The organism is Bacteroides sp. OM08-11 (genome assembly GCF_003438665.1).
In the GTDB taxonomy this organism is placed as follows: Bacteria; Bacteroidota; Bacteroidia; order Bacteroidales; family Bacteroidaceae; genus Bacteroides; species Bacteroides cutis.
This window is the reverse complement of record NZ_QSTJ01000002.1, coordinates 299,383-414,725: the sequence shown is the minus strand read 5'-3', so window position 1 is coordinate 414,725 and position 115,343 is coordinate 299,383. Positions and strand designations below refer to the sequence as shown.

Genomic DNA, 115,343 nt, shown 5'->3' with positions numbered 1-115,343 from the left:
ACCGGCAGAGAAGACGATGCTTTCACCTTTCTTGATATCTACCTCAAAGTAACCGGGCACATACAGATCTTCATTGAAATCATACCCGCGTTCCTGTTCTTTAGGATATTCGATGCCCCGATACCAGTTGGGTTCAAAATGGAACTCATTCTTTTTATTCAACTGCATAAAAAGTTCCGGATATCCGGGGTACATACACGTCTTAATACCATTTTCCACTTCTTGATAATCACGGCTTGCCTGAGCATTTTCGTGCGTATATTCGCGTACACTGCGGAAAGCCAGGAAGGGCCGGAACCGGAGGGTTGTTGCAGAATGAGCGTCGACCAAGGTATAACGTATCAAAATCCGGTTCTCATGATGTACAAAGATTTTCTCTTTACGGAGGATAACACCTCCTACACGGTAAGTTGTAGCCGGGATTTGTTCACAATCGAATTCGCGGATATATTTATGTCCGTTCGGACTAAAATGATTTCCTTGATACTTATGTAATCCCAGATTAAACTCCGCACCGTGCTGAATTACCGTTTCATCCAAAGAAGACAGCAGCACATGGTTTTCATCATCCAGGTTTGGTACAGGTATCACCAACAAACCGTGATATTTGCGTGTGTTACAATCTACAATTGTTGTACAATGATAAGCACCCGATTTATTAGTCCGAAGTATCTCCCTTGGCAAAGATTCTTCCAGATTAATCATCAGGGTCTTGTCAAATCGTAAATAACTCATAGTTGTGCATTATTTAAAGGTTAATTATTCAGGTCATTGTGCGCTACAAACCCTGTAGCGATGCCCAAAAATACGAATTAAAGCCTACACGCAAAATAAAAAGTCAGTTTTTTTTCGTTTTTCAAATAAATAATTCGTAGCATTGTGCGAAAATAATTAATCCTTGTACAATATATGAAGCATGACCTTCAACGAATAGTTCTGGCAGCGGTCATTCCGCTTTTTCTGCTCCTCATCTTATATATACTGAAATTTATGGAAATAGGTATGGACTGGGATTTTACCCGATTAGGAGTATATCCTATGGAGAAGCGCGGAGTGTTCGGAATTTTTGCACACCCGCTTGTCCATAGCAGTTTCAGACATCTTTTTGCCAACACAATCCCATTGTTTTTTCTGTCTTGGTGCCTGTTTTACTTTTACCGTCACCTCGCACCTTACATTTTTTTTACCATCTGGACAGGTTGCGGGCTTCTTACTTTTCTTATAGGCAAACCCGGATGGCATATCGGTGCAAGCGGTATCATCTATGGGCTGGCGTTTTTTCTGTTTTTCAGCGGGTTATTGCGTAAACATGTTCCACTCATAGCCATATCCCTTCTGATTACTTTCCTTTATGGAGGATTGGTGTGGAACATGTTTCCACAGTTCGCCAAAGTGACCACCTCCTGGGAAGGGCATCTCAGCGGAGCGATAGCCGGCACCCTTTGCGCACTGGCATTCATGGGACACGGGCCTCGACGTCCCGATCCTTTTGCAGACGAAGAGGATGAAGAAAACAATGAAAACGAATCTTCCGGAAAAGAAGAGTCCGATAATGGGTTGAAAGGAGACAATAACGTTGAATAGCCTATTTGTCTTTTAAGATTAATCTGTTCTCCATAAGTGGACACTCCCGTTCCCATTAAGAGAAACGGTAGTTCCCATTGATAGAAACGGCAGTTTCCATGGTAGGGAACGAGCGTTTCCATTAAGGGAAATTGTCGTTCCCCACAATAGGAAACGAGTGTTCCCATTAGGGGAAACGGACTCAATCAATGACAAAAATGGGAAAGGCCTCACGGTCTCTCCCACTCCATGTTCGTTTATCAAATCTATCCAGTGTTTGATAATAAGGTTAGAAGTCTTGTAGTGTTAATCTAATTATTAAATCTATTATAATTGCCTAATGAAAACTGATACTATATTCTATTTATTACTTCGCTTCTTCAAATATAACTTATAGTTTTCCTGTACATATTTTTCGTCATCATACGTCCAATTCTCATTACGATATCCGATAGCCTTATATAGCTTACCCAAATACTCATCTTCTTTTTGCTTCCCTCTCTTGGTAAAGAAGCATTTAAAGTACATGTCCGGACGGTTCTGTTTGGAAACGTAGATTCCAGTACAATATGGATACTTTCCCTGATAAGGTTGTTCCAAAGGAATTGTGCAAACATGAACAGAGTCGGCATTGAAGAACTTCTTGGCGTCGTCACTACTCAAGATAATGACACGCTCCTCGAATTCACGAACAGCACTCTCCTGCAATATACCGTCTTTTCCTATACATCCCAAATCTCCATATATCAACCGCTTGATATTTATCATTTTAATTTTATTCTTAGGAAAATAGGTAAGTCCTATTTCCGGATACATAATCATACAATCGGCATCTTTCGATCTGAAAATGAAATTGTAGCTTAGAGTAGAAGATTTTTTTCCACATGGACTCCAATAGATAGATGTATGTAAATCCGTAAATCCTTTCGGACGTTTCCATGAGATATCATATACTTTAGACAGATAGTCGGAATAAACAGAAAAAAACAATCTGCCATTTTGAGCGCAAACATGTTCTATTACATTTACAAACAGCAACAGAAATACTATTTTTGATAATTTTCTCCAGATACGATGCATCGTCAATCTGATTACCTCTTATTCTTTCTATTATTATACCTCAACAGTGCTTCCAGATAATAATAATCCGCATATACCAAAGGAACATCTATCTCACTTGAATGAGGGATGCTTCCTACACTGTGCATCAAAACAAAGTTGCAATTTGTACCTGGTTCCGCCAAGTATGCCGGAGAAGACAAACTTTTCAATATGTGTTCTGCAGCTTGTTCATACTTTCCTCCGCCGTCCACATAATCTGCCAATTCCAAGAATGCAGAAGCTGCAATTGCCGCTGCCGATGCATCACGGGGAATTATCTTGAAAGCCTGCGGATCATAATTCCAATCGGGTACATAACCGTCTTGACCGGCATTAAAATCCCAATATGGTACTCCGTCTTCGGGTAAATTAGGATGGTTCAACCAGAAGTCGGCGGCATGTATCGCCATATTCAGGAAATCATGTCTTTGAGTCTCACGATAAGCCATTGTATAACCATAAATAGCCCATGCCTGTCCGCGCGCCCATGTTGAATTATCAGAAAATCCCTGACAAGTGGCCTGGTGAAGCACTCTGCCAGTTGTTTCGTCATAATTAACCACATGATAGGTACTGTAGTCTTTACGGAAATGGTTAAGGGCTGTCGTTTCAGCATGCTTGTTGGCAATCCTGGCATAAATAGAATCACCGGTTACCTTGGAAGCAAAATAGAGCAACTCCAGGTTCATCATATTATCTATAATCACCGGGTAAAACCACTCATCCTTTCCGTTCCAAGCCTTCCGGTAATTCCATGACTCGATGCAACCTATCTTTTCATTGAAACGGGTACATAACGAACGGGCAGATTCCAACAAAATCTCTTTGTATGCCTCATTACCTGTCAATCTATAACCATTTCCAAAACTACAATACATTAAAAAGCCTATATCATGATGATTGGTTTGTGTCTTCAAGGATTCAAGCGCTTCCGTCCATTTCACGGCGGCATCCTTCCATTTTTTGTCGTCCTCATACTCATACATATACCATAGACATCCCGGATAGAAACCTTCGGTCCAATCATTTTTATGGGTAACCCTCAAGTTTCCATTACGATCTATTGTACGGGGATACCCGGTAGGTTCGGGAAGTTCACTCAATTGTGCGGATAACTGTTGCTCCGCCCTTGCAAAGCCATTCACTACGAAATCGGCTTCTTGCTTGTTCCCCTTACACGAAAAAAGGAATGCCCCCAAGCATACAATGCTCATCAATCTTATTCTCATAATTTCTTTCATTATTTATCATTAGTCCATACCCGAACATAATCAAAACGGGCTTCACTTAGCCAAGAGTCAGCAGGCTTTCCCTTAAAGTCACCCTGACCGCTAAAAGTTGCCACTGTGGATAAATAAAGAAATTCTTCCACCCGAGGAACCCACTTTTCATCAAACTCAGCCATAAATTCTCCGTCATAGTATATCTTTACACTCTTCTCATTCCATAAAACACCCCACACATGATATCCTTGAAACACACCGGGAGTAGCATAGCGGAAGTTCTTCTCTTGATGGTCGGCACCATAACCGTCTATATGGATAGTAGAAATCACCTCATCTGCCAGATACGCAGACTCGAAGACATCAATTTCAGCACCGTCATTACCTGTACCATCGACTTTACTCATTGAATTGCTTTGCAACCAAAAGGCAGTCAGAGCCGCCGAGTTCATGTCCGCCAATTTAATCCGCGCTTCTGCATAACCATATTTCATGTAATACTTTCCATTGGAATAGACGGAACTGCAATGCATCACATCTTCACCTACCTTTGTCACTTTCAAGACCAAGTCTCCATCAGCCTCTACCACATTCTCCGGTTTGAAAAACCATTCCTTAATACCTAAGTTCGGACGCGAACCTCTCGATTCATCCTTAATTACCCATTTATTGAAATCGACTCTGTTGTCATTGAACTCATCGCTGAAAGCCAACTTCCACCCTTTACCGATCAGAGTATTGACGGGAAGAGCATCCGAAGGAGTATCCACATCCACCCAAGGGGAAGTAGCCGACGCTTCCTCTCCGTGAGTATCGTTTCCACAAGAAATAACTATACAACATCCTATAAAGAGTGTACTCCAAAATAACTTCATAAATAATAATCAAATTAAGTTATAAAAAAACCACACCGGGAGAACAGTTTACCGGTGTGGTCATTTTCTATTCTACATATATCAATTCCAACCCGGATTTTGCTTCAGATTACCATTCTTGAACAACTCTGTATTAGCAATCGGATAGAAGTATAACTTGTCTTCTATGGTACGAGATTCTAATGTCGCTTTCTTATAAGATATCTCGTCACCATTCTTCGTGATCTTTACAGCATAGATGTCCTTCGATTCATCCAACTCTTTCCAGCGGCGCAAATCCCAGAAACGATGTCCCTCGAAAGCCAGTTCCACACGGCGTTCATTCTTCACACGTTTCAAGAAATCGGTTGCAGACAAGTTGCCCGGCAAAGGCGGCATCTTTACACCTGTTCTACCACGCACTGCATTGACAGCCTCCAATGCACTCATGGCGCAATTGGCAGTTGTACGGTTAATATCTCCATAAGCATTGACCATAGCCTCCGCATAGTTCAGCAATACTTCAGCATAACGGAACAAAATCCAGTTATGATTAGTACTTGCCGAAGCTGAACCGGCATCAAAAGTAATACTCTTATCTACATACTTGCGCAAATAATAACCGGTAGTAGTGGCATTGGTCAAAGGAAGTCCGTTAGCGCCCCCTTCCCATATTTCTACGGCCTTGGTCGACGGCCATGCCATTCCGTTGTGAACAATTGTCAGATAAAAACGCGGATCTCTGTCTTTATAAGGGTTCGCACGCATGGCAGCATTGTTCCAATCGAAAGCGGTACCATTATTCATTTCAAAAGCACTTGCCAGGTTCTCCGTCGGACAAGTAGTGGTATTTCCACCAGTCACCCCTTTCGGGAAGTTGGCACTTTCAAAAGACGAACTTGTTCCGGTGGCACGTACCAAAATGACCTCTTTACTGTTGTAATTGGTCGCCCCAAACAGATTGGAGAATGATGCGTCCAAGTCAACTCCCAACTCTGATTTCTGTCCGATTATTTCATAGGCAGCTTCTGCAGCAGCTACCCATTTGCTATTATCGTTGCTTGTGTTATAAAGCGGACTTGCCGCATAGAGGGCTGCACGCGCTTTCAATGCCAAAGCTGTAGCTCTTGTTGCGTGTCCCTTTTCCGCTCCCGGCATATTAGCATAACTAACCGGAAGTTTACCGGCTATCGCGGCACATTCGGAGATTATAAAATCAAGAATTTGTCCGGCTGTAGCAGGCTCGGCAGCATTGGCCTCATCCATAGTCATCACTTTGGTTATTAAAGGCACATTCTGATACCGTCTTACCAATTCAAAGTAGAAGTAAGCACGCAAAAAGCGGATTTCATTTTCAAAGTTTGGATAGTTCACCATCCAGTCTTCGTAGTCATCACTATTTTCCCAAGTCTCAAACTTCAAACCTGTCAGGTTCTCCAGATAAAAATTTGCATCATGGATACCATTGTAATAAGTACTGAACTTATCATCTACCGTATAGTTGGCCGACCATGTGCCATTCACGAAACGTTGGATATCAGATGTTTCATAAATATGTACGGCATCATCCGTAGCTGCATCCAGCATAGCACCGTCAATATTACAAAAGTTTGAAGGCAGATAGCCGTAGGTATTCGTTACAAATTGCTTAACACGATTATAGCTTCCTCGGATCTCTTCCAAAGAGTAATAATCCGATTCATTGCAGTCCATAAAGTCACAGGACGTCAATAAACCTGCAAAGAGTAGTATTGTAAAAATTTTCTTTAATTTCATACGATTCAAAGTTTTAGAAAGATAAATTAAATCCGAAAGTATACTGAGTCATCGTAGGATGTTCTGCACCGATAGATTCCGGATCACGAAGATCAAGATTATCAATGCTGAACAAATCGTGTGCACGGGCAAAAAGCTTAGCACCCCCTAAGAAGCCAGTTTTCTTGAGCAATCTGGACGGGAAATTATAATACACCTCCAGTGTTCTCAATTTCAGATAAGAAGCATCGGCCACCCACATCGAATTCGTACTGTAGTTATTATCTGAACCGGAATAAGTCAGACGCGGTAATGTTCCGGTCGGGTTTGTTTCGCTCCAGCGATTTTCCCAATAATAGGTAGAAATTGTATTATTACTTACGATAGGACGGTAAAGACTCGGTGTGTTCAATATTTGGCTATAATTACCCACTCCCTGGAACAACGCATAAACACCGAAACCTTTATATTCAGCTCCTAAATCGAATGAATAATAAATCTCAGGACAAGTAGAATTATATCCCAACGGCACCTGGTCGTATGAGTCAACCCGGTTATCTCCATTCTGATCTTTGAACATCAAGTCACCCGGACGTACACTACCCAAATATTGTTTCACTTCGCGATTATCAATTTCTTCTTGCGACTGATAAATTCCTACAACTTCATATCCATAAATCTGCCCGATAGGACGTCCTGTACGTTTCAGATAATCATAAGGACGATATTCCTCATTCTGATTGATAATTTCATTGCGCGCAAAAGTAAATTGTCCGCCCAGATGATAAGAGAAATCACCTAATTTATCATCCCAGTTCAAAGCTACTTCTACTCCTTTATTATCTACAACACCATCGTTGATACTGGGAACAGACATACCGAATGTCTGAGAAATGGCACCACTGCCGGCTACCAGAATATCCGTGCGATGATCGTAGAAAGCATCCAAAGTCAAAGAAAGTTTATTCCACGCTCTGAAATCTATACCAACATTCAGTTTATGAGATTTTTCATAAGTCATATTATCAATACCTAATTGAGTAAATTTCATACCACTTGAAGAACTTGGGTTGGTAGTCCAGAAATAGTATGAGTTACCACTGCCATAAATATCCTGGAAAAGATTAACACCATAGTCCGCACGTCCGGAAATACCATAAGACGCTCTTACTTTCAACAGGTTCAACCAGTCATTCTTCATGAAGTCTTCTTCAGAAAGAACCCATCCGGCACCTACTGCCGGGAAAATTCCCCAACGTTTATCCGGATCAAGGATACTGGAAGCCGAACCGGACATTGTGAAGTCCAACAAATAGCGGTTGTCGTAAGCATAGTGTACGCTACCCACTATGTCCATAAAAGCACGTCCTGTATTCTGGTCTTTCGAGTTTTTCTTATCCATTGAATAAAGTAAAGTAGCATTCAGGTTATGCTTGTTCCATTGCTTCATATAATTAGTATATGCCTCCAAATTGAAGTGGGTCGTTACAGAACCTACACTCTTTGAAAAAGAAAGTGTTCCTTCATTTCGAAGTGTTGTATACCCTTTTTCACCAGTTGTCAAATCAATAGTGGCTGCTTCATAACCGAAGTTCTTCGTATTGTTATCCCAATAGGAAGCCGTATTGTCGATACCAACTTTGAAACCGGCCGACCATCCGGGAAGAATGGCAGACAAATCTTGTTTCAAATGCATATCGGCATACATGGCACGAGTTTGTGAACGGGCATACCCTCTGCCCGCAATCAAACCGACCGGGTTGTTGCTATAAGTTGTTGTACCCCCATAAATGCCTCTATCTGTCTTGACAGGGAAAGCGCCTGACGGAACCTGATACAATGCGGAGAAAATATTCCCTGTCGACTCTCCGGGACGATTATGCTCAGAGAAATTACCCAACAAGTTCAACTGTACGGTAGTGGTAGGAGTCACCGTAATATCCAGATTTGTACGGATATTCAAACGTGAATACTTAAATTGAGTAGAATAACCATCGGTTTCTTCCGTAGGTTTCAGAATACCGCGATTATCCAAAAAGTTCAACATTGTATAATAACGTACAAACTTACCACCCCCTTGTGCAGAGAAGTTCACATTATCTCCATAACTCATATTTCTCAATGATTCATCCATCCAGTCTACATTCGGGTAAACACTCGGATATGTCTGGTTTTTGAAAGCATCGAGTTCGGCCGAAGAATAACGAGGATCAAGTCCGTCATTTTTCATAGCCTCATTCAAGGCATTGGCATACGTATAACCATCTACAAAATCCGGTAAGTATTTAGGAGTAGCCATATTGAACTCATAAGAGAAATTAATACGGGGTGCCCCCATTGTTCCGCGTTTGGTTTTCACAAGTACCACTCCATTGGCACCGCGAATGCCATACAAAGCAGTGGCTACAGCATCTTTCAACACACTTACAGATTCAATTTCTTCTGAACTCAGTTCGTCAATAGACCGTTCAAAACCATCGACCAGGATGAGCGGAGTTTTGGAACTTGTAGTACCAAGTCCACGTATATACATAGTGGCTCCGTTTTCCCACACTGTACCGGCGTTTTGTAAAACCTGCAAGCCCGGAATTGTACCAAACAATTGGTTAGAAGGCTTGATACTGTTTTTATGTGAAAGGGCGTCATTAGTAGCTACAGAAATTGCACCTGTCACTTCCTGTGCGTCATAGGTAATAGTACGTCCCAATTCTATTGCCTCCCGTTTTTTATGAACCGTCAAAGTATCTTGTTGTGCCATCATACCACATGAACACAACACACCGGCTAATAGTATATTTAATCTTTTACTCATAATAATCTTCATTTCTAATTTTCAGAAATATTATTCCCAACCCGGATTTTGTACCAATCCGTATTGTTTGTTAACCTCGTCTGAAGGGAAAGCGCTTAGATACCAGATTGGAGAGAAACCACCGGCATTCCACCAAGCACGCTTTCTGTCTGAATTTGCAAGAGAGAAAGGTTCACAGATATAAGAACCGTCGTTTTTGTTTTTATAGACATTCAGGCCATGTAATGGTGTAGTGAACTTCTCTTCCATCTTCCAGCGAATTAAGTCGAAGAAACGTACTTCTTCATAACCAAATTCACAAGCACGTTCACGAAGCACGGCAGCACGGAACTGTTCCTGGTTCATTCCTTCCTTCAGTCCTCCCAAACCAACACGGGCGCGCACCTGATTGACATAGCTATATGCCGTAGAATTAGGACCTCGATGATACTCATTCAATGCTTCCGCATAAGTCAGATAAAGTTCGGCTATGCGCAAGAAAGGCCACTGAATGACATGTCCCTTCAGTTCCGCACCACGATCCAGTCCCCATTTCCGGCAAGCTATTCCGGTCTTCAGGCTCAATTTGTTCATGGCACCTATTTCCCAATCTCTTCCTGCAGGATAATTTTCCTTATCATCTGTCTTGGGAGCTGTCAAGCCCGCTGTTCTTCCTTGAAAAATATCACCATCCATCAGGAAAGTTTCGTTCAGACGGGGATCACGGTTGACAAAGGGATTTTTAGTATGTTCGGGATTATTCCAGTCAAAATCACTACCATCAGCCATAGGAAACATGTCGAAATATTCTTTGGTCGGATTGTAACCACCCCAACGGATAGCGTTCCATAACATTAAATCTCCCGAACTCAAACTTGCGCTATAAATGTTCCTGTGTACAGATATCAAAGTTTCAGTAGTACCGCGATCAAAATAAGCCTTACGGAAAGCATAACGGTACTCATTCTCGGCAACATCACTTTTCTGTACCATCCGGAAATAGCCGTTAGCATTCAATGCGGTGAAAAAGGCTTCACAGGCATCAATAGCCTTTTTCCAACGTTCGTGGTCATAACCGCCAAACCAAGTCATCAATTTTTCGGAAGCTTCACCTGCAGCATAAGGTTGGTCACTATTAAATAGCGGACTTGCGACAAATAGCAGTACTCTCGCTTTTAAGCCATAGGCTCCTGCCTTGCAGAGGCGTCCATCCCACTGAGCCATATCCGCATCCGAAACTCTCCACGGGAATTGGGGACAGTTAATCGCTTCATCCAACAAACGAATAATGAAATCCACCGTTTCTTGCAGAGTAGCACGTGCCGGCATTTCGTCCGATGCCGCAAGCACATGGTCAATAATGGGCAATGCGCCATAGTGGCGTAGCATATTGGCATATTGAACAGCCACAACCATTTTCGCCTCTGCTTTCAAGCGCTCTTTTTCCTCCTGATCCATGTCTGGCACACGATCTATATTGGCTACTACCAACCAAGCGTTACGAATAGAAGACCATATATGAGTATCTGCATCGTTAAACCACATCTTAGTTGCCATATAAGTAGCGCGTGGCCGATTTTCTTTTCCGGCATCGTAATTGCCGTTATAATAAATCTTTTGTACGCCGGAATATCCCACATTATCGCAATTCAAATCTGTCAGTCCTTCCAAATTTCCCAACCACATACCGGTCCAATAGTTCTTCGTATCAAGTCCGTATGGCAGATACTGATAACTATACCACAATACACGGCGGGCATATTCAGCGGTAGAGAAAACAGTATCGATAGTAACGTCTGTACTGGGCGGTTTCTGCAGGAATTTATCTCCAAACGCCAAGTCCTCACAGGAGATGGTTGTAACCAACCCCAACATCAATATAATGACATGAAAATGTTTCTTTATCTTTTTCATAAATACAGTTTATTAAAATCCAACTTTCAAACCGAAATTCACGATCTTAATCAACGGATATGCCCGTCCGTTTGCATTGGATTCCGGATCACAAAAATCCAGATCGCTAAATGTCAACAGGTTGTATCCGGATACTGAAAGACGCAGAGAATTGATATGTATCTTCTGCAACAACTGTTTCGGGAAAGAATAACCGAGTTCGATATTCTTCAGACGAACATAAGAGGCATCGCGCAACCACAAATCAGAATCTTGATAGTTATTTGTTTTACTACCTGTCAAAGAGATGGCAGGAGCTTTTGCACTGTTACCCTTTTCCGGTGTCCAAGCATCGTCGATCATATATTGCATCAGTGAGTTGGTACCAGTCTGTCCGAAAGGAGTACGATAAATGCTACTCACCAAACGAGAAGTTTTAAATGCGCCAGCCCAAGTCATACTGAAATCAAAACCTTTCCAAGAAAAACCTGCTTGTAAGTTACCATTCAAAAGCGGATAGGTAGGATAACCAATGGCTGACTTGTCATTAATATCAATTTTGTGATCGCCATTCAAATCTTTATACTTCACGTCACCGGGTTTGGGTGAGAAACCGGCACCATGATCGGGAATTCCACCTTCCGTACCTTTCACGTTTTCATAGTTCTCCGCATCCGTTTCTGAGAAGAAACCATCGGTTACATAACCGAACTGCTGCCCTACAGGACGTCCGGTTTCGCACATCCACTCATAAGGTTGAGGAATTTCATCTTTAAAAATTACTTTATTCTTGGCATACGACCAGTTTGTTCCGATATAATAACTAAAGTTACGAATTCTATCTTCCCAACGGGCTGTTACTTCAAAACCTTTGTTATCTACCTTACCCATGTTGACAATCGGTAAAGAAATAGCAAGATAACCGGGATTTACCTGACGGGAAATCAAGATATCCTTACGATGTTCTATAAAGTAATCAAAAGAAGTCTTCAAACGACTGTCGAAGAAATGTAAATCAACTCCATAATTCTGCTTAGCAGCAGTTTCCCATGTAACATCTGGATTACCGACCAAAGATTCTTTGGAACCGGGCAATTTATTGTTAGTGATGGATCCAAAGTTTACAGATCCTGTACTGAGCGTATAATTATCCGGCAAGTACAGAAAACGTGAACTATTGGATACAATATCATTACCTACAATACCGAAAGAAGCACGAATCTTCAGATAATTTACCGCCGGTTTTAAAGCTTGCATGAATTTTTCTTCAGAAAGTATCCAGCCAATAGATCCGGCAGGGAACGTACCAAAGCGCTTTCCTTCCGCAAAGTTCTCGGAACCATTATAACCTAAGCTCAGATCGAGCAAGTAGCGTGTCTTCCAGTCATAAGTAAGACGACCCACAAAACCAACATAAGCACGAGGAATACCAGGATAATTATTACTAAAATAATATTTCATGGTCTGATTATACATGGCAAGAGCAGACACATGATGTTCACCGAAATTACGTTGATAATTCAAGGCTGCTTCCAGATACCAGTTACGGCTTTGTCCTGTTGACTGGCTAAATCCCAGTGTCTGTGATTCCTGAGATTTCTTCAAAATGGCTTCACCATTCTCGCCTTTCACAGCCTGGTAATTCTCAATACGACCCTCACGACGTTTATTATAGGTAACACCACTATTATAAGCGCCCTTAACATGAGCAACCAGACCTTTTGTAATAAAATTCAGTTTTTGCTCCAATGAAAAGTCGAAATTGATTGTATTTCCGGTCGTTGTGTTATATCCTTTTCCATAATAGGCACCTAAACCGTCATTCAATGTACCGAATGAGCCGAAAGTAGCCTTATCACCTACTATCCATTTTCCGTCTACAATACCGGCACCTGAGAAAGGAACGGCACTGTAAATATTGTCAAACAAATATGAAATGTCTGTATATGTACCGTTATTATAGTTAGGTTGACGTTGGTCTGACAGACGTCCTCCCAAGTTGATTTTCATGGCAGTAGTCTTCGTCACGTCTATATCCATATTGATACGATAGTTGTAACGGTTGTATTTGAAACCTTTGTCATTGCCATTATCAAACGTAGTGAAAAGGCCATCTTGTGTAAATACACCCAACGATGCAAAATAACGAACCCGTTCCGAACCTCCGGAAATGGATAAGTTATGCTGAGTCTGTAACGCCGTGTTCCTTATCATAAGATCGGTCCAGTCTGTATCCGCATAAATCAAAGGATTACTATGTGTACGGAAAGCTTCCAGAATTTCATCAGAGAACATCAGCTTATCTTCTGCCACTCCATCGCGTAATTGTGCAGCATTATAGGTGGTAGCATAATCGTAACTGTTGGCAAACTCCGGAATATTGGTAGGCATCTGAATTGCCATACTGGTAGAAAACGATATTTTCGCTTTACCTTGTTGTCCGCGTTTAGTAGTAACCAGAATAACACCATTGGCACCACGTACACCGAACACAGCAGTAGCCGAAGCATCTTTCAAAACAGTGATATCTTCTATTTCATTAGGATCCAACTGAGTGAACGAACGTTCCACACCATCAACTAAACATAACGGACTGGATAATCCGGTAGTTAAAGAACCAACTCCACGTACATACAAAGTAGCATCATCGGCACCCGGTTGACCACTAGTCTGTACACTGGATAGTCCCGGGACTTTACCACTTAAAGCATTGGCAATACTACCTACCGGAGATTTCATGATTTCGTCCGACTTCACCGAAGCCAAAGCACCTGTTACCGTTACCTTTTTAGTAGTACCATAAGCTATGACCTGCACTTCTTCCAGTTGTGTCACATCTTCTGATATAAAAATCTTCAGTTCACTTTCTCCTTTGTAGACGATTTCTTTATCCTGATATCCTACAAAAGAAACAACAAGAGTCTTCCCTACCGGAAGCTTCAACGTAAACTTACCATCCATGTCTGTAATCACACCATGTGTGGTACCTTTTACCATAACTGTAGCACCCGCTACCGGTCCCATATCATCAGAGACCGTACCCGTCACTACTTTTTCTCTAGCCTGTTGCGTTGTATTCACCGATTGGACGCGAACATCACTACCCCACGTCTTACCCGCATACAAGACTAACAAAGCAAAAGCAAATAACCAAACTCTGTTTCTCATAAGTTAGATTTTAATTTAAAATTCATGTTCTTCATTCTCTATATACATATTTATGTAATTTAATATCAAAATCCGACACTTTTCAAACCTCTCAAAAAGATGCGCAAATAAAGAATTATTAAACATGAAAAACTTAGCTTCACACAATTGTCTAAGACACAAATAGTACGTCGGACTATATATGCCGCACTTCGGACTATAAGTGCACAGCAACAAATAGAAGAATAATGAACTTATTAGGGGGGATATTCGTTAATGAATTTTCTTTCGGTAGTTCTGAGGAGAAACTCCGAACAAATCTTTGAAGCAACGACTGAAATAACGAGAAGAAGAAAAACCTAACCGATAAGATATTTCCGAAACATTATATTGCGGTTCTTCTTTCAACATTCTCAAAGCTTCTTCCAATTTAAGTTTTAAAGTAAACTCATTGGGAGTAAGCCCTACCACTTCCTTAAAACGAAGAAATAATTTACTTCGTCCCATATTCAACTCGGAAGCCAACATATTCATATCAAAATCCGGATTGTCAAAGTTCTGTTTTATCACAGCAGTTGCAGTATCCAATAGTTTCTGATCGACTATACTGGTACCCAAAGTCTTCACATCCTGCTCTTCCTTTATAACCATATTCAATCGAGCCATTAATTTTTTCCGGCTATTCAGCAAATTATTACAACGTGTCAACAATACCTTGACATTAAACGGTTTTGTGATATAATCATCAGCACCTGACATATATCCTTCTATCGTATAATCTACCGAAGATTGCGCCGTAAGTAACACAACTGGAATATAAGATAACTCCAACGAATTTTTAATCTTACTACACAATTCACTACCTGACATTACCGGCATCATAACATCACTCACAATCAAATTAGGATGTAGTTGGCATGCCATATCAAATCCAATCTGCCCATTCATTGCTTTATGGACCGTATAGGTGGGCGAAAATATTCCTACCAACATATCCAACATCTCCTCATCATCTTCTACAATCAAAATACTAGGTAGTCCCTCCTTCTCTTCTTCCAGCGGATCATCATTTTCAAGGGCAGTATTATCCGGCAATATTTCTTCCGCTATAAGTATACCTTCTTCTTCCCAATCCAATGAGTGTACTACAGTCTGCTCATATTCAAGTTCTTCGGCAGTAAAATGTCCATTTCCCAATAACAGTTGTATCTTGAAGCAGCTTCCCTCTCCTAATACACTTTCTACTTTTATTTCGCCTTTGTGAGCATCTACAATACCTTTTGTAAAGGCCAAACCAATGCCACTTCCCAAAATATTTTTCCCAGGACCATCATTTACCTGATAAAAACGCTCAAATATTTTCGATAAAGATCCTTCGGGAATTCCGCAACCAGTATCTGCTACTGCTATTTCAACAGTTCGTTGTTGCCGCTTAATAGAAATCTTAATGTGTCCTCCTTCGGGTGTATACTTAAAGGCATTCGACAATAAATTGAACAATACTTTCTGCATTTGTATGGCATCAAACCATAAGTCTATTTTCTCTTCTGCATGTTCGAACGTATAGCTGATATTCCTTTTTCGAGCAAGATCTATAAATGACTGATAGACTTCTTTCATGAATGGAATAATATCTACACACTCAACTTTCAACTTCAGGAAACCCTGCTCCTGTTTTCTAAAATCCAACAACTCAGTTATCAAAAAACGTAAATTCATTGCATTCTTGTATATGCCATGTAAGCGCTTATTCAGAGTAGGAGATAACTTATCCAACTGCAACAACATTTCTATTTGCCCTATTATCAGCGTCAAAGGTGTTCTGAATTCGTGTGAAATATTGGTAAAGAAACGAAGCTTCATCTTATTCAATTCTTCTATCCGTTCTTTTTCATCTTTTTCTTTAGCCAATGACAATGCCAAGAGCCGATGCCCAGTCCTTATTTTCCAGAAGACATAAATAATGATCGCCATGATTATCAAGTACACCAAAAATGCCCAAAACGTAGCGAACCATGGATGGTGTATCTTAATATCAAGAGCTATTTCTTTATATCCTTTTCCTAATATCTTACTTTTTGATTCACGTACTTTCAACACATAGTTTCCCGGAGCCAAATTAGTATAGCCAATTCGTAACTGATCTGTAGAAATCCACTCTTTATCAAAGCCTTCCAGTTTATACTGAAATCTGACATTTCTTTCATGTTCCACATAATTGGAACTAGAGAAATCAATCATAAGATTATTTTGATGATATGCCAGATCAAGGGAATTTGTAAAAGGTAATGCCTGTGACAGTACTCCCGATTTATCCCCAGGACGTACTATAGCATTATTAATATGAAGATTGGAAAAATAGAATTCTGTATGACTTTCACTTTCCAAATACAGATCTTTCTCTCTGAAAGAAATCATACCGTCTACTCCTCCAATATAAATCAAGTCATCGGAAGCTGTCCATACACCACAACCATCCGTCACGGCAGATATTCCTCCTTTAAGTCCTAATTCAATCGAGTATATGGAATTATTAAAAGGAGAATAAAGAGAAATACCTCTATCGCTAGTTATCAATATATTATTCTTGGGCGTTTCTACCATATTATAGCAAAAATCACTTATCAGATTATCTTGTTTCGCTGTATGATGTTTCCACTCCTTTGTTTCATAATTATAGGTAAAGATACCATTTCCTAAAGTCGAAACATAAACCATTCCGTCGGTCGCTTCCATAATTCTGGTTATCTTGGCTTTCCGTTCCGCAATCTTTTCTATATTAATTCGCTCTACCCGTGTCCATTCTCCAATCTTCATCCGATACAGATTATAATCGGCAGTCAACCAAATATATCCACGAGAATCTATTTCAAATGTCAGATAGAGTCTATTCTTATTGATCAGTTGAAATTCATTTGTTTCAGGATTTAACCTCCAAAAACCATTACGTGCAGATACATACAACCAATTGTCTTTAAACAAGACATGATATATTATTCTATTCGGTCCGTTTTTTGTCCGTTCATAATCTGTAAGATAGTTATAGAATTTTCTACTTTTCCGGTCATATCGGCTAACACCTCCCGTATAAGTACCAATATATATTTGGTCACGCTTATCATCATAAGTTATGCTCTTAGTATTATTGTGCAAAATGGAATTTATACCGGATGCCATATAATATGTAAAAGTACCGGTCTTTCTATCCAAACAGTTCACTCCTCCTCCATCCGTACATATCCAAAGATTACGATCCTTATCTTCAACCATTTGCCCGACAATCGGAAAGCTCAAACCATCTTTGTTCAATTTACTATATGGATAATAATGAAATATATCCTTCGACTTATTAAAATAATTGACACCTCCGTAATAAGTCCCTATCCAAATGGTACCCTGCCTATCTTTATAAAGAGAAAAAACAGATTGATGCTCCAAAGAACCCGGATAAGCACTTGGACGATAAACAGAATAAGTATCAGAATAGGGATTATAAACTTGTAGCCCCTCAAAAGTACCAAACCATATATTTTGCTGATCGTCTTCAATGAAATCGCGTATCTGTTCACTAACAACACGCGTAGGAGAATGCAACTCCTTCTTCAATATTCCATCTCTGCCGATTTTATATAACCCTTTCATACGGGAAGCTATCCATAATTCATTACGACTACTAACGAATAACTTAAATATTTCGACGTCGGGCAATACACACTTAACAGTATCGTCTTCCAGCGCATAAAGCCCTTTGGCAGTTCCAATCCAAAGTTTATCTGACATCTCTTCGATACACCAAATATAGGAAGTATTTATTTCACGAAAGAAACATAAAGAATCAGTATCAGCATCATACTTGAATAGTGAATCACGGACAGCACACCATACTTTTCCTTTAATTACGGCTAAAGCACCAATATTGGAAGAACGTAACTCTCTAAGACTTTCTTTTCGAATATCATATTTAATCAATGTCCCATTATTGCGTATAAAGATATTCCCCTCATCATCACCTACAATCTGATTAATCTCTCCATTGATAAGTTTCTCTTTATGAGACTGCCCCTCTACAACATCATAAGATATATATTTGTAAATCTGCTTACCATCATATACATTGATACCCTCATTCGTCCCAAACCATATTCTCCCTAAAATATCCTGATAAATAGCTAATACAGAGGGATTGGAAAGTCCATCTTCCATTCCCAATTTCTTAAAATATTGTCCGTATACACAGACAGAAAACAATAACAAGATAGTTGAAAAAGAATATTTGATTCGCCTCATCAGTGATATACTAGATATTTACGAGACGAAGATATAAAAAATAAATTAATAGATTTTATTTTTACGCATCAATATAACGAAAATACATTTATTTTTGTTAGAAAAACAAAGTTCACCCTCTACTTTTGCAGTGTTTCGAGCAACAACGAGATATTCGCCATAAATAGTCTGACAGAGATAGCCAGCAATATAATACCGAAGAACTTGCGAATGATATAGATACCCCCTTTTCCCAAGAAGCGTTCCACACGTCCGGTCATGCTGACAACAAAATATACCCATATCATATTCAGAACCAATGCAATGATGATATTAACACTCGCATATTCAGCACGAAGCGATAACAAAGTGGTGAAAGCGCCGGCTCCAGCCAATAGCGGGAACACTAAAGGTACCAAGGTAGCTTCCTTAATGGGACCCTGGTTTTTAAAGATTTCAATATCAAGAATCATTTCCAACGACATCAAAAAGATAACAAACGCGCCTGCCACCGCAAACGACTCTATATCCACATGAAATAATTTCAGCATCATATCGCCTGCATAAAAGAAACCTATCAGCAATGCAAACGAAATTAATGTTGCTTTGAGTGCATTTACATTTTTCCCCTTCTCCTTTAAATTGATTATAATAGGAATAGAACCAATGATATCTATCACAGCAAACAGCACGATAAATGCACTGGTCATCTGTTGCCAATTAAATGCTGAAAACATATTTCCCTCCTTTTTTTTGCAAAGATAATCTATTTTTATGCATTCTACAATATTTCTTAATAACGAATGAATAGCACTTTTAAGAAATAATAAAAAAAACAAAAAGAGAGACTAAGTGTTTACGGCAGAGCTTGATTATATCTACATTTGTCTCTAAACCAGAAGATGAAACGATATGGAAACAATGTTTGATACCTTACTTCAATTGCCGCTCTTCCAGGGACTAGCCCAGGAGGACTTTACGTGCATTTTGGGAAAGGTAAAATTACACTTCACAAAACATAAGGCGGGAGAAGTTCTTCAGAAAAAAGGAACTCCTTGTAACCAACTTATGTTTATACTGAAGGGAGAAGTAGTTTCTTCCACATCGTCGGATGATGATTCTTACAGCTTTACCGAGTATTTGTCAGCTCCTTATCTGATTGAACCACAATCTATGTTTGGCATGAATACTTGTTATGTATCCAACTATCGTGCACATACAGAAGTACATACTGTCAGCATCAACAAGGCGTTCGTGATGGAAGAATTATTCAGGTATGAAATATTTCGCCTGAACTATATGAATATTATCAGTAACCGTGCACAAACGTTATACAGCCGTTTGTGGAATAAACCGTCTAACAGTATAGAAGAACGTATAGCCTACTTCATCCTAAAACATACGGAACGACTCACCGGAGAAAAGATTCTGAAAATAAAAATGGAAGACTTTGCACAAATTCTCAACGAAACCCGCGCCAGCGTATCGAAGATTCTGAACAGCATGCAAGAAAACGGGCTGTTGGAATTGCACCGGGGAGAGATTGTAATACCGGAAGTGGAAAAACTATTATAACCGTTTTCATAAATTAGTAAAGCCCGAAGCAATGCTCCGGGCTTTATCATATTAATATATTATACCTGTCTTCTCACTCCCACTCAATCGTAGCATTGGGTTTCGGAGACATATCATAACAGACACGGTTAACATTCTTTACCTCCTTAAGGATACGATCAGTAATTTTCATTAGAATAGACCAGTCCACCGTTTCAATAGTAGCAGTCATGGCATCCACCGTATTGACAGCACGGATAATAACAGGCCAATCAAAAGAACGGGCGTTATCGCGTACACCTACCGACTTGAAATCGGGAACAACCGTAAAGTATTGCCATACTTTCTTATCCAAGCCAGCTAAATGGAACTCCTCACGCAAAATAGCATCCGATTCACGAACGGCTTCCAAACGATCGCGCGTAATGGCTCCTAAACAACGGACACCCAAACCCGGTCCAGGAAATGGCTGGCGATAAACCATTTCATAAGGTAAACCAAGTTCGATACCACATGCACGCACTTCATCCTTGAACAATTGCCGAAGGGGTTCCACCAGTTTAAACTGCAAGTCTTCGGGCAGACCGCCTACATTATGATGTGATTTCACCATCTTGGCAGTTTTCGTGCCACTTTCTACAATATCAGGATAGATAGTACCTTGTCCCAAGAAATCGATACCATCGAGTTTACGGGCTTCCTCCTCAAATACACGGATAAACTCGCCGCCGATAATCTTGCGTTTCTGCTCAGGATCGGCAACACCGGCCAGCTTATTCAGGAAACGGTCTGTAGCATCCACATACACAAGGTTGGCATTCAGCTTGTTCTTGAATACTTCGATTACATCTTCCGACTCACCCTTGCGCATCAGCCCATGGTTTACATGCACACATACCAAGTTGGATCCAATGGCTTTCAGCAGCAGAGCGGCCACTACCGAACTGTCCACCCCCCCCGACAGGGCAAGCAACACTTTCTTGTCGCCCACCTGGCGGCGTATCAACTCAATCTGGTCATTGACGAAGTTCGTCATGTTCCAGTTGGTTTCAGCCTTGCAAGTATCGAACACAAAAGATTTTACGGCACCCTTTATAGCTTCCACATCATCCGTAAACCGGGGAAGCTTCACCTCGCACAGCGCCTTGTCATGTCCGGCAGCCATTACCGGAAATCCTGCCTCATAAATTTCGGGGAGCACGTCAATAGACACCCCGTCAATCACATTATTAGGACCACCGTTGATGATAATACCTTTCACATTGGGTAAGGCTTTCAACTCGGCCGCCGTAATGTCGTGCGGATAAATTTCACTATATACCCCCAATGCACGAATAGCTCTGGCAAGCACTGTATTTTCATTGCTTCCCAAGTCTAAAATCACAATCATGTCCTGTTTCATTCTTATATATTTTTTAAAGTTAAGTAAGTGATAAAAAACAGTTTATATTATTCAATCCCGCATCACTCCCACTCTATTGTACTAGGCGGCTTCGATGAAATATCGTACGTGACACGATTTACACCTTTCACCTTATTTATAATATCATTGGATACCTTACCCAAAAACTCGTAGGGCAAGTGCGCCCAATCTGCCGTCATAGCATCAGTGGAGGTCACGGCACGCAAAGCTACAGCACGTTCGTAAGTACGTTCATCCCCCATCACACCCACACTCTGTACAGGTAACAGGATAACACCTGCTTGCCATACTTGGTGGTATAGTGTTGTCTCATTGCCATTGGTATCCTTCACCTTCCAGTTACGTAAACCCTGAATAAAAATATCGTCAGCGTCTTGCAAAGTACGCACTTTCTCCGGCGTAATTTCACCCAAGATACGAACAGCCAATCCTGGTCCAGGGAAAGGATGACGGGTTATCAAATGTTCCGGCATACCCAATTCACGTCCCACACGACGAACTTCATCTTTGAACAACCATTGCAATGGTTCGCACAGTTGCAAGTTCATTTCTTCCGGCAAGCCGCCCACGTTATGATGACTCTTGATGGTCTTGCCAGTAATGTTCAGACTCTCAATACGGTCAGGATAAATGGTACCCTGCGCTAACCAACGGGCATCGGTTATCTTATGCGCTTCAGCATCGAATACTTCTATGAAATCACGACCTATGATTTTACGTTTCTGTTCAGGTTCCGCAATACCCTCCAAATCCTTGAAGAATTTTTCACTGGCATCCACTCCGATAACATTCAAACCCAAACATTCATAATCGTGCATCACATTTTTGAACTCATCCTTACGAAGCAAACCGTGATCAACAAAAATACATGTCAGTTGATTACCGATGGCACGATTTAGCAACACAGCAGCGACTGAAGAATCTACCCCTCCGCTAAGTCCAAGAATAACACGATCATTTCCTATTTGCGCTTTCAGCTCGGCCACTGTGGTATCTACAAACGATGCAGCACTCCAACTCTGGCTACAACCGCAAACCTCTACCACGAAATTACGCAACATTTGCGTACCGTCCTCACTGTGGAATACTTCCGGATGGAACTGTACGCCCCACATCTTTTCATCTTTCACCTGATAAGCAGCAATCGTCACTTTATCCGTAGAAGCAATAATTTTGAAGTTATCAGGCACAGCAGTAATCGTATCGCCATGACTCATCCATACTTGGGTGTTTTCTTTCACACCTTTGAAAAGGATATTCTCACGGTCGAAAGAACTAAGATGCGCACGCCCGTATTCGCGGGTTCCGGCAGGTTCTACCCGTCCACCGTTACTATAAGAGATGAATTGCGCACCGTAGCAGATGCCCAATATGGGGTACCGTCCCCGGATCTCGTCCAAGTTCACCTTGAATGCACTCGCATCATATACGGAAAAGGGGCTACCCGACAGGATAACTCCTTTTACGCTCTCATCCCCATGCGGGAATTTATTGTAAGGCACAATTTCGCAATACACATTCAGCTCACGAACGCGGCGGCCGATGAGCTGTGTTGTCTGTGAGCCAAAATCAAGAATAATAATCTTCTCTTGCATATCAATCTGTTATGGATTTTATAAACGATTTGCAAAAGTAGAAAAAAGTAGGAAAATAACCGTGAAATATGCGATTTATTTCCCAAATTCCACCAAGTCCACGTCCTCGCCCAGCACACGGCGGTATCCGTCCGGTTGCCTGCTGCGTTCGGGGATGAACTGCACCCGCACCGCCTGCACCTGCTCCGCGCTCACCTCTTCGGGCGTATCCACTCCCTGTCCGGCACAACTCAGCTTGTAGAAGAACGACCCGAGGCCGTCCATGTGCACACTGCGCCCGCTCTCCATGTAGAACGCCATCACCTCGGGCAGCGAACGGATGACGGCATGCACATCAGCCGGAGTAACCGTACACCGGCAGCTGATGGCCTCAGCCAATTCCTGCGTATCCACAGGATGTTTTAACACACACGCACGGGGAAACCATTTGAATTTTCCGGCTATCTTGGCACGACTTTTCTTATAGAACATAATTTATTCGTTGGTTGAAGTTAATACAATATAAATGTCAGACAGACTGCCTTGTAGGGAAAGGGCACATTAAAAGCCTTCTAATGCCGCATTAAAAGCCTTTTAACATGGTATTAAAAGGCTTTTAATCACAATTCAGTCCTATACCCTGCGCCATCCGGTCCGCAACGGAGATTGTCCGGGTCCCTTATGGTTCCTATTTCATTAATGAACTGCCGGGCGCAGACCGGCGGGGACAGGGGCGCAAAGCCGCCATCACTTCCTGTCTTTCAGCAGGTCGCGGATTTCCGTCAGCAGCACTTCTTCCTTGGTAGGGGCAGGCGGTGCGGGGGGAGCGGCAGGCTCTTCCACTTTCTTCTTCTCGGCCAGCTTGGAGATTAACCGGATAAACAAAAAGATAGAAAAAGCGATGATCAAGAAGTCGAAGGTAGCCTGCAAGAAATTCCCGTAGTTCAGCGTCACCGCTGCGATATCTTTTCCATCCACCACTTCAGCGGGCTTCAACACCCACTTCAAGTCAGTAAAATTGACACCGCCCACCAGCAAACCGATTGGAGGCATAATGACATCCGCCACGATGGAGGAGACAATTTTTCCAAACGCGCCACCTATAATCACACCGACAGCCATGTCTATCACATTGCCTTTCATGGCAAAAGCCTTAAAATCCTGTAAAAATGAACTTTTTCCCATCTTTTCAATTATTTAATTATGAATTTGAGTGCGAATATAAAAACATTTTCTTACTTTTGCACCGCATTTGGAAACAAATGCTTCTTGAAAAGAGAGATATTTTAAACAAATATTACAAAACCTTTAAAAGTTTAAACAAAAATGATTAAAGTAGGTATTAATGGATTCGGACGTATCGGACGTTTCGTATTCCGCGCTGCTCAGAAAAGAAACGATATTCAAATCGTTGGTATTAACGACCTTTGTCCGGTAGATTACTTGGCTTACATGTTGAAGTATGATACAATGCACGGTCAGTTTGACGGAACAATCGAAGCTGATGTTGAAAACAGCAAGTTGGTTGTAAACGGTAACGCTATCCGTATTACTGCAGAAAAAAATCCTGCTGACTTGAAGTGGAATGAAGTTGGTGCAGAATATGTAGTTGAATCTACAGGTTTGTTCCTGACTAAAGAAAAAGCTCAGGCTCACATCGAAGCCGGTGCTAAATACGTTGTAATGTCAGCTCCTTCTAAGGATGACACTCCGATGTTCGTTTGTGGTGTTAACGAGAAGACTTACGTTAAGGGTACTCAATTCGTATCTAACGCTTCTTGTACTACTAACTGCTTGGCTCCTATCGCTAAAGTATTGAACGACAAGTTCGGTATTACTGACGGTTTGATGACTACTGTTCACTCTACAACTGCTACTCAGAAAACAGTTGATGGTCCTTCTATGAAAGACTGGAGAGGTGGTCGTGCTGCTTCTGGCAACATTATCCCGTCTTCTACTGGTGCTGCTAAGGCTGTAGGTAAAGTTATCCCTTCATTGAACGGTAAATTGACCGGTATGTCTATGCGTGTTCCAACTTTGGACGTTTCAGTTGTTGACTTGACAGTTAACTTGGCTAAGCCTGCTACTTATGCAGAAATCTGTGCTGCCATGAAGGAAGCTTCTGAAGGTGAATTAAAGGGTATCTTAGGTTATACTGAAGATGCGGTTGTTTCTTCAGACTTCTTGGGTGACACTCGTACTTCTATCTTCGACGCTAAAGCTGGTATCGCTTTGACTGATACTTTCGTTAAGGTTGTATCTTGGTATGATAACGAAATCGGTTATTCTAACAAGGTTCTTGACTTGATTGCTCACATGGCATCAGTTAACTGCTAATATACAGTTAGAAAATAATAAAAAATAGGCGACTTCTATCGAAGTCGCCTATTTTTTTTGCACTTTTGCAATTAGAATACTTTTAAGTTAATAATATGAATAAGATACATACCTCAAATCCTTTCTTTGAAAAATATACAGCCCCACACGAAACTGTTCCTTTCGATCGAATTAAGACCGAACATTACGAGCCTGCCATCCGGGAAGGTATTCGTCTACAAAATGCCGAAATAAATGCCATCACCGGCAACCCTGACACCCCGACTTTTGCCAATACCGTATTGGCATACGAAGAATCAGGAGAATTGCTCCAACACGTCAATACGGTTTTCGGTAACCTGCTCAGCGCCGAGACCAGTGATGAGCTGCAAGAACTTGCCAAAGAAATCATGCCGCTGATGAGCGAGCATGAAAACAACATCAGTTTAAACGAAAAATTATTTGAACGTATCAAGACTGTTTATGAGCAAAGAGATAAGGAAAAACTCGATCCGGAACAAGCCAAGTTACTGGAGGACACCTACAATGGTTTCGTCAGAAACGGTGCGAACTTACAGGGAGAAGCCAAAGAGAAGTATCGCGGGCTATGTAAGGAACTCAGCCTCCTGACCCTACAATTCAGCGAAAACAATCTGAAAGAGACGAACGATTATGAACTTGTCTTAACCGAACAATCCCAATTATCCGGTCTGCCTGAAAGCGCTATGGATGCCGCTGCCGAGACGGCACGGGAAAAGGGTATCGAAGGATGGGTGTTTACCTTGCAAGCCCCCAGCTACGGACCTTTCATGACATATGCCGACAACCGGAACTTGCGCCATGAGTTGTATATGGCTTACAATACGAAGTGTACGCATGACAATGCCTGCAATAATCTGGAAATCGTGAAGAAGATAGCCAATATACACCTGGAGATTGCGCAGTTACTGGGTTACGATAATTTTGCCGAATATAATCTGGTGGAACGTATGGCAAAAAACAGCGAGTCTGTTTACAAGCTGCTGAACCAATTGCTGGATGCATATACTCCGACTGCTCGGAAAGAATATGCCGAGGTACAGATATTGGCGCGCCAGGAACAAGGAGAAGATTTTATCCTGATGCCTTGGGACTGGGTATACTACTCCCATAAGTTGAAAGACCGAAAATTCAACATCAATGACGAAATGCTCCGCCCTTACTTTGAACTGAACCAAGTGAAGGAAGGCGTGTTTGGCTTGGCAACCAAACTGTATGGCATCACATTCAAAAAGAACCCGGATATTCCTGTCTACCACAAAGATGTAGATGCTTACGAGGTTTTCGACAAAGACGGGAAATATCTTGCCGTGCTCTATACGGATTTCCACCCCAGAGCCGGTAAACGGTCGGGCGCTTGGATGACAAGTTACAAAGGCCAATGGATAGAGGGAAAAACGGGAAAGAACAGCCGCCCCCACGTTTCCATCGTTATGAACTTCACCAAGCCGACACAAAGCAAACCGGCTTTGCTGACTTTTGGCGAGGTAGAGACTTTTCTTCACGAATTCGGGCACAGCTTGCACGAAATGTTTGCGGATACTACTTACCACAGTCTCAGCGGAACCAATGTATATTGGGATTTTGTTGAACTTCCTTCTCAACTTATGGAAAACTTTGCCATCGAGAAAGAATTCTTGCATACCTTTGCCCGCCACTATCTGACAGGAGAACTCATCCCAGACGAACTAGTACAACGCATTGTTGATTCTTCTAACTTCAATGTGGCATACGCCTGTCTACGACAAATCAGTTTCAGCCTTCTCGACATGGCATGGTATACTCGCAATACTCCATTCGAAGGAGACGTGAGAGCATACGAGAAGAAAGCATGGGATAAAGCGCAAATACTTCCCACAGTGGAAGAGACTTGTATGAGTACCCAATTCTCACATATATTTGCCGGAGGATATTCTGCCGGATATTATAGCTATAAATGGGCGGAAGTGTTGGATGCCGACGCTTTCTCGCTATTCAAGCAAAAAGGTATCTTCAATCAGGAAGTGGCCGAGTCTTTCCGTAAAAATATTCTTTCCAAGGGAGGTACAGAGCATCCGATGACGCTCTACAAACGCTTCCGCGGACAAGAGCCGACTATTGACGCATTATTAATCAGAAACGGAATAAAGAAATGAAAAAGATAATTCACATGAAATCCATCGGCTGTTGCCTGCTGATGCTTGCCGTACTCCTCACGTTCAGTGCCTGTAACGATGAAGACGACGTGGCTGAAATTTTCAATGGAAAAACTTGGAAACTAGCCCGGCTTACAACAGAAAATGGTAAAGAACAGTTCTACAACGGTTTGTGGAGCAGTGACAAAGAAAAAGAAAACAGCCTTGAAGCCCTCAAGCAACAAGGAAACTTCACTTTAAGTTTTGACATAGTCGAAGTGAATGGAGAAATTACCGGTACGGCAAAAGCGCATGGCATTAGGGCAAACATTGAAGACGCTTCCGTGAAAGTTGATGGGAAGACACGCTCACTGACTCTTAATGGAAAAGTAACCGGAGCTGAAACTGACAAACTTGCCAAAGCATTCATGGCAGGCTTGTTGAAGGTTTTTAAATATGAAGGCGATTCTAAATCATTAACCCTTTACTTTAAAGACGAGAATACAACCAAGGTCATGGGATTTACTGCTCAATAAACACAGAAACGATATAATAAAGACATGGACGACTCCACAAAAATCAAACAAGAAGCATTGGACAAGCGTTATGTACGCATGGCAAGTATCTGGGCAGAAAACTCATATTGTAAACGCCGCCAAGTAGGTGCATTAATTGTCAAAGATAAAATGATTATCTCCGACGGTTATAATGGTACTCCTTCGGGGTTTGAGAACGTATGTGAAGATGAAAACAATGTAACAAAGCCCTACGTGCTACATGCCGAAGCCAACGCCATCACCAAGATAGCCCGTTCTAATAACAGCAGTAACGGTGCTACCATGTACGTCACTGCTTCTCCCTGCATAGAATGCGCCAAACTTATCATCCAGGCAGGTATCAAGCGTGTAGTCTATTCAGAGAAATACCGTTTGGAAGACGGTATCGAACTGTTGAAGCGCGCAGGAATTGAGGTCGTGTTTGTTGCTGTTGATAATTAAGAGTTGATAATTGTAGGTTAATAATAACTTCAATCGAAACTACACATTAATAAATAATAAGAGATGTTTTGAGCGAAGCCAAATCGTAAATCGTTAAATCGTAAATAAATATCATGGGTACAAAAAACTCTTCCCGCTTTACCCCACTTATCATTGCAATCAGCGTAGTGGCGGGTATTCTTATCGGAACGTTTTATGCCAGACATTTTGCAGGAAACCGTTTGGGGATCATCAATGGTTCATCCAACAAGCTGAATGCCTTGCTACGTGTTGTTGATGACCAATATGTGGATAGTGTCAACATGACAGACTTGGTTGAAAAAGCCATGCCACAGATATTGGCAGAGCTTGACCCCCACTCCACTTATATTCCGGCACAGAAACTGGAAGAAGTGAACTCTGAACTAGAAGGTAGTTTTAGCGGTATCGGCATCCAGTTTACCATACAGGAGGACACCATACACGTAAACAGCGTAGTTCAGGGAGGTCCTTCCGAAAAAGTGGGACTGATGGCAGGTGACCGTATCGTGACGGTGAATGATAGCCTGTTCGCCGGTATAGGACTTACGAATGAAAAGGCCATGCGTAACCTGAAAGGTCCGAAAGGTTCACAAGTCAAACTGGGTGTGAAACGTGCCACCGAGAAAGAGTTACTGGACTTCACCATCACCCGTGGTGACATCCCACAGAACACGATTGATGCGGCTTATATGATTAACGATGATTTCGGCTATATACAGGTCAGTAAATTTGGCCGCACTTCTCACATCGAACTACTGAATGCGATTGCCCAATTGAGCCATCAAAAGTGTAAAGGACTTATCATCGACCTGCGTGGTAATACCGGTGGTTATATGGAAGCCGCTACCCGAATGGTAAATGAATTCCTGCCCGAAGGCAAACTGATAGTTTATACACACGGCCGTAAATATCCTCGCATGGAAGAATATGCCAACGGGACAGGCAGTTGCCAAAAAATGCCACTCGTGGTATTGGTGGATGAAGGCTCCGCTTCAGCCAGCGAAATCTTTGCCGGTGCCATTCAGGATAATGACCGTGGAACGATCGTAGGACGCCGTTCTTTCGGTAAGGGATTGGTTCAACAACCTATCGACTTCAGTGATGGTTCCGCCATCCGCCTGACCATCGCACGTTATTACACTCCGTCGGGACGATGTATACAACGTCCCTATGAAAGTGGTAAGGACAGTAAATATGAAATGGACTGGCTTACTCGCTATGAGCATGGTGAGTTCTTCTCCAAAGATAGTATCAAACTTGATGAGAACCTGCGTTATTCCACAGGTTTGGGACGCCCCGTTTATGGTGGAGGCGGTATTATGCCGGATATATTCGTTCCGCAAGATACTACCGGTATATCTTCCTATCTGATAGAAGTGAGCAACAAGGGATTGTTAATACAATTCAGCTTCCAATATACTGACCACAATCGTGCTAAACTGAGTGAATTTGATAATGAGCAGGATTTATTGAAATATCTACGTCATCAGGGTATCGTGGAACAGTTCATACGTTTTGCTGACTCCAAAGGCATCAAAAGGCGTAATCTGTTGATACATCGTTCTTATAAATTATTAGAAAGAAATCTTTATGGTAATATTATCTATAATATTTTAGGAAAAGAATCTTATATCCGATATGCCAATGAAAGTGACGCTACTGTGAAAAAAGCACTGGAGGTTCTTGAAAACAACGATGCTTTCCCAAAAGCACCGCAACAAACCAGTCAGGAAGAAGAGAAGAAAGATGATGGAAAGAAAAAAAGAACTGCGCAAGCGTATAGCTCTGTTGAGAACCCTTCACAACTCTACCGTTACGCTTCAGTTACAGTCTGCTAAGATACTTGCCGCCCTTGAAACACATCCGGCTTTCAGGACAGCACATACTGTGTTGCTTTACCACTCATTGAAAGATGAAGTGGATACGCATGAATTTATCCGGAAATGGAGCAGTAAAAAACAGATATTACTCCCGGTAGTAGTAGGCAATGAGCTGGAAGTACGTAAATATACGACTCCTGAAGAACTTGTTCAGGGTGCGTTTGGCATCAAGGAGCCCATGGGAGAATTATTTACCAACTATGCCTTGATTGACCTTATCGTAGTCCCCGGTGTGGCTTTTGACACTAAAGGTAACCGGTTGGGGCGTGGTAAAGGATATTATGATCGTTTGTTACCCCATATTCCTTCGGCTTACAAAGCCGGTATTTGTTTTCCATTTCAAATCGTAGAAGAAGTTCCTGCGGAATCGTTCGACATCCGTATGGATGAAATCATAACTTACAATGAAAACTAATTATCATACTCATACCACCCGCTGCATGCATGCCACAGGAAGTGACGAAGATTATGTCCGTAGCGCCATTAAAGGTGGCTTTCAGGTTCTCGGTTTTTCAGACCATACTCCGTGGAAATATCGTACTCACTATGTAGCTGATATGAGAATGCTCCCCGAAGAATTACCTGATTATGTGAACAGTATACAAGTACTTCGTGAGAAATACCACGAACAAATCGATATTAAGATAGGACTTGAATGTGAGTATTTCCCTGACTATATCCCCTGGTTGAAAGAACAAATCAAAAAATATCAACTGGATTATATTATTTTCGGTAATCATCATTATCACACAGACGAAAAATTCCCTTATTTTGGACATCATACCAACAACCGAGACATGCTCGACCTCTATGAAGAAAGTGCTATAGAAGGTATGGAAAGTGGTTTATATTGTTGTCTCGCCCATCCAGATCTGTTTATGCGTTCGTATCTCAGATTTGACCATCATTGTACATCCGTCAGCCGTCACATCTGCCGTGCCGCCGCACGTCTCAATATACCACTGGAATATAACATCGGATATGTCGCTTACAATGAAGCTCATGGAATAACTACTTATCCTTGTCCGGAATTTTGGCATATTGCCGCTAATGAAGGCTGTACTGCCATCATCGGAATGGATGCGCATTGTAATCTGGATTTGGAAATTCCTGTTTACTATGCCCGAGCCATAAAAGAACTAGAGACGTTAAAAATTAAGAGGACAGATAAGTTAATGATGAAAAAAAGATAAATGATAATTTACTAGCATAATATTGAAGTAACAATTCGTTCTACCTAAATATGATATTCGTAATTACCTGTGCCCCCACATGACGATTTAAATTATGTACCAACAGTTCTCTCCCCATCATCAATTCCTGACGTAGAGCAGCAGATGTCAGATGTACATAGAGTATCTGGTTCTTAATATAAAGTTCCCGAGTATAAGAAGCAATGGTGGGACCGAGTACTTCTCCCCACGAATTGATGAGCCGCCGTTCATTCAGAGGCGATTCCAGGCTTTCCTGACGAAGAAAAGTCCGTATCAATTTACCAATCTGTTCCGCATCATTCCGTTTCATTCTTCAACCTCCTCATTCTCGGCAATGATATCCATTTCCGACACAACACCTTGTTCTACGCGAAACATTTTATAGTCACTACCCACTTTATGCAAAATACGATCCAAATGTTCTCGGTTTGTATCTGTTATAAAGATCTCACCAAAGTTATCACCAGCCACCAACTTGATAATTTGTTCCACTCGCGAAGCATCCAGTTTATCAAAAATATCATCGAGTAACAGTAATGGTATGGTAGTTCCTGTACGCTTCAGGAAATCAAACTGCGCCAACTTCAAGGCCACAAGATAAGTTTTATTCTGTCCTTGTGAACCTTCTCGCTTAATAGGAAAATCCCCAAGTAGCATATTCAGTTCGTCCTTGTGTACACCACGAAGCGAGTATCCCATTATCTGATCGCGTGTACGACTTTCCTTCAAAACCTCCAACAAGGAAACATTACGCGCATGAGAATCGTAGGTCAAATCAACTTTCTCTTTATCTTGAGATATAAAAGAATAAAAAGACTGGAAAATGGGAATAAACTCCCGTACAAACTGCTCACGTTTACGAAATACAATTTCTCCCGTCTGTGCCATCATTTCTTCCCACACCAGAAAAAGTTCTTCTTCTACCGGCGTTTCGCTCTTCAACAAAATATTTCGTTGCATCAAAGCTTTGTTATATCGTATCAATGCATCCAAATACTCTTTATCATACTGGGAAATCACTACATCCATAAACCGACGACGTTCATCACTTCCTCCAGCTATCAATACTGCATCAGCAGGTGACACCATCACCAAAGGTATAAAACCTATATGGTCAGACAAACGGGTATATTCTTTTTTATTCCGTTTGAACTGTTTCTTCTGCCGTCGTTTCATTCCACAATAAATTTCTTCAGGGGTACCATCAGCAGCTTCATAAAATCCCTGAATAACGAAAAAATCAGCTTCATGCCTAATGTTCTGCGAATCGACAGGATTACCTGCACTTTTACAGAAAGAAAGGAAGTAAACAGTATCCAACAGGTTCGTTTTCCCCATGCCGTTCTGTCCGAAAAAACAATTCAGCTTAGGAGAAAAAGAAAGCTCTACCTGTTCCAAATTCTTATAATTGAGTATGGATATACGTTTCAGTATCATATAGCAACGATATGTTAGCTTGCAAAAATAGGAAGAATTTCGGGGTTTTCGGATGTAAAATAAAAAAAGATGCCGCTAAATTTCTTTGATAGCCATAAAAAACTTACTTTTGCGAGTCGAATTAACTATATACGAATAATAACAAAAAGAATATATAAAAATGGCAGAACAGAACAAGAAGAACGACGCCTTAAACGTGGAAGACGCACTCACACAATCTGAGGCATTTCTCATTAAGAACAAAAAAACTATCATCGGTGTAATTTTAGCTATAATTATTATCATAGCCGGTATAGTAATGTACAAAAACCTTTATGCTGCACCTCGTGAAGAAAAAGCACAAGCTGCTTTGTTCCAGGGACAACAATATTTTGAAGCAGATGCATACGCAGAAGCTTTGAATGGTGATAGTATCGGTTATGTAGGTTTCCTCAAAATTGCAGATCAATACAGTGGTACGGATGCTGCTAATCTTGCAAAAGCATACGCAGGGATCTGTTACGCTCACCTCGGTAAATATGAAGAAGCTGTGAAAGCATTGGATAGTTTCAGTGGCGACGATCAGATGGTAGCTCCTGCCATGAAAGGTGCTATGGGTAACTGCTACGCTCAGTTAGGTCAGCTCGATAAAGCAGCTTCTATGTTGTTGAAAGCCGCTGATGAAGCAAATAATAATTCACTTAGTCCTATCTACTTGAAACAAGCCGGAGAAATCCTAGTAAAACAAGGTAAATATGATGATGCTATCAAAGCATATACTGCTATTAAGGATAAATACTTCCGTTCTTATCAGGCAATGGATATCGATAAGTACATCGAACAAGCCAAACTGTTGAAGAAGTAATTCAGATTTTAGTATACACACCATATTATAGACACAGATTACACGGATAAACACGGATATGTCTAAACCGTGAATTCCGTATAATTTGTGTCTTTTTTATTCCACATTCAATTTTTAATTCTTAATTTAGAATATCATGGCAACAGCTTACCATAACCTTTCGGATTATGATTTTAATTCCGTTCCTAATGCTGAAGATATGAAATTCGGCATCGTAGTTTCCGAATGGAACTACAATATAACCGGTGCTCTTTTGAAAGGTGCCGTTGATACATTAAAAAAACATGGAGCCAAAGACGAGAATATCCTAATAAAAACAGTCCCTGGAAGTTTCGAATTGACTTTTGGCGCCAATCAAATTATCGAATACAGCGAAGTAGATGCCGTTATTGCAATTGGTTGTGTAGTTCGTGGAGACACCCCACATTTTGACTATGTTTGCATGGGAGCAACCCAAGGAATTACCCAATTGAATGCAAGTGGCGATGTACCAGTAATTTACGGTTTAATTACTACCAACACAATGGAACAAGCCGAAGACCGTGCAGGTGGCAAACTTGGTAATAAAGGTGATGAATGTGCAATTACTGCAATAAAAATGATAGATTTTGCTTGGAGTTTACAAAAATAGTAGTATCTTTGCACCGCAATTGAGAAACAAACCTACTTAATAAAAGAATTGGGTTTAAATTCTTAAGAGCAAAAGGGCAAATACCAGAGTGGCCAAATGGGGCAGACTGTAAATCTGCTGGCTTACGCCTTCGGTGGTTCGAATCCATCTTTGCCCACAAAAAACTGCGGAAGTAGCTCAGTTGATAGAGCATTAGCCTTCCAAGCTGAGGGTCGCGGGTTTGAGCCCCGTCTTCCGCTCTTAAGAGAAATCCTGATATTACTATCAGGATTTCTTATTTTTGTTACGCTGTTACATCATTTTCCGGATTAACGTAAGAATCTGAGGGATTTCGTTTTTATGCATATAATTTAGCGAGTCTGTACAAGAAAAATGCTTTATCTCTTACTCCTCTGAACTGTGCTCTGAACGCTTTGATTTTAGCATTAAATGATTCTGCTGCATTGGTAGCCCTTCTTTCAAAGAAGTTTATTATATTCAGATAGTGCGTTTGTATAGAGCGCGCTACCCTTCCAAAGGTGAGGAACCCCGATTTGTCTACTTCATCATACCACCTTGCAAGCCTTGTCAAAGCCATATCTTTAAACTTACACTGATGATAGATTGATCCTAACCGCATGGCCATATAATATCCTTTCTTTATATCGGGATATTCTTTAAATAGAATCTCGGCCCGTATCCTTTGAGACTGAGTCCATAGCGATTCTTTTTTGTAAAGCAGATAAATACTCCTTGCCGGTAACTGTTTTCTTGTATCTCCATTAGCGAAAACGGGCGCATGATACATCTTTCCGCAGGCCTTTGCGTAAGCTATCTGTATGGACTCTTCGTCCAAATCCTCCCAGCGAGCTTTCACACGTATCTCCTGAACCGCTTCATACACTAATTTCTGTGCATGGAACGATCCGTAACCCGTTTGGCAGCAGGGAAGCAAGTCCGAGCAATCTGTTCCATATTGGGAGGCATATCCAATGTTATCTCACGCACCTGGTAGCGGCGACGACGCGAAAGTTTAAGCAGGACAGAGTTAACCGTGCAAACATCCGTACCTTTAATGATACCAATAATACTGCCTTTACCACTGTGAACCTCTTTATTAATCAACACAGCATAGAATTCTCCACGGGATAGAGCCACTTTGTCGATGCAGACGTAGGCACCAAGGTTCTTCTCAAACAGGAGCCAGTTCTCTGCGTGAGAAAGCTGATCCCAGTGTAGGTAATCACTTAAATGGGCGATATTGACGTTCAAATAAATCCCCATCAACGCCATATAAAGTACCCAATAGCTTGCAACTGATCGGATAATTATCAATATAGTTCTTTTAAAAAGGACGCAAAGTCTTGCGTCAATCGAGTACCCTCAGCCACCATACGCCAGTTGCGGGAAATATACCATTGCTGCTCTTCAAAATCCAACGACGACGAAGGAAGTTCAAAAAGACTTTCTTGCCACGAAGAGGAAAGTCTTGAACAACAATAGGCTCATAAAACCCTTTACTTTCTGTTTCTTGAACAGCATACTTCTCGGGGATCTGATTCCTCTCCTCAAGATATATGAAAACTTCATTCACGCTTTCCTTCACATCAACAAGATCAAAGTAATCCAAAGTTCCTTCAGGAAGAAGAAGGTGATAACCATTTAACTCCATAAGCAATTAATTTGGAGACAAAGATTACAATTTATAAATTTACCCCTCAGGTTTATTCATTGATCCAATAAACAGGTTTCAATTCAGTTACGTTATTATGAAACCACTCATCCAACTTAGCCTCCACCCTATCTTTTATCTGAGGAGTAATATACTTTTTTACTTTCCTATAAGCATAGACAGCTGCAATCCCCTTACCCATCATAAAGATTTGCCCCAAGACATCATCTATACTGGTAGGAAATACTATAGCGATTAAGGCAAACATTATATTTGTCCGTTCACTTTTAGGAGTAGTTTCAGCACTCATCACATAATAGGTTATAAGCACAGGACGACCAACTACCTGACCCACATTTTTTATATATTCCTCTACTTTAATACGGATTTCATCCATTGAATAATTCAATTTCATTATTTTATTCAGTTTCATATTTCTATTTTTTATTTATTAGACGTAAGAAAAAATACTTTGGTTGCATAAGTAGTTATTTTTTTTCAAAAGTAAGAAACAAAGAAAGTAACGCCTTGCAAAGAATACCTTGATAAAAAAAACCTTATCTTTGCAGCCGATTTTAAATGATTAATAACAAACTACAAATGAATGTAATAATTCCTTCTCGACAGAACACATTTCGTGAACTGAGAGATTATTTAATGATTGCCGTAGGCATGGTTATGTATGGTATCGGATGGACAGTATTCTTACTGCCTAATGACATTACTACAGGCGGTGTGCCAGGTATTGCTTCCATTGTCTATTTCGCAACAGGACTACCTGTACAATACGCCTATTTCGCCATCAACTTCTTATTGTTACTACTTGCTATCCGAATTTTAGGGTGGAAATTCAGTATCAAAACTATCTTTGCCGTATTTACGCTAACGTTTTTTTTATCACTCATCCAAAAACTGACCATAGGCGTACAATTATTACATGACCAACCTTTCATGGCCTGTGTCATCGGTGCATCTTTCTGTGGAGGTGGTATCGGAATCGCATTCTCCAACAACGGCAGTACTGGAGGAACGGATATTATTGCAGCAATTATCAATAAGTATCGCGACATCACACTGGGTAGAGTAATGTTAATCTGCGACCTGATAATTATATCATCTAGTTACTTTGTGCTGAAGGATTGGGAAAAAGTAGTATATGGATACGTCACCCTGTATATCTGCAGCTTTGTGCTTGACCAAGTAGTGAACAGTGCCCGCCAATCGGTACAGTTTTTCATTATCAGTGATAAGTACGAAGAAATTGCTAAACACATCCAAGTATATCCTCATAGAGGCGCTACTGTAATCAACGCCTCCGGTTTTTATACGGGAAAAGAAATAAAAATGTTATTCATTCTCGCCAAGAAACGGGAATCCACTATTATTTTCCGATTAATAAAGGATATAGATCCCAATGCATTCGTATCACAGAGTGCAGTCATTGGAGTATACGGAGAAGGATTTGACAGAATTAAAGTAAAGTGATAGAGTGAAGGTTATGGGACTATAAATTTTCCCTCTTTCCAAACATAAATCACAGGACGGCGGAGAAATGGTTTTAGTTTTTCTGCCGTTGTTTTTTCTATATAATCAGGAGTTGTAAAGGTAAAAGTCAACGTAATATCTTTTGCAGAAAGATCAGCTTTCATCAACAACATATCTGCCTGACGCCGAGCATCCTGATAATCATAAAGATCTACCGTATCAGGGGCATCCATTATGAAGTCATCCATCACAGGAAGTATGGGCAGATAAGCTCCGGTAGGTAACTCTTTCCAATCAGTAGTATAGAAATGAACATCACTATCACAAGCTGGAGCACCAACAGTAGAAACAGTACATATAATCTTTGTACTATCATTCACAGCAAGTAATTTCATCTGCCAGGTACTCTGAGGGGTCATCTGCATATGGATATAATCGGGAGTCAATTCCGTCATCTCTGATTTACCGCCAAAACGATTGGTTACTTCCGCTTTCATTTTACTCTCTAGAAAATCTATACAATCTGCACGATTGACGGATGTAAGCAGTGGACTCATAGAATCAGGCATATTGATAAAATAACTCTTCGCCTGTTGAGCCTGCAAAGAACATATCCATATAGTAGTTAAAAACAAAAAGATTATCGACTTTTTCATTATTTCATTCATTACATATTATCAACTACAAATTGAAATTTCACAACCAAGTACATAATTTCTCCAGAAAGCGCACATCTATTTCGTTGAAGCTATTCAATTTCTCACTATCTACATCAAGAACACCCCATACCTCACCATCCGGACCAACAAGTGGAACTACAATTTCTGACCGGGACAGCGAGCTACATGCTATGTGTCCAGGAAACGCATCAACATCAGATACAACCAAAGTTTCAGCTTTCGCCCACGCCGTTCCACAAACTCCACGCCCTTTACGAATGCGCGTGCAGGCTATCGGTCCTTGAAAAGGACCAAGAACCAACTCTTCTCCCTTCACAAGATAAAACCCCACCCATAAAAAGCCGAAAGTCTCTTTCAGTGCAGCCGACACATTTGCCAAATTGGCTATTAAATCCTCTTCGCCAGTAAGCAAGCCATTTATTTGAGGAAGTAGAATAAGATATTTATCTTCTTTGGTGCCCTGACTGATGTAGAAATCCTCTGCCATAACAATATGAAATTTTATTTATTCCCCAAATATAGGAAGAACATTCCAATCAACACTAAAATGAGGTCGATGGCTTTACTTTTTAAATTCTTTTCACGGAAAAAAAGAGCACCAAAAAGGAAAGATACTACTACACTACCACGACGCACCATAGAAATAATAGAAATCATAGAATCTTGATAACTCAATGCATAGAAATACGCAAAGTCTGCCACACAAAGAAAAATAGATATACAAATGATAGTCCAGTCCCAACGGAATGACGTGCTCTCTTTCCGTTTGGGATACCATAACAGAAGAATGATGGGGCACATGATAAACACCTGATATACATTATACCAAGATTGTACCAACATCGGATTGAACTGTTTCATCAGATATTTATCATATAGTCCACTGACAGCTCCAGTTATTGCGGCGAGTACAATAAAAAAGATCCATTTGTTATGCTTGAAGTCAATGCCTTCTTTCTTTCCGGAACGACTCAGCATAAAAAAAGACAATACGGCAAGCATCACACCAATCCATTGATATAAATTCAATCTTTCACCGAAAACCAGCATCGCACCCACTAACACCATTACAGGACGTGTTGCATTTATCGGGCCGACAATAGTAAGTGGTAAATGTTTCATACCAAAATAGCCGAATATCCAAGAAGAAAGTACGATAAAAGATTTAATAACAATATATTTATGTACTTCCCATCCCACAACAGGAACATCAAACATCGTACCTCCTAAGACCGAAGGCATAAAAGCAGAAATCAATATGAACGGAAGAAATACCAAACTCGAAAATATTGTGTTCAGGAATAAAACGGGAAGCACAGCATTATCACGGAGCGACTGCTTCTTAAAGGCATCATAGAACCCCAGCAACGCCGCTGAGAGAAAAGCAAGTAATAACCACATTCGATTAATTAATAATTGATAGTTGATGATTGTCCATTATTCATTAAAAATATTTCTTCAGGATAGGTTACATCTACCAAAAACAACGCATTTCCGGGGACAGAAGTTCCGGCCCGGCGACGGTCTTTTTGTTCAATGATACGGCGAAAGTCCTCAACCGTGAGTTTACCACGACCTACTTCGAGCAGAGTACCTACGATAGCCCGCACCATATTACGCAAAAAACGGTCGGCGCGGATGGTAAATACCCAGGTGACTTCGTCAATCTGAGTCCAGGCGGCATGCATTATCTTGCAATTATTGGTTTTGACATCCGTATGCAGCTTGCTGAAACTGGTAAAGTCGGTATAATCAAACAATGTCTGCGCTGCTTCATTCATACGTTCAAAGTCGGGAACTTGAAAAAGGCGGCAACGATATTGACGGTCAAAAGGTATCTTGGAAGTCGTAACGTAGTACTTATACATACGCGATGTAGCATCAAAACGAGCATGTGCTTCAGGTACTACCGGCCGCAAACGATAAACAGAAATATCAGGAGGCAGAAGACGATTCAGCTTATCGGCCATAAAAGTGGTATCCAAAGGTACTTCACTATCAAAATGAGCTATCATCAGAGAAGCATGTACACCGGCATCCGTACGTCCAGCCCCTACAACTTCTACTTCACGACGTAATAAGGTTGCAAGTGCTTTCAGCAAACATTCCTGTACACTCACCCCATTGGGTTGAATTTGCCAGCCATGATAGGCTGTACCGTCATAAGCCAAATAAATGAAATATCGTTGCACGTTCTCTTTCTGATTTCTTTTGAAGTATAAAAACGGTACAAAGATAGTGTAAACCAAAGGCAGAATAAAATAAGCTTGATGTTTTTTTATGCTAAGGTACAACCCATCTTACAAAAAGGTATGAAAAGCCACGCAAAAAGCAGTAATCTATTCTGATAGTTTCAAGGGTTTAGTTTATCTTTGCAAGAGATTTCACCACAAATTACACTAATCTACATAAATTAGAAATGAAGATACATTATAACCACCGCATTCTTTCCTTCATATTATTAGCCGGTATCGTATTCACTTCCACTCTTACCGGATGTAAAAAAAAAGATATGTCACTCAAATTGAACGAGCCACATAATATCCATGGAGTTATCAGTTATAGACGCTCTTTCGGAGATCTGAATGAAAAGCATCTGAATATAGCTAAAGTTGTCGGTATCCGTCCACTCGTCTCACGCGAAGAAGCAGAGAAAATGAAAGAAAAGCTAAAACATATCACGACAAATGAACTGTATGCAGTCGATTCATTGACCCACTCTATTCCCTTTCTTATTCCCGGAGCAGCATCTTTGCTGGATACCATTGGAAGTAATTTTCTCGATTCATTAGTTGCCAAAGGTTTAAATCCGAACAAGGTCATCGTGACCTCTGTCCTTCGCACCCAAGATGACGTTAAGCGCCTACGTCGCCGTAATGGTAATGCATCAGCCAACTCTGCTCATTCCTATGGTACTACGTTTGATGTCAGTTGGAAACGTTTTCAAAAAATAGAAGATGAAGACGGTCGCCCATTACAAGATGTAAGTGCAGATACTCTAAAGCTTGTTTTATCTGAAGTTTTACGCGATCTGAAGAAAGCAGACAAATGCTACATCAAATATGAGCTGAAACAAGGATGCTTCCATATTACGACAAGAAAATAAAAAAGCTATAAAGTGACAAGGTGTAGGGGGACGTTACTCTTCCAACATCCTCCATGCCAACGGCAAACAACTAACGATATCTCCTGCCGTCATACTTATTGTTCCCTGCTTCTTACAGGCAATATCTCCTGCCAATCCATGCACGTATGTAGCCAACAAGGCGGCTATTTCGGTTTTATAGCCTTGTGCCAAAAGAGCCAATGTTACTCCGGTAAGTACATCACCACTACCTCCCGTTGCCATCCCCGGATTTCCTGTTGGATTGAAATAACATTTTCCTTCAGGGGTAATTACTGCAGAATAGGCACCTTTCAAGATAATATGTACTCCAGCTGTTTTTGCCAGTTCACGCGCTTTCATCAATCGCTCATAAGAATTTTGACATTTACCAACCAAACGCTCCAACTCTTTGGGATGTGGTGTCAGAATACTACCTTTAGGCAAACGTCCGATATAACTACGACGTTCTCCCAAAATATTTAAAGCATCAGCATCTACTACCATTGGGGTTTGACAAGAATCAATCTGTTCAAACAGAGCGGATTCGGTTTCAATAAATCTTCCCAAACCCGGACCGATACCTACTGCCTGATAATCATCCGTATCTGTGGGTAAAGTGAAACAAGTTTCACTGATATCTAGTTCTGTCATAGCCTCAGGCACAGAAGTCTGTACTATAAAATTATTGCAAAAAGGTACATGTACAGTCAACAAGCCTACTCCAGAGCGCAAACAGGCACGAGCAGCAAGTACCGAAGCTCCCGCCATACCCTGTGAACCTGCTATCAATAAAGCACGACCGAAGTTCCCTTTGTGCGCAAATTTATCACGAGGTTTCAATAGTTCTGACATATCTTCGTTTTCCAACAGATAGAAATCAGTCTCCGTATCTTTAATGCCCTCCTCACTCAGTCCGATATCCAATAATTCCCATTCACCGACATATGCTTCATTTTCAGCAAAAAGGAACGACAATTTCGGTAATTGCAAGCTCAAAGTCAAATCAGCACGAATAATATTAGCTTGTACATTATAAGTATTATCTTCTCCCATCAATCCAGACGGAATATCAATAGAAATCACTTTAGCAGACGAAGCATTAATATATTTTACCACAGCAGCAAAACCACCACTCAAAGCCTTATTCAACCCACTACCAAACAGACCATCAATCACAATATGCTCTTCAGTCAACATCGGAGGTACAAATTGAGAAGTCACTTCATGCAAATCTACTCCCGCAACATTCACTAATCGTTCCTTGTTTATTTCACAATCCGGTGATAAAGAGCCTTTAGTATTAAACAGGTAAACTTCTAGTTTATATCCTTTTTCAGCCAATAGACGAGACACTGCCAATGCATCTCCACCATTATTCCCCGGTCCGGCAAAAACCATAAAAGGAGTATCCGAATTCCAGCGTTCAGAAATACTCCTTACCAATGCCTGAGAAGCACGCTCCATCAGATCGATAGAAGCAATCGGTTCATTTTCTATAGTGTATGTATCCAGTCCTTTTATCCTGGTAGTAGGAAAAATCTTTTTCATTACAAGTCATTGAATTAAATCACGAACAAAGGTACAAAAAATCCAGGAAGAAAGATACAGGGCAAAAACAAGTAAATGATAATTTTAAAGTGATAGAGCAATAACATGACTATGCGACTATTTTTCTAACTATACAGATGTACTGTCAGAGCAGCGTCCCATCATCACCTTATCACTCTACCATTTTTAGTATTCTTATTTATTTAAATACTCACTCAGTCTATTGATATTTTTCTGTAAATCAATTTTATTGATGCGATCATAAGCAAACGGTTGCAGTAAGTTACGTATATTCCGACTATGTTTGTCCTCAGCTTTCAACAACTGTACTTTCTCAAACATCTGTATACCTTCAATCAACTTTTCAAAACGTACCGAAGAATTATTCTCCGGATATACGATGTAAGTATCACCTCCCGCCCAAGCAGTAAAACGGCTATCCTGAAAAGGCGATTTTACCCAACTATTGTATGCCCAACGCAAATATCCGTCTAAGTTCCGTTCTTCAGCAATCAAAGCAAAAGAAGTCGCTTCGACAGGTTGTGAGAAAGTAAAGGTATTAGGGAAAGGCTCCGTACAGCAAGTATAGAAAGTAGTTATTTTACCTTTAGCGCGACGGGCATCTATCGCACCTTCAGGATATTTATCGTTATATCCAATACAATAATCATAGATTTCATCATCCAACTCCTCATGATAAGTTCCTGCCAAGGAGATCTTGAAGTCCGGATCAGCTTTTCGTATCACACGTAAAGCAGCTTTCATACTTTCAGCTGGACGCTCATCCATCGCGATAACAGTATGGTCAAACCAACCTTTCGACTTCAAGTGCGCTGCAAATACACTTAATTTAGATACCCAATAATCATCAAAAGCAGAATCATTCACATTGAATTTACGGTCAACCATGGAGTTTGTACCCTGATCATAATACCGGAAAGTCAAATTCCAAGGAATGACAGAATAACAATAGATATAAGGACCGACCCCACAAGATGTCATAAATTCTATCCAACGATCGAACAAAGTAAAATCGTATATCCATGAACCATCTACCCGACGGATTTCAATTATCATATTTTCAAAATAATCATAAGTTTGCCCATTCCAGGGTTTATGGGTCACAGAAACCGTAATGCCACGCTGTCCGGCCTTTGCCAAACGCTCCATCAACGGACGCATGGCATTAAATGTTCTTTACTCCATAAAGGGACTTCCGCCATACGTGCCACGGCAACGCTCACCTCGCCAACCGGTCAGCGTCAACCGTTTTACCAAGCCGGAAGTAGACGGACAGCCAAACTTATCTACTTGATTGTTCGTTGTAGTCCAAGTAGCATACAATTTCTGAGGAATTCTATTCCAAGCTACATCTTCAGAATGAGGGACAGACAATTCTTCTTGAGCATTTGCATTATCTAACCCGAAACCGAGCAGGAGAATAAGAATACAAAAAAATGAATAAAAAAATTTCTTCATAGTATATAATATAATGTATATAGTAGTTTTTATCAAGTTCAACGAATAAGATCCTTCAATTTTACAGTTTGGAAAGTCATTTGTGCCACACTACTCTCATATAAAATACCTACTGTTTCAGCATCAACCATCGTTAAGCAGGAATATCCCCAACTCTCATCTTCATCCAACATTATCTGATGTTCGGGCAACCACGTCACTCCATTATCCAGACTCGCCTTGATAGTAATATGGTGCCGTCCTTTGGTGGTATCCGGATTTGAGAAAAGCAAAATATCTCTCTTCAGGCAATTATCTTTTGCCTTCACGCTGATAAGGCTTGCCATACAAACCGGTTCACGCAATGCACTGCGTGAAGACGAGTGTTCAATCCAAGTTTCACCCAAATCTTTAGTGATACAAACAGCACGACTCCCCCCACGATTATCACGCATATTCAGCATCAGTATCCCCGGTTCTATTTCCACGACCTGAGCTTCGGTGGTATTGCTACGAGCAGGATTATGTATTTTCCAGTTCTTGCCACTGTCTTTGCTGTACATGACACCGGCATGCGGCATTCCAGCCGAATCTACAAACTGTATAGGAAACACCAAAGTACCATCTTGCATGGTAATTCCGCGACCGGGACCTTGGAAAAGAAGGCGCCAGGAAGGATGTTTCACCTGTTTGGTAATATTTATCGGGGCAGACCATGTTTTACCATCATCCGTACTCTTAGCCAATACCAGTTGCCCCGTATGCTCTTTATCCATACCTTCTACCGAATGGAAGAATGCACGTTGATTTCCCATTCCATGTGTCCATAAAGCGATAATCCAGATACTATTATCTTTATCATTTACCAATATTGCCGGATCTCCTACTCCATTTTGTGCACTCGGAAGCCCACCGTCTTCACCAAACGCCAAAGGAATTCTCATCTTTTCCCAGCTTTGTCCACCATCTATACTGCGGCTCAAGCCTATGTCAACATGTTCCTGCAAATCCACACTGTTATTATAACGGACATCGTACACTGACAGTAGCGTCCCTTTCTTCGTTGTTACTAACCCCGGAATACGATAGGCAGCAACTCCATCATCCCCTGCATGACGTACACCTGTACCCATACGATGCTCTATATCATCCGCAGAAACTACATTAATAGGGGCAGATACCCCATCCAAAGATACAGAAGTCAATTTCACCTTCAACTTATCCGTTAAAGGAGTAGTCGGCTTCATCTGCAAACTGATCCAGAAATAATTGATACCTGGATATAAGTTCTGTTTTCCTTCTAACACGACTTTCTGCTCCGGCTTTTTAACTTCCGACTTTAATATAGAATAAGAAGGTAGGGCAGCCATCGTCTTACCGGGTGTAAAATTAGTCATATAACCCATCGGCGCAAAACGATTTTTACTCATGATATTACGGCTCTCAGTACCTCCATAATACAACTTCACAGCTTGAATATCCACTAAGTTAGTCCCATCCTCAAAGTTCAGGACTATTTCATCCAACTGATGACTGTCACGGGCATCGAGCCGGAGATAATAGAGAACATTATCCTGACGCTCAATAAGGATAGGAATTTGTGTTTCACGAACATAAACCGTATCAGCAGCATAGACCGATAAAAAAACACTCCCGATAAAAGATAATAATAATAATAATCGCTTCATAGTTCTTATATATTAATGTGCGACGTAAAGATAGCAATTTTAGTAATACAAGACATAATAATCAATCTTTTTTTTATTATAAATCTCACATTTCGCTAATTATAGTTAACCTTTTGCTTTTAAAGCTATCATTATTTTTTCCATTATTTCAATCTATAAAAATATTAATATGTTAAATATTAGAGGCAAACAGAGTTTTTTTAGTCGAAAAATTGTACAACATCATAATTAATATTACTTTTACGGCGGTAAAACCTTAAAATTGGTTTAAAAATCAACGAGGATCAATTAATAAACATATTAAATAAATACATAATTATTAATAAATAGATTACATATATAATTCTTTAATTATTTAAAACAACATAATATCTTATCTTATTCTTAACTATTAAAATTTAACCTTTATGTTCAAACACCTTAGATCATTCAGCGTGGTGTTGTTCCTCGGTTTTTTATTAGGAGGATTTACACACGCAGTGGCCACTCCAAGTATGGATGGTGTACAAGCCTCTCAACAGAGTGGTATTTGTAAGGGTATCGTAAAAGATGCCACAGGCGAAACCGTAATCGGTGCATCTGTGGTAGTAAAAGGAACGACCAATGGTACTATTACCGGACTGGACGGTGACTTCTCAATTCCCGATGTTAAAAAGGGAGAAATTATTCAGGTTTCTTTCGTCGGTTACCAAACTATAGAAGTAAAATGGGACGGTCAACCTTTAAACATCCTTTTAAAAGAAGATTCCGAAATGCTGGAAGAAGTTGTAGTAGTAGGTTATGGAGTGAAACAAAAACGTTCTACAATGACCACTTCCATTTCCAAAGTAGACAATAAAGTATTGGAAAATGCAGCGGTAGCTAATGCGGCAACAGCATTGCAAGGTTCTGTCAGTGGTCTGCGCGTTACCAATACTTCCGGTTCACCAGGTAGTTCTCCTAGTATCGTACTCCGTGGTGGTGCCACCATCGAAGGTACACCGGGTTCTCCTCTGGTTGTTGTGGATGGAGTCATCCGCTCCTTAAACGATGTAAACGCATCCGATATCGAATCTATGCAAGTTCTGAAGGATGCAGCCTCAACAGCCATTTACGGTGCACGTGCAAACAATGGTGTTATCTTAATCACCACCAAGAAAGGTAAAGCCGGCCATACACAAGTTTCCTATAAATTTAAAGCCGGTATGAACTTCGCACGCTTCGGATACGAATATATGAATGCTGAAGAATATTTGACTTATGCCCGTATGGGAGCCAACTATTCAGGCCAATTGAGTAACACTCAACGTGGATATGGTCCGGAAAACGGAAACTTCAGCGTAAAGTGGCTGGAAGGCAATGAAGACCTTCTAAAACAAGGTTGGCAGCAGATGAAAGATCCTGTAAGTGGCAAAATGATAGCATTCAAGGACTATGGAACCCAGCTGAGAGATGCCGCTTACAAAAACCCATCATTTACCCAAGATCATTTCTTGAGTTTCAACGGTGGAAATGACAACGGTACTTTTTCCGCTTCTTTGGGATATTATTCTGAAGATGGTGTATTACGTGGAACCAAATATGAACGTTTCAGTGGTACATTAAACGGCAACTATAAGGTTCTGCCTATATTAAACATTAAAGGCGGCGTGAACTTCTCTACCGCAAAATCACCATTCATGTATTATGACGATGAATCGGATATGTTCGAACGTATGCAAAGTATCGAGCCTACCTGGAATCCGTTTAATGAAGACGGTACTCCGGCTTATGGTTACGGTAAACGTGACGGTAACCCACTCTACTGGTTAGACAGATTTATCAACAACAATAATACACGGCGTACTACACTGAACATCGGTGCAGATCTTGAAATCATAAAGAATAAATTATTCTTAAGAGAAAACAGCTCCGTATATTACAATGATTATACCAACGAAACGTTCAACAAGTCTTACCAAGATTTCTGGAACAATGACTCCAACGGAAAGACAAATAAAGAACGTTACGCTTCGACTAACTACGAACGTACTATCCAGCAGCAACATAGTGTCCAGTTAGAATATACCGACACTTACAAAGAAAAACATAACCTTTCCGTACTGGCTGGCGGCGAATATTTTCAATATGACTATTTACAAATGAAAGGTAGCGGAAAAGGTTCGGAATTCGATGACATCCCAACCCTGAACGTTACAAGTAAAGAAGGAAGAGACGCTTATTCAAATCGGACAGATTACCGTATCATGTCTTATTTCGGCCGTCTGACTTACGACTACGAACATCGCTATTTGTTTACCGCAGTAATGCGTTACGATGGTATTTCCAAACTTTCAGACAACCGTTGGGGTTTCTTCCCCGGTGTATCAGCCGGATGGAATATCCATGAAGAGGCTTTCTATAAAGACAGTAAACTGGCAGATATCGTTTCTACTATCAAACCTCGTGTTTCTTATGGTATCAACGGTAATGTCAACGGTATCGGTAACTACGATGTATACGGCGTCTATTCTTCTACCACTGCCTACAATGGCTCTGTAGGTATTCAAAATACAGGGGTCATCAACTCTAAGTTGAGATGGGAAAAGAGTAAATCTATCGAAGTCGGTTTGGATTTAGGATTTATGAACAACCGTTACAACTTGATTTTAGACTATTACAGCCGTACCACTTCCGACTTACTGACAGACCTCGACTTACCGGGTTATACAGGTTTCGGTAGTTTCAAAACCAACTTAGGTTCACTGCGCAACACCGGTTTTGAAGTAGAAGCCAACGTAAACCTCATCCGTAATCCCAAAGGTTTCAACTGGGATTTATCTTTCAACACTTCATACGTCAAGAACAAGATCATAAAACTACCATACAACGGAACTGAAAACAACCGTCAGGGAGGTTCTCAGATTTACGATCCCGCCCAGGGAAAAATCGTATGGGTAGGAGGTTATCAGGAAGGGCAACCTTTGGGAGACATCTACGCTTACAAGCAAGTAAAAATCTTACGTGATGAAGAAGAAGTAAAACGCCTGGCTGGTGACTACATTGACGAAATAGCACACCTATACGGTCCAAACAAAGCCGCAGAATATGCCGGTAAGGGCAATTGGAAACCCATCATGCCGGGTGATGTACTGTGGGACGATAAAGACGGTAACAAAACCATCAATTCATTAGACCGTGAAAAAATTGGCAATGTATATCCCAAATGGACCGGTGGTTTCTCTACTACCCTCTCATACAAGAACGTATCCTTATACGCACGTTTTGACTACGCCGTCGGACATACCATTTTCAATGAAGTGGCAGCACGTTCTTTGGGACAAGCCGTAGGTTTCAAGAATATCATCAAAGAAGGTTTGAAGACCTGGACCCCGGAAAATCCTGACACCGATTTGCCAAGATGCGATTATGCAGATTATGCCGACTACTCACACCGCAACATCTACCGCAGTAACGGTGGTGGCAGCCACGCTCTCCAGAACAACAGTTCCCGTTTCTACGAAAAAGGAGACTATCTGGCATGCCGCGAATTGACATTAAGCTGGAAGTTACCACTTGAATGGATCTCCAAAGCACACATGACCAATGCTTCCGTATACGTAACAGGACAGAACTTGTTCTACATCACCGGTTATTCCGGCATATCTCCCGAAGCTCCCTTACGCTGGCTGGGTGTTGACGGTGGTCGTTATCCCACTCCAAGAACCCTCCTGTTAGGCTTGTCCGTATCGTTCTAATAGACTTAATTAAAAAGAAATTGATTATGAAAAATAAAATAAAATCACTTGTAATTGTAGCTTGTTCACTCTTTGCATTGACCAGCTGCCTTGACACAGAACCGGTGAGTAGCCTTACTGACCAGAACATGTGGAAAAATGAAGGGCACTACTCTGCCTTTGTACGTGGCGTACACTCTCAATTAAGAAAAGATTTGCCAAACTTATTCACTTTGGGTGAATTACGCTGCGGGCACTATTCAGACGAACAATCTTTCAGTATAGAAAGTGTAACTTCACTATATTGCCTGAATATGCTGGATGAAGACAATCCGGGATTAGAAAACTATGCCGGTTTGTACACCAATATCAACCAGATCAATTTATTCATCAGCAAGGCACTCGACACTGATATATTATCTGCTAAAGAGCGTTCTTATTATTTAGGTGAAATGTATGGCCTGCGTGCCTTCTATTATTTCCATCTGCTCCGTTCCTGGGGTAATGTAATCTGGAACGAAGATCCTAGTACTGGGTTTGAAATTGGCAATCTTGCGCGTCCTGTAAATTCTGCTTCAGAAGTAATGACCAATATCAAAAAAGACATCCAATCATCTATCGATAACTTTGGTAACGATTATAACTTCCGCGAAAAGAAGAGCTATTGGTCCAAGGCCGCCACTTTAATGCTGAAAGCAGAAGTCTTCTTATGGTCGAGCCGTCAGATGGAAGGTGGTCAGGCAGATGCCCAAGAAGCCTTGAAAGCGCTGAACGACATCAAGACCAACTTACCGGACTTAGGCCTGATAGAAGACGGATATGCCAATGTCTTCGACTATGACAACAAGGCTAATAAAGAAATGATCTTCGTGATCCACCATGGAGAAAACGAATATGAATTATTCAACAGCAAATGGCGTGACGGATTTATGCCTGCAAATGAAGTAATCAAAAATCAATATGATATGGAAACAGGTACCAATTTCGATGCTTCCATTATTAACTTTGGCGGTCGTATATTTTATCCGCTGAAACCGCAAGTTTATAATGATTTTGATGCAATGGACACCCGTCGCGATGTTACCGTCAAGGCAGTTTATTCAACCGAAACAGACCATGCCTATAAAGGCTGTTTCCCCTACAAATACCAAGGGTTAAATCCTAAAGGCACTACCACGCGTTACATGGGAGATGACTTCCCCATCTACCGTTATGCAGACCTGCTTCTGCTTACCGCAGAAGCCAAATCATTGACCAACGGTGACCCGACCAGTGAAATTAACGACATCCGGAAACGTGCATATGCAGATAATTATGATGAAGCCACTATCGGTTATCCTAACTATCCAGGTGACAATGATGGCATTGACGAAGTACTGTTGAGAGAGAGATACAAAGAATTTCTATTTGAAGGCAAACGCTGGTATGATTTACGTCGTTTCGGAAACGAATATGTATTTAAATATACTACCGCAGATCCTCAACATCCCAAACGCTTGTTGTGGCCGATAGACAAAATAACATTGACCAATAACTCCGCTCTACATCAGACAGACGGATACAAGACAGTCTACCAGTAAGGACTTTCATTGACAAGTTCCTCTCACAGCTGACAATCTCAAACGCTTTAGGTAAAGAAGACTTTATCTAAAGCGTTTTTCTTTTCAGACATAAGCACTACACTCCGTTTCGTTGTAAGGAACAGCAGTTTCCATTAGTGGAAACGAGCGTTCCCATTAAAGGGAACTGTCGTTTCTTTAGAGAGAAACCGTCGTTCCCATGAAGGGAAACTATAGTTCCCTATAAGCGGAAACGAACGTTTCTATAAAAGCTGAATCTGAGAGTTATTTACTTTCCAACCTCAATACACCTTTTCCAAGACCTTTACCGGTCGCTTCGAGCACAATTGTACCCGGTTTCTCGGTAGAAGCCACGATAGCAGTCATCATACCACTGAAAACTTTCATCTTCGGAGTCTGGAATGCTTCGAGCGAAGCAGGATTGCCATTGGCTCCGGCACGATAAGTTCCGGTACCTTTCACCTTAAAGCTGATTTCATTCTCTGCCAGCGGACAAAGGTTTCCATCTTTATCAACAACCTTAACCGTAACAAAAGACAAGTCTTTGCCGTCAGCTTTAATCTCACTGCGATCAGGAATTAACTCGATGTGATGCGGACGTCCGGCGGTATGTATCTCCTTTTCTGCGACAGCTTTACCGTTTTTATCGTATGCTACTACTTTCACCGTGCCCGGCTCATATTTCGTATCCATCCACATCAGGCGGTAACGTTGTTGACGCTTAAAGTGAGCCACAGAAGTGGAGTCGGCACTGTTATCGATCGTGACAGACAAGTCTTTGGTACGTTTGCCCTGGCTCTTACCGTTAATAAACAGTTCGGCAGACGGATAGTTGGTATATACAAAAACCGGAGTCACTTCACCTTCACGTCCCTCCCAGTTCCAATGCGGAAGAATGTGCAACGTCTCTTCGTTCTTATTCCAATGGCTGCGATAGAGGTAATAGCGGTCTTTTGGCAGCCCCGCAAGGTCAATGATACCGAATAGAGACGAATGGCTGGGCCAGTCGGTATAGTAAGGAGTAGGTTCTCCCAAATAATCAAAACCCGTCCACACAAACTCACCGATACAGTAAGGCAAATCCTCATGTTGGATAAAATCATCCTCCGGAAGATTGGACCAGCCGCAATGTTCCACATCATACGAAGAAGACTGGTGGTCGGGATACTTCTGCATGGAGCGTCGTTCTACCGGGAATTTATAAACTCCGCGAGAACTGACAGTAGAAGCCGTTTCACTGCCCAGAATAATCTGTTGGGGTAATTTTTTATAATTCTCCTGATATTTATGCGGACGGTAATTAAATCCCGCAACATCCATCACGGCAGCCATATTGTTGTTCACAACGGCATCAGGAGCATCCATACCCTGAGTAACCGGACGAGTGGGGTCTTCACGATGGCAAATGTCCTGTAAGAGGCGAGAGAGTTTCGGTCCACGATTACCATTCCATTGGTCGGGTACTTCATTACCGATGCACCACATCACGACACTCGGGTTGTTGCGATACTGATGGATCAAGTTCGTTAAATCCTTTTCTACCCATTCGTCAAAGAATTTATGATAACCATTTTGTACTTTTGCGGCTTTCCATTCATCAAAAGACTCCGCCATCACCATCATCCCCATCTCATCACAGGCACGGATCAGTTCGGGAGCAGGCATATTATGGGAAGTACGAATAGCGTTACATCCCATATCCTTCAAGATACGTATCTGACGGCGGATACCGGCTTCATTGGCTATTCCCCCCAAAGGACCGAGATCGTGATGATTGCATACCCCCTTAAAAACAGTCCGTTCTCCATTCAGATAGAAACCTTTATTGGGAATGATTTCAATGGAACGAATACCAAAAGGAGTGGTATATTCGTCTTTCAGTGTATTACCTTCATAGATTTTTGTCACAGCAGCATATAAAACCGGAGTGTCAGGTGACCAAAGCATCGGCATAGTCACCACAAAGTCTTGGCTAAAGGTATTCCCATCAAATTTTGTTCCTTGCATTTCATTGGTAGAGATCACTTTACCGTTACGATCCTTCAGTTCGGTAACAACGCGATAATCGGTAAACGACTTACCGGCAGGTACTGACAGATTAGTTTTGAGGTTAACCTTCGCATACTCCTTCCTCACAACAGGAGTGGTCAGTTGTGTACCCCACGTAGGGATATGGGCATCTTCATTGACTACGAGATGCACATTCCGGTAAAGTCCGGCACCGGGATACCAACGTGATGACTTGTTTTTGTTTTCCAGACGAACAGCCAGGGTATTTGTTTCACCTGCTTTCAGATAGGAAGTAGCATCCACATAGAAAGAATTATAGCCATACGGCCAAAATCCGGCTTCCCGACCATTGATGTAGACACGGGCATGACTCATGGCTCCATCAAAAACAAGAGTTGCCTCTTTACCGTGTGCAAAGGCAGGAGCGTCAAAGTTCAGACGATACCACCCTACCCCTACAAAAGGTAAGCCACCGGTACGTCCGGCATGTTCCATCGCTTCCTTTTGCCCATCCTGGCTGATAGCGACATTCTGTTTATCGTTGTTTATACTGAAAGGACCATAGATAGCCCAGTCGTGAGGTACAACGACCGATTGCCATTCAGCATCATTATAAACCTCCCGGCTGAATTCCGGGTTATCATCGCGAGTGAATTTCCAGCCTTTTTCAAAGGTTTGCTCTGTACGTACCTGCGCATTGGCTATGAATGACAAAGCCAAAAAGAAGGTTGTCAAAATCTTAATTCTTCTTCTCATGATATACTATCGGGTTAATATAAATTCAATATCTCCGGCATGTATCAATTCATCGTGCATAATACGAAAACCGGTATGCCGTTTACCATTCAGCTTCACCTCTTTTATATATCCGGCATCCGCAACCGGACGAACAGTGCGAATAACCAATTGTTTTTCTTTATAATAGCGAGGATCGAGTTGAATGGTTATTTTATCGAATGTCGGAACAGTAAGCGTATATTCGGGTATACCGGGACAATCGGGATAAAATCCCATCATACTGAAAATAGCCCAGGCAGACATCGTACCTGTGTCATCATTTCCCGGAATGCCATTCGGCCGAGAAGTAAAGTAGCGTGCCAATAAATCTTTTACCTGCTTCTGTGTACGCCATTCCTCCCCACGGAAATAGCTGAAAAGATACGGGTAAGCAATGTCCGGTTCATTCGCCGGATCATACAGTCCCTCATCAAAAATCTTCTGCAGCTTATTCACAAAGTTCTTTTTTCCTCCCATCAAGTGAGTAAGTCCGACAATATCATGAGGTACATAGAAAGTATAGTTCCAGGCATTACCTTCGTGGAAACCGGGACTCGGCGCAAAGTTAGCCCCTTCCATCGGATTAAAAGGAGAATAGAACGTACCATCGGGCAACAAAGGACGTAAGGTTCCGAATTCCTTACTATAATAATGGCGATATCCCAACGAACGATCATAGAAAAGGCGTGCATCCTCCTTTTTGCCCAAGGCCAAAGCTAAGCGGGATAACGCATAATCAGCAATATAATACTCCAACGCATGAGACACCGAGTTATCATATTGCTCACGCAAAGGAATATAACCCAATGAGAAATAATCGTCCGCATCGGGACGCATCAGGTTATCTTTTCCAGGAGTCGTAGCCGATTTATACATGGCTTCGTATGCCGTCTCCACATCAAAGTCACGCAATCCTTTCATCCATGTATCCACAATCACCGGGATAGAAGGGTCACCTTCCATCGTTAATGTCTCGCGTCCATAAAGTTCCCATTTAGGCAACCATCCATGTTCGTGGTACATATCAATCATAGTACGAACCATATCCAACTGACGATCGGGGAACACAAGCGTCATCAACTGATGTACATTGCGATAAGTATCCCAAAGAGAGAAAACCGTATAACGGTTTCCTTTGACTGTACGTATCTCGTTACTTTCCATTGCAGGATATTGTCCGTTGATGTCTTGCAGGATATTGGGATGAATCAGGAAATGATACATGGACGTATAGAACACACGACGTTGTTCTTCCGTTCCACCTTCTACAAGAATACGGTTCAAGTCCTTATTCCATGCTTGACGGGCGGCAGTATGTATCTGTTCAAAGTTTCTTCCCTCCTGCTCTACTTCCAGATTTTGACGGGCATTGGCAATACTCACGAAAGATACCCCCATACTGACTTCTATCACTTCTCCTTCCGTGGTATCGAAAGTGAACCAAGTACCGATATCATCCCCACTCATTTCTTTGGTATATGAAGTATAAATCTTACGTTTACCAGAAGTAAAATCCCATTGTGCCTCAACTGTCATGGGACGCATTTGTTTCCAATAGCCACGTGTTTTCGGGGATTTGTCGATACGCATCACAAAATAGACGGGAAAAACCGCATTGGGATTATAACAGAAAGACCCCAACAACTTGCTGCCTTCTATCTCCCGATCGTTTACAAAACGAACCGTGGCACCCGTTTCGTTCGTTAATCCCTCGCCCAAGTTCAAGAGAATATTCCCTTGTCCGGCAGGAAAGATGAAACGTGCACGACCTGTGCGAGGGGTAGCCGTCACCTCCGTTTTAATGCCATACTTAGTGAGATAATTGGAATAATATCCCGGAGAAGCCTGCTCATCTTTATAACCGCTACCATATTGGAGATAATCAACATTCAAAGCACCGGCAGTGGGCATCAGTAATAAAGAACCTAATTCCGGACATCCCACACCACTCAGGTTGACATGGGAATATCCCGTAAAATATGTATTCTTATATTCGTAGGGAGTAGACCACCATCGGCTATCCTTATCAATATTCCCATCGACAGTTCCCATCACATTGAAAGGAACTACAGACATCATACCTTGCGGACAAACTGCTCCAGGATTTGTAGTCCCATAATTAGTAGTTCCCACAAAAGGGTTTACATAATCCACAGGCGATGTAGCAGAACCTTGAGCCCCGACGGAAACAACGGGGAATACAAGAAATACCCAATATAAAAATCGTTTTTTCATACTCATCTGCATAAATCCTCTTTCTTTTTATTTTATAATAATTTCATCTGTGAAAACCCAACCACCGAAGTTTTTATCAGCATGGGCCCGAAAACGTACGTATCGTGCACGGGCATCTCCTTTCCAGCCCAAATTCTTAAAGGTGAAAACTTCCGACTTCGAGCTTTCATGGACAAAATGCGTCAGTTCACTGAAGTTCATGCCATCGGAAGAAACGGAAATAATAATTTCGCCCGGTAAGAAGACTTCAGGTCCCACTACCTGAATAAAATCCGCACTGACGGAATGAATTTCCATTTCGGTTTCAAGGTCTATGGTTACATCCAGACGATCGCGCGAGATAAACCCCTGCCACGCTCCGTCAGAATATGTCCAACTTCCCCGTTTTCCATCAGTAAGGGTTTTGTCTCCCTGCGCAGAATAGGACTGGTTATAAGGGACATTGTATTTCACGGGTTTACCTAAAGCCAAATGGTCGACCGGTTGTAAAGTCTCCGGACGATCACCGATTTCATCTTTCAAGGAGAACGTATGATATCCTTGTGATTGAAGCCAATCCACTTCTTTCAGAGCACGGCAGTGGAAATCGGTATACGATTTGTGGGCAGGATTGCTCCATCCTACTTCAGCCAAAGCTAGCATGCGCGGATAAATCATATACTCACAATGTTCATCGGTCTGAATGTATTCAGACCAAAGATTAGCCTGTACACCATAAATGAGTTCAGCTTCCTCGTCTGTCAAGGCTCCGGGCAACGGGTTATAGGAATAAATTTTCGACAGGGGCAGATATCCGCCAATAGCTTCGGGTTGCGAATAGGGAGCATCTTGATACTGATCGATATAACAATAAGCTCCAGGAGTCATAATGGCACGATGTCCGGCTTTTACGGCTTCAATACCACCTTCTTCTCCCCGCCATGACATCACGGTGGCATTAGGCGCCAAACCACCTTCCATGATTTCGTCCCATCCCAGCAGTTTACGACCATGTTTATTCAGGAACACTTCAATGCGGTGAATAAGATAACTTTGCAACTCATCCACATTTTTAAGTCCTTCGTCCTGCATGCGCTTACCGCACCTGGAACAAGTTTTCCAGGCAGCTTTGCCCGCTTCATCACCGCCTACATGAATATATTCCGAGGGGAAAAGTTCCATCACTTCGGTCAACACATCTTCAAGAAAGGAGAAAGTCTTCTCATTACCCACACAGAAGTCAGCACTTTTATAAGGCTCGCCCGAACAAGAGAGTTCAGGATATGCCGCAAGAACTTCTTCTGAATGTGCCGGCATTTCTATCTCCGGAATAACCGTGATGTAACGTTCGGCGGCATATTGTACTAATTCACGGATATCATCCTGAGTATAATATCCACCTTGGGCACGAGGGTCGGACTCTTCACAGTATTTGCGTCCATCCTTGGCAAGCCACCATTTTTTCCAATTAGCTTCCGGCCGCCAGGCAGCAAATCCGGTAAGACGCGGATATTTTTTGATCTCAATTCTCCATCCCGCAGCATCCGTCAAGTGCAAGTGCAGACGGTTCAGTTTGTAGCGCGCCAAGACATCTATCTGTTTCTTAACAAAATCTTTACTACGGAAATGGCGGGAAACATCGAGCATCAGTCCCCGGTAATCAAACTGCGGAGCATCTTCCACCTCGATAGAAGTTACTTTCCAGCTTGCATCACCGGCAGGTTCGGTCAATTGCAGCAATGTCTGTAATCCGTAGAATAATCCGGCATCACTAACAGAACGGATAAGAATCTGTTCAGGAGTGACTTGCAACGTATAACCTTCGGAAACAGGAATAACATTCCCAGTTTTTTGCAGGATTATCACATTCTTACGTGTAGTTTTCTTTCCTTTAAATTCTTTACAGAATGAAACAGGAAATGTAGACAGATAAGCAGCCAGTTTTTTTTTCTCCTCTCCTTTCAGATTTGTATATAATTGGGTTTCTTTAGAGATACAGAAAGTTCCGTTTCTCTGCTTCACTTTCAGCGGTACAGGAATGATGGATTGTGCCATTGCAATGCCGCCACCCAACCAGAGGACGGCAAGCAATAATACACAAATTACGTAGTTGATTTTCAGCATATATTTCTGTTAACTGTATTATTTCGTCCCCCAACGGGTCGGTTTATCAGTCATCATCAGTTCCAATGTTCCTCCTTCCATTAATTGATCATGGGTGAAGAACGGCCTATCCAATGGCTGTCCGTTCAACGTAGCAGATTCAATGTACTTATTTTCCAACGCATTATTCTTAGCAACGATACGGAACATCTTTCCAGCGGGTAGTTTGATTGTCACGGTATTAAACAACGGTCGTCCGATAGAGTATTCGATACGTCCGGGACAAGGCTGATAAAATCCCATAGAGTTCATAATATACCATGCCGACATCTGTCCGCAATCTTCGTTTCCCGAAAGCCCGTTCGGATCATTAAAATACTGAGTACGCAATACGCTATCCACCAATGCCTGAGCTTTCCAAGGCTGCTCCACATAATTATACAGATGGATAATATGATGGCTCGGTTCGTTTCCGTGCGCATATTGTCCGATAAGTCCCGATATGTCTGCTGACACCAAACTACCTTCCAAAGAAGAATCTGCCGTAAACAAAGAATCGAGTTTACTGATAAATCCTTCACGTCCTCCCATTAATTCAACCAATCCGTCTATATCATGGGGTACGAACCAAGTCCATTGCCAGGCAGTACCTTCACAATAGTCATCTTCACGGTGATTACTGGAACGGGGATTAAAAGGAGTACGCCATTGTCCCTCAGAATTTTTTCCACGCATAAAACGAACTGTAGGATCAAAATAATGTTTATATGCCTTAGCCAGTTTTTGATAACGATGTTGTGTAACCGTATCACCCAAAGAACCGGCAAGCAGACTGATACACCAGTCATCGTATGCATACTCCAGCGCTTTGGCCACCGATTCATGTTCTTTATCACAAGGAATATAGCCCAATGTATTTTTATAATATTTGGATATTGGCATCAGAGCGTTCTTCTTCAAATAATTAGTAGTTGCAATCGGAGACAAGGTATCATACTCCGCACTACGAAGGCAAGCTTTAAGCGCCAGAACCGCATCAAAATCACGATTACCTTTCATATAGGCATCTACAATGACAGGGACAGCGTTATATCCGATCATTGTACCTGTATAGTTGCCCGCCAATTCCCACATCGGCAGTATACCTCCATCCTGATATTGTTGTAATAACGCATGGATGAAGCCTGTATTCAGTTCCGGGTCAATGATGGTCAGTAACGGATGCAAAGCACGGAATGTATCCCACAATGAAAAGATGGTGTACATCGGTTTACCTGTTTCAGCGGTATGGATTTCACGATCCAGCCCTCGATAACGTCCGTCAATGTCGGTAAAAAGATTAGGGGATATTCCGGTGTGGTACATAGCTGTATAAAATACGGTCTTCTGCTGCTCATCCGGCGTATCAATATCTATTTTGGAGAGATAGTTGTTCCATGCCTGCCGAGCATCGGCTTTTACTCTTTCAAAATCCCAACCGGGGATTTCAGTAAGGTTCTTTTGTGCTCCTTCCTTATCTACGGCAGAGAGGGCTATTTTTACCAATATCTGTTCATCCTTCGCCGTTGCAAAATGGAGTAATGCTTTCTTAATGGGTTGTATGTTCTTACCATCCAGTGACACTACAGAATCGGCCAATATCGTACAAGTAAAGGGTTTGGAAAATACGGCATAAAAATAGACATCATGCTTCCATGCCCATCCGTTAGTATTTTTATAACCGCAAAGAGTAGAATCATTCACGATTTCCAACTCCAATTTACGGTTCTTCTGTCCCTGTAAAGAATAGTCCAGATCGAGAATAAAACCAGACTCTGTACTTTCGGGGAACGTATAACGGTGAAAAGCCGTACGCTCGGTGGCAGTCAGTTCGGCCTTCACCTTATATGTATCGAGAAAAACAGAATAGTATCCTGGAGAAGCCGCTTCATTTTCATGCGAAAAACGGGAAGCGTATGCCAACGTCTGTGTATCCGGTGCCACATGTTCCGTCTTCTGTACTCCCACCGTAGGCATCAGCAGGATATCTCCATAATCTCCACATCCCGTACCACTGAGATGGGTATGAGAAAAACCATTAATAGTACTGTCAGCTGTATAGTAACCCGAACAGGCATCCCAACCATATATACGTGTATCAGGGCCGGGTTGTATCATCCCGTTAGGTACAATAGCTCCGGGAAATGTATGTCCATGCCCTCCCGTACCAATGAACGGATTGACGTATGCTGCATAATCTGTCTTTACGGTTGTTGTACCGCAACCTGCAAGGAGTATCAGCCAGACGGCTCCTTGCAGGTATTGAGCTTTCAATTTCATAAGTAGCACAATTTAATGAAGGACTAAGAATAAAGTTCCTTTAATCTATCGTAATTTCATCCACAAACAAGAAACCGGGAAACCCCTTACCACCATGCCAATCGGGAATAGATTTCTCTGAAGGAGCTATCACCCTTACATAACGTGCTTTTACCGGATCGAAAGCCAGCTTATGTTCATACAAACCATTACGGTCGGTTTCTTTCATAGCGGGATAGTCTTCGGAAGCAACTTTCGTAAAATTCTCGCCATCTTCTGAAATTTCTATAGTTACACCACGAGCATCAAAAATCCAATCACCTTTTTCTACACAAGCAGTGAAAGCTACGGTTGATATTTCTGTCGGTTCCAACAGATCGATAGTTACATCCATATCATTACGATAAAAAGCAATCCAACGACCAGTTTTATAATTACCGTTTCCTTTCAAACCGTCAGTTAAAGTAGTGACCCCATTAAATTCGTATTGTTTGTTTACCGGCTGATTAGCTTTAGTTGGTTTCGAGGTAGATTTACTGAAAAGAACTTTCTCCGTCAGCATACGGCTATTACCTATAGGACGAATGGAAAGCGCATTGAGAGTACAACTTTCCTTGATTACAAGAATACTGTCGGCTACGGGTGAAGCGACTGTCGGCTCCGTACCATCCAATGTATAGTAGATAGGTGCACCATCAATAGTATTCATTACAACATCGACGGTACCGATAGCAGAATTAGCTATAAAATTAGCTTTCACATCAAATATATGGGTAGCATAATTATATCCTTCTGCATCATATAATTTTATCAACTGTGGCAGACGTGAAAGAAAGTTTTCATAATTCTTCTTATCAGGATTGGTCCATTGAATTTCAGCAAGTGCGGCCCAACGAGGTAATGCCATATATTGCAAATGAGAGAAGGTCGGTATATACTCTGACCAGTGATTAGCCTGTACGCCCACAATATATTTCTGTTCTTCAGGAGTCAAAGAAGCCGGCATAGGCTCATAACTATATACACGTTCGATAGGCAAATATCCACCAATACCCAAGGGTTCGTTCTCTACATCTTTTGTCTGATAATAGTCGAAATAGAGATAAGTATTCGGAGTCATGATAACATCATGTTTCTGTTTGGCAGCCTCAATACCCCCTCTTTCACCACGCCACGACATTACTGTGGCATTCGGAGCCAGTCCACCTTCCAAGATCTCATCCCAACCGATGATTTGACGACCATGCTCATTTAAAAATTTCTCTGCGTGATTGATAACATAACTTTGCAGATATTCTTCCTTACTATGCTTGGCATCACCTTTAATACCCAGTTCCTTGATACGGGCTTGACACTTAGGGCAAGCCGCCCACTTCGTTTTCGGACATTCATCGCCCCCTACATGAATATACTCGGATGGGAACAGTTCCATCACTTCCGTCAAAACATCGTCTATAAAAGTCAGTACACTATCGTTACCGGCACAAAGCACATTATCCGATACCCCCCACTGTGTCCAGACTTCATACGGACCACCTGTACAACCCAAGTGTGGATATGCCGCCAAAGCAGCCTGCATGTGCCCTGGTAGGTCGATTTCTGGAATGACAGTAATATATCTGTCAGCAGCGTATGCAACAACCTCTTTAATTTGTTCCTGTGTATAGAAGCCGCCGTACGGTTTACCGTCATATTCACCAGAGTTACGCCCGATAACCGTTTCCTTACGTTTAGAACCCACCTCGGTCAACAACGGATATTTCTTTATTTCCAAGCGCCATCCCTGATCTTCTGTCAGATGCCAATGCAAACGATTCATATTATGCAAGGTCATCATATCAATGTAACTTTTTGCTTCATCAACAGTAAAGAAATGACGTCCTACATCAAAATGTACGCCACGATAATCAAAACGAGGATAATCGTTGATTTCAACAGCAGCCAATACAGGGTTACTGTTCATCACTACCGGAATAGATTTACGCAAAGTCTGGATACCGTAGAACACCCCGGCTTCACTTGCCCCTGAAATAGTAACTCCATCCGATGTAACCTTCAGTTGATAAGCCTCAGGCTTTTCGGCAGACAATCCGAGTTGCAGAAGGATATTTCCTTTTCCTTTCGTACCAGCTACTATCTTGTATTCGGCACCGGTTGCTTTCTTCAAATATTCGGCAAGATACTGAGCATTACGTTGCATTTTCTCATTTCCCCCGGGGTAAACAATCTCTGTCCCATTATTTAAGACAAACTCATCCCCCGACTCTGCTGTGATCTCCTGTGGAAGAGGAATTACCTGGTAATTAGCAGTTGTTTTTTCATTCGAACAGGAAACTAATATTCCCGTCATTGCCAGTAACCCGGCCAACTTGAATAGTTTTCTCATGATAATCATAAATATTTAAAGGTGTTAGTAAGTTTCACGTATATGTTTTATTGTAATCTCCGGTTTGTCTCCTTTCCTAATTTCCGGTGAAGTAATCGTGATCTTCTTTGTTTCGCCCGGTAACAGATCAAAAAAGTTGTCACTGAACCGTGCCCCCTGAATGGGTATCTGTACAAATACATCTTTAGCCAATTGACGAGTGTTCAATGTCACCTCACAACGGCCATCCAATGATTTCACTGTATATTTCACTGTAGTTTCAGGCAATTTCAGATCCTTGGTATGTCCGAAAAAGTGTACTCTTCGAGCCATCTCATGTCCGGATTTATCTTTCAATGTCAATAATAAGAAAGACTCTTTACGCCGATCTTCATTCCCCCATGTTTCTATAGTCTTACCAAATACCTTTTTCGAAACATTAGCGGGAACATCTACTGTGATCTGTTGCTTGCCTAACTTCTGTCCACTGAAATCAACCAATTGCATCGTAAGTGTCAGATCTGAAAGTTTTTCCAGTTTATCGGAGATCAAATAGACATTCAAATCGCCCTTTTCATGTACCACATTGATAAGCAAAGGCTCAAACGCCCGCTTTGCCTGATAATGCAATGCCTTCCAGTTGCCATAATAATCGATACCCGACCAAGAAACGACCGGCCAACTATCATTAAGTTGCCAATAGAGTGTTCCCATACAATAAGGGCGATTGCGACGATGCGCTTCCAAGCAATAACGCATACCCTGCCCTTGCAAGACAAGTCCTACATATACAAAATCCTCAAACTTCTGCGGAACAATGAAGTCACGTTCCATATAAGTATGTATCAGACTGTTTCCGATACTACTCTTCTGATGCGCATTCATTACCTCAGACTCTATTTCATAATCTTTCGGATTGGCAAACGTCGCGATTGTCTTCATTTCAGGGAAAGACTGAAAACCAAATTCACTCATAAATCGTCCCAATTCCGTATCGGATGACTCAAATGGCTTTTTGCCATACCATATTCCCCAATTATGGCTGTCACCAATATTCCATGATTCAGGTCGTCCCCAATTAGAAAAATAAGGAGAGGTATGTATGTAGAAACGATCATTATCCAGTTCATTTACTTTAGCGGGCAGTAATTCTCTGAACAACTTATTATAATCGCGATAGAACTGTTCGTATGTTTCTTTGGTATAACGGGACTGCCATCCCCAAAACTTCAATCCCTCTAGAATTTCATTATTACCGCACCACATGGCAAGACAGGCATGATTACGTAAACGCTTGATGTTATAATCAGCCTCTTGCGATACACGTTTCAGAAAAGTAGGATCGGCCGGATAGGTCGTACAACCGAACATAAAATCCTGCCACACCAAAACTCCATTCTCATCGGCAAAGTCATAGAAGCGATCATCCTCATAAGCACCTCCTCCCCAGACACGAACTACATTCATGTTCGCTTCTGTGATATCACGAAATAAAGTTTGATATCGTTCTGTAGTCATCGCAGGCAGTAAGGCATCATTCGGGATATAATCAGCTCCTTTGGCAAACATAGGGATACCGTTCACTTCAAAATAATAAGATTCTCCATATTCATCCTTTTCATTCACTAGACGCACTGTACGTAAACCAATACGATGATGCTTCCCGGCGATCACCTTTCCATCACAAATCACTTGTGCAAAAAAGTCATACAATACAGGCTCTCCCCAGCCATTCGGCATCCAGCGTACGGGTTTCTCTACCGTTATCGGCAAATTTATACTGTTTTTTCCGGGAAGTAAAGTCACAGACCGTTTTACCGTAGTGTTTTCTCCTCCTTTTAAAGAATAAGAAACCGTAATTTCCGCTATTTCCTGTTTTCCGGATATATTAGTTAGCTCCAAGTTATTAGAAAGTTCCGCTTTTTCATCCGTCAATGAAAGTTGCTTGACGTGATAATCATCAATCGTAGCTATATCATAGAATTTCAAAGTAACCGGACGCCAAATACCACTGGTCACCATTCGTATTCCCCAGTCCCATCCGTAACTATAAGGAGCCTTACGGGTAAACACACTCAGATGCTTATCAAAATGATCATTATCCGCCGGATAATCAAAGCCGTTGGATTTCCATTGAGGAAGCGTTTGTTTGATGGGAGAATGAAAAAGAATGTGTAATCTGTTTTCTCCTTCTCGCAACACTTCCTTTACAGGAACAGAATATCCCACAAACATATTATCGGACTTCAGCAACAATGAACCATTCAGAAAAACGTCAGCATACGTATCCAGTCCTTCAAAAATGATTTGTGCCGCTCCCCGAGAGAGCTGTTCGGAAGTTACTTGAAAGGTAGTTTTATATTCCCAGTCTTCACTTTCTACCCATTGAATTTTCTTTTCATTAGTACCATAGAAAGGATTGGGTAATAATTTATGACGCAACAAATCCTGATGTACCGTACCCGGTACAATCGCCGAACGCCAATTATCTGTTCCAAATTGCGCAAATGTCCACCCTTTATTTAAAGATACTATTTCCGAATTATCCTTTACTTGTCCGTAAAGGAGAGTTGAACAAGAGATAAGTCCACATAGGATTTCTTTTTTCATAGTCTATATTTTAAAGGAACAGGGACAAATATAAGCTATTTTCATGAATTAAAGACAATACACCTTTACATTTTACAAAAATATCAATATATACCACAGGGAATTCGTTCTTTTTTTATAAAAAACATAATTCAGAAAGAATTAAGAAGAAGTAGAGTTCCTCTTTTCACCTATATTTTGAATGCTGAAAAGAAAAGCCCACATCATGGATACCATCTTTCGAGAACGATATATTAACTTTGACCTGAATTATATTTAGTTATTTAAAAAGCTATACAGATACATAGAACCTAAGAAAGTATTTATACATTCTTTGGTGGATGATTGGAAAAATAGTATTTTTGCGCCAACTTTCTAAAACATCCCGCCTATGGATACCATACAAATAAAAGATAAGCTATTTACAGTCTCTATCAAAGAGCAGCAAATACTAAAAGAAGTGACCCGTGTCGCAAACGAAATAAATCGCGATTTAGCTGGGAAAAATCCTTTGTTTCTCAGTGTTTTGAACGGTTCGTTTATGTTTACTGCCGATTTATTGAAGAGAATTAATATCCCTTGCGAAATTTCATTTGTTAAATTAGCATCTTACCAAGGAGTATCCTCTACAGGGGTAATAAAAGAAGTTATCGGAATAAATGAAGATCTTACCGATCGTACGGTAGTCATTGTAGAGGACATTGTAGACACAGGACTTACCATGCAGCGTTTACTGGAGACACTCGGTACCCGAAATCCCAAAGAAATCCATATTGCTTCATTATTGGTAAAACCGGAAAAGCTAAAAGTAGACTTAAACATTGAATACGTTGCTATGAATATACCTAATGACTTTATCGTAGGCTACGGATTGGATTATGATGGCTTTGGACGTAACTACCCAGACATTTACACTGTTATCGAAGAATAAGTATCAAACAATAAATCATTAAATAAGAACTAAACAAATGTTGAACATTGTAATTTTTGGTGCTCCCGGTTCAGGAAAGGGGACACAAAGTGAAAAGATTGTAGAGAAATACGGTATCAATCACATTTCTACGGGTGATGTACTCCGTGCAGAGATAAAGAATGGAACAGAACTCGGTAAAACAGCAAAAGGTTACATTGACCAAGGTCAATTGTTACCGGATGAATTGATAATCGATATTCTAGCAAGTACTCTGGATAGCTTCAAAGAGAGTAAAGGTGTTATCTTTGATGGTTTTCCCCGTACCATCGCCCAAGCTGAAGCATTAAAAAAAATGCTTGCTGAACGTAATCAGAATGTTAATATTATGCTTGACCTTGACGTACCTGAAGACGAATTGATGACTCGTCTCATCAAACGTGGAAAAGAATCAGGCCGCGCTGACGACAATGAAGAAACCATCAAGAAACGTCTTACTGTTTATCACTCACAAACTGCCCCTCTGATTGATTGGTACAAGAATGAAAAACTTTATGCTCACATCAACGGTTTGGGAAATTTAGAAACTATTACAGCAGAAATCTGCAAAGCTATCGACGCAGTAAAATAAAAAACTGATAGAAAAGTACCATAACTCAATTACCATTTTCTTTAGGCACGAATTACACGCTAAACCACAGATCAATTTATATTTTTCTACGATAGTTTGTATAATCCGTGCCTAAATAATTTTATACTAGCTTCATAATTTAAATAAATCCTGCATTTCAGGATATCGATCATCTGTATCTCCCATTTCATTACGTAACCTATGCAGGTCTTTTTTCATCTGTTTAATGATAGGAGCATATTGTGGATCATCATAAAGATTATGATTTTCGTGCGGATCCTTTTCTAAATCATAAAAATCCCATGCAGGAGTAAATTCAAATTTTTCCGTATCGGTCATATCAAGATTACGACCATAATATAAAATAAGCTTATATCGATCTGAGCGAACGGCCATGTGTGCCGGACGAACAGCATGGTTAGTCCAATAACGATAATAGATTTCCTCACGCCAATCTGCTGGAGTCTCTCCTTGCAAATTACGGACAAAACTACGTCCTTGTACCCCCTCCATCTTCACTCCGGCAAAGTCGGCTAAGGTAGGTGCAAAGTCAATATTCAACACCAAGTCTTTCAATCGTTTACCAGCAGGAACAACTTTAGGATAGCGAATAACGAAAGGCATCCGGGCAGTTTCCTCATAGAACATACGTTTATCAAAGAAACCATGTTCGCCTAGAAAATATCCTTGGTCGGAAACATAAATAACAATGGTATTTTCAGCAATACCCATATCGTCAAGTGTTTGTAGTAGTTTACCTATATTGTCATCAATAGTAGCCCCACAACGCATATAGTCACGAATAAACTTTTGATAAATAGCCTTTCGAGCAACAGTTCGCTGCATACCTTCGGTATTGAAAGGTAAACCCGGATAACGGCACCACCACTTATCAGGATCTTTTGAAGCCATTTTCCAACGGTAGCCCAACTCTTCCAGAGTCTGCCCTACAAAAGATCGACCATTAGTTTCCGGTCCCCAATCCAACAAGTTCTCCGGTTCAGGAAAGGTAACTCCGTCATATAAATGTTCCATACGTACTGGATAATCGTAAGGTTCATGAGTTGCTTTAAAATGGCAACACATCAAAAAAGGCTTTTCACTTTTCTGTTTTTTTATCCAACTAATTGCCTTCTCTGTTACCAAGTCTGTAGAGAAACCGATGAGCCGTTCACCAAAGTTTCTATTTCCCGGCCAAGGATCAGTACTTTCAATAAAAGTCGGATCACGATATTCTCCCTGATCATAAAAAATGGAATAGTAATCAAAGCCCTGTGGTTGTGACTTGATATGCCATTTTCCCACTAATCCAGTTGCGTAGCCATTGTCGCGAAGTACAGTTGCCAAGGTAGGAATAGAGGTATCCAATGAATCAGCAAGTGTATAAAGTCCATTACGATGACTGTACAACCCCGTCAGGATACTGGCACGACTAGGAGAGGAAATAGAATTGGTACAAAAACAATTATCCAATACCACACCTTCAGCTGCCAGCCTACGAATATTAGAGTTTTGCACATATTGAGAAAGTATTCCATCATAAATTCCCCATGCCTGGGAGGTATGATCATCACTTAAAATAAACAATATATTAGGATGTTGTTCTTCCTCTTTCTGTAATTCTGTGGCATTTATTTCCTGCAAATGAGCTACTACACCAACTGCTATCCATCCGGTCAAAAATGTTCTATTCATATATATATGATTATTCATTTCGCATCAAAGTTAGTGAATAATCGCAAAAGTTTTGAGCGTATCAGGCAAAATCACTAATTTTGCATTCATTATCCTAAATATTAGAAGAATATGGCAGAATCAAATTTTGTTGATTACGTAAAAATATATTGTCGCTCTGGTAAGGGCGGAAGAGGTTCCACACACTTGAGACGTGAAAAATATTGTCCCAACGGCGGACCCGACGGAGGTGACGGAGGACGAGGAGGTCATATTATACTTCGGGGAAATCGTAACTATTGGACTCTGTTACATTTACGCTATGATCGCCACATCATGGCAGGTCATGGCGAGTCCGGATCTAAAAATCGCAGTTTCGGAAAAGACGGTGAAGACAAAGTAATAGAAGTGCCCTGTGGCACAGTAGTCTACAATGCTGAAACCGGTGAATATATATGTGACGTCACAGAACATGGGCAAGAAATTATTTTGTTGAAAGGAGGACGTGGTGGATTAGGAAATTGGCATTTTAAGACCCCTACCCGTCAAGCCCCTCGTTTCGCACAGCCAGGTGAACCGATGCAAGAAATGACTATTATCATGGAGCTAAAGTTACTGGCAGATGTTGGTTTGGTAGGTTTTCCCAATGCAGGAAAATCAACATTACTTTCCGCTGTATCATCTGCAAAACCCAAGATAGCCAATTATCCTTTCACAACAATGGAACCTAGTCTGGGAATCGTATCCCATCGCGATCAACAGTCGTTTGTGATGGCAGACATCCCAGGTATTATAGAAGGAGCCAGCGAAGGTCGTGGATTGGGGTTACGTTTCCTACGTCATATCGAACGCAATTCCCTGTTATTATTTATGGTACCTGCCGACAGCGATGACATCCGCCGGGAATACGAGATTCTGTTAAACGAGCTAAAGAGTTTCAATCCCGAAATGCTTGACAAACAACGCGTACTTGCTATTACCAAATGCGATATGTTGGATCAGGAGCTGATAGATGAAATAGAGCCTACTCTGCCTAAAGGAGTTCCACACGTGTTTATCTCAGCCATTTCGGGTATGGGTATCACGATATTAAAAGATATTCTTTGGGAAGAGCTGAATAGTGAAAGCAATAAGATAGAAGGTAAAGTAGAAAGTATTGCTCATCGTGCCAAAGACATGAGACATCTTCAACAGGAACTTGCAGAGGAAGGAGAAGATGAGGATCTCAGTTATGAGAGTATTGATACGGATGAAGATATTGAAGATTTGAAAGACTTTGAATACGAAGAGGAGTGGGAGGAAAACGAAAAATGATTTCTCTCACAAAGGATAGAAAAATGTTGGGATATGAAATACTTACTCCATATTCCGGCATTTCTTGTTTTGTAACTACTCGTTGGGGTGGATGCAGTGAAGGAAATTATGCTACTTTTAACTGTACCCCCTATACAGGAGATGATACAGAATGCGTCAAACAAAATCAGGATATATTATGTTCCTCACTTCCCCAACGCCCTAAAGAATTGATTATCCCTTTTCAAACACACGGTGTACAGTCGCAAGTTATCGATAAGAAATTCCTACAAGCCAGTGAAAGGGAACGTCATATCCTACTGCAAGACATCGATGCACTGATCACTCGTGAACCGGGCTGTTGTATCTGTATTTCTACAGCAGACTGTATTCCTATATTACTCTATGATACAGAACATCAAGTAGTAGCCGCCGTACATGCCGGATGGAGAGGAACAGTAAATTATATTTTGGGGCATGTACTTGAAAAAATGCAAGTACTCTATAAAACAGATAGTAAAAAGATCATTGCCTGTATAGGTCCCGGCATTTCTCTACAAGCTTTTGAAGTGGGTTACGAGGTATACGAAACATTCCGTAAAAATGGTTTTTCCATGGAATATATTTCAGAATGGAGACCTGAAACACATAAATATCACATAGACTTATCGGCAGCCAATCGACTTCAGCTATTAGATTTCGGTGTGCCTTCCGTACAAATTGAAACGGCAGATATCTGTACTTATACAGAATACAAAGAGTTTTTCTCGGCACGAAGATTGGGTATACATTCCGGACGTATCTTGTCGGGTATCATGATAAAAGAATAAAAAGGGAAAAATTATGTATAATATTAAAATATCAGAAGAAATAAAGAAAATTTGTCCTGGTTTCAAAGGAGTAGCTGTCTATGCAGAAGTTATCAATACAACGTTCAGTAAAGGACTGTGGGAAGAAATTGATGAATTTACTCAAGAACTGACTTCTACCACTCAGACTGATGATATCAAACTACAGTATGCTATTGCTGCCACCCGTGAAGCCTATAAACTTTGCGGGAAAGACCCTAGCCGTTATCGTCCTTCTGCCGAGGCGTTACGCCGACGTCTGATGAAGGGAATTGCTCTTTATCAAATTGACACACTTGTAGATCTCATCAACCTTGTATCTCTACGTACCGGTTACTCTATCGGTGGATTTGATGCAGATAAAATACAAGGGAATGACCTCAAACTTGGTATAGGTCGTGCAGAAGAACCTTTCGAAGGTATCGGACGTGGAGTACTGAACATTGAGGGACTACCCGTTTACCGTGACAACGTCGGAGGTATCGGTACACCCACTAGTGACAACGAACGTACAAAAATGGAACTGGAAACACGACACATTCTTGCTATTGTAAACGGATACAGTGGAGAAAACGGATTGAAAGAAGCTGCTGAAATGATACAGGAGTTATTAAGAAAATATGCATCTTCAGATGGAGGTGTTATTCAGTACTTTGAATAACAGAAAAAATAACATGAGTAACAGCTTAAGTATCCAAACGTTTCATTACATTTGCAAAACGTTTCACCTAAAAAACGAATTGAACTTTAAAGCATATCAATGATAGAAAAACTGATTGTTCTTGAGGATATCGACCCGGTTATCTTTTATGGCGTAAACAACGCTAATATGCAATTGATTAAAGCCTTGTATCCCAAACTCCGCATTGTTGCCCGAGGTAACGTTATTAAAGTGTTGGGAGACGAAGAGGAAATGTGTGCATTCGAAGAGAATATCATTAAACTGGAAAAATATTGCGCCGAATATAATTCACTAAAAGAGGAAGTAATTATAGATATTATCAAAGGCAATGCACCGCAGGCTGAAAAATCCGGTAATGTTATAGTTTTCAGTGTAACCGGAAAACCTATTATCCCTCGTAGCGAAAACCAGTTGAAACTGGTAGAGGGATTTGCAAAGAACGATATGTTATTTGCCATTGGTCCCGCCGGATCAGGTAAAACTTATACCGCCATCGCACTTGCGGTCCGGGCACTGAAAAATAAAGAAATTAAGAAAATCATTCTTAGCCGCCCAGCAGTAGAAGCCGGAGAGAAACTCGGTTTCTTACCTGGTGATATGAAAGACAAGATAGATCCATACCTACAACCTCTCTATGATGCCTTGCAAGATATGATACCTGCTGCAAAACTGAAAGAATACATGGAACTGAACATTATCCAGATCGCACCTCTCGCTTTTATGCGTGGACGAACATTGAATGATGCCGTTGTTATTCTGGATGAAGCACAGAATACTACTACCCAACAAATCAAAATGTTCCTCACCCGTATGGGCATGAATACCAAAATGATTGTAACGGGAGATATGACGCAGATTGATTTACCACAATCGCAAACATCCGGATTAATACAAGCCTTAAAGATTTTAAAGGGAGTAAAAGGTATCAGTTTCATCGAATTGAACAAAAAAGATATTGTAAGACATAAACTTGTTACTCAGATTGTAGAAGCTTACGAACGCTTTGATAAGGAAACGAAAGCCGAACGAGAAAAATAAAAACAGAAAATAAAAAATGAAACAAGAGTTCGGATGACCAATTATAGAATAAGATATTACATGAACTTTATAAAATAAGAAAAATGAAAGCATTAACTAAAACAGATTTCAATTTTCCGGGACAAAAAAGTGTATATCACGGAAAAGTACGTGATGTGTACAACATCAATGGTGAAAAGTTAGTTATGGTTGCCACTGACCGTATCTCTGCTTTTGACGTAGTCTTACCAAAAGGTATTCCTTTCAAAGGACAAATGCTGAACCAAATTGCAGCTAAGTTCCTGGATGCTACAACTGATATTTGTCCTAATTGGAAAATGGCTACTCCAGATCCAATGGTGACGGTAGGTGTGATGTGCGAAGGATTCCCTATAGAAATGATTGTACGCGGTTATCTTTGTGGTAGCGCATGGCGTGCCTACAAAAGCGGTGTTCGCGAAATCTGTGGTGTGAAATTGCCCGAAGGCATGAAAGAAAACCAAAAATTCCCCGAACCTATCATTACTCCAACTACTAAGGCAGAAATAGGTGAACATGATGCTGATATCTCCAAGGAAGATATTCTAGCTAAAGGATTAGCCACTCCTGAAGAATATGCCATCCTCGAAAAATATACAATGGCACTTTTCAACCGTGGTACTGAAATCGCAGCAGAACGTGGTTTGATATTGGTAGATACAAAGTATGAATTCGGTAAACACAATGGAAAAATTTATTTGATGGACGAAATTCACACTCCCGATTCCAGCCGTTACTTCTATTCGGAAGGATACGAAGAACGTTTTACTAAAGGTGAACCTCAGAAACAACTATCCAAAGAATTCGTACGTGAATGGTTAATGGACAATGGTTTCCAAGGGAAAGCAGGTCAACAAGTTCCTGAAATGACCGATGAAATCGTTACTTCTATCAGTGACCGTTACATCGAGTTATACGAACACATTACCGGTGAAAAGTTCGTAAAGGAAGACACTAACAATATTGCTGAAAGAATTGAGAAAAACGTAATGGGATACTTAAAATAGTAACATGAACTACCCGCAGGAACATATCAAGCCTTACGGTAAGGAAGGAAAGAAGAGTGAACAAGTCGAAGAAATGTTTGACAATATCGCTCCTGCTTATGATAAACTGAATCATACCTTATCTATGGGTATCGATCGTAGTTGGCGTAGAAAAGCGGTTAATGCACTCAGACCTTTTCATCCGCAACGTATCATGGACGTAGCTACCGGAACCGGAGATTTTGCCATTCTTGCCTGCCGTGAATTGCAGCCAACTACCTTGATCGGTACTGATATTTCCGAAGGTATGATGAATGTGGGTCGTGAAAAAGTAAAACAGGCGCACCTTTCGGACAAAATCTTTTTTGTCCGGGAGGATTGCACCTCTCTCTCATTTGCCGATGAAAGTTTCGATGCTGTAACCGTAGCGTTTGGTATCCGCAATTTTGATGGATTAGACAAAGGGCTCTCTGAAATATACCGTGTGTTAGTGCCTGGTGGTCATCTCGTCATTTTGGAACTTTCTACCCCAGACCGTTTTCCGATGAAGCAACTCTTCACCGTTTATTCCAAGGTCGTCATTCCGTTCCTCGGTAAATGTATTTCGAAAGATAATAGTGCCTATACTTACCTTCCAAAAAGCATTCGCGCATTTCCACAAGGAGAAGTTATGCAAAAAGTTATACATAGAGTAGGATTTGGTGAAGTGTATTTCAAACGGTTAACTTTCGGAATATGTACTTTATATATCGCAAAGAAATAGCTACTAATCCCCCTTTTAACACACATTGAATATGCAAAAATATGGTTTAATCGGTTACCCGTTGAAACATTCGTTTTCCATCGGATATTTCAATGAGAAATTTAAAGCAGAAAATATTGATGCTGAATATGTAAATTTCGAAATTCCCAGTATCAACGATTTTATGGAAGTAATAGAGGAAAATCCCAACCTCTGTGGACTCAACGTAACTATTCCTTATAAGGAACAAGTCATCCCTTTCCTTGATGAGTTAGACAAAGATACCGCTAAAATAGGTGCGGTCAATGTTATTAAGATTATTCGTCTCCCCAAAGGAAGAGTTAAACTCGTAGGATATAATTCGGATATTATCGGTTTCACTCAATCTATTGAACCTTTGTTGCAACCGTATCACAAAAAAGCATTAATACTCGGTACAGGTGGAGCATCGAAAGCTGTATATCGCGGTTTAACAAATCTTGGAATCGAGAGTACATTTGTTTCACGTACTAAGAAAGACGACAAGTTCCTAACTTATGAAGAATTAACTCCAGAGATCATAACAACACATACAGTTATAGTAAACTGTACTCCTGTTGGTATGTTCCCCAAAGTCGATTTTTGCCCTAATATCCCTTATGAGTCACTTACTTCCAACCATTTACTCTACGATTTGTTATATAATCCAAATGAAACACTTTTCATGAAGAAAGGTGCAGCACAAGGTGCCATCACTAAGAATGGACTCGAGATGCTGTTATTACAAGCCTTTGCTGCATGGAAGATTTGGAATAAATAACAATATCTTCTTATGGGAAAAAAAATTAAATACAGTCTTGTCGGACTATTGGTACTTATTATTATTGTAATTGTCGGTGGAAGTTTCTATATGCTCGGTTTCTCTTTGACCCCCGAACATAATAAAGGAAAAGATATTTCCGGTTCCTACAAATATATGCTTAGCGAGTACCCTCAAATCAAGCCGTGGTTAGACAGTTTACAGACAGTCGGTGCTTTGCGGGATACATTTATCATCAATCCTGAAGGTCGACAGTTACACGCTATTTTTGCCGCTGCGCCTGAACCTACCGACAAGACAGCTGTTATTGTGCATGGCTATACGGATGATGCCATCCGCATGTTGATGATAGGTTATCTTTATAACAAGAATCTAAAATACAACATATTACTCCCCGACCTGCAAGATCAGGGATTAAGTGAAGGTCCAGCAATTCAGATGGGATGGAAAGACCGACTAGACGTATTAAGCTGGATGAATATAGCCAATGATATCTTTAAAAAACGATATGAAGCAGAAATAGATAGTATACGTACTAACGTACCTCAAAGTACACAAATGGTGATACATGGAATTTCCATGGGAGCTGCAACTACTATGATGGTATCTGGTGAGTCTCAACGTGATTTCGTGAAATGTTTTATAGAAGACTGCGGTTACACCAGTGTATGGGATGAATTTGCCTATCAACTAAAAGATATGTTCGGATTACCGGCTTTCCCTCTGATGTATACTACTAGTTTGTTATGCGACGTCAAATATGGGTGGAATTTTCAGGAGGCATCCTCACTAGAACAAATAAAGAAATGTAAACTTCCCATGCTTTTTATTCATGGCGATGCAGATACGTATGTGCCTACTTGGATGGTTTATCCACTATATGAAATAAAATCAGAACCTAAAGAACTATGGATTGTTCCCGGTTCAACTCATGCTATGTCTTATAAAGACCATCCTCAGGAATACACCGAACGAGTGAAGAAATTCGTAGAAAAATACATCTATTGATGCGATTTTTTCTATCTTCGCCACGACAATTATTAACAATATGAAACGAATTACCTCCATAGTATTCTTTTTGTGTCTACTTATTTCTTTGCAGGCACAACATATCTATACTACTCGAAATATCCCTAAAGTACACCTTCAAGATAAAACACGTTATGTTTGTAATCCTGCCGGTATTCTCTCAACAACAGTATGTGATAGTATAGACCGTATGTTATACATATTGGAACAACAGACAGGAATTGAAACAGTAGTTGCTGTAGTTCCATCAATCGGTAATGAAGATTGTTTCGACTTTTCACACCGGTTGCTCAATGAATGGGGTGTTGGGAAAAAAGAAACGAACAATGGATTGGTCATTTTACTCGTAACTGATCAACGTTGTATCCAGTTTTATACCGGATATGGTTTGGAAGGTGATCTGCCCGATGCCATCTGCAAACGTATCCAAACACAATATATGATTCCTTATTTGAAAGATGGAAATTGGGATGCGGGTATGGTGATAGGTATACGTGCTGTTTGTGCCCGGTTAGAGGGAAGTATGGAAAACGATACAACCGGAGACGAGGAAAACAACTCAATAGTGTTAACCCTAATCTTAATAGGTATCATAATCATCTCCATAATAGCCGCTTTTTTTAAAGCACGTGCAATTAATAAATGTCCAAACTGTGGACAACATAAATTACAACGTAGTGGTAGTACCCTCATTTCACGTAACAACGGAGTGAAAACGGAAGACGTTATTTATACCTGTCGTAATTGCGGACACCAGATAGTGCGTCGCCAACAATCGTATGACGAAAATTATCGTGGCGGTGGTGGTGGAGGTCCCGTTATCTTCGGCGGAGGTTTCGGCGGTGGAGGCGGAGGTTTTAGTGGTGGTAGTTTCGGAGGAGGTATAGGTGGAGGTGGAGGCGCTGGTTCGCGCTTCTAAATTTCCATTTATTAAAGTAATAAAATTATATAATCACTTAACAAAAAAGAAAATGAAGAAATCAACCATTATCATCCTTGTAGTTATAGCCCTTCTCGCAATATGGGGTGTAAGTAGTTACAATAGTCTTGTCACTATGGACGAAAATGTCAGTGGACAATGGTCTAATGTTGAAACTCAATATCAACGCCGTGCCGACCTGATACCTAATCTCGTAAATACGGTCAAAGGATATGCCTCACATGAAAAAGAGACTCTTGAAGGTGTTGTGAAAGCACGTAGTAAAGCCACTCAAATCACGATTGATGCCGACAACTTGACTCCAGAAAAGTTAGCTGAATATCAAAAAGCCCAAGGTGTAGTAACTTCTGCTCTTGGAAAGTTGCTTGCCATCAGTGAGAATTATCCGGATTTGAAAGCTAATCAGAACTTTCTGGAATTACAAGCACAACTGGAAGGTACGGAAAACCGTATCAACGTAGCCCGTACCAACTTCAACAATGCAGCGAAGAACTTCAATACAGCCATTCGCCGTTTCCCAAAGAACATTCTTGCTGGTCTTTTCGGCTTTGAAAAGCGTGTTTACTTTGAAGCAGCCGAAGGTACCGATCAGGCTCCGCAAGTGCAGTTTTAACGTCTCAAATATTCCTTTTACAAGCGAGGTACAAAGACGAGAAACTTTGTGTCTCGCTTTGTGTTGTAGAAGATTAGATGTATCTTTGCACAATCAATTGATAATAAACATACATATCTCATGAGTAATCAACGATACATGATGCGGGGTGTCAGCGCATCAAAGGAAGATGTGCACAACGCCATCAAAAACATTGATAAAGGTATTTTTCCACAGGCTTTCTGTAAAATCATCCCTGATATTTTGGGGGGAGACCCTGAGTATTGTAATATTATGCACGCCGACGGAGCAGGTACAAAATCCAGTCTGGCATACATTTACTGGAAAGAGACAGGTGATATTTCAGTATGGAAAGGTATTGCTCAGGACGCACTAATTATGAATATAGATGACCTACTTTGCGTAGGTGCAGTGGATAATATCTTGGTTTCTTCTACTATAGGACGTAACAAACTACTTGTTCCCGGTGAAGTTATCTCTGCCATTATCAACGGTACGGACGAATTGCTTGCCGAACTCCGTGAAATGGGAGTAGGTGTTTATGCAACGGGGGGTGAAACAGCAGACGTAGGCGATTTGGTACGTACCATTATCGTAGACTCTACAGTAACTTGCCGCATGAGACGTTCTGACGTTATCAATAATGCAAATATCCGTCCGGGAGATGCGATTGTAGGTCTGGCTTCATACGGACAGGCAACTTACGAGAAAGAATATAACGGTGGAATGGGTAGTAACGGCTTGACTAGTGCTCGTCACGATGTGTTTGCCAAATATCTAGCTGAAAAATATCCTGAAAGTTATGATAAAGCAGTACCCGATGAACTGATTTACAGCGGTAAATTGAATTTAACGGATAATGTAGAAGATAGTCCGTTAGACGCAGGTAAGCTAGTACTCTCCCCTACTCGTACATATGCACCGGTAGTAAAAAAATTACTTGATGCACTTCGTCCCGAAATTCATGGCATGGTACATTGCTCGGGTGGTGCGCAAACTAAAGTATTACACTTTATAGGTGATAATTGCCGTGTAGTGAAGGATAATCTTTTCCCTGTTCCACCTTTATTCAAGACCATCAAGGAGCAAAGTGATACGGATTGGAGTGAAATGTACAAGGTATTTAATATGGGACATCGTCTCGAAGTTTACCTCTCACCCGAACATGCGGAAGAAGTAATCGCTATCAGTAAGAACTTCAACATTGATGCTCAAATAGTGGGACACATTGAAGAAAGTAATAAAAAAGAATTGATTATAAAGAGTGAATTCGGAGAATTCAGATATTAAAAGTGCGATAAAGTGGCAGATAACAGTACCTTACTTGAAAAATTAGATGGACTTGTAGCTCGATTTGAAGAAGTATCGACCTTGATTACCGACCCGGCAGTGATTGCCGACCAAAAGCGCTATGTGAAACTTACTAAAGAATATAAGGAACTTGGCGACCTGATGAATGCTCGTAAGGAGTACATGCTAGTATTGGGCGGCATTGAGGAAGCCAAGGAAATCATCGTTAATGAAACAGACCCTGAAATGCGCGAAATGGCACGTGAAGAACTTGATACTTGCCAAGCACGCCAACCAGAACTGGAAGAACAGATAAAGCTACTACTTGTTCCTGCCGATCCGCAAGACAGCCGTAATGCAATTCTTGAAATTCGTGGAGGTACGGGGGGAGATGAAGCTGCCATATTTGCAGGTGACCTCTTCCGCATGTATACCAAATATTGTGAAACAAAAGGTTGGAAAATGGAAATTTCCAGTGCCAATGAAGGTGCAGCTGGCGGTTTCAAGGAAATAATCTGTTCAGTAACCGGTGATAACGTATATGGTACGTTGAAATATGAGTCAGGGGTACATCGTGTACAACGTGTACCTGCCACCGAAACTCAAGGACGTGTACATACCTCCGCCGCCTCTGTAGCTGTATTGCCCGAAGCAGAAGAATTTGATGTCATCATCAATGAAGGTGAAATCAAGTGGGACACCTTCCGAAGTGGTGGTGCCGGCGGTCAAAACGTAAATAAGGTAGAATCCGGTGTACGTTTGCGTTATAACTGGAAAAACCCCAATACTGGCGTTGTCGAGGAAATTCTCATCGAATGTACCGAAACGCGCGATCAGCCCAAAAACAAGGAGCGTGCGCTCTCCCGCCTACGTACGTTCATCTACGACAAGGAGCATCAGAAATACATCGACGACATCGCTTCCAAACGTAAGACGATGGTTTCTACTGGTGACCGTTCGGCAAAAATCCGTACCTATAATTATCCACAAGGCCGCATTACCGACCACCGTATCAATTATACGATCTATAACCTTGCAGCTTTTATGGATGGGGATATTCAAGATTGTATTGACCATTTAATAGTGGCGGAGAATGCGGAAAGATTAAAAGAGAGCGAATTATAAAACAAAGCCTTAAAATACTACATATGAAAGGGCACTTATTACAAAGAGTATTCCATACTTTAGCAGAAGCATTTCAAAATTGCATGAAACGCTTTCCGATAACTGTTTGCTTTGTGTTTGCGCTGTCTGCCTTTCTCATCTATCTGGTTGCTACCGATATGGATGGAGACAGAAAAAGGCTATTTATCTGGGGATATTACCTCTCTATCGGCACATTACTTTCACTCACTCTGCATCTGTGGCATGAAGAGATGCAAGGTATAATCAAGAAAGTAACCATACAAATAGTAGCCAATACACTACTCATTGCCGATGCTCTGTTTCTTTACCATTATTCTTCTGAACAAACCTATGTAGAACTAGGTATAGCACACGTTGCCGCTATCCTCACGCTATGGTTTTCTATATTCTTTCTCTCTTTTTTTAAGGAGAAAAACGACATTCCAAGTTGGAACTTCGCCTTGAACACAATAACCTCATTCATCACAGCCAATATTGTAGGTTACATCATGAGCGGCGGAATAAGTCTGTTGGTACTCTCCCTCCATATGCTTTTTGATGTAAATGTAAGTGGGAAATGCTATGCTTATATCTTTATCATATGTAGTGTTCTGCTTCCTACATTACTTTTCCTCGGTATGTTGCCCCAAGGTGAAAGCAAACATAATCGGCAACCGCAATCGTTAGATTTTCTGAATGGCATTATACGTTTTTTGTTCCTGCCACTCATCGGAGGATATTTACTGGTTCTCTATATTTACACCGCACGTATCCTTTCCAATTGGGAGTTACCCATCGGCTGGGTATCATGGTTGGTAGTAACACTGATGGCAGGATGTATTGCCATCGAGTTCGGTTTATATCCTACCCGTATAGGAGATGCGAAACGGACTGACGAACACATTGCACGTTGGCTTCCAACACTTGTATTGCCACTGCTGATGTTGATGACGGTAGGGATCATACGCCGCTTCAATGATTATGGCATTACCATAAACCGTTTATATCTTATCACTCTCAATATCTGGTTCTACATTGTTTGTATCGGGCTTATCTTAACGAAAGCACGTCGCATCAACTGGATACCTATATCGTTTGCTATCCTCTTCCTGTTGACATCAGCATTTCCCATTAATTATGCAAGTATAACCAAGAATGCTATCCGTACTGAATTGGAAGAAAAGTTAAAACAGACTTGTAACGCACAACTTCCTCTTTCACGTGAAGACTACAATAACTGGCTGGCATCACTCTCCGAGAAAACTGCCATGGAAGTGAATGATAAGTTCCTATACATCGACGATTTGTTCGGACGAAAAACAATCGCTAATCTTGTGGAAAAAGATGTTTCATTCTATACCACCAAGTATCACTATGAAGGCGTAACCAATAAAGAAAATAATGCAGGTACCTATGTATCATACAACGGACAAGCACTTCCACTGACAAGTATTGAAATTCCCAATGGATATAATCGCTTTATAGCTATACCAAAAGATGTAAACAAGTCAGACAGGAATATCAAAATTCCACTTAAATATGTGAAAACAGGAGTATTACCTGTCTCTCTCGGTCTGCAAACAGGTAACGAGAATGATACGGTTTATATCGACCTCAAAACACTTAAAGAACTTGATGAATATAGATACGGTGAAATGCGACCAACCCAATTCAAATGTAATTCCAACAAAAAACTGTTTATACTCACCAGTTTCTCTATAGCATACGACGAACAGGAAGATAAAGATATCAGGTTGAGTATCAACGGCTACTTATTCAAGAAATAAACATAAAAAAATATCCGAGATGAATAAACAAGAACTTTTTGAAAATATCAAACGCAAAAGATCATTTCTTTGCGTAGGTTTGGATACAGACATCAAAAAAATCCCCGAACACTTATTGAAGGAAGAGGATCCCATCTTCGTTTTCAATAAGGCGATAATCGATGCAACCGCCGACCTCTGTATTGCCTACAAACCAAATCTCGCTTTCTATGAAAGCATGGGGGTAAAAGGTTGGATTGCTTTTGAAAAGACGGTAAATTACATCAAACAGAACTATCCCGATCAATTTATTATTGCCGATGCCAAGCGTGGGGATATAGGAAATACATCCGCTATGTATGCCCGTACATTTTTCGAAGAACTGGATATCGATTCAGTAACCGTAGCACCTTATATGGGCGAAGACAGTGTTACCCCATTCCTCACTTACGAAGGAAAGTGGGTCATTTTGCTTGCACTCACCAGTAATAAAGGTTCTCACGATTTCCAATTGACAGAAGATAAAAACGGCGAACGTCTTTTTGAAAAAGTTCTGCGCAAATCACAAGAATGGGCAAATGACGAACAAATGATGTATGTAGTAGGTGCTACACAAGGTCGTGCATTCGAAGATATCCGCAAGATTGCTCCCGAACACTTCCTGCTGGTTCCAGGTATCGGTGCACAAGGTGGTTCTTTGGAAGAAGTTTGCAAATATGGTATGAATAAAACCTGCGGACTGATTGTAAACTCTAGCCGTGGTATCATCTATGTGGATAAGACAGAGAACTTTGCCGCTGCCAGCCGCAAAGCCGCACAAGAAGTACAAGCACAAATGGAAAAGTTGCTAATCAACTGTTAACCAATAACAACGTGTTCGAAAGAAAAATCATAAATGACCCAGTTTTCGGGTTCATCAATATTCCAAAGGGGTTGTTGTATGATATCGTACGGCATCCCCTTCTACAACGTTTAAACCGTATCAAGCAGGTGGGTTTGTCATCTGTTGTATATCCGGGTGCGCAGCACACGCGGTTTCAACATTCTCTAGGAGCTTTCTATCTGATGAGTGAAGCTATTCAAAACCTTGCCAGTAAAGGAAACTTTATCTTCGACAGTGAAGCGGAAGCCGTCCAGGCAGCTATCCTGATGCATGATATTGGGCATGGTCCTTTCTCTCATGTATTGGAAGATACGATCGTCCGCGGTGTATCCCATGAAGATATTTCCCTAATGTTGATGGAACGGATCAACAAGGAAATGAACGGGCAACTAACTCTTGCCATCCAAATCTTCAAAGATGAATATCCCAAACGTTTCCTCCACCAATTGGTAAGCGGTCAGTTGGATATGGACCGGCTCGACTATCTGCGCCGTGACAGTTTCTACACTGGTGTCACAGAGGGTAATATTGGTTCGGCACGTATCATCAAGATGCTTGATGTAAAAGATGATCATCTTGTAGTGGAGTCTAAAGGTATCTATTCCATTGAGAATTTCCTCACAGCCCGCCGCCTGATGTACTGGCAAGTATATCTTCATAAGACTTCGGTAGCATACGAAAAAATGCTTATCAGTACCCTGTTACGCGCTAAGGAGCTGGCAAGTCAAGGTGTAGAACTGTTTGCACCTCCTGCCCTGAGATTTTTCCTTTACAACGATATCAACCGGAATACATTCTATAACACCCCCGATTGTTTGGAATATTTCATCCAACTGGACGATAACGATATCTGGACAGCATTGAAAGTATGGAGTTCACATACCGATAAAGTATTATCTACCCTAAGCTTAGGTATGATTAACCGTAATATCTTCAAAGTGGAAATTTCTGCTGAACCTATCAGCGAAGAACGGAAAAAAGAGCTGACTTTACAAATCAGTGAACAACTGAACATTCCTCTCTCCGAAGCGAGATATTTCATCTCTACCCCCAGCATCGAAAAGAATATGTATGACCCCGCAGATGACAGTATTGATATTCTCTATAATGATGGTTCCATCAAGAATATTGCAGAAGCATCGGATATGCTCAATATCTCTTTACTATCGAAAAAGGTAAAAAAGTACTACTTATGTTACCAACGTTTGCATAAGCAAGTATAAAATATTCATCGTAGGACAAGGAAATATAAAAAAAAAGTCCGTTATTTGTGTTTTGAAACCATCTAACAATAATAAGACATGGAGTTCTCTGCTAAACAAATTGCAACATTTATCCAAGGAGAAATCGTTGGGGATGAGAATGCAACCGTGCACACCTTCGCTAAGATCGAAGAAGGAATACCTGGAGCAATCTCTTTCCTCTCCAATCCCAAATATACCCCGTATATATACGAAACGCGGTCGAGTATCGTGTTAGTAAACAAGGATTTTGTTCCCGAACAAGAGGTGAAAGCAACTCTTATAAAGGTAGATAATGCCTATGAAAGCCTTGCCAAATTGCTCAATCTTTATGAACAAAGTAAACCCAAGCGTGTGGGTATCGATTCACGTGCTTTCGTTGCTGAAACAGCTAAGATAGGAAAGGATGTTTACATTGCTCCGTTTGCTTGTGTCGGCGAATATGCAGAAGTCGGAGATAATACGGTGATACATCCTCACGTCACTATTGGAAGTGGTGCCAAAGTAGGTAATGATTGTATTATTTATGCCAATGCTACCATCTATCACGACTGTCGTGTAGGTAATCGTTGTATTTTGCATGCCGGTTGCGTTATCGGAGCAGACGGTTTCGGTTTTGCTCCTACTCCCGAAGGTTATGAAAAAATCCCCCAAATCGGTATCACAATACTGGAAGATAATGTAGAAATCGGTGCGAATACTTGTGTAGATCGTGCCACAATGGGAGCAACCATTGTACATAGCGGTGTAAAACTTGACAATTTAGTACAAGTGGCTCATAATGACGAAATAGGTTCACACACTGTAATGGCAGCTCAAGTAGGTATTGCAGGTTCTACCAAAGTGGGAGAATGGTGTATGCTTGGTGGCCAAGTTGGCGTAGCAGGTCATATCCATATTGGAAATAAAGTGAACCTTGGTGCACAATCGGGTGTTCCCAGTAGTATCAAGGAAGGTAGTCAACTTATTGGCACACCACCTATGGAGATGAAACCTTACTTCAAGTCACAATCCGTATTCCGCAAGTTACCCGATATGTATTTTGAACTGAATGCACTCCGTAAAGAATTAAATGAATTGAAACAACAATTAAATAAGTAACCAATGTTGAAACAAAAGACTCTGAAAGATAGCTTTTCACTCAGTGGGAAAGGTCTTCATACGGGACTTGACCTGATCGTTACTTTTAATCCTGCTCCAGATAATCACGGATATAAAATTCAACGTATCGATGTGGAAGGACAACCGATCATCGATGCGGTAGCTGATAATGTGACAGAAACGACTCGTGGCACCGTACTCTCCAAAAACGGAGTAAAAGTAAGTACCATTGAGCACGGTATGGCAGCCCTTTATGCATTGGGTATAGATAACTGCCTAATCCAGGTAAACGGACCGGAATTCCCGATTTTAGATGGAAGTGCCCAATATTATGTCAGTGAAATAGAACGCGTAGGTACAGTAGAACAAAATGCCGTTAAAGATTTCTATATTATCAAATCCAAAATTGAATTCCGCGACGATGCAACCGGTTCTTCCATCATCGTATTACCGGACGAGAATTTTAGTTTGAATGTATTGGTATCGTATGATTCTACCATCATCCCCAACCAATTTGCCACTCTGGAAGATATGGCAAAATTCAAAGATGAAGTAGCGGCCAGCCGTACCTTTGTATTCGTACGCGAAATAGAACCGTTGTTGCAAGCCGGTCTCATCAAAGGGGGTGACTTAGATAATGCCATCGTAATCTACGAACGCGAAATGGAACAAGATGCATACGATAAACTTGCCGATGTTATGGGTGTTCCTCACATGAATGCCAAGCAGTTGGGCTACATCAACCATAAACCGTTAGTATGGCCTAATGAATGTGCACGTCACAAATTATTGGATGTCATCGGTGATTTGGCCCTGATAGGTAAACCCATCAAAGGACGTATAATTGCAACTCGTCCAGGACATACCATCAACAATAAGTTTGCCCGCCAGATGCGTAAGGAAATCCGTTTGCATGAAATACAGGCTCCTACTTATGACTGCAATCGTGAACCGGTTATGGATGTAAACCGTATTCGTGAATTGTTGCCTCACCGCTACCCATTCCAATTGGTAGATAAAGTGATTGAAATCGGCGCCAATTATATAGTAGGTATTAAAAATGTAACAGGAAACGAACCTTTCTTTCAGGGGCATTTCCCGCAAGAACCGGTAATGCCGGGTGTATTGCAGGTAGAGGCCATGGCACAGACTGGTGGTTTGCTCGTGTTGAACTCTGTGGACGAACCAGAACGTTATTCTACCTATTTTATGAAGATTGACGGTGTAAAATTCCGTCAGAAAGTAGTACCGGGAGATACATTGATTTTCCGCGTTGAATTACTGGCTCCCATCCGTCGAGGTATTTCTACCATGAAAGGTTATGTATTTGTAGGCGAAAAAGTAGTTTGCGAAGCAGAATTTATGGCACAAATAGTAAAAAACAAGTAAATTAATTATGATAAGTCCCTTAGCGTATATTCATCCCGAAGCCCAAATCGGGGAAAACGTAGAGATTGCTCCTTTTGTTTTCATTGACAAGAATGTGGTAATCGGTGATAACAATAAGATCATGGCTAATGCCAACATTCTATACGGTACACGTATCGGTAATGGAAATACGATCTTCCCTGGAGCGGTGATAGGTGCCATTCCACAAGACCTGAAGTTCAGAGGAGAAGAAAGTACTGCTGAAATAGGTGACAACAACATTATCCGTGAGAATGTGACCATCAATCGGGGAACGGCTGCCAAAGGAAGAACGATTGTTGGCAACAATAACCTATTGATGGAAAGTGTTCACGTAGCGCATGATGCAATTATAGGTAACTATTGTATCATAGGTAATTCCACCAAAATGGCAGGTGAAATAGTTATAGACGACAATGCTATTATCAGTGCCAACGTATTGATGCACCAGTTTTGCCATGTGGCAGGATATGGTATGATACAAGGTGGCTGCCGTTTTAGCAAAGATATCCCTCCATACATCATAGCAGGACGGGAACCGATTTGTTATGCCGGTATCAACATTGTAGGATTACGTCGTCGTGGTTTCTCCAATGAGACTATCGAAAGCATCCATAATGCGTACCGTATTATCTATCAAAGCGGTCTGAACAATACAGATGCTCTGAAAAAGATTGAAGACGAAATGGAAATAACTCCCGAAATAAGTTATATTGTAGATTTCATACGCAAATCAACTCGTGGTATTATCCCCGCAGGAAAATAAAAAAAAATTAATATTATGATATATAGATTTACAATCATCTCCGACGAAGTAGATGACTTCGTAAGAGAAATACAAATAGACCCGGAAGCTACATTCTACGATTTTCACGAAGCTATCCTAAAATCAGTGGGTTACACCAATGATCAGATGACGTCTTTCTTCATCTGCGATGATGACTGGGAAAAAGAGAAGGAAATCACCCTTGAAGAAATGGACGATAATCCTGAAATGGATAGTTGGGTAATGAAAGAAACCCCAATCAGCGAGCTGGTAGAAGATGAAAAGCAGAAGTTGCTTTATGTCTTCGATTATATGACAGAACGTTGTTTCTTTATCGAACTTTCCGAGATTATCACCGGTAAAGAAATGACCGGTGCCAAATGTACAAAGAAAGAAGGTGAAGCTCCTAAGCAAACGATTGACTTTGAAGAAATGACCGCTAACAACGGTTCACTTGATCTGGATGAGAATTTTTATGGCGATCAGGATTTCGACATGGAAGACTTCGATAAAGAAGGTTTCGGTGGTTTGGATGATGGTACCGGAGAGATTCCTTACGAAGAAGATAAATTCTAATTCTGTTGAAAGTTAAGAATTCCAATAAAAAAAATCGTTAAAGTTATAAATCTATATTTAGGCACGGATTACACGGATTTCACGGATATCAAAATAAAGCCGTGTGTATCCGTATAATCCGTGCCTAAATCATTTTTACGTATGAAAACGTTGATAGTACTTATCGGTCCTACCGGAGTAGGCAAAACAGAACTAAGCCTTCGATTGGCAGAACAATTCCATACCTGCATAGTCTCTGCCGATTCCAGACAACTCTATGCAGACTTGAAGATAGGTACAGCCGCTCCTACTCACGAACAGTTACAACGAGTGCAGCATTATTTCGTCGGCACCCTTAAGTTGACAGATTACTATAGTGCCGCCCAATATGAAGCTGAAGCACTACAACTCTTGGGAACTCTATTCACGGAACATGATACTGTATTACTGACAGGTGGTTCAATGATGTATGTAGATGCTATCTGTAAAGGTATTGACGACATACCGACCGTGGACACCGAGACTCGCCAACTGATGTTATACAAATATGAAACGGAAGGACTGGAAAGACTATGTTCCGAACTAAAGCTACTCGATCCTGAATATTATAAAATTGTAGATCTAAAGAATCCCAAACGTGTCGTTCATGCGTTGGAAATCTGTTATATGACGGGAAAAACTTATACCTCCTTTCGTACCCAACAAAAAAAAGAACGTTCTTTCCGTATCATCAAAATCGGACTTACACGCGACCGAGAAGAACTTTACCAGCGCATCAACCGTCGGGTAGAACAAATGATAACAGACGGTTTGGTAGAAGAAGCACGTCGCGTCTATCCATATCGAACACTAAATTCACTGAATACCGTAGGTTATAAGGAAATATTCAAGTACCTCGACGGTGAGTGGACATTGCCCTTTGCCATTGAAAAGATACAGCAGAACTCCCGTATCTATTCCCGCAAACAAATGACATGGTTTAAACGGGATCAAGACATTCATTGGTTTCATCCGGAACAAGAAACGGAGATACTGATGTACCTCCGTTCGCAGTTATAAGGACTACTGTAATAGATTTTCCTTTCTCAAACCTATCGTACTTTTGCACAAGACATCAAGGCAATGCTGTAATCGTTTCTTTCAGTCGGATATCCTGGCTGGAAGCACCAACCAGTATTTCAAAGTCACCCGGTTCTACCGTCCAGTTCATATTACGATCCAACAATTGTAAATCCTCAGGCTTCAAAGTAAACGTCACCTGTTTCGTTTCACCCGGTTGAAGGGATATACGCTCAAAGCCTCTTAATTCTGAGTCGTAAGCAATTACGCTACTTACCTTATCACGTATATACAACTGTACAATTTCATCACCTGCCCGTTTTCCGGTATTCGTTATATCCACCTTTACGGTATATTCTCCCTGTGTACGTTGTTGCAACGGAGAAACTTTCAGATTAGAATAAGCAAAAGAAGTATAACTCAAACCAAAACCGAATGGATAAAGCTCACCGATAACACGGGTCGAACCGGAGCCATTAGGTCCCGACTTGGGTTGTTTGCCATGTGAACCCGGTTTAAAGGGAAAATTCAGTTCAATCTGTCCCACGCTCTTCGGGAAAGTAACCGTCAGTTTGCCACCCGGATTATGTTCGCCAAACAATGTCTCAGCAATCACCGTTCCACCCTGACAACCAGGGAACCACGTCTCCAGGATTGCAGGAATATAAGCATCCGCCCAGTTAATGGTAAGCGGCTGTCCATTCACCAATACCAGAACTACCGGTTTTCCGGTAGCGTGCAAAGCCTCCAACAATTGTTGTTGACGTCCCGGCAAATCAAGTGAAGTACGAGAACGACTTTCACCCGTACGATATTCATCCTCACCAAGTACGGCAATAATCACATCACTCTCCTTCGCCTTTGCCACAGCTTCGGCAATTCCTTGTTTCTCCTGTTCGTTCATGGGAACAGGCAATATTTCCGTTGAGGGCCATCCGGCATCTACGATATCGCATCCTTTGACATAATTCACTTCAGCAGTACCTTTAAGATAATTACGTAAACCTGCCAGTACAGTCACAGTTTCCAACCTATTAGGGCCATAACGGCTGGTCATAAAGTTATCCTCATCCGCCAAAGGACCGGTTACCAACACTTTCTTTACCTGCTGTTTATCCAGCGGAAGAAAGTTATTTTCATTCTTCAAAAGAACCAAAGCCTGCTGTTGCATCTTCTTCACAAAATCCATATTCCGGTCTACACCTCCCACCTTGTCGGAAGCTTTTGTATCCACTACGTATGGATGGTCAAACAATCCCAAACGGAATTTTACACTCAGCACCTCTGCCACCCGCTTGTCAATGGTAGCCATCGAGATTTTCTTCTCCTCCAGAAGTCGGCGAACCGGCATAATAAAATCAGAAGGTTTGGTAAAATGCGTACGCACATTCAAACCAGCTTCCAATACTTGACGTACAGCCTCATCATATGTATCCGCCACATGATGTTTAGTCTTTACAAACTCTACAGCCTCACTGTCGCTAACCACATAACCATCAAAGCCATACTCCTCACGAAGCAATTCTGTCAGAAAATAATAACTGGCAGATACGGGTACACCATCCCAGTCATTATAACTACTCATCACTCCCATTGGATGCGCATTCTGAATAACTTTCTTGAAAGGATACAAAAATAACTGATGCAGTTCTCGTGGAGCCACATGAGGGTCAGTACGACAATTGCCATCGCGCCCTCCTTTAGGCACACTGTAAACAGCATAATGTTTTAAGGTAGAAGCCACGCCATGAGACTGGATACCATTTACCATTTGTGTTCCTAATGCAGCGATCAGATAAGGATCTTCTCCATAGCATTCCAAAGTACGTCCCCAACGCGGATCACGTACCACATCAAGAATAGGAGCATACACATTGGTATATCCCAATGCCTTAGCCTCTTCTCCGGCAATACTTCCCGCCTGATAAACAAGTTCCTTGTTCCAGGTACTTCCAATTGCGATAGGAGCCGGCAATGGAGTTGCCTTTGTATGGTTCAAGCCATGAATACCTTCGTTACTGAAATCCACAGGAATTCCCAAACGAGTTTCTTCCACGAACCAACGTTGCACAATATTAATGGCTTCGGCATGATTACTGAAAGGATACAGTAAATCGGGCACCCGTGAAGCCTTCTTACCTACCCCATTCAACATTTCATCAATATTGGCTATACCATCTTTCCAAATCTCATTTTTCCAGTTGGCAGTCGGCAGAGAGTCTTTCAATACTCGCCCATAACCATAAAGAGTAGCCAACTGGCAAGTTTTCTCTTCCACCGTCATTTGCGAGAGCAAGTCGGCAACACGTTTCTCCACCGGTTGATTCGGGTCCTCATAGATATCCTTCACTCCATTTTTGTTGAAGTCTATCCACCCTTTTTGATACATTTTCTTGTTTTGCGCATGTAGATTTCCAGCCAATCCCAGGCAAAGGATGGAAACCCCAATCATAAATTTGTGTTTCATGTAGAAATAATTAATATGAATAAATTAAAGTTCAAATAGTTCCGCGTATTTCGTACTGATAAAATCATCCATTACATTATAGAACGACTGCATACTTTTTATATCAATACTTCCACTCTCACGCCATGTTTTCAACAAAGATTGAGTACGTTGAAAAACGTTTTCTTCTATAGGGGCAAGCAACTGCATATAACCGTTTTTCTCCGTATTATACAATTTCTCCCAATTCATATAACGGTTACTCCCCATACCTTGTCCATAAGAAAACACATCACCTGCCAATATTACCGACCAATTACCCAAAAGAGAAACTTTCTCAGTCTCATCGCGAACAAGCAGTTTCGGCAGATTCTTATCAGCTCCTTTCAACCATACAGGCATTGCCACCCCGGTAGGAGGATATCCCAATATTGTCCACATCGTAGTGAATTCAGGTTTTTCACCAGACTTTACTCCTTGTACGACAACAGAACTTGCCGTACTGCCACGGGCAATGAAATCCTGGTCAACAAACCAGCCCGTCGTTTTGGGACGATTGAATTCCCCAGTTTTCAGGTCAATACCCAATAACGGATTGGCAAAAGAACGGGACAGCTCATTGAATATCCATTGCGGAGTGATCTGTCTGGTAGCCGAAGCCGGTAGTAACACCTTGTCTTCCTGCATAAAGCGTACATAGCCAGCTCCCTCATTCACTTTACCCGAAAAAGAAAAGTTTGTACGTGCAATGTAACCACAAGGAGCATCCTTCGGTTCATTGGCATCAAACATCACATATTTATAATAATCTACCTCGAACATTGCCGCACCACCTTCAGCATCAATCACGCCAAAGTTAGCTTCAATCATACTGGGTTTCGTAATAGTATCCAAAAAATGGCGGAAATCTTCCACAGTAGCACAAATCTCCAATGCACGGCGCATCACTCGTCCGTTCGCCTCTCCCCGTTCTTCACCGGGCTTTATGTCGACCAGATTATAAGACTGCGTATTCATTACAGAAAAACCTGCCGAGTTTGTACCGATCCATACATCTGTCGGGTCATCTTCCACACTATTGACTATGGCAATAAACGGATAACGCTCCCCTGAAAAATACTTCACACTATTTTGAAGAAAATCCGTATCCCGATTCTTCCACAAGAGAGGACGACCGTCAGGAGTTATCTTACCGGAAATCACAGCAGAAGTACAGGCCGATACAGGTTCAATCCAGCATGCAATCGTAATAGTCAACAACAAGATCTGTTTTATCATAATACAAAGATTGAGATGTTGACGCAAAAATAAGGTTTTCCAATAAGATGTCCCTAAAAAACAGAGTTTATTTGAAAAGAGGGAGATAAAATGAAAAAACAGACAATCACCGTCTGTATACTTTACCGGATATTTGATATCCTCTGGTATCCGTCAAATTGACAAACCAGATTTTAGCCCCATCCGGTACGGTTACTTCCCAATTTCTGCCATATAAATCACCGGAGACAGATCGCCAATGATATGTATCGGCAACTGCGCCTTCGCTTGTTGTATAATATAATGTAACTTTCTCTATAGATACAGGAGAACTCACCTGCCCTTTTACTACCCCATTTCCTATACTTTCTTTCCTGATACAGGGAAGAGCTTCCTCCTTACCCAAGTACTGGTTGACAAAGGCACTTATTTCTTCATTACTCCATCCATATTTATGGCTATGTCTCAACCCGCGTTTTATCAACAAACGAGATTTCTTTGCCAATGCGGCACTGCGGGTCATCGAAGATAAATAGAAATGTACATCATTAGTTCCGTTCAGAAATAAGATAGGCCGTTTCATCCGGGATAAATATACAGAAGGATCATATTGAGCCAGCCATGTGTCTCTATCCTTTTCCGCAAGCGCATCCAATTGTTGTTTCATACGCCCGCTTTCGCCCAAGAAACCACATCCATAAACAGGAACAGCTACTTTAAAACGAGCATCCAGCGAAGATACGATACAGGTCAATACTCCTCCCCAACTAATCCCCGTAATGGCAGTACGTTTTTTGTCCACCTCAGGGAAACTTAACAATAAAGTATGCGCTTTTATCACATCCCCCACCGCTTGATAAAGCCACTGCTCTTTCAATGGTAATGTAACATCGAAATAAGGAGTTTCTCCTCCTTTTTCCTCAAACCCTCCCGCAATATGCTTTTTGTCGGCACCATTGCCCCGCGTATCCAAAGCAAGAGCAGCATATCCACGTTTTGCCCACTGTACCACCCAGTCCCTGAAGGCCATACCTCCACCTCCATGTACCAGAATTATTCCGGGAAGTTTTTTATCTCCAGATATATTTCCATCCAACATACCCGGTGTTGCATAGTAAGCAAAAACCGATTTACGATGCCCTTTGTAAGATAAGGATTTAAAAATAATAGATTCAATAGAATCGCTTTTGACAACCTCATACTCAGGAGTCAGGAGAAAGTCTTCATCATCCCATAATGTATTTTCAACATTGACCTGCCCAAAGCCGGACAATATTCCGGTCAAACTTAAAAAAAAACTTAAACCAACAATTTTAAAAATATAATGTGTTTTCATATCTAATATTACTTTGCTCCTTCTACAAAGGAAGACAAGAATTCGTAAAAGAGTTATTAATATATTCTCGATTTCTATTAGATATGTATCAAAAAAACATCCAAGCATACCTCAATATGAAGGGAGTTCCGGATATGACCATCCGAAACTCCCTTTATATTTTTAATACGAGTTATCGATCACTCGTTTTTCATCGTTATGGTTACTTTTGGAGCTGCTCCTACCTTCGTTGTTTGCATACCTACATAATAAGCACCCAGCACGTCATTCTTAGACGCCGACAGAACAAAATTACCATCAACATCCGTAACAGTTCCCCGGTTAGTACCTTCTATAAGGATGGAGGCTCCGATAATGGGTTCTCCCTTTGTATCTACAACTTTCCCTTCTACCTTGAATTCCCCTTTTACCAGAGTACCCTCAAAAGTTTTTGTTTTCTTAGTCACAATATAAATAGCACCCTTATTATCTCCATTTTTATTCACGCTGATACTTTCTATTTTATCGGCAGGCACCACACTGTTTAAATCTTTATTTTCCATATCAACTTTTGTGCCATTTACATAAACTTCCGTGTTTACCAAATCACCTCCGGAAGAATGTAGCACGATACCACGCAAACCGGAAATATTCTTTTTCGGAGTAACACCTGTACCTATCACTCTCACATCCTTATTGTCGTTTTTTTCTTTTTTAAGAGTAATCAATATAACGCCATCCTTACCTTTTTCGCCATATAATTCCAGAGCTTTTTTATCTTTCAATACGGTTATATGATCTATCTTATCAGGATCTAATGCACCTAAAATAGAAGAATCTATTTCCTTTCCGTTAACCACCAACAATGGTTTATCCAATGCCGTTATAGACGATATTGTTACTTTCACATCCTGTTTCTTTGCTTTTTGGGGGTTCAGAGTATCAGCCTGTTGTACCCTTACAACAGAAGTTACCTCCTTACTTTTCACAACTTTTGTTTCAGCAATTTCCGCTAAATCATTAACTTTGGCGGTTGAAACATCCTGTACACGAGAAAAGAGTGAATTTACTTGTTCTCTCTCGGGCACAACCGATGTCCTTGAGATCTCCTCTGCTTTTTCGGAGACTTCGGGACGTGCAAAAGCCGTTACGGCAACAGCTGCCAACGGAAGTACATAAAGGTACTTCAAACGTGCCCACGGACTTGACTTTTCTTTTAACATCATAGTGATACGTTTTTTAAGTTTACTGTGATTAAAGCTGTTGGCCATAGAGTAGAGCCTTGTGCCAACAGCTTTTTTTATTAATAATAATTGATATTGTTTCGCGTCTACACCCTCCTTGATTACCGTCTCGTCAGCTTCATATTCGTGAATGTTCTGCAACTCCTGCTTCAACAGCCAAGAAGCCGGATTGAACCATTGGAAGAAAATACAGACATCGGCCACCAGCAAATCCCATGAATGCCGGTGGTGGATATGTGCCAACTCGTGTATAAGTATTTCACGTCCATTCTCGTTTAAATCTTTCCGGGAAATGACGATATACTTCATCCAGCTGAACGGAGCGATATCCCGTTCATGGACAATCAAAGTAACTTTATCTTTGGAATTTATATACTTACCGGCAACCTCTTTTTTACCCGATCTCAGCAACAGTAATAACCGACACAGCGAATATATATTGCGGAAAGCAAAGAAAAGGATACCCAGCAGATATAACGCCAGTGCCACCTGTACCCAGGTAATCTCTTGAACCGGTTCCGGTACAGTACCCATTTCCGCAGCATTTGCCAGCAACAGCCACTGTTCCAGCGTCATCATAGTATGATGTATTTCCGTCTGCCGCTCCACACTTATCTCCACCAAGGGTAGCACACAAGACAACAACAGAATACCCAGCAAAGCAAACCGGTTGAACCGATGAAACGTCTCACGGCTGAGCAACAGGCGGTAAAACAAATAGAACACCGCCAGGCAGACAGAAGATTTAAGTATATATACAAAGAGTGTACCCATGGTATTTACGATTGGAGGATTGGAGGATTGGACAATTTACTATTTACGATTAAAATTACGCTGATTTACAGTCGAGCTTTTCTCAACCTCCTCTATCAACCGCTTCAAATCATCCAAAGAAATATCTTCTTCCTTAACCAATGAAGATACCGCACTCAGATAAGAGTCATTGAAATATTTACTGATAACATTCTTCAGTGTTCCCTTACGAAAGTCCTCCTCGCTTACAACCGCATAATACTGATATGTATTACCAAATGTATGATGACTCAGAAAACCTTTATCCTCCAATCCACGCACAATTGTAGAGAGCGTATTGAAATGCGGCTTCGGTTCCCCATAGAACACCAGCATCTCCTTTACAAACAACGGACCTTTTTCCCAGAAAAAGCCCATAATCTCTTCCTCTTTTGCAGTCAATCCTTTCATATTCTTCTTTTGTTTTCGCAAATAACTAAATAATTTAGTTCATAAACTAATTATCATAGTTAAATAGAACTAAAAGTTTTAGTTTAATCATCAATCAGTATTTTCCACAGTCCTATCATCAGCAAAATACCTACTTATTGCGATTGCGCTTTTCAAAGAAAAGCCGTTACTTTGCGCACGAATATAAAGAACCCAAATAATAACCGATAATGAATGAACAACATAAATACAGTGCCACAGACAAGATGAGCGACCTCATCTGCGACAACTATTCCTTGTTAATGGTGATGAGCCGTTTCGGTCTGTCATTGGGATTTGGGGATAAGAATGTAAAAGACGTCTGTGAAGCTCAACAGGTAGACTATCGTACCTTTCTCGCTGTGGCCAACTTCATCAGTGAAGAACAGTACACCTATAGTAGCGATGAAAATTCGTTCTCTATTCCTGCCCTCATGGACTACCTGAAGCGGGCACATACTTATTTTCTGGATTTCAATCTGCCCGCCATACGCCGCAAGCTTATTGAAGCCATCGACTGTTCGGGCAACAACAATGATGTGGCATTCCTTATCTTGAAATTCTTTGATGAATACGCCAAAGAAGTCCGCCGCCACATGGAATATGAAAACGAAGCGGTATTCACCTACGTGGAGCAACTGCTGGAAGGAAAACTTTCTGACGAATATGACATTGCAACCTTTGCCAGCAAGCACAATCAAATTGACACCAAGCTAAAAGAACTGAAAAATATCATCATCAAATATTATCCCGAAAAAGAAAACAACAACCTCCTTAATACCGTTTTATTCGACATCTTCAACTGTGAGCAAGACCTTGCTTCACACTGCCAGGTAGAAGATTATATGTTTGTTCCCGCTGTGGCGCAAATAGAAAGGAGACTGAAAGATGAACAATAATACTTCATTGAAAATAGTCGTTGCAGAAACTTCGGTTATTGTGCGAAGTGGCCTTACAGCAGTATTAAAACGCATCCCCAACCTGAATATACACCCCATTGAGGTTTCCTCACCCGAAACCTTGCAGAACTATATCCATCTGCATACTCCCGATATCGTTATTGTAAATCCTACTTTCGGAGGATGGTTTGACTTGCAGACCTTTAAAACGGAAAACGGAAAATCGGGCATCAAGTATATCGCCCTGGTTTGTTCTGTCATCGAAAACAATGCATTGAAAGAGTATGACGAAAGTATCGCTATCTGCGATGATATCGATATCATCACTTCTAAAATCAACCACTTGTTGCATACGGAAGAGGAGGAAGAAAAGGATAATGAACAAGAGACACTGAGCCAACGCGAAAAGGAAATCATTACTTGTGTTGTGAAAGGAATGACGAACAAAGCCATTGCAGACAAGCTGTTTCTTTCCATTCATACCGTCATCACCCACCGCCGTAATATCGCCCGTAAACTACAAATACACTCTCCGGCAGGACTTACCATTTACGCAATTGTAAACAAGCTGGTAGAACTTCAAGATATCAAGGATACCCTATAATTACTTCTTTTTCGTTTCCTTTATAGGAAATGCCCGTTTCCCTCCGAGGAAACCATCGTTTCCATGAAGAGAAACGGCAGTTCCCATTAAAGGAAACTGTAATTCCCATTAAGGGAAACGGGCGTTCCCTACAAGAGGAAACTCCAAACCTTTATTGTCCCAAAAGATATATAATAAATCCCCGCCTCACGATATCACATCGGAAAACGGGGATCCTTTTATCTTCATAAAAGTGGTTACGTAATTATGACTAACTAATTCATTCTTTAAATCTCTGATACCGCAAAGATACAGCATCGGCAGATATCCTGCAATCGCTCAAATTAGGTATAATACAGGGAGATAGTCATCACAAATAGGTATCCCTCTTTCACTGTATGGTCAAAACGGTGCATAATCCTTATTCCCGCAAGTCTTTACTCCCATACATTCCATCTCTATCAACCATCCCGGACGACAGACCGGTGCATGTACAAATATTTTCGGGGTATCCGGAAAACGTTTATCATACATTCCCTTTACCACTGTATAATCCGCTATATCGCGCAAGTAAACAATCATTTGTCCCACATCCTCGAATGTACATTCCGCTTCTTTTAACAACGCTTCCACATTTTCCCACATCCGTTCCGTCTGCTTGCGAATATCACCGGGATACATAACCTCACCCTTGTTATTGATACTTGCCGTACCGGAAATAAAGACATGGCGGCGGTCTCCGTAATCGACGTATGTGCCACGTTCAAAACTGACACCATATTCATAGGTAGGGTTCAAGTGGGTAGGAGCATATAGATAGTGTATCTGTCCGGACTCCAAACCATCTACCGCATATGTGTCCATCTGTACCAGTACTTTAGGGTCGGCATGCCGCCCTCCGATACCAGTACTGGCTATATAGTGCGTATTTTCCGTCAGGTTCTGGGTAACAAAGACTTCATTGCGGGCTTTCACCACTCCGGCATAATTCACATCCACGTTTTGTACAAAAAACCAGGTACGGATACAGTTGTCGGCCAATTTACATCCCTGTTCCATCAATTGCATCACATAGTCGTTCAGCAACAAACGGGTCTGATATTCTGAATTGGCGGCACGGTTCAAGACACTGCCACTCCAAAAATGACGGTAAGCCCCATGCTTCACCTCAAACAAACCGTTGTGAAGAACCCGGGTCTGCACACCTGCCTGCAAGTAGACCCATAACGCAATCTTTGTTCCGTTCAGCGGTGGTTGCTCCACAATGGAAAGCGCACAGTCCGAACTTTCCGTAGTAAGTGCAAGCAACAGGTCTTCCTGATTGGCTGCATCACTCAGGAAATAACGCTTAAAGACGGCAACAGCTCCACACAATTCTTCCTGAAGTAAAGTGAAATAGGTATTGATAACCGCATTCAGTTGCTGTTCGTATGTGTCTTCGGGGCGAGTGGCGTGAATCATGATATGATACTCCGAAATACCGCCTTTAACTTTATATTCAGAGATTTCGATTAAAGTATTATCTATTTGTTTTTGTTGTTTCTTGTTACTCATTTCCATATCAAATTAGTCGTTATTTGGTAGCACCATTATCTATCCAGTCGTCAATCAAGGTCAACAAATTGGGATAAGGAGTAAGTATCGGGAAGTGGTCTATCCCCCATTGTGAACTGATATCCGTATTCAATATCTGATACAGGACGCTTCCTTCCGCATGGCCCGGAGTTACCCTGAGTTTACCGTCAACAATGACGGAAGGATGATTGACCAAGTCTTCATAACTCTTACCTTTCGTCAGATTAAGATTGGCACTCGGGCTACCGGCAGACGCCCCGTGGCAAGTAGCGCAATACGGAGTGAAGACACTGTTTTGTATCGCGCTGTACATACCGGCATCCACAGCACCCACATTCATGATAATCGTATCGGTAGTAGCCGGGGCTTCAATGGACGAGAAGGTAGCGATACGTTTCCTGAGTTTATTGATCGCACAGATCTCCAACGTCTTTACCTCATCACTAATACCGGACATGATTACCCTAACGGTTCCCCCGTCTACGGAAGGCGCAGGAATATTGGCGGAAGTAACCGCATACTCACTCGTCTCATTAAAACCTGCGATTACAATACTATATCCCTGAGCCCATTTATCAATGCCGGTGATATCAGCGGTCATCTTCACGACACGTCCTTCCTCCATTACAATAGTTTCTTCTTCATAAATCCGCCCTTCGTCACACGAGGAGCAAGCCATTACAAGAAGAACCATAAAGAAAAGAATATTCCTATTCATAATACCATCCTCTCCTTGATTTGTTTAGAATGTATACTGAAGTAAAACAGTAGCCGAATGGGTGGCTAAGCCCAAATTATCATTATCACGGTCGAGTTGGGTATCGTGTCCCCAACGGGCAACATACTGATACATTGCCTGTAACTTCAGGTTACATCCCTTGAAGAAATAATTCATGCCAACAGCCGGCATGTTCAAAAATCCATCATCATCCGTACCATTACGATTGAAGACATCATAGCGTGCGGCCAATTGCACACGGGGCGCCACGAAGTAACCACCCTGTACATACCCACCCAGATAATTATAATGTTCATTGATCTTTTGGCGTTTAGTAAAACCGACATTCATGTAGTATGCCTCGGCAGCCAAATAAAGCTTATTTTTCAACATAGCAAATTCCAGTCCTACACGCGTGTCGTTAGTACTCTCATTCTCACTTTCCACATTGATTGAACCGGACAATCCGAACAGTATCTTATCTTCATTCAGACGGTTCGGATTACCTTGTGTGGCGGGCATCACTCCTTTAGGCATATAAGTCAACCGTCCGGCATAAAGCAAAGAAGGAATATGCCAGTCGTCGCTGATTGTCTTTGAAGCAGTATTCACAGAAATACCAGTTCCGTTGAATAAACCGATTTCATAACCCAACTTATCGCCAACCAACCCATGCAGTTCCACACCCAAATCAAAACCTGTACCGATATTCGGTGTCACGGCATTCAGTGAATAGGGCATAATGACGGAAGAAGTCAATGAGACAGGTAACTGAGGAAGTAAAGTTTCACCCAATGTAGTCAGGTAGGCATGCGAAAAAGGCGTTTTGAACTTACCTACCCGTAAGGCGATTTCTTTCTTGAACTGTATATCGAACCAAGCTTGTTGCAACAACGCTCCACCACTTGCAGCGGCATTGATTGACAGGTTAAAAGAAACTTTTCCAAAAGCCTTACCCGTAAAACCAAGTACAGCATAAGGAACCGAGAAACCGGAATTTGCGAAATTATCCTGATTATAAGCTTTGTCCAGACCTTCATCATCATACCAATTTAGATTGGCACTGGTCTGTACCAGTAAGTAAGGTTTAAACACAAAATCTCCTTTCTTGCTTGTAATGGTAAACCCTTCTCTTCCTGCCAGAGATACCACACCGTTTTCCGTATCTTCTTCGTGCTGTGCCATTGCTCCCAAAGGCATTACGGCAAGTACAACTAAAAATAATAATTTCTTCATAACTACTTATATATACTTTTTATTTCTTATTAACACTGTTGTCGGGTCAAAGTGATTTCAGGAATGCAACCAGTGCATCACGGTCTTCCTTACTCATATTCTTAAATAAATTTTTAGAAGCTTCTCCTTCTCCGCCATGCCACATAATGGCTTCCACATAATTGCGTGCACGTCCATCGTGCAGGAAGAATGTATGCCCATTCACTTTTTCCTGTAACCCGATTCCCCACAAGGGTGTTGTACGCCATTCATTTCCACGTGCCAAACCGCTTACGTAATTATCATTCAATCCGACTCCCATGATTTCAGATCCCATGTCATGAAGCAAATAATCGGAATACGGATGAATAGTCTGGTTACCCAGCCACGGTAACTTTGTACCCATCAACAAAGTAGTTCCACGCGGTTTAGTGTGAAGGGTTGTCACATGGCAAAGATGACATTTGGCCTCATAGAATTTCTGTTCACCCTTAATGACCTGTGGATCATTGACATTACGGCGAGCCGGCACACCAAGGCTCTGCATATACAAATCTACATCTTCCATATCCTCGGTCGATACATCGAGCTGAGCGTAAGAGAGTCCCATCATACTGCCTTGATTAACCTGTACCTGCCCCTCACAGATTTCTTCCGGATAACGGCTGTTCGTCACACCCATATCGCTGGAGAAGCCCAGTTCCACCGTCAAATCGGCATGTTGGGCCTTATTGCCAGACAGTCCCAAGCTATACACTCCTTTTTCTGTTATATAATTGCAACGACCGCTAATACCATACTCGGGATAATTACTCTTAGCGGCAAGAGCTTCTATTTCTTTAGGATCAAGTGCCATCATCTGCCCCATACCGACATGACGCAATGGAATACGTACTGTACAGAAAAGATCTTCAGGGGCTATCTCATCGGCATACCAATCAGTAATGGTATAATTGGGTTTGCAAAGTTCATATTCTTCACCGTCGGGAAAATGAAAAGTCTCACGAGTATATTCTACTTTCAGTTTACCTTCGGGTTTCACCCCATAAATGGCCTGATCATGTAATACACGTCCATATTCCTGAAAGAAAGCCCCATTTTTACGGCTGATATAAACCAGCATCGAGGAAAATCCGGAACTGCCGGAACCACCTTCACTCCAGAGTGTAGGCTTGGTACGACCGGCATTGCGATGACAACTTCCACAAGAATAACCGGCATAAACCGGTCCTAAACCACCACCTATATCATTACCACTTGAACGGGCGTTGTCATAAAGCCTGTCGCCACGGGTAAAACGGGTAGAATATGTTCCACTCACCCAATTGGCTTCCGTATCGTATGCTACCGATGAGTTTAAAAAAAGAGTTGATGTACCGGCCGAAAGCGCATACCCGTCGGGTACGGTTACATCCGTTACATCAATTCCGTCCTCATCACACGCCGTAAATGCCAATATGCAAAAAGACAAGAATGAATATTTCAGTAAATGATTTACCATAATCTGCATTGTTTTCTAAAACAATATATTTCTACATGCCAAAGAAGCAAAGGGAGATTTTCCAATCTCACCCTTACTTCTCCTAATCTATTATCCAATTGAACAATCCTCATTTTGTAGGTACCGTACGGGCTTCTCCATCTTTAAAGAGTAGAAACTCCAAAGTATGGAAACCTCGTACATTCTGAGATGCTTCAATAGCTTCATCAGAGTCATCGTCTCCCCAAACCAAAGAACTCCAATCGGCAGACTTCATAATCTGTACAATGGCGTTCTGATCTAAAGGCCAGCTATCCATATTGGGATCAAGTCCTAACTCATCTACCGGACCAAACAAGAAAGCCTCACTCAATTCCCATGGTTCACGAGCATTCAACCAAGCCGTACAAGCAGCCTCAAAACGTGTATTGGTAGGATTTGCCACTAACGAATTCACTGCATCAAGAAGGAGTTTGTTTTTTTCTTTCAATTTTTCATAAGTCGGGACAACTACCACATCTACATAGTTCTTAACTATCGCATCAAGTCTTTCTGATGATATATTATTCACGACATAATCTTTCAGGTTAGTAGCTTCTGCTTCCACTGTTCCACCTCCTTCTTCTTCCACTTCACTTAATAGTCTCTGTAAAGAAGAACAAGCTTCCATTGCTGTCTGAGCCTGAGTACTGTTTATATGATTACGGAATGGCTGAGGAATAGCCTGAATAGCATCTGCAGCTGCTTTGATAGCGGCTCTCACCTTAATATCCATCGCTGTACCCTCAATTTCTTTTGCAAAAGAATTACCGGCAACAGTACCATCCAATGAACCATAATAAGCGTTTCTGACAGAATAAATATTATTAGTATAATCATCGCGTGAGTGCCAACTATACCAAGACTCCACAGCATATAGAGCTTCCTTTTCACGTCCGGAAATATATAGGCTATAAGGATCACCTATCTTAGCGCTACCCACTTCATTAGCTATCTCCGCACATTTCTCTACAATCTCCTGAGCACAACTTGCCGCATTTGTATATGTAAAATTGGCATCATGAGTCTTGAATAATTCAGCATAAGACTTTCCTGTTTCTTTCCAGGTTACCGCCCAAGCATTATACAGACTTTCAGCATCGTCATTCAAAAGCATCGCAACATTCTTCATATAGTTATGCCACGCATCTGCTGTGGATGAGTTGTAATCTATCTCATCAACATTCCACGGATCCGAGTCGTCATCACTACATGAGGAGGCAACGAGAGCCAGTACCAGAACCAGTACCGGTACAAAAAATAAATTCTTTTTCATCTTATAAAAATTAACAGTTAATAAAATCATTTCTTAATAAACCAACCAATATAAGCTATACCGATAGAGAACTCATTTTCACTATTATAAGGTCCGGTTCCAAATATCTTGCTTGTACCTATCTGCCTGGTTGAATAATCGGCTTTCACTACCAGATTGGGCAAAGCATACCAGTCCAGGCCGGCTGTCCACATGCTTACCTTATTACGCAATTCCATGACCTGCATTGTCTCCCCTTTTTCCTGAGGATTATAATATTCATAGCGTGCAAAAGGATAAATCACCGGGACTTTTTTATTACTTTTGAAAAAAGCACTTAAATTGACCCCAACCTCTCCGGCATAACTGACCGCCTTTTTGGCGACAGGAGTGACACGTGTATATGGAGACTTATTAGAGAGTTTGGTATTCACCGAACTGACTGCCAATGAATTTCCCAAGTTTCCCCAAACAAAATTGGCACGAGCCGTTACATACCTATTTTTATATTGGGCATCGGCTGTATAAATTCTTACGGGAACCTTAAAAGTAGAATAATCCTGAAGTTTGTCGGAGTTGGAACCGGCATCTGCACAATAATAGAAAGAACCTCCTACACGCAAGCCCGGCACACCCTTATAGTCCAAACGAAACGCATAACCTGGCGAAGTAAAATTATCTACTTCAAAAAGTCCTTGCTTACCACCAGCCACCCAAGTGTTACGATCAAAACCGTTAGCGTTCAATCCCGCAACAATCATCGCTTGATAATCGAAACCTGTATAGCCTTTTCCAAACGACCCGAAAATCTCGAGTCCATTTTCATGCCAGGTAGAAGGTAAAATAGTGCTTTCGCCTTCCGGACGATAAACGCCAAAGAAGTTGATAGGCTCGTGATGGGCATTAGTCAACCCAACCGGCACAATAATATGCCCCGCGCGCACATTGAAAGCCGGATGGATCAATCGAGTAATATGGAATTGTTCGAGAGCGACTTCTCCTCCTTTTTCCACTTCGGTTTCATACTCCCCATTTTCGGAGTTCTCAATTTCGTATGCCGTACCTACCCCACCGGCTTCAAACTCAATTTCTGCACCGAGCATCCATTTTGAGTTGAATTTATAATCAAATGCTAATACAAAACGAGGAATGGAAATGGTGTTCCGGTTATCTTTGGAGTTACCATTATTACCCCCGTAAAAACGATTGTTACCATAGTCCTTAAAACTTGCAGCCATCTCGCCATATCCACCGAAACGGAATTTCTTGTAGCCGTCACTTGTGGCTGCTGTCTCTTTCTTTTCTTTCTTTGCCGTAATTTCAGTGTTCTCTTCTACCTTGATTACTTCATCCGATCCGTCAGCCAGTAAAGTATTAGTAGAAAGTAAAAAACACAAAACAAATAAACCCGTTAATTTTCTCATCTTTTATCTTAAATTTTGTTGGGACAAAGTTAGAGGGAAGAGAAAACACGGGAAATACCTAAAAATAATGAAAAAGAATAAAAATCAACAACAATTAGGTAGGGTAATGAATATATACATGTGTTTACCTAAAAACTCCATGTTCAAACAACATCGTGTTTGGGGAGGGAAGAAAGTAACAAACAGACAATAGATTAACAAACGCATTTCATGCGGTTTTGTTTGTACTTAAAAACAAGAATACAATAAACAATTAATATAAGGTCTATTCCTCTTGTTCCTTCTCTTCGGAGTCAGTAAAAGAAGTAGATTTAGTTTTCTTCAACCTCCCACTCTTCCGGAGAGCCTCAGCGATGATCCACTGGAGCTGTCCGTTAGTACTACGGAACTCATCGGCTGCCCATTTTTCAATAGCATCCATTGTTGCAGTATCTACACGTAGAACGAAGCTTTTAGTTGAAGTGTCTTTTTTAGCCACGATTTATTTCTAATTTTATGATTTACTAATTACAATTGAATTGCTTTATTTCTTTGATTACCCATTAAAAGATATACACTAAAACATATTCCGGATTCCGTGTGCAAATGCCGCTAAATCATTCAACACATAAGCCGGAACAGATGAAGCCCGACTATATTCCATCGGAGTGGCTTTTCCAGTTCCTTCTTGCAAAAGATGGTTCAACTTGGGATAAGACTTGAAAAAGGCATTCTTATTTCGCCATAGGCCAAAACGCCAGAATGCGAAATCTTCCATGGTCACCTGATAATCGCGTTCACCTTGAAGAACAAAGATAGGAAGCTTTAGTTTGGCAGCTACACTCACCGGTTTATAAGCATTGGCAAATTCCCAATAGGAACGAGGCAAATTCAAGGGCAGAGGTATCTGCTCATCAAAAGCATTGGTTCCCAATTTTCTTACATTATTCAATTGTTCTTTCAAGTCGGCGAACTGCATTTTGGCTTCAGCCGAAGCAGGCGCCAAAGACATGATATAAACAGTTTGCTCTTCAACGGCATCCTCAAACGGACGAGCCAATCCGGCAAGAACAATAATCCCAGCCAACTCCTTCGAACGTTCGGCTATGCGAGGAGCCAATGTCCCTCCTAAACTATGCCCTAATACATAGATACTATCCGATGCAATCTCCGGCAGAGTTTTTGCCAAAGCCACGGCGGAAAGGACATCATCTACTACCTCCGTATCATAATCGAGCACACGGCCGGCGGGAACACAATCAGCCCCATAAGTTTTTGTACGCTTGTCATAACGGATAACAGCAATACCCCGTTCCGCCAATCCCCAGGCAATATCGCGGAAAGGTTTATTAGGTCCTATGGTTTCATCACGATCGTGAGGACCGGAGCCATGTACCAGAATGATACACGGAACTTTACGTGCCTCGGCAACGGTAGCAAACTTCGGTACAGTCAGTGTACCCGGCAGTTGAAATCCTTCGGCACCTACGGTGATATCCCGTTCTGACATCTTCTTTTCATTATACGCTACAGAAGGGGTAACAGAAGTAGCCGGCACTGGAGACAGACGGATCGTATTCATCGCTCCATCCGCATCAAAAGCAAGTATAAAACGGAAATCGTACCGTTCAAATTTCAAATCGGAATAATAAAGGGTCCCCCCCTGGACGTTTTCCGTCTGCCACTCACTTTTTGATTGTAACTTGCCGAAAACTTTCTCCGTCTCTCGAAAGGTACCATTGAACATCACTGGAGATAATTTTCCTTGTAACTCTTTATTCAAAGCAATATAAATACTATCGCCCTGCCCTGCTGCAAACCATTCATAAATATGCTGCGCACGAACGCGATTGGCATCTTGCGCAAAGATACCATAAACATTACTCCATAAGAAACACAGCAGAAAAAAACACCGATACACTTTTTGAGTCTTTATCATTTTCTTAGTCTTTAATGGTTCAGTGTTCCGGCATTTACAACCGGCTGTGCAGCTTCATCCGCGCAAAGCACTACCAACAAATTGCTAACCATAGCAGCTTTCTTTTCTTCATCCAGTTCAACAATCTCCTCCTCAGAAAGTTTATGAAGTGCCATCTTTACCATAGAAACCGCTCCTTCCACAATTTTTTCACGCGCCGTAATAATGGCTGAAGCCTGCTGACGGCGGAGCATTACAGCTGCTATCTCAGGAGCATAAGCCAGATAATTGATACGGGCTTCTACCACCTCCATACCTGCCATAGCCAAACGCTCATTCAATTTTTGCTCTAACTGTTCATTGATTTCTTCTCCGCCAGAACGAAGCGTCAATTCCTCCGTATTAGCCTCGTTATCATCGTATGCATATTGTCCTGCCACTTGCCGTAAAGCAGCATCACTCTGTATCTTCACGAAATTTTCAAAAGCATTCATACGATTGGCAACCGCATTACCGATACTAATCTGATTGGCGTTACCTGTCGATGAAGCCGATGCCGCCATTGTTTGAGAATCAATCTCAAACATCGCTTTATAGGTATCTTTCAATTTCCAGACCAATACCAAACCAATCAATATAGGATTGCCTATTTTATCATTAACTTTAATAGGTTCTACATCCAGATTTCGCGCACGCAACGACAATTTTTTCTTATCAAGAAATGGATTAACCCAGAAAAAACCGGTTTCCTTAAACGTACCTTTATACTTTCCGAAAAACACCATAGTCCGAGCTTCATTCGGTTCCAACTGCATATAACCCGCAAAAAGAATAAACCATACAACAGTTAAGAACACAGAAAGTACAAGTGTAGGAATACTTGTGATAAAACCGAAAATTATCACAGCTGTAAGTACCACCAGATGGAGAAATAAAGCTAAAAAGCCATTTATCTTAAAACCTTTGAAATCCAATTCTTTTGCTTCCATATCACATAAATTTAATTGATATCATTTCAATATCACAAATATATTGTTTTATTTAAGTCTGCCATCAAGGGGAGGTATATATTTAATTAATATTAAGAGTATATTTTTTTGCATTTTTATCAACAAGCTAAAATAAATTTAGAGATATATACCTATATGAGGTATTTTATCACTGTTTGACAGCGATAGCCAACTGGTTCAATGCCTGCTGTAATACCGAACGCGGACAACCTACATTCAACCGCATAAAGCCTTTGCCGGGTTTACCGAACATGGTACCGTCGTTCAAAGCAAGATGGGCTTTTTCAGAAAAAAGCCTTGTCAGTTCGTCTTGTGACAAACCTAATGCACGGCAATCCAGAAAAATGAGATAAGATGCTTGCGGACGTATCATACTGATACCCGGAACATGTTCTTTTAAGTAATTCTCGGTAAAATTGATATTGTCTTTCAGATAATCAAGCAGCTGTGACAACCACTCTTCACCCTGCATATAAGCAGCGGCAGTTCCGATATATGCCAGCAAATGGCCTTCACAGAACTCTCCGGCTTCCATAAATTGCTGGAAACGATGCCGAATATCGGTATTGATGGTTATGGCATAGGAACTGCCCAGCCCCGGCATGTTAAAAGCCTTGCTAGGCGCCATGAAAGTTAAAGAGTTTTGTGCTGCATTCTCCGAAACTGTGGCAAAAGGATGATGTTTATAAGGTGGAAGAGTCAGATCGGCATGTATCTCATCCGAAATAACCAGCGTACCGCTCTCTTTACAGATATCGGCTATTCGTTGCAATTCTTCTACAGTCCACACACGGCCACCTGGATTATGGGGATTACAGAGAATAAGTACTTTACAACCTTGAATATCCCGACTGAAACGTTCGAAATCAATTTGATATTGACCGTCGCACAAGTCAAGCGGAGAATACACGACTTCACGCCCCAAGCGCTCGGTAACCAGAAAAAAAGGATGATATACCGGAGTCATAACCATGACTTTGTCTCCCGGATTGGTGAAACATTGCAGAGCAAAAGCTTGTCCACGAACTATACCGGGTACAAAAGTCAACATTTCATGGGTAATTTCCCATTGATGACGTTTGTACAGCCAGTTACAGATGGAGGTATACCACTCTTCGCAAGCGAAAGTATACCCCAACACTTCATGCTCGAGCCGCTTGCGCAAGGCATCCATTACGAAAGGAGGAGTACGAAAGTCCATATCAGCCACCCACATGGCAAGCAAATCATCACGTCCCCAAACATTTTTCGCTCCGTCCCACTTCACTGAGTCAGTGCCGCGACGTTCTATCAGTTCATCAAAATTATACTTCATAATCAGTTTATTTTTATCATCAGAGATTACAAGAGTCAACATAAATAAGATGAAAGAAAATATAAGTTAATCTACGTAATCTGTGGTTGAGTTAATTATATCGGGAAAAATATAAAGACCGCTACATCCCATAAAGAATGCGAAAGTATGATGGCAGCAAAGCGATTTGGGAAAAAGCGGTAAAGTGCTCCCCATACCACACCGGCCACCAATGCCGCCATAACCAGCATAAAGTTACAAGAACCGGCATGTACCAAAGCATACAAAGTGGTTGCCACCATGAAGCCCTTGTTAGGGTTCCAACGCTCGGAAAGAGTACGTTGTACATAGCCACGCCAGAATATTTCTTCGGCAGGTCCTATCAAAAACAACATCAATGCGGTCAGTAGCCAGGGAGACTCCCCTTCTTTCATCCCGTAAATCAGGTTTACCTGAGGACGTGCAAAATCGAATATCCAGGTAGAAACTTTATCTCCTATCCAGAACACGCACCACAAAGCAATGGCAACGCCAAAGCCCAACAGAATGTTCGACAGGCTCCACTTTACATCTCGCCACCAGCCACGAGAGAACAAAGTAGCGAATATAGACAAGGTGAGTGCCGAACCGGTCATCATCCACCAGAAATTGACAAATGGGGCAGTCCAGGGCGAGAACATAACCGTCCACAACACAGCTGCCAAAAAGATGGTAAAAACTAATTTATTCATGACAACAAAGCAGCTAAAACAAATGATAAAGCGAATATCAGACTGAACAACAATTGAAGTTTAGCCGTCATCTCATCCAAATTGGCAATGACAGAAAACCCTTTCTTGGAATACCGCGACATGACACGTACATTACCGATAGCGGGTATCAAAGCCAGTAAAACCAGAAGCGTCCACAAGGGGAAAGTCCCGGAAGCGACACAACCTGCCACCCATCCGAAGGGGAACAGGATTTCGGCACAATACAGGAACACGGATACTTTACCTCCCAATCGCATGGCTAAGGTACTGATATTTGCACGAGCATCGGTGTACATATCACGCGTATTGTTGGCATGAAGAATAGCTACCGTAATCAACCCCACGGGAATGGCTATCCAGAGTACATCCCAATTGATAGCCAGAGTGGCAACATATACCGTACCTAATGTAGGAAGCAAGGCATACGCCATAAAAATAACCACATCGCCCAGTGCATTATACTTCAAAGGAGGATAAAGAAGAGAACATGCCACTCCTCCAAGGCCTATCCACAACAAAGGAAGTCCAGTACGAAACATCAGCATGACACCAGCAACTACAGCAACCGCCAACAACCCCAATGCCAACCGGTAGATTTCTTTCGGGAGAAACATTTCAGCAGTGAGGGTTTTAGCACCGAATGTATCCCGAGCATCGACACCTCGCTTATGGTCGAAATAGTCACTCCATGTATTTCCTGCAGCATGAAAGATTATGATATTCAGCAAAGCCCAAATACCGTTTGTCCAATCGATGTTTTCTTTCATACAGAACAAATATGCCAAAGTCACTATTACCGGCATTGCCGATGCGGGAAACGACCATGGGCGGACGGCTATCAACCAATCTTTAAAAGAATGTTTCTTCATTATAATCCTAAAATTAATGTTTTTTCTAAAACCGAAATTATCATTTATTTGCTTGCAAAAGTACGAAATATCTTCGCTTTTTAAGTACTTTTGCACACAAGTAATTAAAGAGACACTTATGATAAAAGCCTTGTTTTTTGACATTGATGGCACTTTGGTAAGCTTCGAAACCCATAAAATACCGGTTTCTACGATTGAAGCTTTGACTGCCGCCAAAGCCAAAGGTATACAGATATTCATTTCGACCGGACGCCCCGGAACTATCATTAACAATCTCTCTGCACTGCAAGATCGCGGACTAATAGATGGTTACATCACAATGAACGGTGGTTATTGTTTCGTAGATAAAGAGGTGATTTACAAAAGTACGATTCCTACTGCGGATATAGAGGTATTAATGAATTATTGTACCTCCAAAAATATTCCCTGTATTGTGGTAGGTGAACACGATATATGTGTTTGTCACCCCAATGAATTGGTAAAAAAGATTTTTCACGACTTCCTGAAGGTGGACGTGATACCTGCACGAACTCCCGAAGAAGCGTTACAAATCGGAGAAATTTTCCAGATGACACCTTTTATAACAGAAGAGGAAGAAAGAGAAATACTTCCGTCCATCCCCAATTGTGAGATAGGACGATGGTTTCCGGCTTTTGTGGACGTCACAGCCAAAGGAAACACCAAACAAAAAGGTATAGATGAGATTATCTGTCACTTCGGCATTCGTTTGGAAGAAACGATGGCTTTCGGAGATGGAGGTAATGACATCAGTATGCTACGCCATGCCGGTATCGGTATTGCAATGGGAAATGCCAAAGATGACGTGAAAGCGGCAGCCGATTATGTAACGACCGGAGTGGATGATAATGGCATAGCCAATGCAATGAGACACTTTAAGATAATTGACTAATAATAGATAATCGTCAATAACATCTTTCTTGTAATTTGTAACCAGTAATTAACAAATAACTTGAGTTTCGTTCCCGATACACAGAATAAAGAGTTTCAAGACGCCTTGAACCTTATTCAATATACCCGCCAGTCTGTTTTTCTGACGGGCAAAGCAGGTACGGGAAAATCGACCTTTCTTCGTTACATTTGCGAGCATACAAAAAAGAAGCATGTGGTACTGGCGCCCACGGGTATCGCGGCTATCAATGCCGGGGGAAGTACCATGCACAGTTTTTTTAAATTTCCTTTCTATCCCCTGTTACCCGATGATCCGAATTTCAGTTTGCAACGCGGACGTATCCATGAATTTTTTAAATATACCAAACCTCATCGTAAACTGCTTGAAGAACTCGAACTTATCATCATCGATGAGATATCCATGGTGCGGGCAGATATCATTGATGCAGTAGACCGGGTACTGCGTGTTTATTCCAGAAATCTACGCGAACCTTTCGGTGGAAAACAAATACTGCTGGTGGGTGATGTTTTCCAGTTGGAGCCTGTAGTGAAAGGAGATGAACGAGAGATACTGAACCGTTTCTATCCTACTCCTTATTTCTTCTCCGCACGGGTTTTCAATCAAATAGACCTTGTTTCCATCGAGTTACAGAAAGTGTACCGACAAACGGATAAAGTATTCGTCAGTGTTCTAGACCATATCCGTAACAATACGCTTGGTTCAGCAGACCTACAATTGCTCAATACCCGCTACGGCACGCAGATAGAGCAATCGGAAGCAGATATGTATATTACCCTTGCCACTCGCCGTGACAATGTGGACTTCATTAACGATAAAAAATTAACGGAATTACCCGGCGAACCGATAACTTTCTATGGTGAAATCCAGGGAGACTTCCCAGAGAGCAGCCTTCCCACTTCCAAAGAATTAGTCCTGAAACCGGGAGCACAAATTATCTTTATCAAAAATGACTTCGACCGGCGTTGGGTAAATGGTACAATCGGAATTATCAGTGGCTTCGACCCAATAGAAGAAACCCTTTATGTCATTACCGACGATGGTAAAGAGTGTGATGTGAAACGAGAATTGTGGCGGAATATCCGATATAAATACAACGAAGAAAAAAAACAAATCGAGGAAGAGGAACTCGGGACTTTTACTCAATATCCGGTCCGGCTGGCTTGGGCTATAACAGTACATAAAAGCCAGGGACTGACCTTCAGTCGAGTGGTTATCGACTTCACCGGAGGAGTATTTGCCGGAGGGCAGACGTATGTAGCATTGAGCCGGTGTACTTCTTTGGAAGGGATACAGCTTAAAAAGCCCATCAGCCGTGCGGATGTATTTGTACGCCCTGAGATTATCAGTTTTTCCGAACGCTTTAATAACCGCCAGGCTATTGAGCGTGCCTTGAAACAGGCTCAAGCGGATGTGCAGTATGTGGCTGCTTCCAAGGCGTTTGACAACGGTGACTTTGAAACCTTCCTGAACGAATTTTTCAAGGCTATCCACTCTCGTTATGACATAGAAAAGCCTGTAATACAACGGTTCATCCGCAAAAAACTAACCATCATTAACCGATTAAAAGAAGACAATGTACGTCTGAGGCAGGAGATGGAAGAACAGCGGCAATGCCTGCAAAATTATGCACACGAATACTATCAGATGGGAAACGAATGTATCACCCAGGCACATGATGTTCGTGCCGCACTTGCCAATTATAACAAAGCATTGGAACTTTATCCCGAATATACGGATGCATGGATACGAAAAGGGATTACTTTGTTCAACGAAAAGCATTATTTAGAGGCGGAAGAGTGCCTGAACCGTGCCGTACGGCTTCGTCCTGCAGAGTTTAAAGCCGTATACAATCGTGGAAAGTTACGTCTTAAACTTGAAGAAATAGAAGGCGCTATAGCCGATTTGGATAAAGCTACGACTTTAAAACCCGAACATGCCGGGGCTCATGAACTTTTCGGCGATGCTCTGATGCAGGCTGGAAAAGAAGCGGAAGCAGCGCTACAATGGAGAGTGGCAGAGGAACTTCGTAAAAAGCGTTCCGCTAAATAAGTTTGCATGCCCTCAATAAATTTCTTCCTTATACATTTGATTACAAGAAACTTATTATCTACTTTTGTATTTTACTTTTAAAATAAAATCCCATTCTGCCATGCTTCTAAGACTTTATGAAAAGAATAATAATCCAGTAGATTTACAGCAGGTAATAGATATTCTGAATGATGGAGGTATCATCATCTATCCCACTGACACTATGTATGCCATCGGTTGCCATGGATTGAAAGAGCGTGCCATCGAACGTATTTGTCAGCTTAAGGAAATAGATCCGAAGAAAAATAATCTTTCCATTATCTGTTACGATTTGAGCAGTATCAGCGAATATGCCAAAGTAAATAACAACACTTTCAAGTTAATGAAACGTAACCTGCCCGGAGCATTTACTTTTATCCTAAACGGAACCACCCGTTTACCTAAAATATTCCGTAATCGGAAAGAAGTAGGTATACGTATGCCGGACAATCCTATTATCCAGGAAATAGCCCGGTTACTCAATGCTCCTATCATGACCACTACCCTGCCCCATGAAGAAGATGAAGACATCGAATATATCACAGATCCCGAACTGATAGATGAGAAATTC

Annotated in this window: 91 protein-coding genes, 2 tRNA genes and 2 pseudogenes (2 of these 95 only partly in view); 44 read left to right on the top strand and 51 right to left on the bottom strand. The window is 41.3% G+C overall.

Going from position 1 to position 115,343, the window contains the following annotated elements; genetic code table 11:
• Nucleotides 1-735 carry the 5' portion of a glycogen debranching enzyme N-terminal domain-containing protein gene (locus DXC10_RS05460; RefSeq protein ID WP_117737472.1) on the bottom strand. Its footprint begins 1,209 nt before the window's first position, so the window shows 735 of its 1,944 coding nt (coding positions 1-735); it begins with the start codon at nt 733-735; the stop codon falls past the left edge of the window.
• 174 nt (nt 736-909) lie between these two features.
• Between DXC10_RS05460 and DXC10_RS05455 the strand changes: the two genes are divergently transcribed.
• Complete coding sequence (locus DXC10_RS05455; protein WP_101543016.1) at nt 910-1,584, top strand: rhomboid family intramembrane serine protease; 675 nt, start codon at nt 910-912, stop codon at nt 1,582-1,584.
• Nucleotides 1,585-1,923: 339 nt separating this feature from the next.
• Here DXC10_RS05455 and DXC10_RS16490 read toward each other — a convergent pair whose 3' ends face one another.
• The 9 genes from DXC10_RS16490 to DXC10_RS05410 all read right to left on the bottom strand — a co-directional run bounded on the left by DXC10_RS16490 (nt 1,924) and on the right by DXC10_RS05410 (nt 19,330).
• Nucleotides 1,924-2,643, bottom strand: a complete 720-nt coding sequence (locus DXC10_RS16490) for a hypothetical protein (RefSeq protein ID WP_147331296.1) — start codon at nt 2,641-2,643, stop codon at nt 1,924-1,926.
• A gap of 11 nt (nt 2,644-2,654) precedes the next feature.
• Complete coding sequence (locus tag DXC10_RS05445; protein ID WP_180949194.1) at nt 2,655-3,893, bottom strand: glycoside hydrolase family 88 protein; 1,239 nt, start codon at nt 3,891-3,893, stop codon at nt 2,655-2,657.
• Between the two features lie 11 nt (nt 3,894-3,904).
• Nucleotides 3,905-4,762 (bottom strand): family 16 glycosylhydrolase, encoded by an 858-nt coding sequence (locus DXC10_RS05440; protein WP_101543014.1) that lies wholly within the window; start codon nt 4,760-4,762, stop codon nt 3,905-3,907.
• Nucleotides 4,763-4,843: 81 nt separating this feature from the next.
• A complete protein-coding gene (locus tag DXC10_RS05435; RefSeq protein ID WP_101543013.1) occupies nt 4,844-6,517 on the bottom strand; it encodes a RagB/SusD family nutrient uptake outer membrane protein in 1,674 nt (557 codons plus the stop codon).
• 13 nt (nt 6,518-6,530) lie between these two features.
• Entirely contained in the window at nt 6,531-9,308 is a 2,778-nt protein-coding gene (locus DXC10_RS05430) for a TonB-dependent receptor (protein ID WP_187120666.1), read from the bottom strand.
• Between the two features lie 30 nt (nt 9,309-9,338).
• A complete protein-coding gene (locus DXC10_RS05425) occupies nt 9,339-11,201 on the bottom strand; it encodes a RagB/SusD family nutrient uptake outer membrane protein (protein WP_117737470.1) in 1,863 nt (620 codons plus the stop codon).
• Nucleotides 11,202-11,213: 12 nt separating this feature from the next.
• On the bottom strand, nt 11,214-14,348 hold the full coding sequence (locus DXC10_RS05420) for a TonB-dependent receptor (protein WP_117737469.1): 3,135 nt from the start codon (nt 14,346-14,348) through the stop codon (nt 11,214-11,216).
• Nucleotides 14,349-14,600: 252 nt separating this feature from the next.
• Nucleotides 14,601-18,530 carry a hybrid sensor histidine kinase/response regulator transcription factor gene (locus DXC10_RS05415; protein ID WP_233519878.1) on the bottom strand — a complete coding sequence of 1,310 codons (3,930 nt, stop codon included), beginning with the start codon at nt 18,528-18,530 and terminating at the stop codon, nt 14,601-14,603.
• Between the two features lie 203 nt (nt 18,531-18,733).
• Entirely contained in the window at nt 18,734-19,330 is a 597-nt protein-coding gene (locus DXC10_RS05410) for a MarC family protein (RefSeq protein ID WP_101544776.1), read from the bottom strand.
• A gap of 175 nt (nt 19,331-19,505) precedes the next feature.
• Between DXC10_RS05410 and DXC10_RS05405 the strand changes: the two genes are divergently transcribed.
• Nucleotides 19,506-20,168 carry a Crp/Fnr family transcriptional regulator gene (locus DXC10_RS05405; protein WP_101544773.1) on the top strand — a complete coding sequence of 221 codons (663 nt, stop codon included), beginning with the start codon at nt 19,506-19,508 and terminating at the stop codon, nt 20,166-20,168.
• Between the two features lie 73 nt (nt 20,169-20,241).
• Here the strand turns inward: DXC10_RS05405 and guaA (DXC10_RS05400) are convergent, their stop codons facing one another.
• The 4 genes from guaA (DXC10_RS05400) to mscL form a co-directional block, all read right to left on the bottom strand.
• Nucleotides 20,242-21,549 (bottom strand): glutamine-hydrolyzing GMP synthase, encoded by a 1,308-nt coding sequence (gene guaA, locus DXC10_RS05400; RefSeq protein ID WP_117737467.1) that lies wholly within the window; start codon nt 21,547-21,549, stop codon nt 20,242-20,244.
• Nucleotides 21,550-21,611: 62 nt separating this feature from the next.
• Nucleotides 21,612-23,165, bottom strand: coding sequence for a glutamine-hydrolyzing GMP synthase (guaA, locus tag DXC10_RS05395; protein WP_101544768.1), 1,554 nt, complete (start codon nt 23,163-23,165; stop codon nt 21,612-21,614).
• A 75-nt stretch (nt 23,166-23,240) separates the two neighbouring features.
• A complete protein-coding gene (locus DXC10_RS05390) occupies nt 23,241-23,636 on the bottom strand; it encodes an HU family DNA-binding protein (RefSeq protein ID WP_101544766.1) in 396 nt (131 codons plus the stop codon).
• 255 nt (nt 23,637-23,891) lie between these two features.
• Nucleotides 23,892-24,329: a large-conductance mechanosensitive channel protein MscL gene (gene mscL, locus DXC10_RS05385; protein ID WP_101544764.1), complete on the bottom strand. Its 438-nt coding sequence runs from the start codon at nt 24,327-24,329 to the stop codon at nt 23,892-23,894.
• Between the two features lie 141 nt (nt 24,330-24,470).
• Between mscL and gap the strand changes: the two genes are divergently transcribed.
• The 7 genes from gap to DXC10_RS05350 all read left to right on the top strand — a co-directional run bounded on the left by gap (nt 24,471) and on the right by DXC10_RS05350 (nt 31,705).
• A complete protein-coding gene (gene gap, locus DXC10_RS05380; RefSeq protein WP_101544762.1) occupies nt 24,471-25,481 on the top strand; it encodes a type I glyceraldehyde-3-phosphate dehydrogenase in 1,011 nt (336 codons plus the stop codon).
• A 95-nt stretch (nt 25,482-25,576) separates the two neighbouring features.
• Nucleotides 25,577-27,634, top strand: coding sequence for a M3 family metallopeptidase (locus DXC10_RS05375; RefSeq protein ID WP_117737466.1), 2,058 nt, complete (start codon nt 25,577-25,579; stop codon nt 27,632-27,634).
• Nucleotides 27,631-28,149 carry a DUF4847 family protein gene (locus tag DXC10_RS05370; RefSeq protein WP_101544757.1) on the top strand — a complete coding sequence of 173 codons (519 nt, stop codon included), beginning with the start codon at nt 27,631-27,633 and terminating at the stop codon, nt 28,147-28,149. Before DXC10_RS05375 ends, DXC10_RS05370 begins: the two co-directional genes overlap by 4 nt.
• A 24-nt stretch (nt 28,150-28,173) precedes the next feature.
• Nucleotides 28,174-28,611 (top strand): dCMP deaminase family protein, encoded by a 438-nt coding sequence (locus DXC10_RS05365; protein ID WP_101544754.1) that lies wholly within the window; start codon nt 28,174-28,176, stop codon nt 28,609-28,611.
• Between the two features lie 113 nt (nt 28,612-28,724).
• Nucleotides 28,725-30,470, top strand: coding sequence for a S41 family peptidase (locus DXC10_RS05360; RefSeq protein WP_101544751.1), 1,746 nt, complete (start codon nt 28,725-28,727; stop codon nt 30,468-30,470).
• Entirely contained in the window at nt 30,382-30,927 is a 546-nt protein-coding gene (locus DXC10_RS05355; RefSeq protein ID WP_101544749.1) for a 5-formyltetrahydrofolate cyclo-ligase, read from the top strand. The genes DXC10_RS05360 and DXC10_RS05355 overlap by 89 nt, the downstream gene beginning before the upstream one ends.
• Nucleotides 30,917-31,705 (top strand): histidinol-phosphatase, encoded by a 789-nt coding sequence (locus DXC10_RS05350; protein WP_101544747.1) that lies wholly within the window; start codon nt 30,917-30,919, stop codon nt 31,703-31,705. Before DXC10_RS05355 ends, DXC10_RS05350 begins: the two co-directional genes overlap by 11 nt.
• Nucleotides 31,706-31,745: 40 nt before the next feature.
• Here the strand turns inward: DXC10_RS05350 and DXC10_RS05345 are convergent, their stop codons facing one another.
• Complete coding sequence (locus tag DXC10_RS05345; protein WP_101544745.1) at nt 31,746-32,036, bottom strand: DUF721 domain-containing protein; 291 nt, start codon at nt 32,034-32,036, stop codon at nt 31,746-31,748.
• Nucleotides 32,033-33,163 (bottom strand): DNA replication/repair protein RecF, encoded by a 1,131-nt coding sequence (locus DXC10_RS05340; protein ID WP_101544743.1) that lies wholly within the window; start codon nt 33,161-33,163, stop codon nt 32,033-32,035. The genes DXC10_RS05345 and DXC10_RS05340 overlap by 4 nt, the downstream gene beginning before the upstream one ends.
• A gap of 160 nt (nt 33,164-33,323) precedes the next feature.
• Here DXC10_RS05340 and DXC10_RS05335 point away from each other — a divergent pair, with 160 nt between their 5' ends.
• From DXC10_RS05335 to DXC10_RS05320, 4 genes are all read left to right on the top strand, one after another.
• Nucleotides 33,324-34,007, top strand: coding sequence for a tol-pal system YbgF family protein (locus DXC10_RS05335; RefSeq protein WP_101544742.1), 684 nt, complete (start codon nt 33,324-33,326; stop codon nt 34,005-34,007).
• Nucleotides 34,008-34,143: 136 nt separating this feature from the next.
• Nucleotides 34,144-34,638, top strand: coding sequence for a 6,7-dimethyl-8-ribityllumazine synthase (gene ribH / locus DXC10_RS05330; protein ID WP_101544741.1), 495 nt, complete (start codon nt 34,144-34,146; stop codon nt 34,636-34,638).
• Nucleotides 34,639-34,712: 74 nt separating this feature from the next.
• Nucleotides 34,713-34,795 (top strand) — tRNA-Tyr (locus DXC10_RS05325).
• Between the two features lie 9 nt (nt 34,796-34,804).
• Nucleotides 34,805-34,877: transfer RNA gene (locus DXC10_RS05320), tRNA-Gly, on the top strand.
• 98 nt (nt 34,878-34,975) lie between these two features.
• Here the strand turns inward: DXC10_RS05320 and DXC10_RS05315 are convergent.
• From DXC10_RS05315 to DXC10_RS05300, 3 genes and pseudogenes are all read right to left on the bottom strand, one after another.
• Nucleotides 34,976-35,901, bottom strand: a pseudogene (locus tag DXC10_RS05315) (transposase).
• Between the two features lie 47 nt (nt 35,902-35,948).
• Nucleotides 35,949-36,289 (bottom strand): annotated as a pseudogene (locus DXC10_RS05305) (hypothetical protein).
• A gap of 52 nt (nt 36,290-36,341) precedes the next feature.
• Nucleotides 36,342-36,722, bottom strand: a complete 381-nt coding sequence (locus DXC10_RS05300) for a hypothetical protein (protein ID WP_233519877.1) — start codon at nt 36,720-36,722, stop codon at nt 36,342-36,344.
• Between the two features lie 167 nt (nt 36,723-36,889).
• Here DXC10_RS05300 and DXC10_RS05295 point away from each other — a divergent pair, with 167 nt between their 5' ends.
• A complete protein-coding gene (locus tag DXC10_RS05295; protein WP_117737465.1) occupies nt 36,890-37,774 on the top strand; it encodes a YitT family protein in 885 nt (294 codons plus the stop codon).
• Nucleotides 37,775-37,785: 11 nt separating this feature from the next.
• Here the strand turns inward: DXC10_RS05295 and DXC10_RS05290 are convergent, their stop codons facing one another.
• The 4 genes from DXC10_RS05290 to truA are packed head-to-tail and all read right to left on the bottom strand — an operon-like array spanning nt 37,786 to nt 40,646.
• Entirely contained in the window at nt 37,786-38,433 is a 648-nt protein-coding gene (locus tag DXC10_RS05290) for a DUF3256 family protein (protein WP_187120670.1), read from the bottom strand.
• 37 nt (nt 38,434-38,470) lie between these two features.
• Complete coding sequence (locus DXC10_RS05285) at nt 38,471-38,941, bottom strand: GAF domain-containing protein (RefSeq protein ID WP_117737463.1); 471 nt, start codon at nt 38,939-38,941, stop codon at nt 38,471-38,473.
• 14 nt (nt 38,942-38,955) lie between these two features.
• Complete coding sequence (locus DXC10_RS05280) at nt 38,956-39,855, bottom strand: DMT family transporter (RefSeq protein WP_101544737.1); 900 nt, start codon at nt 39,853-39,855, stop codon at nt 38,956-38,958.
• 8 nt (nt 39,856-39,863) lie between these two features.
• Complete coding sequence (truA, locus tag DXC10_RS05275; protein WP_117737545.1) at nt 39,864-40,646, bottom strand: tRNA pseudouridine(38-40) synthase TruA; 783 nt, start codon at nt 40,644-40,646, stop codon at nt 39,864-39,866.
• A gap of 227 nt (nt 40,647-40,873) precedes the next feature.
• Between truA and DXC10_RS05270 the strand changes: the two genes are divergently transcribed.
• Nucleotides 40,874-41,560, top strand: a complete 687-nt coding sequence (locus tag DXC10_RS05270; RefSeq protein ID WP_101544735.1) for a DUF5715 family protein — start codon at nt 40,874-40,876, stop codon at nt 41,558-41,560.
• A gap of 33 nt (nt 41,561-41,593) precedes the next feature.
• Here DXC10_RS05270 and DXC10_RS05265 read toward each other — a convergent pair whose 3' ends face one another.
• From DXC10_RS05265 to DXC10_RS05250, 4 genes are all read right to left on the bottom strand, one after another.
• Nucleotides 41,594-43,108 (bottom strand): NAD(P)H-hydrate dehydratase, encoded by a 1,515-nt coding sequence (locus DXC10_RS05265; RefSeq protein WP_101544731.1) that lies wholly within the window; start codon nt 43,106-43,108, stop codon nt 41,594-41,596.
• A 195-nt stretch (nt 43,109-43,303) separates the two neighbouring features.
• Entirely contained in the window at nt 43,304-44,290 is a 987-nt protein-coding gene (locus DXC10_RS05260; protein ID WP_233519876.1) for a DUF4091 domain-containing protein, read from the bottom strand.
• Nucleotides 44,291-44,305: 15 nt separating this feature from the next.
• Entirely contained in the window at nt 44,306-44,587 is a 282-nt protein-coding gene (locus DXC10_RS05255) for a hypothetical protein (protein WP_101544729.1), read from the bottom strand.
• Nucleotides 44,588-44,625: 38 nt separating this feature from the next.
• Nucleotides 44,626-46,254 (bottom strand): sialidase family protein, encoded by a 1,629-nt coding sequence (locus tag DXC10_RS05250; RefSeq protein ID WP_117737462.1) that lies wholly within the window; start codon nt 46,252-46,254, stop codon nt 44,626-44,628.
• A 494-nt stretch (nt 46,255-46,748) separates the two neighbouring features.
• Here DXC10_RS05250 and DXC10_RS05245 point away from each other — a divergent pair, with 494 nt between their 5' ends.
• Together DXC10_RS05245 and nanU are read left to right on the top strand one after the other, a co-directional pair.
• On the top strand, nt 46,749-49,970 hold the full coding sequence (locus DXC10_RS05245) for a SusC/RagA family TonB-linked outer membrane protein (protein ID WP_370448205.1): 3,222 nt from the start codon (nt 46,749-46,751) through the stop codon (nt 49,968-49,970).
• A gap of 26 nt (nt 49,971-49,996) precedes the next feature.
• Nucleotides 49,997-51,529: a SusD family outer membrane lipoprotein NanU gene (nanU, locus tag DXC10_RS05240; protein ID WP_101544721.1), complete on the top strand. Its 1,533-nt coding sequence runs from the start codon at nt 49,997-49,999 to the stop codon at nt 51,527-51,529.
• A 264-nt stretch (nt 51,530-51,793) separates the two neighbouring features.
• On the opposite strand, the gene galB is transcribed toward nanU, so the two are convergent.
• From galB to DXC10_RS05210, 6 genes are all read right to left on the bottom strand, one after another.
• On the bottom strand, nt 51,794-54,295 hold the full coding sequence (gene galB / locus DXC10_RS05235) for a beta-galactosidase GalB (RefSeq protein ID WP_117737461.1): 2,502 nt from the start codon (nt 54,293-54,295) through the stop codon (nt 51,794-51,796).
• Nucleotides 54,296-54,301: 6 nt separating this feature from the next.
• Nucleotides 54,302-56,551: a GH92 family glycosyl hydrolase gene (locus DXC10_RS05230; RefSeq protein ID WP_117737544.1), complete on the bottom strand. Its 2,250-nt coding sequence runs from the start codon at nt 56,549-56,551 to the stop codon at nt 54,302-54,304.
• A gap of 27 nt (nt 56,552-56,578) precedes the next feature.
• A complete protein-coding gene (locus DXC10_RS05225; RefSeq protein WP_233519884.1) occupies nt 56,579-58,585 on the bottom strand; it encodes a family 20 glycosylhydrolase in 2,007 nt (668 codons plus the stop codon).
• Between the two features lie 87 nt (nt 58,586-58,672).
• On the bottom strand, nt 58,673-60,952 hold the full coding sequence (locus DXC10_RS05220) for a GH92 family glycosyl hydrolase (RefSeq protein ID WP_101544714.1): 2,280 nt from the start codon (nt 60,950-60,952) through the stop codon (nt 58,673-58,675).
• A 40-nt stretch (nt 60,953-60,992) separates the two neighbouring features.
• Complete coding sequence (locus tag DXC10_RS05215) at nt 60,993-63,317, bottom strand: family 20 glycosylhydrolase (RefSeq protein ID WP_117737459.1); 2,325 nt, start codon at nt 63,315-63,317, stop codon at nt 60,993-60,995.
• Nucleotides 63,318-63,341: 24 nt separating this feature from the next.
• Nucleotides 63,342-65,906 carry a glycoside hydrolase family 2 protein gene (locus DXC10_RS05210; RefSeq protein WP_101544709.1) on the bottom strand — a complete coding sequence of 855 codons (2,565 nt, stop codon included), beginning with the start codon at nt 65,904-65,906 and terminating at the stop codon, nt 63,342-63,344.
• Between the two features lie 370 nt (nt 65,907-66,276).
• On the opposite strand from DXC10_RS05210, the gene hpt reads away from it, so the two are divergent.
• Both hpt and DXC10_RS05200 read left to right on the top strand, forming a co-directional pair.
• Nucleotides 66,277-66,816 (top strand): hypoxanthine phosphoribosyltransferase, encoded by a 540-nt coding sequence (gene hpt, locus DXC10_RS05205; protein ID WP_101544707.1) that lies wholly within the window; start codon nt 66,277-66,279, stop codon nt 66,814-66,816.
• 37 nt (nt 66,817-66,853) lie between these two features.
• A complete protein-coding gene (locus DXC10_RS05200) occupies nt 66,854-67,426 on the top strand; it encodes an adenylate kinase (RefSeq protein WP_101544704.1) in 573 nt (190 codons plus the stop codon).
• Nucleotides 67,427-67,558: 132 nt separating this feature from the next.
• On the opposite strand, the gene DXC10_RS05195 is transcribed toward DXC10_RS05200, so the two are convergent.
• Nucleotides 67,559-69,121 carry a sulfatase gene (locus tag DXC10_RS05195; protein WP_101544830.1) on the bottom strand — a complete coding sequence of 521 codons (1,563 nt, stop codon included), beginning with the start codon at nt 69,119-69,121 and terminating at the stop codon, nt 67,559-67,561.
• A 111-nt stretch (nt 69,122-69,232) separates the two neighbouring features.
• Between DXC10_RS05195 and obgE the strand changes: the two genes are divergently transcribed.
• The 20 genes from obgE to miaA all read left to right on the top strand — a co-directional run bounded on the left by obgE (nt 69,233) and on the right by miaA (nt 89,281).
• Nucleotides 69,233-70,414, top strand: coding sequence for a GTPase ObgE (gene obgE / locus DXC10_RS05190; protein WP_117737458.1), 1,182 nt, complete (start codon nt 69,233-69,235; stop codon nt 70,412-70,414).
• Nucleotides 70,411-71,223 carry a peptidoglycan editing factor PgeF gene (gene pgeF, locus DXC10_RS05185; protein WP_101544699.1) on the top strand — a complete coding sequence of 271 codons (813 nt, stop codon included), beginning with the start codon at nt 70,411-70,413 and terminating at the stop codon, nt 71,221-71,223. Before obgE ends, pgeF begins: the two co-directional genes overlap by 4 nt.
• 13 nt (nt 71,224-71,236) lie before the next feature.
• Nucleotides 71,237-71,902: a B3/4 domain-containing protein gene (locus DXC10_RS05180; RefSeq protein ID WP_117737457.1), complete on the top strand. Its 666-nt coding sequence runs from the start codon at nt 71,237-71,239 to the stop codon at nt 71,900-71,902.
• A 99-nt stretch (nt 71,903-72,001) separates the two neighbouring features.
• Nucleotides 72,002-72,961, top strand: a complete 960-nt coding sequence (locus DXC10_RS05175) for a PhoH family protein (protein WP_101544693.1) — start codon at nt 72,002-72,004, stop codon at nt 72,959-72,961.
• A gap of 83 nt (nt 72,962-73,044) precedes the next feature.
• Entirely contained in the window at nt 73,045-73,986 is a 942-nt protein-coding gene (locus tag DXC10_RS05170) for a phosphoribosylaminoimidazolesuccinocarboxamide synthase (RefSeq protein ID WP_101544690.1), read from the top strand.
• Nucleotides 73,987-73,990: 4 nt separating this feature from the next.
• Complete coding sequence (ubiE, locus tag DXC10_RS05165) at nt 73,991-74,728, top strand: bifunctional demethylmenaquinone methyltransferase/2-methoxy-6-polyprenyl-1,4-benzoquinol methylase UbiE (protein WP_117737456.1); 738 nt, start codon at nt 73,991-73,993, stop codon at nt 74,726-74,728.
• Between the two features lie 31 nt (nt 74,729-74,759).
• Nucleotides 74,760-75,506, top strand: a complete 747-nt coding sequence (locus DXC10_RS05160; RefSeq protein WP_101544685.1) for a shikimate dehydrogenase — start codon at nt 74,760-74,762, stop codon at nt 75,504-75,506.
• A gap of 12 nt (nt 75,507-75,518) precedes the next feature.
• The gene (locus DXC10_RS05155; RefSeq protein WP_117737455.1) at nt 75,519-76,514 is read left to right on the top strand and encodes an alpha/beta hydrolase; all 996 of its coding nucleotides are present in this window, start codon (nt 75,519-75,521) and stop codon (nt 76,512-76,514) included.
• 40 nt (nt 76,515-76,554) lie between these two features.
• Nucleotides 76,555-77,454, top strand: a complete 900-nt coding sequence (locus DXC10_RS05150) for a TPM domain-containing protein (RefSeq protein ID WP_117737454.1) — start codon at nt 76,555-76,557, stop codon at nt 77,452-77,454.
• A 52-nt stretch (nt 77,455-77,506) separates the two neighbouring features.
• Nucleotides 77,507-78,088, top strand: coding sequence for a LemA family protein (locus DXC10_RS05145; protein ID WP_101544679.1), 582 nt, complete (start codon nt 77,507-77,509; stop codon nt 78,086-78,088).
• Nucleotides 78,089-78,208: 120 nt separating this feature from the next.
• The gene (locus DXC10_RS05140; protein ID WP_117737453.1) at nt 78,209-79,378 is read left to right on the top strand and encodes an AIR synthase-related protein; all 1,170 of its coding nucleotides are present in this window, start codon (nt 78,209-78,211) and stop codon (nt 79,376-79,378) included.
• 12 nt (nt 79,379-79,390) lie between these two features.
• Nucleotides 79,391-80,503, top strand: coding sequence for a peptide chain release factor 1 (prfA, locus tag DXC10_RS05135; protein ID WP_101544675.1), 1,113 nt, complete (start codon nt 79,391-79,393; stop codon nt 80,501-80,503).
• 23 nt (nt 80,504-80,526) lie between these two features.
• Nucleotides 80,527-82,290: a DUF4153 domain-containing protein gene (locus DXC10_RS05130; RefSeq protein WP_117737452.1), complete on the top strand. Its 1,764-nt coding sequence runs from the start codon at nt 80,527-80,529 to the stop codon at nt 82,288-82,290.
• A gap of 19 nt (nt 82,291-82,309) precedes the next feature.
• The gene (gene pyrF, locus DXC10_RS05125; RefSeq protein ID WP_117737451.1) at nt 82,310-83,131 is read left to right on the top strand and encodes an orotidine-5'-phosphate decarboxylase; all 822 of its coding nucleotides are present in this window, start codon (nt 82,310-82,312) and stop codon (nt 83,129-83,131) included.
• Between the two features lie 11 nt (nt 83,132-83,142).
• Entirely contained in the window at nt 83,143-84,375 is a 1,233-nt protein-coding gene (locus tag DXC10_RS05120) for an HD domain-containing protein (RefSeq protein ID WP_101544669.1), read from the top strand.
• Nucleotides 84,376-84,453: 78 nt separating this feature from the next.
• Entirely contained in the window at nt 84,454-85,494 is a 1,041-nt protein-coding gene (gene lpxD / locus DXC10_RS05115; protein ID WP_117737450.1) for a UDP-3-O-(3-hydroxymyristoyl)glucosamine N-acyltransferase, read from the top strand.
• Nucleotides 85,495-85,497: 3 nt separating this feature from the next.
• Entirely contained in the window at nt 85,498-86,883 is a 1,386-nt protein-coding gene (locus DXC10_RS05110; protein ID WP_101544665.1) for a bifunctional UDP-3-O-[3-hydroxymyristoyl] N-acetylglucosamine deacetylase/3-hydroxyacyl-ACP dehydratase, read from the top strand.
• Nucleotides 86,884-86,890: 7 nt separating this feature from the next.
• Complete coding sequence (lpxA, locus tag DXC10_RS05105) at nt 86,891-87,667, top strand: acyl-ACP--UDP-N-acetylglucosamine O-acyltransferase (RefSeq protein ID WP_101544663.1); 777 nt, start codon at nt 86,891-86,893, stop codon at nt 87,665-87,667.
• A 15-nt stretch (nt 87,668-87,682) separates the two neighbouring features.
• Nucleotides 87,683-88,243, top strand: coding sequence for a hypothetical protein (locus tag DXC10_RS05100; protein ID WP_117737449.1), 561 nt, complete (start codon nt 87,683-87,685; stop codon nt 88,241-88,243).
• A gap of 141 nt (nt 88,244-88,384) precedes the next feature.
• Nucleotides 88,385-89,281: a tRNA (adenosine(37)-N6)-dimethylallyltransferase MiaA gene (miaA, locus tag DXC10_RS05095; protein ID WP_101544660.1), complete on the top strand. Its 897-nt coding sequence runs from the start codon at nt 88,385-88,387 to the stop codon at nt 89,279-89,281.
• Between the two features lie 55 nt (nt 89,282-89,336).
• On the opposite strand, the gene DXC10_RS05090 is transcribed toward miaA, so the two are convergent.
• The 5 genes from DXC10_RS05090 to DXC10_RS05070 form a co-directional block, all read right to left on the bottom strand.
• Complete coding sequence (locus DXC10_RS05090) at nt 89,337-91,748, bottom strand: glycoside hydrolase family 3 N-terminal domain-containing protein (RefSeq protein WP_101544658.1); 2,412 nt, start codon at nt 91,746-91,748, stop codon at nt 89,337-89,339.
• Nucleotides 91,749-91,772: 24 nt separating this feature from the next.
• Complete coding sequence (locus tag DXC10_RS05085; protein WP_117737448.1) at nt 91,773-93,005, bottom strand: carcinine hydrolase/isopenicillin-N N-acyltransferase family protein; 1,233 nt, start codon at nt 93,003-93,005, stop codon at nt 91,773-91,775.
• A gap of 106 nt (nt 93,006-93,111) precedes the next feature.
• Nucleotides 93,112-94,320 carry a S9 family peptidase gene (locus DXC10_RS05080; protein ID WP_117737447.1) on the bottom strand — a complete coding sequence of 403 codons (1,209 nt, stop codon included), beginning with the start codon at nt 94,318-94,320 and terminating at the stop codon, nt 93,112-93,114.
• 179 nt (nt 94,321-94,499) lie between these two features.
• The gene (locus tag DXC10_RS05075; RefSeq protein ID WP_117737446.1) at nt 94,500-96,317 is read right to left on the bottom strand and encodes a carboxypeptidase-like regulatory domain-containing protein; all 1,818 of its coding nucleotides are present in this window, start codon (nt 96,315-96,317) and stop codon (nt 94,500-94,502) included.
• A 39-nt stretch (nt 96,318-96,356) separates the two neighbouring features.
• Nucleotides 96,357-96,746 (bottom strand): BlaI/MecI/CopY family transcriptional regulator, encoded by a 390-nt coding sequence (locus DXC10_RS05070; RefSeq protein ID WP_101544652.1) that lies wholly within the window; start codon nt 96,744-96,746, stop codon nt 96,357-96,359.
• Nucleotides 96,747-96,955: 209 nt separating this feature from the next.
• Here DXC10_RS05070 and DXC10_RS05065 point away from each other — a divergent pair, with 209 nt between their 5' ends.
• Nucleotides 96,956-97,663, top strand: a complete 708-nt coding sequence (locus DXC10_RS05065; protein ID WP_117737445.1) for a hemerythrin domain-containing protein — start codon at nt 96,956-96,958, stop codon at nt 97,661-97,663.
• Complete coding sequence (locus DXC10_RS05060) at nt 97,653-98,267, top strand: response regulator transcription factor (RefSeq protein ID WP_101544648.1); 615 nt, start codon at nt 97,653-97,655, stop codon at nt 98,265-98,267. Before DXC10_RS05065 ends, DXC10_RS05060 begins: the two co-directional genes overlap by 11 nt.
• Before the next feature lie 381 nt (nt 98,268-98,648).
• Here the strand turns inward: DXC10_RS05060 and DXC10_RS05055 are convergent, their stop codons facing one another.
• The 12 genes from DXC10_RS05055 to DXC10_RS05000 form a co-directional block, all read right to left on the bottom strand.
• Nucleotides 98,649-99,800 carry a Rid family hydrolase gene (locus DXC10_RS05055; protein ID WP_101544828.1) on the bottom strand — a complete coding sequence of 384 codons (1,152 nt, stop codon included), beginning with the start codon at nt 99,798-99,800 and terminating at the stop codon, nt 98,649-98,651.
• 19 nt (nt 99,801-99,819) lie between these two features.
• The gene (locus tag DXC10_RS05050; protein ID WP_117737444.1) at nt 99,820-100,539 is read right to left on the bottom strand and encodes a hypothetical protein; all 720 of its coding nucleotides are present in this window, start codon (nt 100,537-100,539) and stop codon (nt 99,820-99,822) included.
• A gap of 24 nt (nt 100,540-100,563) precedes the next feature.
• Nucleotides 100,564-101,775: a porin gene (locus tag DXC10_RS05045; RefSeq protein WP_117737443.1), complete on the bottom strand. Its 1,212-nt coding sequence runs from the start codon at nt 101,773-101,775 to the stop codon at nt 100,564-100,566.
• Nucleotides 101,776-101,821: 46 nt separating this feature from the next.
• Nucleotides 101,822-103,255, bottom strand: coding sequence for a di-heme oxidoredictase family protein (locus DXC10_RS05040; RefSeq protein ID WP_101544825.1), 1,434 nt, complete (start codon nt 103,253-103,255; stop codon nt 101,822-101,824).
• Between the two features lie 109 nt (nt 103,256-103,364).
• Nucleotides 103,365-104,549: an imelysin family protein gene (locus DXC10_RS05035; protein ID WP_117737442.1), complete on the bottom strand. Its 1,185-nt coding sequence runs from the start codon at nt 104,547-104,549 to the stop codon at nt 103,365-103,367.
• Nucleotides 104,550-104,575: 26 nt separating this feature from the next.
• Nucleotides 104,576-105,952 (bottom strand): hypothetical protein, encoded by a 1,377-nt coding sequence (locus tag DXC10_RS05030; protein ID WP_117737441.1) that lies wholly within the window; start codon nt 105,950-105,952, stop codon nt 104,576-104,578.
• 265 nt (nt 105,953-106,217) lie between these two features.
• Entirely contained in the window at nt 106,218-106,430 is a 213-nt protein-coding gene (locus DXC10_RS05025) for a DNA-binding protein (protein ID WP_101544636.1), read from the bottom strand.
• Nucleotides 106,431-106,508: 78 nt separating this feature from the next.
• On the bottom strand, nt 106,509-107,870 hold the full coding sequence (locus DXC10_RS05020; RefSeq protein WP_101544633.1) for an alpha/beta fold hydrolase: 1,362 nt from the start codon (nt 107,868-107,870) through the stop codon (nt 106,509-106,511).
• Between the two features lie 11 nt (nt 107,871-107,881).
• Nucleotides 107,882-108,838: an SPFH domain-containing protein gene (locus DXC10_RS05015; protein ID WP_117737440.1), complete on the bottom strand. Its 957-nt coding sequence runs from the start codon at nt 108,836-108,838 to the stop codon at nt 107,882-107,884.
• Nucleotides 108,839-109,007: 169 nt separating this feature from the next.
• Nucleotides 109,008-110,174: a MalY/PatB family protein gene (locus tag DXC10_RS05010; RefSeq protein WP_101544823.1), complete on the bottom strand. Its 1,167-nt coding sequence runs from the start codon at nt 110,172-110,174 to the stop codon at nt 109,008-109,010.
• 95 nt (nt 110,175-110,269) lie between these two features.
• Nucleotides 110,270-110,884 (bottom strand): CPBP family intramembrane glutamic endopeptidase, encoded by a 615-nt coding sequence (locus DXC10_RS05005; RefSeq protein ID WP_101544627.1) that lies wholly within the window; start codon nt 110,882-110,884, stop codon nt 110,270-110,272.
• Nucleotides 110,881-111,774: a prenyltransferase gene (locus DXC10_RS05000; protein ID WP_117737439.1), complete on the bottom strand. Its 894-nt coding sequence runs from the start codon at nt 111,772-111,774 to the stop codon at nt 110,881-110,883. The genes DXC10_RS05005 and DXC10_RS05000 overlap by 4 nt, the downstream gene beginning before the upstream one ends.
• Before the next feature lie 118 nt (nt 111,775-111,892).
• Here DXC10_RS05000 and DXC10_RS04995 point away from each other — a divergent pair, with 118 nt between their 5' ends.
• The 3 genes from DXC10_RS04995 to DXC10_RS04985 form a co-directional block, all read left to right on the top strand.
• Nucleotides 111,893-112,684, top strand: coding sequence for a Cof-type HAD-IIB family hydrolase (locus DXC10_RS04995; RefSeq protein WP_117737438.1), 792 nt, complete (start codon nt 111,893-111,895; stop codon nt 112,682-112,684).
• Nucleotides 112,685-112,744: 60 nt separating this feature from the next.
• Nucleotides 112,745-114,754 carry a tetratricopeptide repeat protein gene (locus DXC10_RS04990; protein ID WP_117737437.1) on the top strand — a complete coding sequence of 670 codons (2,010 nt, stop codon included), beginning with the start codon at nt 112,745-112,747 and terminating at the stop codon, nt 114,752-114,754.
• A 100-nt stretch (nt 114,755-114,854) separates the two neighbouring features.
• Nucleotides 114,855-115,343: the 5' portion of an L-threonylcarbamoyladenylate synthase gene (locus DXC10_RS04985; RefSeq protein ID WP_101544615.1), read on the top strand. Its footprint extends 126 nt past the window's final position; the window shows 489 of its 615 coding nt (coding positions 1-489); its start codon is at nt 114,855-114,857; its stop codon lies beyond the right edge, outside the window.

What these genes read in the sequence shown, in the direction of transcription:
- DXC10_RS05155 (WP_117737455.1), top strand. Translation starts at nt 75,519, where the DNA reads ATGGGAAAAAAAATTAAATACAGTCTTGTCGGACTATTGGTACTTATT.
- DXC10_RS05110 (WP_101544665.1), top strand. Translation starts at nt 85,498, where the DNA reads ATGTTGAAACAAAAGACTCTGAAAGATAGCTTTTCACTCAGTGGGAAA.
- ribH (WP_101544741.1), top strand. Translation starts at nt 34,144, where the DNA reads ATGGCAACAGCTTACCATAACCTTTCGGATTATGATTTTAATTCCGTT.
- DXC10_RS05425 (WP_117737470.1), bottom strand. Translation starts at nt 11,201, where the DNA reads ATGAAAAAGATAAAGAAACATTTTCATGTCATTATATTGATGTTGGGG.
- gap (WP_101544762.1), top strand. Translation starts at nt 24,471, where the DNA reads ATGATTAAAGTAGGTATTAATGGATTCGGACGTATCGGACGTTTCGTA.
- miaA (WP_101544660.1), top strand. Translation starts at nt 88,385, where the DNA reads ATGAAAACGTTGATAGTACTTATCGGTCCTACCGGAGTAGGCAAAACA.
- DXC10_RS05000 (WP_117737439.1), bottom strand. Translation starts at nt 111,774, where the DNA reads ATGAAGAAACATTCTTTTAAAGATTGGTTGATAGCCGTCCGCCCATGG.
- DXC10_RS05230 (WP_117737544.1), bottom strand. Translation starts at nt 56,551, where the DNA reads ATGAAAAAACGATTTTTATATTGGGTATTTCTTGTATTCCCCGTTGTT.
- DXC10_RS05050 (WP_117737444.1), bottom strand. Translation starts at nt 100,539, where the DNA reads ATGAATAGGAATATTCTTTTCTTTATGGTTCTTCTTGTAATGGCTTGC.
- DXC10_RS05220 (WP_101544714.1), bottom strand. Translation starts at nt 60,952, where the DNA reads ATGAAATTGAAAGCTCAATACCTGCAAGGAGCCGTCTGGCTGATACTC.
- DXC10_RS05030 (WP_117737441.1), bottom strand. Translation starts at nt 105,952, where the DNA reads ATGAGAAAATTAACGGGTTTATTTGTTTTGTGTTTTTTACTTTCTACT.
- DXC10_RS05420 (WP_117737469.1), bottom strand. Translation starts at nt 14,348, where the DNA reads ATGAGAAACAGAGTTTGGTTATTTGCTTTTGCTTTGTTAGTCTTGTAT.
- DXC10_RS05130 (WP_117737452.1), top strand. Translation starts at nt 80,527, where the DNA reads ATGAAAGGGCACTTATTACAAAGAGTATTCCATACTTTAGCAGAAGCA.
- DXC10_RS05300 (WP_233519877.1), bottom strand. Translation starts at nt 36,722, where the DNA reads ATGAAACTGAATAAAATAATGAAATTGAATTATTCAATGGATGAAATC.
- obgE (WP_117737458.1), top strand. Translation starts at nt 69,233, where the DNA reads ATGGCAGAATCAAATTTTGTTGATTACGTAAAAATATATTGTCGCTCT.
- DXC10_RS05370 (WP_101544757.1), top strand. Translation starts at nt 27,631, where the DNA reads ATGAAAAAGATAATTCACATGAAATCCATCGGCTGTTGCCTGCTGATG.
- DXC10_RS05040 (WP_101544825.1), bottom strand. Translation starts at nt 103,255, where the DNA reads ATGGTAAATCATTTACTGAAATATTCATTCTTGTCTTTTTGCATATTG.
- DXC10_RS05365 (WP_101544754.1), top strand. Translation starts at nt 28,174, where the DNA reads ATGGACGACTCCACAAAAATCAAACAAGAAGCATTGGACAAGCGTTAT.
- DXC10_RS05090 (WP_101544658.1), bottom strand. Translation starts at nt 91,748, where the DNA reads ATGAAACACAAATTTATGATTGGGGTTTCCATCCTTTGCCTGGGATTG.
- DXC10_RS05195 (WP_101544830.1), bottom strand. Translation starts at nt 69,121, where the DNA reads ATGAATAGAACATTTTTGACCGGATGGATAGCAGTTGGTGTAGTAGCT.
- DXC10_RS05340 (WP_101544743.1), bottom strand. Translation starts at nt 33,163, where the DNA reads ATGATACTGAAACGTATATCCATACTCAATTATAAGAATTTGGAACAG.
- DXC10_RS05410 (WP_101544776.1), bottom strand. Translation starts at nt 19,330, where the DNA reads ATGTTTTCAGCATTTAATTGGCAACAGATGACCAGTGCATTTATCGTG.
- DXC10_RS05010 (WP_101544823.1), bottom strand. Translation starts at nt 110,174, where the DNA reads ATGAAGTATAATTTTGATGAACTGATAGAACGTCGCGGCACTGACTCA.
- DXC10_RS05255 (WP_101544729.1), bottom strand. Translation starts at nt 44,587, where the DNA reads ATGAAGAAATTTTTTTATTCATTTTTTTGTATTCTTATTCTCCTGCTC.
- DXC10_RS05170 (WP_101544690.1), top strand. Translation starts at nt 73,045, where the DNA reads ATGAAAGCATTAACTAAAACAGATTTCAATTTTCCGGGACAAAAAAGT.
- DXC10_RS05210 (WP_101544709.1), bottom strand. Translation starts at nt 65,906, where the DNA reads ATGAAAAAAGAAATCCTATGTGGACTTATCTCTTGTTCAACTCTCCTT.
- DXC10_RS05045 (WP_117737443.1), bottom strand. Translation starts at nt 101,775, where the DNA reads ATGAAGAAATTATTATTTTTAGTTGTACTTGCCGTAATGCCTTTGGGA.
- galB (WP_117737461.1), bottom strand. Translation starts at nt 54,295, where the DNA reads ATGAGAAGAAGAATTAAGATTTTGACAACCTTCTTTTTGGCTTTGTCA.
- DXC10_RS05060 (WP_101544648.1), top strand. Translation starts at nt 97,653, where the DNA reads ATGAACAATAATACTTCATTGAAAATAGTCGTTGCAGAAACTTCGGTT.
- DXC10_RS05065 (WP_117737445.1), top strand. Translation starts at nt 96,956, where the DNA reads ATGAATGAACAACATAAATACAGTGCCACAGACAAGATGAGCGACCTC.
- ubiE (WP_117737456.1), top strand. Translation starts at nt 73,991, where the DNA reads ATGAACTACCCGCAGGAACATATCAAGCCTTACGGTAAGGAAGGAAAG.
- DXC10_RS05430 (WP_187120666.1), bottom strand. Translation starts at nt 9,308, where the DNA reads ATGAGTAAAAGATTAAATATACTATTAGCCGGTGTGTTGTGTTCATGT.
- DXC10_RS05085 (WP_117737448.1), bottom strand. Translation starts at nt 93,005, where the DNA reads ATGATAAAACAGATCTTGTTGTTGACTATTACGATTGCATGCTGGATT.
- DXC10_RS05435 (WP_101543013.1), bottom strand. Translation starts at nt 6,517, where the DNA reads ATGAAATTAAAGAAAATTTTTACAATACTACTCTTTGCAGGTTTATTG.
- DXC10_RS05285 (WP_117737463.1), bottom strand. Translation starts at nt 38,941, where the DNA reads ATGGCAGAGGATTTCTACATCAGTCAGGGCACCAAAGAAGATAAATAT.
- DXC10_RS05360 (WP_101544751.1), top strand. Translation starts at nt 28,725, where the DNA reads ATGGGTACAAAAAACTCTTCCCGCTTTACCCCACTTATCATTGCAATC.
- DXC10_RS05335 (WP_101544742.1), top strand. Translation starts at nt 33,324, where the DNA reads ATGGCAGAACAGAACAAGAAGAACGACGCCTTAAACGTGGAAGACGCA.
- DXC10_RS05005 (WP_101544627.1), bottom strand. Translation starts at nt 110,884, where the DNA reads ATGAATAAATTAGTTTTTACCATCTTTTTGGCAGCTGTGTTGTGGACG.
- DXC10_RS05175 (WP_101544693.1), top strand. Translation starts at nt 72,002, where the DNA reads ATGATAGAAAAACTGATTGTTCTTGAGGATATCGACCCGGTTATCTTT.
- guaA (WP_101544768.1), bottom strand. Translation starts at nt 23,165, where the DNA reads ATGCAAGAGAAGATTATTATTCTTGATTTTGGCTCACAGACAACACAG.
- DXC10_RS05345 (WP_101544745.1), bottom strand. Translation starts at nt 32,036, where the DNA reads ATGAAACGGAATGATGCGGAACAGATTGGTAAATTGATACGGACTTTT.
- DXC10_RS05250 (WP_117737462.1), bottom strand. Translation starts at nt 46,254, where the DNA reads ATGAAGCGATTATTATTATTATTATCTTTTATCGGGAGTGTTTTTTTA.
- DXC10_RS16490 (WP_147331296.1), bottom strand. Translation starts at nt 2,643, where the DNA reads ATGCATCGTATCTGGAGAAAATTATCAAAAATAGTATTTCTGTTGCTG.
- DXC10_RS05375 (WP_117737466.1), top strand. Translation starts at nt 25,577, where the DNA reads ATGAATAAGATACATACCTCAAATCCTTTCTTTGAAAAATATACAGCC.
- DXC10_RS05035 (WP_117737442.1), bottom strand. Translation starts at nt 104,549, where the DNA reads ATGAAAAAGAATTTATTTTTTGTACCGGTACTGGTTCTGGTACTGGCT.
- DXC10_RS05245 (WP_370448205.1), top strand. Translation starts at nt 46,749, where the DNA reads ATGGATGGTGTACAAGCCTCTCAACAGAGTGGTATTTGTAAGGGTATC.
- DXC10_RS05405 (WP_101544773.1), top strand. Translation starts at nt 19,506, where the DNA reads ATGGAAACAATGTTTGATACCTTACTTCAATTGCCGCTCTTCCAGGGA.
- DXC10_RS05350 (WP_101544747.1), top strand. Translation starts at nt 30,917, where the DNA reads ATGAAAACTAATTATCATACTCATACCACCCGCTGCATGCATGCCACA.
- DXC10_RS05440 (WP_101543014.1), bottom strand. Translation starts at nt 4,762, where the DNA reads ATGAAGTTATTTTGGAGTACACTCTTTATAGGATGTTGTATAGTTATT.
- DXC10_RS05355 (WP_101544749.1), top strand. Translation starts at nt 30,382, where the DNA reads ATGGAAAGAAAAAAAGAACTGCGCAAGCGTATAGCTCTGTTGAGAACC.
- DXC10_RS05295 (WP_117737465.1), top strand. Translation starts at nt 36,890, where the DNA reads ATGAATGTAATAATTCCTTCTCGACAGAACACATTTCGTGAACTGAGA.
- DXC10_RS05145 (WP_101544679.1), top strand. Translation starts at nt 77,507, where the DNA reads ATGAAGAAATCAACCATTATCATCCTTGTAGTTATAGCCCTTCTCGCA.
- DXC10_RS05445 (WP_180949194.1), bottom strand. Translation starts at nt 3,893, where the DNA reads ATGAGAATAAGATTGATGAGCATTGTATGCTTGGGGGCATTCCTTTTT.
- DXC10_RS05225 (WP_233519884.1), bottom strand. Translation starts at nt 58,585, where the DNA reads ATGGCACAATCCATCATTCCTGTACCGCTGAAAGTGAAGCAGAGAAAC.
- DXC10_RS05015 (WP_117737440.1), bottom strand. Translation starts at nt 108,838, where the DNA reads ATGGAAGCAAAAGAATTGGATTTCAAAGGTTTTAAGATAAATGGCTTT.
- DXC10_RS05200 (WP_101544704.1), top strand. Translation starts at nt 66,854, where the DNA reads ATGTTGAACATTGTAATTTTTGGTGCTCCCGGTTCAGGAAAGGGGACA.
- DXC10_RS05280 (WP_101544737.1), bottom strand. Translation starts at nt 39,855, where the DNA reads ATGTGGTTATTACTTGCTTTTCTCTCAGCGGCGTTGCTGGGGTTCTAT.
- DXC10_RS05055 (WP_101544828.1), bottom strand. Translation starts at nt 99,800, where the DNA reads ATGAGTAACAAGAAACAACAAAAACAAATAGATAATACTTTAATCGAA.
- lpxD (WP_117737450.1), top strand. Translation starts at nt 84,454, where the DNA reads ATGGAGTTCTCTGCTAAACAAATTGCAACATTTATCCAAGGAGAAATC.
- pyrF (WP_117737451.1), top strand. Translation starts at nt 82,310, where the DNA reads ATGAATAAACAAGAACTTTTTGAAAATATCAAACGCAAAAGATCATTT.
- DXC10_RS05160 (WP_101544685.1), top strand. Translation starts at nt 74,760, where the DNA reads ATGCAAAAATATGGTTTAATCGGTTACCCGTTGAAACATTCGTTTTCC.
- DXC10_RS05100 (WP_117737449.1), top strand. Translation starts at nt 87,683, where the DNA reads ATGATATATAGATTTACAATCATCTCCGACGAAGTAGATGACTTCGTA.
- DXC10_RS05180 (WP_117737457.1), top strand. Translation starts at nt 71,237, where the DNA reads ATGTATAATATTAAAATATCAGAAGAAATAAAGAAAATTTGTCCTGGT.
- DXC10_RS05075 (WP_117737446.1), bottom strand. Translation starts at nt 96,317, where the DNA reads ATGGGTACACTCTTTGTATATATACTTAAATCTTCTGTCTGCCTGGCG.
- DXC10_RS05140 (WP_117737453.1), top strand. Translation starts at nt 78,209, where the DNA reads ATGAGTAATCAACGATACATGATGCGGGGTGTCAGCGCATCAAAGGAA.
- lpxA (WP_101544663.1), top strand. Translation starts at nt 86,891, where the DNA reads ATGATAAGTCCCTTAGCGTATATTCATCCCGAAGCCCAAATCGGGGAA.
- DXC10_RS05080 (WP_117737447.1), bottom strand. Translation starts at nt 94,320, where the DNA reads ATGAAAACACATTATATTTTTAAAATTGTTGGTTTAAGTTTTTTTTTA.
- DXC10_RS05265 (WP_101544731.1), bottom strand. Translation starts at nt 43,108, where the DNA reads ATGAAAAAGATTTTTCCTACTACCAGGATAAAAGGACTGGATACATAC.
- DXC10_RS05390 (WP_101544766.1), bottom strand. Translation starts at nt 23,636, where the DNA reads ATGTTCTATAAGAAAAGTCGTGCCAAGATAGCCGGAAAATTCAAATGG.
- DXC10_RS05020 (WP_101544633.1), bottom strand. Translation starts at nt 107,870, where the DNA reads ATGATAAAGACTCAAAAAGTGTATCGGTGTTTTTTTCTGCTGTGTTTC.
- guaA (WP_117737467.1), bottom strand. Translation starts at nt 21,549, where the DNA reads ATGAAACAGGACATGATTGTGATTTTAGACTTGGGAAGCAATGAAAAT.
- pgeF (WP_101544699.1), top strand. Translation starts at nt 70,411, where the DNA reads ATGATTTCTCTCACAAAGGATAGAAAAATGTTGGGATATGAAATACTT.
- DXC10_RS05455 (WP_101543016.1), top strand. Translation starts at nt 910, where the DNA reads ATGAAGCATGACCTTCAACGAATAGTTCTGGCAGCGGTCATTCCGCTT.
- DXC10_RS05270 (WP_101544735.1), top strand. Translation starts at nt 40,874, where the DNA reads ATGAAGATACATTATAACCACCGCATTCTTTCCTTCATATTATTAGCC.
- DXC10_RS05215 (WP_117737459.1), bottom strand. Translation starts at nt 63,317, where the DNA reads ATGAGAAAACTATTCAAGTTGGCCGGGTTACTGGCAATGACGGGAATA.
- hpt (WP_101544707.1), top strand. Translation starts at nt 66,277, where the DNA reads ATGGATACCATACAAATAAAAGATAAGCTATTTACAGTCTCTATCAAA.
- nanU (WP_101544721.1), top strand. Translation starts at nt 49,997, where the DNA reads ATGAAAAATAAAATAAAATCACTTGTAATTGTAGCTTGTTCACTCTTT.
- mscL (WP_101544764.1), bottom strand. Translation starts at nt 24,329, where the DNA reads ATGGGAAAAAGTTCATTTTTACAGGATTTTAAGGCTTTTGCCATGAAA.
- DXC10_RS05415 (WP_233519878.1), bottom strand. Translation starts at nt 18,530, where the DNA reads ATGGAAGATGGACTTTCCAATCCCTCTGTATTAGCTATTTATCAGGAT.
- DXC10_RS05260 (WP_233519876.1), bottom strand. Translation starts at nt 44,290, where the DNA reads ATGCGTCCGTTGATGGAGCGTTTGGCAAAGGCCGGACAGCGTGGCATT.
- DXC10_RS05070 (WP_101544652.1), bottom strand. Translation starts at nt 96,746, where the DNA reads ATGAAAGGATTGACTGCAAAAGAGGAAGAGATTATGGGCTTTTTCTGG.
- DXC10_RS05150 (WP_117737454.1), top strand. Translation starts at nt 76,555, where the DNA reads ATGAAACGAATTACCTCCATAGTATTCTTTTTGTGTCTACTTATTTCT.
- DXC10_RS04995 (WP_117737438.1), top strand. Translation starts at nt 111,893, where the DNA reads ATGATAAAAGCCTTGTTTTTTGACATTGATGGCACTTTGGTAAGCTTC.